The organism is Pantoea sp. nfd-35, assembly GCF_056892255.1.
In genome coordinates, this window is the sequence record NZ_CP122403.1 from 631,747 (window position 1) to 745,317 (window position 113,571).

Sequence of the window (113,571 nt, forward strand, 5' to 3'; positions counted from 1 at the left end):
GTCACGCCTTGGGGATTCGGTGACACGCCGCCTGTGACGATCAGCGCCACGCCTTCCCGTGCCCGCTCGCCGTAGAATGCCGCCAGCCTGGCCGCGCCATCTTCACGCTCTTCAAGGCCCGTATGCATTGACCCCATCAGAAAACGGTTTCTGAGCTGAGTAAAGCCCAGATCGAGCGGGGTGAATAAAGCAGGATAGTGGGAGGGCAGCGCTGTCATAATCACTCACAGATAAAGTGGTCGGATGAGTTAGCTTCAACCATTTCTATGTTAAAAAAAAGTGAAATGGCATCAGGTGAGAAACATCATAAAAGCGTCACTACCCGGCGCGGCAGCCCGCCCCTTAAACACGCCGCAAAAGAGCAGACTCAGTGGGAATTCAGCGGCGGCGAATCCAGGAATAGCGCGAACGATAGCCGCTGCCGTGATGGGTGTTGAAACGGTAGCTGGAGCCAGATTCTGTGGCGCAGTATGTACACAGAGGAATCAGGTCGATTTGTGCTGAAGGTATGCCTGTATTGACCAGCATCTGCTTAGCCAACTGCGGTAAATCGAACCAGATGCCTGCCTGGGTGGGAACGGCCTGGGGGCGCAGTGCGTACGGATTACGAGGCTGCTGCTCGTGATAGCGCAGCGGCAGGGGGATACCTGGCAACCGCTCAATATCTGCCAGGCGTTGCCGATCAAGCTCAAAACAGCAGGGCGCCAGCGCCGGGCCAATCGCCACGGTCAGGCTCTGGGGCGTTGCGCCGCGTTCACAGAGTTGCTCCACGGCGCGGTACAGCACCCCGGCCAGCGTGCCCTGCAGGCCGGCATGCACGGCGGCCACCTGTCTCTCTTGCCGGTCGGCAAACAATACGGGTAAACAGTCGGCCGTGTACACGGCGACGGGTCGGTGTCCGGTGGCAATCACGCCATCTGCATCACAGTTTTTAGGGGGGAAATTATGGATATCGGTGACGACCACGGCGCTGTGGCGCTGATGACCATAGGCCGCATCCTCGGGCGGCGGCTCACCTGCGGGCTGAAAAGCGTAATCGACCCAGTCGAGTGCATCAAGTAATGGCGAACGCGGCATGGCGGACATCCTCTTCTCCTGTCAGGTCAGCGTGCAATCTGCTGCCCTCAGCTTACGTTAACTGCTACATTTTTGAAGCGTTACCCACTCAAATCTTTCACACCTTAGGATGAAACGATGAAAAATTCAGTGAATGTCGCGCTGTCAGCCATGGTTGTGCTGGCGCTGGCGGGCTGTGCGCAACCTGCCCGGCAGCAGGCACAGCAGCAACTGGGGCAGCAATCGGTGCTGGCGTTAGACTGGTTCCAGCAGTCCGGCGAATATCAGGCGCTCAGCTGGCAGGCATTTAACAGCGCCCGTCTGGCCTTTGATCAATCGGCTTCGCTGACCGGCAAGCCTAAAGCGGTCATCGTCGATTTAGATGAAACCATGCTCGATAACAGCGCCTACAGTGCCTGGCAGGCAAAAAATGGACAGCCTTTCAGCGATAAAACCTGGTCAGCCTGGACCCAGGCGCGTCAGGCCAGAGCCGTTCCCGGCGCGGTGGAGTTTGCCCGTTATGTCAACAGCCATGGCGGCACCGTATTCTATGTCTCCAACCGCGATCAGAAAGATTACGCTGCGACGGTGGCTAACCTTGAACAGCTTGGTTTTAGCGGCGTGAGCGAAAAAACGGTGAGCCTGAAAACGGACTCATCAAACAAACAGGCACGTTTCGATGCAATCAAAAACGCGGGCTACAACGTGGTGTTGTATATCGGTGACAACCTGAACGATTTTGGTGGGGCAACCTGGCATCAGGGGAATGCACAGCGCCAGGCGTTTGTTGAGCGTAACCATGCACAGTTTGGTACACAGTTCATTGTGTTGCCGAACCCGCTCTACGGCGACTGGGAGAGCGGGATGGCCGAGAATTACAATAAACTGACGCCTGAACAGCAGCTCTCCGTCCGTGAAGCGCGCCTGAGGGCCTGGAACGGTAAATAATGTGTCAATACAGAGAGCCTGCAATGAGCAGGCTCTTTTTACATCGCTGTGGGCATTTACTTACTGTCGTCACTATTCTCATGCAAATTAAATTAACCATCTCTTGCTTTAATATTCCCTTTAACAAAGTTCATTTAACTGCCTAATTCGAATAAAGGCGGTGGATTGTGCTATTCATAAATTCTGCATTTAAGAGTAATCCTGGTCTGATGCGCGACCTCTTTTTTTTTCATTCTCGCCCGGAAAGCGTTTTGTATTTATTTGTCAGTTTTGCTTTTCCTGATAAATATTTAACTGAATGATTTTAATGATAAATAATTAAAGTAACCAGATGCCTCAGTGGTATGACCTCTTAATTTTATTTACGTAACCATGACGTTCGTTGAATAAGTGCTTACATAAAACGCCCTGTTTTTCTGGGTTGAAATATTCCGTGTGCATTGATAATGATAAGCAGCTATAACCTTTTAATGTGATGAGCTTCAGGTTTCGTAACCCATTCGCAGATATTAAGTGAGCGGGTTCACTCCGTGGTCAGCCAGAACGTCCTGTTCCCGGTCGTAGAGAGAAGATGATTGTGACGACACTTAAACCCTTATTAGCGAAAAATCGCAGTTGGGCACTTCAGCGCCGCCAGCGTAACCCCGCCTATTTTGAAAAATCCTTATATCAGCAAAAACCGCATTCATTATGGATAGGCTGTTCAGACAGTCGGGTACCGGCGGAGGTATTAACGGGGTCGCATCCTGGTGAACTGTTTGTTCACCGTAATATCGCCAATATGGTCGTGGCAGAGGACGATAACCTGCTAAGCGTGCTGCAATATGCCGTTTTTTACCTTGGGGTAAAGCGAATCGTGCTGAGCGGTCACTACGGCTGCGGAGGCGTTCAGGCGGCCTTATCCCTGCCTGACAGCCCGCTGGCCACTGAGGATTCGGCACTGGCACGGCGTATTACTTTTCTGCGGCGTGGGTTAGCGAGTCATCTTCACAGCGAAGCCACGCAGGAGACGGAAAGCGAGAAACTGAATCGTCTGGTTGAGGCCAATGTTTTGGTGCAGTTTGCCAATCTGGTGGCGGCCGAACCGGTACGGCAGGCCTGGCAGTCTGGTCAGGAACTGGACGTGTTTGGCTGTGTTTACGACCTGCAATCGGGTCATCTTAAAGAGTTGATTCAGCAATCTGCAGAGGAGTCTTCACCATGAATCTGGATACATTACGCCGCGATGTGCCGGCAGGGCTGGTTGTGTTTCTGGTCGCACTGCCGCTCTGCCTGGGCATCGCACAGGCCAGCGGACTGCCGCCGTTTGCCGGTTTATTGACGGGGGTGATTGGCGGGATACTCGTGACCTCCCTGAGCCCTTCACGTTTTGCGGTCAGCGGACCGGCCGCGGGCCTGGTGACCATCGTCGTGGCCTCTATGGCGACGCTGGGCAGCTTCTCCGCGTTTCTGACCGCCCTGATTATCGCCGGGGTGCTGCAATGTCTGTTTGGCCTGTTACGCGCCGGGCGTTTCATCGCCCTGGTGCCCGGCAGCGTCATCAAGGGCATGCTGGCGGCGATTGGGTTGCTGCTGATTATGCAGCAGATACCGGTCGCGCTGGGCGCGGGTGGCAGCGTGAAGTTAGTGTCGCTGGTCAACGGGGAAATGACATTCTCGCTGTCCGCGCTGCTGGTTTCTTTAGTGGGCTTGTTCATTCTGTTTGTATGGACAACCGGACCCATTAAACGAATCAAGGCACTGGCATGGATACCTGGCCCCTTGTTCGCCGTGCTGTTTGGCTGTGTGGTGACCGTTGCAGGCGCGCGACTGTTCCCTGAATTCACCGGTGCCCTACCGCGCATTTCACTGCCCGCTTTTGACAGCGTTTCCGCGATGATGGCGGAGCTGGAAACCCCGGACTGGATGGCATGGAAAAATCCACAGGTCTGGGTCGTGGCCCTGACCCTGGCGCTGGTGGCGAGTCTGGAAACGTTGTTAAGCCAGGAAGCCCTGAAAAAGCTGCGGCTGCAAACCCCAGCGCCGTCACCCAACAGAGAAATGTTTGCCCAGGGCATAGGTAACCTGACGGCCGGCTTCCTTGGCGCCATGCCCATTACGGCGGTGATCGTCCGGAGTTCGGCTAACGTCAACGCTGGCGCACAAACCAAACTGTCCATTTTGCTACATGGCGTCATGCTGCTGATTTGCGGAATGTGGTTCAGTGAAATGCTGAATGCTATCCCGCTCGCCAGCCTCGCGGCGGTGCTGCTGTACACCGGCTACAAGCTGGCCGCACCTCGTCTGTTTATTGAGCAGTTCCGCATGGGCGCGCAACAGTACGTACCGTTCCTGGCCACGATTATCGGGATTATTACGCTGGGGATGCTGGTCGGTATCGGTATCGGTATTGCCACCCAGATCCTTTACAGCATCTACAAGAGCCACCGTAACGCATTGCAGCTTACACGTTATGACGACCACTACGTTTTACGTTTCCAGCAAAATCTGACGTTTATGCACAATCCTAAACTGCAGGGGCTGCTTGATAAAATACCCGAAAATAGCGTGGTAATCGTCGATAACGATAATGCAGAATACATCGATCCGGACGTCAAAGCCGTCCTGAAGGATTTTGGTGAGAATGCGGATAAGCGGGGAATCCGTCTGAGTCAATGGCCGGTGGCGGTGAAATAACCGTTCAGACCAAAACAGTCAGACAAAACGTGAAAAATCGGATATCTCGGATATCCGATTTTTTTATTTGTAAGACATAATGGATGGGGATCTCTGCCTGCATGCTTATACCCAGTAACGGGCTTCAAATCGCTTACGTTCGTTCATTTAAGGGTGCTTTTCTTTGAATGGCGCAGACAAGATTCAGGGTTAAATAATCATAACGCCATATACCCCGTAAGCGGCGTGATGGTAAGCCTCTTTGTGACAAGGTCCAGACGTATGCGCGTTAAGCTGTTTGAAGAGCACAATGCTAAAAAAAGTGCCCTCTGGCTGTTTATGATTACTCTGATGTTCTGTTTTGTCGGCGGACATCTGCGTATTCCCCATGACTTATCCCTGTTCTGGCCGGTTAACGCCTTTATTGCCGGTATGATGCTGCGCTATCCCTTTCTTCATCGCACCCGTTTTTATCTTGTTTGTTTCAGCGCCATGGTATTTAACGACGCGGTGTTTTCAGGCTGGGCCTTACCGGCGTTCACACTGAACGTTGCCAATATTCTGTTTATCCTGATTTGCGTCGTGGTGATGGGGCGGCAGTATCAGCACGACTCCAGCAGCGAGCGTATCGCTAACGCCATGCGCATTTTTCCGGCTTGCCTGCTGGCGGCGTTCGGTTGCGCCACCTGGGGCGGCCTGGCGCAGGTCGGCAGCATAAATGCCGAATTTGCCGACGCGTGGATGAACTGGTTCAGCGAGCAGTTTTCGACCGGACTCATGCTGCTGCCGTTTCTGTTGACCTCAAGCTGGCGCGTGAGGATTTCAGCCCGGCGGCTGCAAATGGGCAAAATTGTCCCGTTAATTGCCGTCGTGCTGTCACTGGTCGCCGGGGCGTTAATGGGCGGGGCAGGCAGCCTTACCTTACCGGTGCCAGCCCTAATCTGGTGTGCCATCGTGTTGCCTGTGCCGCTGACCAGCCTGATCACCCTGATAACCGGGATTAGCCAAATTATTTTGGTTTCTCACGGTGTGATGAATATTCAGGGCGATAACAGTCTGCTGCCCATCAGCCATCTGACCTCAGCGCGCCTCGGCGTAGCCACGATCGCTCTGAGTCCGTTAATTGTGGCAGTAAGCATGGATGCGATTCGCCAGCTCAATGAACGTCTGGCGCTACGTGCGGACTACGATTTTCTGACCCAGCTCCTGTCGCGTTCGGGGCTGTATGAACATCTCCGCAATGAAGCCTGTTCTGAGCAACGCCAGGTTGGGGTGATCCTGCTGGATGTGGACTACTTTAAATCGGTCAATGACAATTTTGGCCATGATGCGGGCGACAGGGTACTGGAGGAGATCGCGCGGCGCATTTCGCCGCTGGTGGGCAACCACGGCCATATCTGCCGCTTTGGCGGAGAGGAGTTTGTGATTGTGCAGTTCGACCTCTCGCCGGAAATGATTTATTCACTCGCTGAAGGCATTCGTCAGAGCATCGTTAAAGAGAAATTCTTACTGCATGGCAACGCGGTCACCGTCACCGTCAGCCTGGGGCTGGCATACGGCCAGGCGCAACCCGGTGTGGAGTGGGCCGAAACGGTTAATCGTTTGATCTCTGCCGCGGATAAAAACCTTTATATCTCTAAGCGAAACGGCCGTAATCAGACCTCACCCGGCAATGCGCGCAGTGAGATGACCAGCGACGTTGCCTGAGCAGGCCGCTGGCGGCGATTAATTAACGCTGGTTTTGAGCGACGCGTTCTGTTGATGACGTTCCAGTGCCAGCTCAATCAGGCGGGTAATCAGATCCTGATAGCTCAGACCTGCCGCCTGCCAAAGCTTAGGATACATGCTGATGTTGGTGAAGCCGGGTAACGTATTCACCTCATTCACGATAATCTCACCGTCTTCGGTATAGAACACGTCAACACGGGCCAGACCAAAACAGGACAGCGCGGTGAAGGCGGTGAGCGCCACCTCACGAATCGCCTCATCGACAGCCGCAGGAATGTCCGCCGGAATCACCGTGTGTGCGCCGGTTTCGCTAATGTACTTGGTGTCATAGGAATAAAAGGCATCGCTCACCACGACTTCGCCGCAGGGGCTGGCCTCTGGGTAATCGTTGCCCAGCACGGCGCACTCGATCTCGCGACCTTTAATCCCTTTTTCAATCAGAACCTTATTGTCAAACCTAAACGCCAGCTCCAGCGCCGCACGAAACGCTGCAGCGGTGGTGACCTTACTGACGCCAACGGACGATCCCTGATTCGCTGGCTTGATAAAAAGCGGGAGTCCAAAGCGTGCGATAACGGCTTCGATGTCCAGATTGTTCATCTGCGCCTGCGTCACGCTCAGCCAGGGGGCAACCTTTAAACCGGCATCCCGCAGCAGGCGTTTTGTGACGTCTTTATCCATGCTGACGGCAGAGCCCAGCACGTCCGAGCCAACGAAGGGGAGCGAAGCCATACGCAGCAAACCCTGCAGGGAACCGTCTTCGCCTTGCGTGCCGTGAACCACGGGAAAAATCACGTCGAGCTGCGACAGCGGATGGGCGTCCATTCGGTCAATGATCTGGTTTTGGGGTTCGCCGGGGATGAGTGCGACCTGTTTTGCCGTGCGGTTCAAGGCAATCAGCGACGGATTTTCCGCATTCAGCAGAAAGTTTGAGGCATCATTAAGATGCCACTGGCCTTGCTTATCAATCCCCAGCAGCACAACCTCAAACCGGGTTTTATCAATCGCATCAACAATATTCTTAGCCGACTGCAATGACACTTCATGCTCAGAGGATTTGCCACCGAACACGATGCCAACTCGCTGTTTTTTCATCGAACCTTATCCACGTACAGGCAAATAAATACCCTACCACAGGCGTGACGATAAAAGACAGACAGACGCGCTTAACGCATCGCCCTCAGAGGCGATGGCTAGCAGTCGGTAATTTTTTCATTACCGGAGACGGAGGGAAGCGATTTTTGAGGAACGCTTTTCAGAAACTCTTTTGACTCCTCATCCACCAGCCGGGTCAGCGTTAACTGCTCCTGAAATTTGGTCAGCAGAAGCTCCGCATCGGATTTAATCAGGCCGTCAGAGGACTCCAGAACCGTATTGATGGCCTGACTGATCGCTGAAATCAGCTCTTCGACACCGCCGCTTTTGCCCACGGTCAGCGTCAACGCGCTGAGCAACAGCGACTGCGCTTCTGTCTGAGCAACCAGTTCTTTCGTTTCAGCATCCATTTTTGAAATTTTGGCCAGCATGCTAAGAACAGCGCTTTTCATCATGGTCTTCCTCAGAGTCTGTGTAGGTGTTGAACATTATTAGCGCAGAGAAAAGCACAGGCAACCGTGCCGTGATCCGATGATTCCGCTTATCACGAAAGGCTTTGCGCCGCCGCCAGAGGCGTTATCCGGCTGGAATGCCTGGCAAGGGTAAACCCAAAAACGCCCGGGTAACCGCTGGCCCAGATTACACCTTCACGGCGCCTAAATGCTGCACAACGCAAAAAAAAGAGTATCAGGCTGCTTTTACAGCAATGCGTAACGTCATTCAGTATGAAAGACAAGTAAACAGGCGTTTATTCTCGCGTTTGTCTGGCGCTGCGGCGGTTAAAATTTGACTAACTCATCCTCAGCGCAACCCAATATGTATCGCAGAAAAATACATCTACGAACGCTCCTTACCGCGTTATCCATTGGAAGCGTCATACTGACTTCAGGTCTGCTGTTGGGCGCGCTGTTTATTTTTCAAAAGAGCAATATTGAAGAGTCGCTGTTAGACAGTAACATCGCCTACGCGCGCAAGCTGGCGGATACGACCGATCATTACCTGACCATTGCTCAGCGCGAACTGGCCTGGAGTGCTAATCAGATCACCGATCTCAACGATCTGAACAGGTTGCATCGCGAAACCACGCGTTTACTGCAGCAGTCCGGCTTTTTTAATTCGGTCGCTGTTGTTGACCGCCATGCCGTTATCGCTTCCGTTTCGCCTGAAAGCCTCAGCCTCGTGGGCGTGAAAGTAGACACTCCGCAGACAGAGCAGGCTATTACGTTCCGTAAGCCCTTTATTTCCTCGCCTTTCAACTCCCCTTCAGGCAATTACGTCGTGCTGCTGTCACAGCCCCTGTTTGCAGCGGATGGACGTTATCTTGGTTTTATCTGTGGAACCATCTACCTGAAGAAACAGAGCATGTTGAGTGATGTGCTGAGCCAGCATTATTACGGGGATGGCACCTCGGTGAGTATTGTCAGTGATGACGGCTCCGTTATTTTCAGTCACGATCCAGCCCAGGTTGGTAAACGCATGGCGCTAAGCCCACAGTTGCAAAAGCGGCTGGCCTCAACCACGAGTGGTCAGTTAATGATTCAGGAGGAGGGCAAAAAATACCTCATCGGCTATGCCAGCCTGCAAAAAACCGACTGGAATATTTTTATGTCAGGCACCTCAGAAACCGTGGGTAGCCTGATGGCGCACACGGCCAGGAGCGCGTTCTGGTTTATCCTCGCTGTTATCGTGCTTACCGCAACCTGTATGGCCTTTCTGGCGACGCGCATCTCTTATCCGCTGGAAAAACTGGCCGGAATGGTGCGCGATGGTGGTAGCGATGCCAGCCCGGAGCTGCTCTCATCGGTTAACACCTGGTATAACGAAGCGGACAGGTTGAGAGAGGCGGTTCAGCAGCATCGTCGGGCGGTCGCCGGGCACGTTGCCGACCTGAATGATAAAGCCATGACCGATCCGCTGACCGGACTGAATAACCGGCGCGGCTTTTATATTCAGGCGGCGCAGCACAGCGAAGAGCCTGTGCAAAGCGCCATCGCTATTGATATCGATCACTTCAAAAAGATCAACGATCGCTACGGGCATGATGCGGGAGACGAGGTTCTGGTAAGCCTGGCAGGGTTGTTGCGTAAGCGATGCCGCACGCTGGATGTGATAAGCCGTTTTGGGGGGGAGGAGTTTATTTTGCTGCTTCCCGGTACGGCACTGAACGACGCGGCCGCGATGGCGGAACGCATCCGTGAAGCCGTCAGCAAAACGTCATTTCCGTTTATCAGTGCGATGACTGTCTCTCTCGGCGTCGCGACGCTAAGTGAAACGGAGGACAAAGACGCCCTGTTAAGACGGGCAGACGAAGCGTTGTATGCGGCCAAAGGGGATGGCCGTAATCGGGTGATGATAAGCCACGAGGGCGCGATCGTTCGCTATCCTGCCGGATAAGCCTGCGCGCCGTGTATCAGCACATCTCACGCAGTTTCCAGTGCAGCCAGTGATCCAGTTCACTGTCTGCCAGCGGCCGGGAGTAGAAAAAGCCCTGCGCCTGGTCACAACCATATTCTGTTAATGCCTCGACGGTATCGACGCATTCTACGCCTTCAGCTAGCACGACATAATCCAGCTCTTTCAGCATGGCGATGATGTTGCGGGCGATGATGCGTGACGCCGTATCTGACGACAGCTCACTGATCAACGATCTGTCCAGTTTAATCACGTCCAGCGGCATACGGCGAAGATAGCTGATATTGCTGTAGCCGGTGCCAAAATCATCAAGAGAAATACCGAAGCCGCGCAGTTTAAGCATTTCAAGTCCGCGCATGGCGGAAGGGCTTTCCACAATGCGCTCTGTTTCCAGGCACTCAATTCCCAACAGCGACGTGGGAAGTTTCGCCTTTAACATTCTCTCTTCCAGCACGTCCGCGAAGCCATCAATCGAGAAATCACGCTCACTAACGTTAATCGTGATCGGCAACTGGATACAGCTATTGCGCAGACGTTTCAGGCGCGTAATCACGTTGTCTATGACCCAGGTGGTCAGGCTCGTGAGTATCTCTGTCTGCTCGGCCAGCGGAATAAATGAGGCAGGGGAGAGTTCACCGTGTACGGGATGGCGCCAGCGAATCAGCGCCTCCAGCCCAATAGGCTTGCCGCTTTGTAAGCAAATTTTGGGTTGGTAAACCAAATACAGGCCGCTATTTTCCCGCAACGCCCTCGCCAGATCGTTTACCAGGGTGAAGTCCTGGGTACGTTTGTTGTCGGTGGCCTCGCTAAAGCGTAAAGAGGGCAATCCCCGATCGATGGCTTCATGCAAGGCACTGACTGCCTGACGCAGCGTTTCGTGAGGGGGGAAAATGCCGGAGACAAAATCGACTTCACCGGTGTGCGTACTCAGCCCCACCGAGAGGCCTTCACCCAGGTCCGCACTGATGCCCGCCATCTGGCAGGCCACCCAGTTAGCACTGATGCGGCTGTCCGCCCGGGTCAGCACGGCAAAACGTCCAGTTGCCACGGTGTAAAGAATATCGCTGGGTGCAGGACGCAGGCGTAAAGGGAGCAGTGTCGCAACATCTTTAAGCAGGCTTTCGACCGGGGCCATGCCCATTGAACGGGCCAGTTCATAGGCACGGGGCATATCTATACAGTCAATCAGGACCAGGCGACGCAGTGTGGTGTCACCGGCAGCCGCCAGATAATGCATGTCGCGGATCAGGCGCTGACGATTTGGCAGATTCGTCACCGGATCGATAAATCCTGCAGAATGCCACGCTTCCAGAAATGACATCACCAGTGATGACAGCAGTGTCAGCGTCGTGATTTGTGCCGGGGTGAAAGGATGCGGCTGAATATCGGTCACACACAGCGTGCCCAGATTAATGCCATCGCGGTTTTTGAGCGGTACGCCCGCATAAAAACGAATAAAGGGGGCGCCAATGATCAGCGGGTGGGCCGCGAACCGGCTGTCCAGAAACGTGTCTGGCACCACCACCGCAGCATCGCTGTCTACCGCGTAGCGGCAAAGGGAGTCCTCACGGGAGGAGCGCTCCAGCTTGAAGTTGTGTGAGGCACGAATGTACTGGAATTCGTCATCAATGACCGAAATAAAGCTGCCGGGAATATTCAGCGCCTGACTGGCAAGCCTGACGAATTTTCTCAGCACATCATCCCGACTTTCATCGGGGTAGCGAAGGGCCTCAAGGGCACGCGTGCGGCGTTCATGATCGCCGTCGAGATTCATAAGCATGTGTGTCCTCCGCTCCGGATTGCTCACGGCGCGAAATTAAAAAGAAAAAATGTCGAATAAAAACACCGGAATGAGGCCGGACTCGGCGAAAGGAAAATAAAAAATAGTTTTTTTCTCGGTAAATAATAGGCGCGTTCTGGTTTTATGTCTCTTTTTATTTTCTTTAATGAATTTATTAGTTATCGACGATGCATACATTTAATCAATTTTTGATTTTTATTTTTTCAATAACGCTGCCACAATACTCAGATAAGAGTAGCGCGCTATTGTTTTGCTCGCAACTATTAGCCGTGAATATTTTATTTTAGTTTTTTTTACGCCGCCACACCGGGGAAATACCATGAATATTCTAAAAAATTTTACAATCAGACGCGTTGTCCTCTGGATCCTTATCGCTGCTGTCATGATTATCGCGTTAGCCGGCGCATATGGATCGTTCATCATCAATGAAATCGACCATCAGGCCAGCCGCAGTAACAGCCTGACTCAGCAGTTGGTTTTTCTTAATCGCGCCAGCTTGCAGGTGCAGGCTAACGCAACGGCTACGCATGCAGACATTGCCGCCCAGGCACCGGCAGAGGCTGACTGGCAGCGGTATCGTACCGCTCTCACCAGCGCGCCTCAGGATTATCCCGCAGCAACTCAGGAACGGCTCACGGCACTTGAACAGCAGCTTTCCGCTGATCAGGCACCGCTGCGCAATGAGCATCAGAAGCTGGTCGATCTCTTTCTGGTGACGCTGGCCGCCGTCACCGCGCTGCTGCTCTTTTGCGACCGTTATCTGGTGGTGCACCTGGTGCGACCGGTCGCGAAACTGCGCGCTCACTTCCGCGTGATTGCCGAAGGTGATTTGACCCGTGAACCCGAAGATCTTGGCAGGAATTGTGTCGGGCAAATGGTTCCTTTATTAAAAGAAATGCAACAAAGCTTGTTAAATACCGTTCTGGCTATTCGCGATAACGCCTCTGTTTTGAACTTTGAAGCGGGGGATATTGCGAAAGGGAATGCTGACCTGTCGAACCGAACGGCCACCCAGGCAGCGGCGCTGGAGGAGACGGCTGCCAGCATGGAGCAACTGACGGCCACCGTTCGGCACAATGCTGAAAACAGTCGTGAAGCGCGTGAGCTGGCAGGTATAACAGCCCAGACAACGCAGAAAGGCGAGCAGCTGGTTAAAACAGTAGTGACCGCGATGACGGGACTTGCCGTGGGGGCTGAAAAAATCCGCCAGTTTACTGCCACCATTAATGGCATCGCGTTCCAGACCAACATTTTGGCCCTCAACGCCGCGGTTGAGGCCGCACGTGCCGGGGAACAGGGGCGTGGCTTTGCGGTTGTTGCCAGCGAAGTTCGGTCGCTGGCCCAGCGCAGTGCTGAAGCGGCGAAAGAGATAGAAGGACTGATTGCGGACACGGTCGCGCGGATTGGTGAAGGGCGCGGAGCAGCCGACAGCGCCGGCAGCACGATGGAAGAGGTCCTGCAGAGCGTGAGCAGCGTTAACGAGCTGATTAGCCAGATAGCGCTGGCATCCGAAGAGCAAAGCAAGGGCCTTTCTCAGGTGACGATCGCCGTTGCCGAGATTGACCGTGTGACGCAGCAAAACAGCACGCTGGTTCATAAGATATCGGCTTCAGCAGAGAGCATGAATAATCAGACGGAAACGCTGACCAGCGTGATCACGCGGTTTACGCTACCCGCGACGTCCCCCGCTCAGTTTTCCCCAGTCACGCCAGCACCGGCGAAGCGTCACATCGTCTCTGCACCGACCAAAGATGATGATGCGTGGGTCGCGTTTGGCCGTTAATTCGTGCCTGTCTCATAAGATATTAAGGGACTGGGAACAACCTGATACCTTATAAACGCGCTAACCTGCCGCGATGCCTTTTAAAACCCCGTATCGGATGCGGGGTTTTTTGTTTGCATTAAATAGAGCATTCCGTGATAAATATTTACTTACATAATAACAACACAGAATAAAAACCAAAATTTTGAGCCAGTTAAATATAAAGGCGTTTCGCTTAATCAAAATAAGCCGGGCTGGACTGACCCTCCTTTTAGAGATAAATAATCCCAGCAGACGAACTGTCCCCTGTTTGACATTTCAACAGATAAGATTAAAAATCCTTATGAAATGTGTGCTGCAACGGTTGCAGACAGATGTGTCAGCGGACACCGAAGGGATCGGCTGACGACCTGTTACCCTACTTTATCCACAGGGAGCCTGGTTTGGGAAATTCAATCGTCCGACGGCCCGTTACCGTCCAGAATAACGTGCGTGAACTGCGGATTGCCGCTGGCCTGTCGCAGGAAGGGGCTGCCGAACGCTTCGATCTGAGTTTGCGGGCATGGCAAACCAAAGAGGCCACCGCCAAGGTCGCCTTGCTGAGTCAGGGGGAGTATGAGCTTCTGCTGCTGCTTGCGGGGCGCCATCCCCATTACGAACTGGTGCCGCAACAGAAAAAATGACGATTTTTACCCTTTAAAAGCGTAAACACGGTTTTAGCTATGAAGTTCGCTCCTGAACGGACGATAATTACAACATCGGGCACTATGTAAGAGTAGATGTCGTTATCAGTACAGGTTTCTGATCTCTGACATTATGCTGTACAGGCGGACCTATGTTGCGGCTTCAGGTTGATGTGTAGTGCGTTACCTGGTTCTGTCTGATTGCAGGCGTCCTCTTTTTACTGTGAGATGCCCGGCCACAGTATATGACCTCAGGAGGACAAACTCTGAAGCACTCAACTGAAAGCGGCTGTGAAGTCGCACGCTTGCGTGCGCTTGCCCAGTACCATCTGATGGATACGCCGCCCAATGAAGCCTTTGATCGACTGACTATCCTGGCGGCCAGACTGTTCAGCGTGCCGGTCGCATTTGTGTCGCTGATTGATGAAAAACGGCAGTTTTTTAAGTCGCGTTATGGTTTGCAAATCACAGAAACCTCGCGAAGCGTCGCGTTCTGCCACCACACGCTCGAAAGTGACGATATCCTTTGCGTTCCCAATGCGCTCGACGATCCCCGTTTCGCAAACAGCCCGCTGGTGCAGGGTTATCCTTTTATCCGGTTCTATGCGGGTGTGCCGCTGATTACGCCGGACGGGCATCGCATTGGTACGCTCTGTCTGACCGATAATCATCCACGCCCCGCGATGAGTACGACCGACCGTCAGAATCTGACCGATCTTGCCGCACTGGTCATGGATCGCATGGAAGTTCATCGTATGGAGGTGCTGCGTCATGCCAGTCAGCAGCGCCTCGAAGCCATCTCGATAACCTCGCCCGATGCCATTATCTGTACGGATTTGAACCGGGGAATTACCTTCTGGAACCCTGCAGCGACCAAGATGTTTGGCTATGATGCTGAAGAGATGGCGGGTAAATACGTTGCCGGACTCATTCCGGAGCGCTGCCAGACGGATTACCGCAATGAGCTTGAGCGCCTTGAACATGAAGAGGCGGCTATCTCAGCGCCGCGTACCTTGCAGATCTGGGGCAAGCGGTGCAATGGGGAAGAGTTTCCGGCGGAAGTCTCTTTTTCCGGCTGGCGGGAGGGCATTGAGCGTTACATCGGTATGATCATTCGGGATGTGACGCTTCGTTACGAGAGCGAAGCCCGTCTGTGCGAGTTGGCCTCACTGGACATGCTGACACGGCTTGCCAGCCGAAGCGCCTTCATGACGCAGCTCAGCAAACTAACTGAATCAGGCGTACCTTATACGCTGCTGATGACAGATTTAGACAGTTTCAAAGACGTTAACGATACCCGCGGTCATGCGGCTGGTGATGCATTGCTTTGCCATGTGGCTGAGCAAATCCGCGCTGTCTGCACTCAGGCTATCGCCGCCGCTCGCCTGGGGGGCGATGAGTTTATCGTTTTACTGCCCTGCGGTAGCGATGAGGCGATGAAGATTGCCCAGCAACTCACCGCCGCGATTCAGACGCCTTTTCATTACATGGATTCGACTATAGCGGTCGGTGCCAGCACCGGGGTGGCCAGTTTTCCCCATCACGCGACGGATACCTCATCGGTGATGTCAGCAGCCGATCTGGCGTTGTACCGGGCTAAGGCAAGCGGCAAAGGCCAGTCAGTGCTGTTTAAGTCTGAGTTTCGTGAGGCGGAACTGGGGCGGCGTCGGTTTGAACGTGAGCTGGAAGCCGCCGTTCGCCAGCAGCAGTTTGTTCTGCATTATCAACCGCGGTTTGATGCCCAGAATGGCGAGTTAATCGGCTGTGAAGCCCTGGTACGCTGGATGCATCCGGCGCGGGGCCTGCTGTTTCCCGCTGATTTCATCGATATGCTGATTAAAAGCCCTTTGTCCATTACTCTGGGGACGTGGATTGTTCAGTCTGCCGTCAGTCAGGTTAAGCAGTGGCGTGCGCAAAATCTGTCCCTGCGGGTCAGTATTAACCTGTTTCCGCGCCAGCTAATGGAGGCTGGCCTTGAAGAGGTGATCCGTCAGTGTGCCGGCGATGACGCAAGTTTTATCGACCTGGAAGTGGACGAACCCTTGCTGACCAATACTGTGGACATCAAATCGCAGGTTTTAGAAGCCATTCAGGCGACGGGAGCATTATTGATCGTTGATCACTTTGGCCGAAGCCTTGCCTCAATGAGCCTGTTACAACATCGCTGCGTCGCGGGGCTTAAGATTGATAAATCACTGACTCTGCAACTGGAGAAGAGCAACAAAACCCGGCTGTTAATCAACGCTATCGCGTCACTGGCTAAAAATATGGGGATTACGGTGGCCGCCGAGGGCATTGAGAACGACGCACAGCACGCGTTGATTTGCACGGCTGAATGCGACGTTTTGCAGGGCAATCAGACGGGCTCTCCGGTCAGCGCACCCCGGTTTGAACAACTCTATCTCACCCCGTTGAATTAAGCCTTCGCCGTGTTCCCGTCAGGGATAGCGTTTCACTGTGCCTGGCAAACCCCGCCAGGCACGTATTGACCCCACGCATGACAAAAAAACGGCACCGCAAGGGTGCCGAAGTAAGCAACATGTGGTCAGGACAATCATTGTGATAATCAACTCACATTACCCTTATCGGCTCGCCAGGCAGAACATGGAACCGGCCCGATAAGACTTTGCAAAAATGTGATATGAAGCTTAATTCTTACTGTCAGACGGCACTTATCAGCAAAAAATTAGAGACGTATTTCAGGTATAGAAAAAATTTGTCCGATTTCGACTGGCGACAATTCAGATGGTGAACTAATTTAAAAACGCTGTTTGGAAGTCATTTAGGATTTCCCTGAGAACTCCGGCCCGACCCTTTAACGAGGTGCGGGCATTTTTTTTGTCGGCGTCAGGGGGTTTGCATTTTGTCGTAAAGCGTAAGGGGGGAGCTCGCCCTCCGTAGCGCATCTGAAAACCGCTACTCGCACTGTGCTATACAGCAGAGCGCAGCGAGGGAGAGACGGATTCCGACGTGATGTTACGTAGAGAGCGGTGTTGGGTTTGACGTGCTCATTGATGGAAGCACGGTTTAGCAGGTGTTATTGACTGAATAGCATGGCCAGTAGTTCACGATAATGCAAAGCGTCTTCCTCACGGGTGGCTTTTTCAAGACAGCCGATGAGCTTAAGACAGATGATCCGTCGACTGACGGGCTTATTCTCGTGAAGTATTTCAACCGCTATCCTGCCCAGCGTTTCGAGCTGGTGGGGATGATCAATCTGGCTGAAATAGTGGGCCAGACTGCTGGTTTTCCCCGAAGGTGGTAAACCGTTCTGGCGCATAGTGTTCCCTTGAGTAAAGTAGGAAGAGTTGTGCGCAAGTTAACCGATCCTGGGGGCTGCTGTACAGCAGTATTACCGATCGTGCCCTAACAAAAATCTGTGCCGTTTGGCTTACTTTCTCTGGGCCCGGTGTGACAATGTCTGCACGCCGCTGAGAAACACGAATACCGGCATACCCGCGCATATTTGTTTTCCAAACTCACCGCGAAACCTGCCTGATTTTTTGAACGTTGCAGGAGGGGGAAATTGGGCTGGTCACCTCGTCGGGAAATGTTATCCGCAATAAATCCTGTCTTCTGCATCAGTAAAAAAACAACACTGCATTGAGTGTGGTTTTATAGGTTGTGATAAGCGGGCGCTTAAAAAGTGACAAGTGAAATTATCAGATGAAAATCATAAAATAAGGCAGGTTATAGGGTTAAATGCTGCGCAGATTGCCTCTTTAAAGATGTCGAGACGTTAATGACCACCGACCCGCAAGCCTTGCTGCGTCAGGCCTGGTTCGACCATTTTCAGCCAGGCTGCGCTTTAAGAATAGTCTTTTACAGGATTTTAGTAAGTAAATTAACCCACAAAATGATTGTTTTTCATCAGGTTAAAAAAAGCATTTAAAATATAAGATATTCGCACCTGTAAAATATTGTTCTGATGGCCAGGAAATATTTTTGTCATCTGGCCTCGGGTCACTAAAATAGCTTATGTAGAAACGATGTAATTTATAAAGCAGGAGGATACAGTGTTATTTCATGACGATGAGAAAGAGCACGTCATTCTTGGTGAAGCCGTGGTCAGCCTGGCTCTCGGTGAGAAAGAAATAAGTTTTGATACGCTCATCACAGAGCTCAACCAGATGGCCGAAGAGGAAACCTGTGACAACAGACTGGCAGAGATTTTTGCTGCCCGTAGCTGGCTGAAACAGTTCAGGCAGTCGCATGCCCGTCCCAATGCGAGTCTGAGGTGGCTTATGTTGGCGAACCAGAATGAAAACGCGAAGCGCAATGATGATGTCATCCGATTCCGTTCGGATGAGGACGATGACAGATAGCTTCGCTGCCAGAGACTTGTACAAGGTTCACCTTGCGACATGAAAAAGGAATGTCTAAGACAGTCTTTGCCTGTTAAAGAGTGGGTAACGTTCTAAAGGTTAAGAATCTGATACTCACGCAAGTAATTGTTATACAGGGCATAGCACTTTATGCACAATTCTCAGCGCAGGGAACAAACGGAATTCCTGTACAATTTTCCAGATGTTGTATAAGTTTAGTGGACAAGGCTTGGTTATAGTTCACTCAATTTCACATCTGGGGGGTTTAGCATGCATCAGAACGAAACCACTACAAATACCGTCCATGACATTGCGCGCTACTTCGGCAATGACACGCAGCCTTCTGAAAAAGAGACGCTGGGTCAGGTCATTCTTGAGATCCTGCATGCAGGTAAAAGCCTTAACCGTAAGGCCATTTGCAGCGCGCTGATCCGTCGCCTTAGCCAGTCGACCGGGCCTCAAGAAGAGCAGCATTACCAGAAACTTATCGGCATGCTTTTTGACCGCTGAGATTCGTGCCGCGTTACGTTAAAGGGTAATAACGTCTCGCAGCATCAATCTGATCGGCCAAATTAGCAGGTCATTAGAAGCCTGAGCGTTTGAGGCTGGTTTGCCCGGTTGTATGGGCACAATGTCATCAGAGGTGCGGGTATGCTGAAAGACAAACTTGAGAAACTGACTGAGCACATCATGGGCGAGGCGGTGATTGCGCTACTGGACAGCAATGACAGAATCAGCGGTGCGACCCTGGCTAACAGGCTAAAGTCTATGCTCAGAGATGAAACGGATGCCGGGCGGCAAGAGGCCATTGAAAAGGTGCTCGCCGAAGTGCAGAGCGAGTTTGCCTCCGCGCGTGATCCCGTTGATTCTGCGGCGCTTGCATTCGGTCAAAGCGTCCCGGACAACAGTCGCAAGCATTAAGGCTCGTCTCACGCCTTTTCAAAAAACTTTTTTACTATGCGTAGTGCAATCATCACTACCCAGGACAGACACGTCTGTATTTCTGCCCGCTTCGCGGCATTACCACGTGTCCACTAAATTGACATTGATTAAGAAGAGCATCATGCAGAACACCATCGACACTCAGCAAAGCACGACCGAAGCGGAAATTATGCGCCTCTTTCGCGGTGCGGGCGATAAACTTGAGGCTGAAAGTGCAGTGCTGGATGCAGTGATCCGTAATATTGTCATTCAGGGACAAAAAGTGACCAGCAAGGCCATTATTATCAATCTGATTGCCGAGCTGGAGAGTACAGAAGATGTTGTACAGCTGGATGTATTGCGGAGTTGCCTTGAGATTGTGGTCGGCCGCACGTGCTCTCAGGAAGAACAGGCATAAGGGCAAAAAATCGCGTTTTGTTCTGAGGCGTTAGCGGGCCTGGCGATTTAAGGTAACACCCGGCAGAGAGCTGAGTGACTGTCTCTCAGTGGAGCTGTCTGGAGAGCAAACGGATGGCTTCCTCGCAGGCTCGCTTTTCACCTTTATCGGAACTTTGCTGGCTGAAGTGGTGCAACGAACTGAGTATGTCCTGCAGGTGTATTTCCCCATCTGGCCTGAGCAGATGGGTAACTATCCTGCCAATCAGGGTATAGATATCTTCATTGGCGGTCTCGTCGCTCATGGGGCGGTTATCCGCCAGAGCAGTGGCTTCTGGATTATTACTGTCATTGTTTCGATATTATAAATTGTCGTTCAGACGGTAGACCACTCACAACGCGTAAACGGAATGTCCAGCCGTGTTGCTCAATACTTAGTGAAGCTGATGAAGATTTGCCGGATGAGGTTCAACCCCGTTGTTCTCGGCCGGATGTAACAGCATTTCGGCGCGTATCTCATCCATCGCCCGCAAAGCCGCTCTGAGCCGGGTTTCATCCCGCTCGATGTCCAGAAACTGTTGCAGCCTCTCAAGGAGAATGCTCCACGAGATAGCCGCATCCTCATTCAGTAGCTGCGTCACCATCTCACCGATGATGATGTCCGTCATTTTTTCGTCAAAAACGTTGTTCATATTCTCCCCGAATGGCGATTCTGAGACCGGAAGGTTAGCACAGCTTAGCCCAACGGGTAGGTGCTCTATATCAAAATGAGAATGCACCGATGGACCGTAACAACCCCAGCCTTCGGACATTAGCAGAGTGCCGTTGACCGCTTACTGTTTTTTTACGGCGAACAGAATAAGTTTCTTTCGGTAATCATTCAATTAATCATCCGTGTGATTTCGCTGTTTTTCTGGTCGAAAGTTGCCTGGCTAACGCCGGGCATGAGGGATTATAACGGCCACTGCGCCAGCCAAAGGCTGACGGCAGTGGCAAAAGGAGAAGATTAAGGAGAAGATTAAGCGGTGCGGAACACAGAGACCATGTCGCGCAGATCGCTTGCACGTTTTGCCAGCTCGTCAGCAGAAGACGCCGACTGTTCAACCAGCACGGCGTTTTGCTGCGTGACCTGGTCCATCTGATTAACCGCAATATTTATTTGGCTTACGCCGCTGCTTTGCTCTTCAGAGGATGAGGAGATATCGCGAATCAACTGAGATGTCTGTTCAATTGCTTCGACGCTCTGTTTTACTTTGCTGCCGGCATCCTGCGCCAGCATTAAGCCCTCATTCGAATGCCCAACGGACTGCTCAATCAGGCCCTTAATTTCTTTCGCTGCGCTGGCCGAACGCTGGGCCAGCGCCCGGACTTCAGCGGCAACCACGGCAAAACCTTTGCCCGTCTCGCCCGCACGCGCTGCTTCCACGGCCGCATTCAGCGCCAGAATATTCGTCTGGAAGGCGATGCTGTCAATAACGGAGGTGATTTCTTCGATTTGCCCCGAACTGCTGCGAATTTTTTGCATAGTAGTCATTACAGAAGTCATCGCTTCGCCGCTCTTCAGCGCTGCGTTAGTGGCTGAAACCGCCATATCTGATGCGTAGCGCGTGTTGTCAGCATTCTGCTTGATGATAGAAGAGAGCTGCTCCATGCTGGCCGCGGTTTCCGCCAGTGAGGCCGCTTGTTCTTCAGTTCGGGAAGAGAGGTCGTTATTGCCCATCGCAATTTCTTCAGAGGAGTTTGCGATGGTTGACGCATTGTTTTTAATATTCGATACCAGAAGCGCAAGACGTTGCTGCATTTGCGAGAGCGCATTGAGCAACTCAGCAATTTCATTTTTACCTGACACGGTAATCGTCGTCGTTAAATCACCGGCGGCCACTTTACTGGCAAGTAAAACCGCTTCTTTTACCGGACGGGTAACGGACCGGCTGATCATCACCGCCACACATACGGCCAGCAAGGCCACGGCGATCAGTGAAGCCAGCAATATATATTGTGAACGACGACGTTGGTCGATTTGGTCGTTCAGTGTTTTTCCCAGCTGAAGGCTGAGTTTCATGCCAAGATCGTTATAAGTGTTAATAGCCTGGGTGAAGTCTTTTACATATTCAACAGGGGTAATTTGAACACGTTTTGTAATAAAGACATCTTCAGCCAGTTTAAGGACGCTGGCGGAACGTTGGAAAGCATCATTCGCCAGCGCGGTAAATTCAGATTTGAGATCCGGCTCTACGGCAAACGCTTTATTTAACACATTACTGAATTTTTCCAGCGCCGCATTACCCCCTTCAATCTGGTACTCCATCGTGCCGCGTGAAGAATCGGATGCGTTGGCACCCGCGGCAATCACAGAGGTACCGCTGGCTCTGATGCGTCCAAGCGTCTCGGTCAGTTCAGGTAACCGACCATAGATACTCATGATAAGTTGATACGTATTGAGGTCCGCGTCCAAAGAAAGACCATATAAATCAAGAATGTCCTGGTTGGTGTCCAGTAAGTTCTGAATCAGCAGCGCGTGATGCGAAAGGCTGGTAGCCAGCGTCAGTTTACCCGATGCAACATCTTGCTGAAGCTGAGACCAGGCGGCTTTGACGCCGTTGAAGCGCTGGGTCGGCTGCGCACTGGCATCATACTGGCGTAATTCTGCGGCAATAGTATCTGTCAGGGTATCTATCTGAGAGGCAAGTGCCAGGCGCGGCGCATTATCAGGTTTATTCAATGAAATGGCGATTGCACTTTCAGCACGGTGACGCTGAATCAGGTTAAGCAACGTCAGGATATCTTTTTCGACCGGTACGCCCTGCAGTTCTTGTTTCTTCGCATCAATAGCCTGATTACCCGTCTGGATAAATAAATAGGTGGGAAAGACAAATAATACCAACGCGAAAATCCCCAGGATCAGGAACTTAGTCGGCAGACTAATGTTATTGAGAATGTTTTTCATTTATTGAATTCCAGGTGAAATGGTGTTTTTTGATGAATGTCATCAAATATTATTCGTGTAATTTATTTATAATAATCTTTGTTAAATTTCTATTTATCAAGGCCTTGCGCGTGACTCTTGGTCACTATGTGTCTGTTGAAATGCGCAGGGGAAAATCTACTTTCCATAGTAGAGGAGATTATAGAATGTGGTGTGTTATTTTCCACGTTAGAAATGCACAATATTTTCTTTTGGATCCGGTTAAGCCAAATTAATATTTTTTCGATAACCTCAGGCTAATCATAAATAGGTATGTCCGGGGTTGTGATAAATGAAAACCTTTTCATTTATTAAAAAATACAAAAACAGTAAAGTTTTTAAAAAATGTGCCGATAATATCCCCGTTTAATTATTCTGTGTGTTTTAAAAAAGCGCCCTTGTCGGGATGCTGGCATGCGCATGCATAAAAATTAAAGTGATAACGCTCAACGCTACTCCATTTCTCTCGCGCAGCGCTAATTATGAATGGCGGCAGTCTGGCTCCTGTTATCTCACCCGCAAACCCAAACCTCAATCCAAACCCAAATCCAAACCCAAATCCAAACCCAAACCCAAACCCAAATCCAAACCCAAACCCAAATCCAAACCGTCATCGCTACCGGTTTCGTTGCCATGATAGCAGCGGTGATCGTCAGGCACAGCCAGTGACTTATCCTTTCGTTATCCTGTCCGTTGCACAAACCCACTCCCTGGACAGTCTGCGGGTCTTCCTGACCGGACAATCGCGGCTGACAGCAAAAATCCATAGCGTTAAGCCCATCAATCAGCAGAGTATGCCGCAGCAACGACGTTTTATATTATTTTTCTTAATCGAAAAGGAAGCATGGAATATTTTTTAATAAAGGGTTGGTTGGTGATATTTATTTTTTCATGGCGCGATAGAATATAAAGTCGCATTCGTCAAATTATTAAAGGAAATTATTATAATAACATGATTATCAATGTCTTACATTATTATAACTATTATTTATGATTTTTTTACTGTGGTTTTTATTATTTCAACCGATACCTGTTTCCTAACATAAACAGGAGTCCCCATGAAAATCTCTACGCGTCTCACTATCAGCTTTGGCCTGTTGATTACGTTATTCATTATCTGCACCTCGGTGGCCTATAACGGCCTGAATAATGCCCGTAATGGCATGGACAATGCCGTCAATGTCAAAATGAAGAAATACCGTCTGGGGATGGAAATGTACGGCGGGTTACGTGATATGGCCGTCATCGTTCGTAACCTTGCCCTGCTGACCGAAGCCGACCAGATGCAGAAGGAATGGCAGCGTATTGTCACGCAAAAAGCCCGTTATATTGAAAACCGCGAACGGCTTGCTGCCATGGTCGCCGAAGATTCAACCCCGCAGGCCCGGGAAGCCTTCGACAAGATCGTCAGCAGCGAAGGCCCCGTTCTGGCCGTGCTGGATCACGCAGGGCAGTTAGGCCTGCAAAATAAACAGCAAGAAGCGATAAGCTACCTGATAAAAACGGTCAGGCCGCTGCAGGGCCAGTTGCTGGAAGCCCTCAAGGAAATGACGAATATTCAAATGGAAGACAGTGAGCGGTCGGTTGAAAACACCAGTCAAAACGTTCACAGAGCAACCACAATCTTAATGATTCTGGCCTCGCTTTCCGTGGCGATTTCAATTGCGGCGGGCTTCATCATTACCCGAGTATTGATGCGCCAACTGGGCGGGGAACCGGCCCAGGCCCAGGCACTGTCTGCGGCCATCGCCAGCGGCGACCTCACAGCGCCGGTCATACTCCGCCACAACGATTCCAGCAGCCTGCTTGCCTCGCTGGCTAACATGCAGTCCAGCCTGCGAAGTCTGGTTACGCAAATCAAAGAATCGGCAGGTTCGGTCGCCTCCGCCTCAGACGAGATCGCCCAGGGCAATACTGAGCTGTCATCACGCACTGAACAGCAGGCCGCAGCCCTGCAGGAAACGGCGGCCAGTATGGAACAGTTGACCGCGACGGTGAAAAGTAATACTGCCAGTGCTCAGCATACCGCCACCGTTGCCAGAGAGGCTGCAACCCTGGCACGCACTGGTGAGTCAGAGGTGCAGTTGATGTCTCACACCATGAATGAAATCGCATCCAGTGCTACCAAGGTTCGTGACATCACCGGCGTGATTGAAAGTATCGCGTTCCAGACAAACATCCTGGCGTTGAACGCCGCTGTCGAAGCGGCGCGGGCGGGTGAAGACGGACGCGGATTTGCCGTTGTTGCCGGCGAGGTCAGAACGCTGGCGCAGCGAAGCGCCACCGCAGCGAAAGAGATTAAAGAACTTATCGAACGTGCCGTAGAGCAGGTGGACAGCGGCGTGCACGTCGCGGCCGGTACGGGTGAAAGCATCTTAAAAGTCGTGGGCATGGTGAACGAACTGGCGGGCGCAATGGATGAGATTTCGATGGCGTCCTCGGAGCAGATGCAGGGCATTTCTCAGGTCAGCATTGCGGTCAGCCAGATGGACGGGGTCACCCAGAATAACGCGGCACTCGTCGAAGAGTCTTCGTCTGCTTCGCAGTCCCTGTCTGAACAGGCACATTCATTACGCGGTATGGTTGAGGCATTCAGAGTGTAACGACGCGCCGAAGCGATGCGTCACGCCTGGCTGACCGTTCATTTATGCGGTCAGTCAGGCTATATGCGCCTGCGGCACGCAATGTTATAAAATCAATAAACAGCAGTTTTACAAGCGCTTATTGAGGATTTCTCCCGCCGCTGGCCGGGAGTGCCTGGGCTGTAAGGCAAATTCAGGCTTCCAGTGCGGGTGATTTTTTGTGTAAAGTAGTCAGCTGAACAGGGCGTTGCCTGAGATGACCCGGCAATGTTACTGCAGTGCCTTGCTGCAGCCAGCCCATGCTGATAAGGAGTTTTTAACCGTCATGCGTATCACGCCACCCTGAGTTTTATCCCTTCCCTGTCGTCCCGATCCCATTCGGACGCACCTCATTGACATCCCGTCTGTGGATGTGACGCTTTCTGTCTGAAATCTGCCCTTTTGGGCGAACTGCATTCAAAATTTGAGAAAATACTATGTTGCTGTCCTCGACGAGTAAGGACTGGCTGGGTAACGTCCGTGGTGACGTGCTGGCTGGTATTGTTGTCGCGCTCGCGCTGATTCCTGAAGCGATCGCTTTTTCTGCCATCGCGGGTGTCGATCCTCAAGTGGGTCTTTACTCCGCCTTCTGTATTCCGGTTGTCATGGCTTTTTTTGGTGGGCGTCCGGCGATGATTTCCTCATCCACCGGCGCGATGGCGTTGCTGATGGTGACGCTGGTCAAAACGCACGGGCTGCAGTATCTGCTTGCCGCATCGTTGCTCACCGGCGTACTTCAGGTCATTGCGGGTTACTGTAAACTCGGCAACCTGATGCGCTATGTGTCGCGTTCGGTGGTCACGGGATTCGTTAATGCGCTGGCCATTCTGATTTTCCTGGCGCAGTTGCCTGAACTCACTCATGTCACCTGGCATGTTTATGCGCTCACCGCCGCCGGCCTGGCGATTATTTATCTTTATCCACTGTTCGACAAAACACTGCCGTCACCGCTGATCTGCATTGTGATTCTGACGGCAGTTTCATTGTTTCTGCACCTGGATGTGCGAACCGTGGGCGATATGGGCAAACTGCCTGACAGCCTGCCCATTTTTCTGCTTCCCGACGTGCCTTTGAACATCGACACCTTGTTGATCATTTTGCCTTACTCCGCAGGTCTGGCCGTGGTTGGCTTGCTGGAGTCGATGATGACGGCGACCATTATTGATGACATGACGGACACCGCGAGCGACAAAAACCGCGAATGTAAGGGGCAGGGCATCGCCAACATCTGTATCTCCTTCATCGGCGGAATGGCAGGCTGCGCGATGATTGGTCAGTCGGTGATCAATGTAAAATCAGGCGGTCGTGGACGGCTTTCCACACTCACGGCGGGTATCACGTTGCTGGTGATGGTGGTGTTTCTGCGCCAGTGGGTATCTCAGATTCCCATGGCGGCACTGGTCGCGGTCATGATAATGGTTTCGATAGGTACCTTCTCCTGGCGTTCGGTGGCGACGTTACGCACCCATCCTCTCTCAAGCAGCGTCGTCATGATAGCTACCGTGCTGGTCGTGGTTTTTACCCATAATCTTGCCTTTGGCGTCATCGTGGGCGTGCTGATTGCTGCATTAAATTTTGCCACCAAAGTGGCACGCTTTATGGCGGTCAGTTCCACGCGATCAGGCGATTGTCGCCATTACGCCATTACCGGGCAGGTATTTTTCGCCTCCGCCGATCGCTTTGTCCGCAGCTTTGACGTTCAGGAGGATCTGGAAAAGGTGGTGATTGACGTAACCCATGCCCATTTCTGGGACATCACGTCTGTTAACGCGCTTGATCGGGTGGTGGTTAAATTCCGTCGGACAGGGGCGGATGTCGAGATTCGTGGCATGAACGAGGCGACAAAAACCGTTGTCGATCGTTTTGGCGTACATGACAAACCCGAAGAAGTTGAAAAAGTCTTTGGCGGACATTAACCGCATCGGGCCTGATGTTCAGGCCCGCTCTTTCTGTCACGCCGCGACACGCTGGAGTTTGCACGAATGGAACCGGGTTAGCAGCATTGCAGGTGCACTGTTCACTATTATGGTCATATCGACGCCATGGTTTGGTATTTCTCTACCGGAACAAGGCAGATATAACGGTAATGACCGAGCATCTGGATCACCTAGCGAAGCCGGGAGTCAACGTGCTGACCCAAAGACAAAAGGCATTAATTCATCTTTTAGCTTCTCAGGGCGAATGGCGCTCGGCAACAGATATTGCCCGGACGCTGAAGGTTTCAGCCAGTACGCTGCGCCGCGATGTGGATTCCGTTAATCACTATTTCGCCGACAAGGAGAGCCGAATCCTCAGCAAACCCGGGTTGGGATTGTTGCTGGAAAATGGCGTCGCCTTACCTGTGGATCTGCATGGGGAAGAGGTAAAAGGTTTGTTGAAAAATAAAAGGCTGGTCGCCATCACAACAGACTTGCTTACCTGTTCTCCATCACCGCTCACGCTGAGCGCATTGGCGGAAAAATATTTTATCAGCCGCTCTTCCATCGTGGCAGATTTACGAAAAATTGAGGTCTGGTTAGCGCCTTTTTCACTGCGCATCGCGCGTAGCCATAGCGGAACCTGTATTACCGGCAGCGACCGGGATATTCGTCTGGCGCTGAAAGAGATTATTACCTTCAGCGTGATGAGTGGTTACCCTGTCGCCGACAGCCGCATCGATCGTTTTTCGCGCGTTCAGCTGGTGGCGGAGTTTGGCAGCGACAATGTGGCCTGCTGCATTAATCTGATCACCTACATTGAAGAGGCGCTGCACTGCGCCATTAGCGAGCCCTATTATACCAACCTGTTTTCCCATCTGCTGGTGACGATTAAAAGAGCGCTTAACGGCACGCCACCCGCGCCAGCGGAGTCGGACATGGCAGGTTACAACAATCACGAATGGTCAGTCGCCCGGCAAGCGGTCAGATGGCTGGAGGAAAATTACGCGGTCTCCTTCGCGGCCGTTGAGGTTCACTATATTTATCAATACCTCATCTCGTCGGGGCGGCATCCGTTTAGCGCCGGTTTTCCCTCTCCATCGCACTACGACGAAGACGCTGTGAACTACGCCACGACCTTAATCACCCGGCTTTCTTCGTTATTAAGACAGAATATTGGCAGCGACAGCGTGCTGCTTAACGCGTTGGTGTCACATGTGAAGCCCATGCTTAATCGGCTGGCCTACCGCATTGTTATTCACAACCCGTTGCTGGACGAGATACGTAAAGAGTTTGCCGCGGTATTTAACGTCGTCAAACAGGCCGTGTTGCACCTTAATCAGCAGTGGGGGCTTCCGACAGCGTCGGATGATGAGATTGCCTATCTGACTATTTACATCCAGAACGCGTTAGAAAAGTGTCATGCAACTAAACGCGTCATGCTGGTGTGCTCCAGCGGCATTGGTACATCTCAGCTGCTTTCCAGCCGAATCAGCCGGGCCTTTCCCGAATGGGAGATCGTGGATATTGTGCCGGGTGCCCGCCTGAACGAAGCCATTAAGAAAGTCAGGTGCGATTTAATTATCTCCACGATCAGACTGGAGGAGACTGAACATCCTGTGGCCTATGTTTCTGCCCTGTTTTCAAACAGAGATGTTTTGCGGGTGATGGAGTGCCTTAATAAAGAAGATAATGCTAACGGAGTAACGGATGCATAATAAAATTGTTGTGGCCGATCTGTTAAGTCAGACCTGTGTTTTTATGAATCTAAATGCAAAAAATAAAGATGAGGTTATTGAGAAATTAACGCAAAGCTTGTGTGAATTAAATATTATCAGCAACAAAGAAGGTTTTATTCATGACGTCATGCTGCGCGAAGCATTAGGTTCTACCGGCTTCGAAAATCAGATAGCGATCCCGCATGGAAAATCGCAGTGGGTGAACGAAACCCGGATCGCGGTAGCCAAACTGGCGTCCCCCGTGGAATGGGAAACCATGGACGATTCGCCGGTCAGCCTCGTGATTCTGTTTGCGGTTAAAGAAGCCGACAGCGGCGCGGGACATATAAAACTACTGGCAAAAATTTCAATTGCCCTTGGCGATGATGAAGTCGTTGAGGCATTACTAAACGCAGAGACAAAAGAGGCCTTATTTAATTTATTAGTCAATAACACCCAGGAGTAAGCCTTTCACCGGGAGGGAAAATGAATATTATTGCGATTACCGCCTGTCCCACAGGCGTAGCACACACTTATCTGGCGGAAGCCAATTTAAAAAAGAGCGCAGAGAAAAAAGGCATAACGATCCTTGTTGAAACACAGGGTGCCGTTGAAAGTGACTATATTTTCACTGAAGAGGATATTAAACGTGCTGATATCGTGCTTATTGCCGCGGATAAAAAGATTGATTGCTCCCGCTTTATCGGCAAAAGCATGATTACCGTGTCCGTTACCCGAGCCGCGAGAGATGCCGATGGATTACTGGACGACATTTTATCCGGGGCCTTAACCGGCGAAATCTGTTCTGCCTCATCAGAAGACGTAACCTTGCAGGATAGAGACAAAGACAAAAAAGCGGCGCTGTCGAGCATCTATGTGCATCTGATTACCGGCGTCAACCTGATGATCCCCTTTGTCGTGGCTGGCGGGATATTAATTGCCCTCAGTTTTTCTTTTGGGATCACTGCCGCCACGCCAGGCGATCCCCTCTATAACCCCATTGCGAAGATGCTGTCCGATATTGGTGGCGGTGCCGCTTTTGCGTTAATGCTGCCGATTCTTTCACTGGGCATCAGCAAGTCGATTAGTGGCAATATGGGAATTGTGTCGGGCGCGGTGGGCGGCATGTTAGCCATTCATACCGGATCGGGTTTTCTTGGCGCCTTACTGGCGGGCTTTATGGCGGGTTACATCACGCTGCTCGTGGTGAAGTACATCAACTTACCCAAGGCCATTGCCGGACTCAAACCCATTCTGATTGTGCCACTGTTGAGCGTGTTCCTGACCGGTGCGCTGATGATTCTGGTCGTCGGCCAGCCCATTAAGCTGCTGTTACAGAGCCTGACTACCTTCCTGACGGATATGGGAAATGCCAACGCTGCTATCTTCGGATTGCTTATCGGAATGATGGTGGCTTTCGATATGGGCGGGCCGCTTAACAAAACCGTCTGTATGTTCGCGATTGGATTGATGTCGACCGGAATCTACGAACCCATCGCAGCATGTATGGCTGCGGGAATGGTTCCTCCCTTGGGCATTGCCCTTGCCACCACCCTTTTTAAAAAGAAATTCAGCGTTCAGGAGCGCGAAACCGGCAAGGTCACCTACGTGCTCGGCCTCTCTTTTATCACCGAGGGGGCTATTCCGTATGCCGTGGCGGACCCGCTTCGCGTCATTCCCGCCATTGTGGCGGGCTCGGGACTGGCTGGCGCACTGTCAATGATGCTCGGCTGTGCTTCCCGCGCACCGCATGGCGGGATCTTCGTTATGTTCATACCGAACGTCATTACCCATGTCTCAGCCTACCTGTTTGCCATTCTCGCCGGTGCGCTGTTTACCGCACTGATCCTCAGAGTGATTAAAAAAGATCATCCGCAACATTTACCGCAGGAGTGAATTATGTTGATAAATATGAAGGCGTTACTGAAGGTGGCGCAGGAGAATCAGTTCGGCGTCGGTGCCTTCAACATCGCCTCCGCTGAGTTTGCCCGGCTGGTCATTGAGGTGGCGGAATCCCTGCAATCTCCCGTCATCCTGGAAGTGCATCCCGATGAGCACGCTTTCGTCGGCAACAGTTTCATCGCCTATCTCAGGGAGCTGGCGGTTAACGCTTCCGTGCCGGTGGTGATTCATCAGGATCACGGCCAGACGCTGGCGCATATTTTAACCGCCATCCGCACCGGCTATACCTCGGTCATGATCGATGCCTCAGGCTTGCCATTTGAAGAGAATATTGCGCTGACGCGTGAAATCACCGCCATTGCCCACAAGGTTAACGTCTCGGTAGAAGCCGAACTGGGAACGATTGGCGTGGCAGAGGGGAGCGCGGAAGGGGGGCACAGTGAAATTCTCTACACCGATCCCGACCAGGCGGAGCGGTTTGCCAGAGAAACCGGAGTGGATACGCTTGCCGTGGCCATCGGCACGTCGCATGGTTTGTATCCTGCGGGTAAACAGCCTGTACTGGATATTGACCGTCTCAAAGCCATCAGACAGCGGCTGACAATTCCGCTGGTTCTGCACGGCGGCTCGGGCAACAAAGACAGCGAGGTCGCGGAGTCGATTAAGTATGGCGTAGGGAAAATCAATATCTCCAGCGATATGAAGAAGGCGTTTTATGTCGCGCTGCAGGAAGAATTGCAGTCAAACGGACATGAACCCAGCGCACTCTACGTGCGCCCGATGGCGGCGGCGAAAGCCGTTGTCGAGCACAAGATGCGGCTTTTCTCTTCAGCGGGGAAGGCCGGACTGTATTAAGCGTTAACGCTGGCGGTAACGGGCGAGCCGTGGTTAAACCTGTATTGACCGGGGAGCCAACCTCAGCGATCAGCAAGCCGCTTTGGTGGGAACCCCTTGCCGCTAAGAGCGGAGCGGGCGGCCTGAGGCAGGCGGCCCGCGTTGTACCGCATTCTGTGAGTAACGCTGAGGCCGTGATAAGGCGTTGCCGTGCGCACGACGCCGGTTTATTGAATCGTCAGAACCACGCGGCCAATCAGCCTGATATCATCAATCCCGCAATCAAACGCTACGCCGATGCCGCTGACGTGCACCTTCCTGACCGGAATGCGCGTTAGCGTCCTGACGCTGGCGGTTCCTTCAATTTCGACCAACCAGACGCCGTCATGCATATCTTCAAAATCGGTATCGATGATGTACTGGGTGGTTTCCGCCAACAGTAAGAAAGCACTGCGCGGTTCCTGTTTCAATGGCGCGTATAACGCTTTATCCAGCATCACATAACCCGCTTCCTCGATTTTGCCGCTGATTAGCTTTTTTCTAATCAGTGTGGGCGTGTCGGGTTTGCTTTCAGAAAATTTTGAGCCTTTGCCTGTGATCAACCATTGCAGGTCTGCGCCCGTTTCCATCACGCACTGTAAAACGATATCTGAAGGAAAAACATCACGTTTATAGCGCGCAGACAGGCTACTTGCTGCAATTCCAAGGTGATCTGCAAGCTGCATTTTCATGGTAAAGCCGTAGGCATCGACAACGCGATCCAGAGCTTCTGCGCTCGAGTTCGGAAATTTGAAATTAGTATAAACGCTCATTTTTATTGACACTTAGATTTAGTCTAAGTATCCTCCAGTTTAAGTTAGCCTTTGAATGATGTAACAGGGTGCGGCTTTATCTGATAACTCAGGATTTTGCCTGATGAGGCTCATTTTTACAATCATCAAGCCAGAACCTTATTGTCGCAATGAGATGCAGGGCTAATGCAGTCAGCGCACGTGGAGAGGCGCGTAAAAGCGCGCTTTCAGGGTCGAAAGCGCTCTCAGGCCGCGGCTGGCGCAGCAACGCGCCCTGTCCGGGGCAATCTGGGGGGAAACCGTCTGCGCACCTGCCGTTTCGCTTAATGCTTAACGAGCGTCATGGATGAGACAGGCGCGAATCCGCCGCCAGTAAAACGTCACTGTAATAACGATGAGGGTATTGATTCGTCAAAACCCGCTGCAACGTTTTTCGGAGGAGCCTATGAACCGCACCGTCCAGGTCATCAGTCAGTCATCTGCCGGGCCACGTTTCACCGCAGAGCAAGACTGCCACAGCGAAAAAATGACGTTTGATGCGTTTCGACAGCACTGGCGCTTGCTGCGCGATCACAACCGAAACCCATCGCTTCGCTATTTTAATCGTCAAAATGATGACTTTAAATTTTGCGTATTAACCCTGGCTAACCGCGACTGCCCGGGCATGTTCAGGCTGGAAGACATTGGCAGGCCTTTCCAGTTTTTTGACCAGGCGCGCCGTGAGCACATCATTTTAGCAATGAATAAGCTGGCCCGCTGGGGAAACATGTTGCCGCGTCAGTTCTCAACGGCTGACTGCTTTCTGCCTGAATAAATAAATCACCCCTGACGTGATGACGTAAACCCGTCGGGCATGCCTTTGCCCAAAATCTGGAGAGAAATGATGAATACCGAGACACATCCAATGAACGACGCCATGGCCTTTACCCTCAATAAACTGCTCGATAATGAGCGTAAAGCCTGCGCGCTGGCCGTGGCGAAGCGGCTGAGTGCGATGGCAGCGCACATTACGCGGCAGACGCTAAACGGCATCGAAGCAGCAGAGCTGTTGCGATCTGAAGCTGAGCGTTATGAAAACGAATCAGGTGAGATGCGCTAATGGCAGATGCAATCGATATTGCGCAGCAGCGCAGCGAGGAAATCCTGGCGCAAAATATCGCGCAGGTTACGCAACGTCCTGTGGCGATCGGCGCCTCGTTCTGTGAAGAGTGCGACGCACCGATTCCTGAAGCGCGCCGTCGTGCGCTGCAGGGCGTGACCCGCTGCCTCTCCTGTCAGGAGTTGAGCGAGCTGAGAGCACGTCTTCACTACGGGAATACGCGATGATGTCGTTCGCTTACCCGTGGAACGCCCCGCGGCTGGCGATAGCCAGCCCGTATCTGACCCATGACCAGCAGCAGCACCGTCATCGACAGATTGCGGCGTGGTTGCACGGACAGAAAATTCTTCATGCCCAGCCCAGCATTGTCCAGATGGACGTGAAGCGTCGTCTTGCCAGTCTGGAACAGCAGCAGGGAACAGCCCGGGCCAATGCCTACTTAGCAAAAACCTTTGTTGAGCGCACATTGCCACGTGTTGACGCTGTTAACCGACGTTATCAACTGCATGATATGCGCACGGGCGTTGTCGCACAGCTGACCCGCAGCATGTCCTGCCCGCAGGGCGCAGCCAGAGCCGCCGGCACGCTGTGGGAACTGATGAAACGCTTTAACCGCCTTCCAGATATGTCCCGTGCCGACACTGATGTGCTGGCAGGGGATATCGCGCATTTCATTCACGCCGAGCTGGTGCAACTGCACACTCACGCCCAAACCGATACGGACTACCGTTATACCCACAGACTGTATATGACCGCGGCGGTGATCACCCGTGAGCTGGGTCAGACGCCGCCTTTATGGGAAACCGTCAGCGCCCGCGTATTCTGCCCTGAAGCGGTGACCTCGGCCATTCTGCGTATGCAGGCGGAAAAATGGTGGAAAGGTCAGCTGCGTCGTATCAGTGCCTTCTGGCGTGAACATCTGCATATCGCCCTGGCGAACGTTAATAAAACGCATTCCCCTTATGCCAGCCTTATGGCCGTAGCGGAATGGCGTGAGCAACGCCGCCGTACCCGTGATTTCCTCCAGGGAATGGATCTGGAGGATGAAGAGGGCAACCGCATCAGCCTGATTGAAAAATACGACGGCAGCGTAGCCAATCCGGCTATTCGTCGTGCTGAACTGATGACGCGTATTCGTGGCTTCGAAACCATCTGTCAGGATATGGGCTTTCGGGCCTGCTTCTACACGTTAACCGCGCCGTCACGCTATCACGCGACCTTGCAGAGTGGTCACCGTAACGCTAAATGGACGGGGGCCAGCCCGGTTGAAACACAGCACTATCTCTGCTCACTCTGGCAAAAAGTGCGGGCCAAACTGCATCGTGAAAAGATCAGCATTTTTGGTTTACGGGTTGCGGAGCCGCATCATGATGGCACGCCCCACTGGCATCTGCTGATGTTTATGCGCCCTGAAGACGTTAACCGCGTAGACGAGATCCTGCGCCATTACGCCTGCCAGCAGGACAGTGAGGAACTAGACAGCGCAAAGGCACGTAAAGCCCGTTTTCACGTCGAAGCGATCGATCCGGCGAAAGGCAGCGCGACCGGCTATGTTGCCAAATATGTTTCTAAAAACATTGACGGCTATGCGCTAGAGGGCGAGCGGGATAACGAGAGCGGTAAACCGCTAAGGGAGACGGCGATGGCGGTGTCGGCATGGGCAGCACGCTGGCACATCCGCCAGTTTCAGTTTATTGGAGGCGCGCCCGTAACAGTTTATCGCGAACTTCGCCGCATGGCGGACACCGAAACCGCGCATGGCCTGAGCGTGGAATTTGCCGCGGTGCACGATGCGGCCGATGCCGGTCAATGGGCCGACTACATCAATGCCCAGGGCGGCCCGTTCGTTAAACGCGACGCGCTTGCGGTGCGCACCTGGTACCAGCCCGCCGAAAGCTGTAATGCATTTGGTGAGGAAATCCAGTCAATTAAGGGCGTTTACGCCACTGCCGTTGGTGCTGATACGCCAGTCCTGACGCGGTTAAAGCTATGGAAGCTGGTGCCCAAACGTGCTGAAGATGCGGGCGACGAAAAAAGCCAGTCCGCTTCGTTGTCTTGGAGTTCTGTTAATAACTGTACGGACCCCGTAAGCCGTTTTTATGCCAGAAGTGAGGTCTCTGACGATCTGCGCACAGATCCGTGGCGCAGAGGTCACCAAGGCGAAAGGGCTTCCAGGTTTATCTGCCGGGCTTCGCCTTTACGCATTCCTGGCCCTGTTTCAGGCCACGACAGAGGCGATGCTTCTCCTGCAGCCCAGCCAACGGTGAGGATTTCTTTTTCGCCCTGACGTGACGAAAAGACGGAGTGAAAACCTGCTGTTTTGGATGGGTAAATGAGGAAAATCTATTGATTTTTCTTACGCTTCTGGCGTAAGTGTGCCTTCACCTGTCTGGCAGGCAGTACAACAAAAGTTGATGCCTATCAACATGATATAATTTTTTACGAACTATCTTAAAACGCTTCCACAGTTAATGAATGCTATGATACTGTATGTATGTACAGTATTTATTTGGGGGAGGGAATTGTGGGAAATGAATTACATGAGCGAGTCATGCTTGAACGCGTCGAACTTATCGCCAGGCTTACCAGTGAAGGAGCCTGCCGGGAGCGTGACAGGGAAATCGCGTTAAATTTGATCGCTGAAATCGCTGCGAACTACACCCTTTCCGATAACCACTTTTCTGTTGTCTTTGCGGCGACGCCTTTAAAAAAATCATGATGGCGACGCGTTCACTGTGACATCAGGACGGTTGTCCGTTGCCTGAGCCATCTTAACGGATGAGAGGGTTCAGGCGCGGGCAACAGCAAAACCGCGCCAGTACGTTTTATCGCTGACATTGCGTCATGACCGACCGAAAACGCCGGGCATCTGCTGCCTGCAGGCGTTTGCAGCAACCCCTGTTCGCCAGGCGTAGTCTTCCCCCACCTTTACTGAATAACGTTATCCCGGCCGCTTTCCTGTCAGCGTTCGCGGCAATCTTTTGGTTACTGCCCCTTTCCTGTTGCTGGCTTACGACCTCTCCCGGTCGTCGCTGTGAAAGCAAATGTGCTCACGTCATCCCAGCGCTTTCGCGACCCTTCCATCGGCGCCCGCATTCGGGGTGTAACCCTCTGCCCGCCCAGCCTTGAGCGGACGGCCTTGCGTTGAGCAAGCGCCTGCTGAGGCACACACTACTTCTGACAAGCGGCAGGCACAGCAATCTCTGGATCGCTCTGCGCGAAGGCCAATGCACATCGCGTATCCGGGTTATCCGGATTCGGCTTCAGGGCGGTTTGGTGGCCCGACGGTGCAATTCTCTGAACAGGTTTCTGTTGGCCAACGGGGCCTTTATTGCCTGTCACCACGACAGCGGATGTTCTCAACTTATCGCCTACTCGACCATGGCTTTTACGCTCATAAGGGGCCAATCAATGCTGATTTACGCACAACAGGAAGAAACCGTTGATGAGATCTGCTGGCGTTACTACGGACGCACGCAGCAGGCGGTTGAACAGGTTTATGCCGCCAATCCTGGCCTGGCAGAACAAGGCCCAACATTACCGCACGGATGCAGAGTGTTGTTACCGGAGCTGCCTCAGGCGGCCACGGGTGAAACCCTCAATCTGTGGGATTAGCGCCAATGGAAAAAATCAGTTCTCTGATTAATTACCTCATCGGGATCGTCCTGATGTGGTTTGGACGTCACACACCGCAGGATATCGCCTTTATGGTTGGCTCTGGCGTCGCCGTTTTGACCATGTGCACTAACGTTGCGACGTTTTTTATCAACTGGCACTACCGTCGCAAAACTTACGAGCTACAGCAGCGCAACTTACAGGGGCTTAACTTTGAGCCAGACCGCTAAACGTTGCGCCGTGGCGGCCGTACTGGCCCTGGCCGCGTTGCTACCGCATATCAACATGCTGAAAACCTCTGAAGCCGGCCTGAAGCTGATTGCCGATGCAGAAGGCTGCCGCACCTCGCCCTATCAGTGCAGCGCCGGCGTCTGGACCAACGGCATTGGTCACACGCAAGGTGTTACCCCGACCAGCGTGGTGAACGAGCGCCAGGCCGCAGTAAACCTGGTTTACGACGTGATGCGCGTTGAACGCGGGATCGACCAGTGCATGCCACGTGAAATGCCGTTCCAGGTTTATGACGCGGTGGTGTCATTCGGTTTTAACGTTGGCGTGCACGCCGCCTGCCACTCAACGCTGGCGGGATTGATCAACAGCGGCCGCTGGCACGATGCCTGCCTGCAGCTTAAGCGCTGGGTATATGTCAAAGGCACCTACAACCCGGGCCTGGATAACCGTCGCCAGCGCGAAATGGCGTGGTGTTTAAAAGGAGCGGCATGATGCGACTGGTTGCACTGGCGATCGCCATTTTGCTTATTGCCCTGGGCTTAACCGGCTGGCGCCTTAGCGTGATGATTCATCAACGGGATGAGGCACTGCGCAGGGTGAGTACGCTGACGGCTGACGTCAGCAGCCGGGACAAGGCGCTGGCCCAACTCGATGCGGATATCCAGGCTAGCCGAAAACGTGAGGCGGCGCTGCGGCTGCTTCAGAACCAGGCCAGCGCGCAGGCGCTCCATCGTGAAACCATTATCAGAAGAGAAACCGATGCCAATCCCGCTTTACGTGCCTGGAGCGCTGCTGCTTTGCCTGCTGACGTTATCCGGCTGCACAGCCGTCCGGCCTTCAGCAATGCCCGAGATTATCTGGACTGGTTGTCCACGCGTGACAAGTTGCCCCATTCCGGAAAACAACCTGCAGACGCAGGGTGATTTGGCGGCGGATAACCGCCAGTTAGAGGCTGCGCTCGCATCGTGCGGGTTGCAGATTGAGATGATTAAAGCGTGCCAGGAGCAGCATGATGTTGAAAGCGACCCAACTACGCCAGGTGCTGATAAACAGCGTTCCGCTGCTTCAGCAAAATCCTGACAACCTGACGATAGCGATTCAGTCCGGAAACCTGGTTTCCACACTGGCCAGCTCGCTGTCGTTTGAATACCACTTCCAGCTGGCCGTCACGATTACTGACTACGCAGAGGATATCGATCTGATCATGGTTCCCCTGCTGACATGGCTTCGGGAAAACCAGCCCGACATCATGGTTTCGGATGAGAAACGTCGCACCGGCTTTACCTTTACCCTTGAGGCAACCGGCGATGGGCGCAGTAAGGTGAATATCACTCTACAACTGACCGAACGCGTCTGGGTTGAGCAGCAGAACGGCGCATTACACATCACGCATCTGCCAGAACCGGCTATGCCGGAAAATGTTGATCGCCCCTGGCAGTTGTACATCAAAGGCAAGCTGGTCAGCGAATGGAAAACATAGCGATAACCCTTATCCGCTGACGCGCTGTTTAGCCATCCCTGGGTAAACGGCATTCGATTGCCGCTTTTCTCCTGCAACGAGAAACTAATGCCATGAACGAGCAAATATTAGAAATCAAGCGCTTGCTGCGCAACATGGTCCGCATTGGCACCGTTGCCGCCATCAATCTGGAGGCGGGAACCTGCCGGGTAAAAACCGGCGATAACACCACTGACTGGCTGCACTGGCTAAGTGCCCGGGCGGGAAGAACCCGTTCATGGAATGCGCCGTCGACAGGCGAGCAGGTGCTGATCATAAGCCTGGGCGGTGAGCTGAACAGCGGCTTCGTGTTACCCGGCGTGTTCTCTGACGCCAGCCCGGCGCCCTCGGCCTCTGCCGATGCGCTGCACTACTCTTTTCCCGATGGTGCGGTCATTGAATACGAGCCTGCAACCGGCGCGCTGAAAGCCGAAGGAATTCAGACGGCGACGATCAAGGCGGCTGTCAAAATCCTACTGGATACGCCAGAGGTGGAGTGCACCACGTTACTGAAAACCGCCACGCTGGAAGTGACCCAGGGCGGCACCATGAAGGGCGATATGTCGCACAGCGGCGGCAGCTTCGCCTCCAACGGCAAAGTGCTGCATACGCACCAGCATCCGGGCGACAGCGGTGGCACCACAGGAGCACCATTATGACAACAGCACGCTACACCGGCATGAGCCGCGAAACAGGCGTAACCCTCGTTGAGCTGGAGCATATCCGCCAGTCCGTCCGTGACATTCTGACGACGCCGCTGGGATCGCGGGTGATGCGCCGTAACTACGGTTCACTGTTGTCGGCGCTAATCGACCAGCCGCAGAACGACAGGTTGCGCCTGCAAATCATGTCAGCCTGTTATATGGCGATCCTGCAGTGGGAGCCGCGCATCAGCCTGACTGCCATTAATTTTGAATCTGCGTTTGACGGCGGGATGGTGGTGGAAATCACCGGCAACCGTGCGGACACCGCGCAGGATTTTTCGTTAACCGTCCCTGTGAGTTGAATCATGCCTACTATCGACCTGAGCCAGCTGCCTGCGCCAAACGTGGTGGAAACGCTGGACTATGAAACGCTGCTTGCCGAACGCAAAGCCACCTTGATTTCGCTCTATCCTGCAGACGAGCAGGCATCGGTTGCCCGGGTTCTGGCGCTGGAGTCCGACCCGCTGGTGAAACTCCTGCAGGAGAACGCCTACCGGGAAGTCATTCTGCGTCAACGCATCAACGAGGCGGCCAAGGCGGTGATGGTGGCCTGGGCCAACGGCAGCGATCTGGATCAACTGGGCGCCAACAACGGCGTGACGCGGCTGGTGCTGACGCCCGCGGATAATACCGTTACGCCGCCCGTTGAGGCGGTAATGGAGCGGGATGAAGACTTCCGTGCCCGCATTGCCGCCGCGTTTGAAGGGCTGAGCGTTGCGGGGCCGTCCGGTGCTTACGAATTTCATGCACGCAGCGCCGATGGCCGCGTAGCCGATGCCTCGGCTATCAGTCCCTCTCCCGCCAGCGTCACGATTACCGTGCTGTCCCGCGAAGGCAACGGTGCGGCGGGCAGCGACCTGCTGGCGATCGTGAATGCCGCGCTAAATGATGAAGATGTTCGTCCGGTTGCTGACCGGGTTACCGTCCAGTCGGCTCAGATTGTGGATTACCGGGTTGACGCCACGCTGTATTTGTATCCCGGTCCCGAGGCGGAGCCCATCCGTGCCGCAGCCGAGGCGAAGCTCAAGGCATTTGTAAACACCCAGGCACGTTTAGGCCGCGATATTCGCAAGTCTGCGCTGTATGCCGCGCTGCATGTAGAAGGTGTACAGCGCGTCGAACTGGCCCAGCCGGTGGCCGATGTGGTGCTGGATAAAACTCAGGCCGCGTTCTGCACCGGCTACCAGATCACGGTAGGAGGTTCCGATGAGTAAACGCCTGCTGCCAACGGGTTCATCAGCCCTGGAAGTTGCCGCGGCTGAAGCCTGCGCAGCGCTGGAATCCATTCCTGTTCCTTTGCGCCAGTTATGGAATTCGCAGACCTGTCCGGTGGAGCTACTGCCCTATCTGGCCTGGGCCTGGTCGGTGGATCGTTGGGATTCGGGCTGGAGCGAAAGCACGAAACGCAGCGTGGTTGCTGCATCGGAATATATCCATAAACACAAAGGCACGATTGGCTCTCTGCGACGTGTGGTGGAGCCGATTGGCTACCTGATTCGCTTCACCGAATGGTGGCAAAACGATGGCATCCCCGGAACCTTTCGCATTGATGTCGGCGTGCAGGAAGCCGGGATTGATGAGGCAATGTACAACGAGCTGGAGCGGTTAATTGCCGATGCGAAACCGGTCAGTCGCCATTTGACTGGACTATCTATCAATCTGGATTCAAAGGGGTCTTTACCTGTGACAGTCGCCAGTTATAGCGGTGACGAGTTAACCGTCTACCCCTACAGACCTTGAATAACACCGCGGGCGGTTCGAGTTATACCGTGCAGCGATCCATCTTAATGACCTGACGGAAGTGAGAGCATGACAACGAAATATTTTGCCCTACTGACCAATCAGGGCGCGGCAAAGCTGGCCAATGCCGCGGCCCTGGGAACCCAACTGCAGATTACCCAGATGGCGGTGGGTGACGGCGGCGGTGTTTTGCCTACGCCCGATCCTGCGCAGACCAAACTGGTGGGCGAAAAGCGCCGTGCCGCGCTGAATTCGCTGAAGGTGGATGCCGCGAACAGCAGCCAGATTATCGCTGAACAGATTATCCCTGAAGGCGAAGGCGGCTTCTGGATCCGTGAGATTGGCCTGTATGACGCCGATGGCGTGCTGATTGCCGTTGCGAACTGCGCGGAAACCTATAAACCGCAACTACAGGAAGGCAGCGGCCGTACTCAGACTGTACGTATGATTTTGATCGTGAACAGCACCAGTGCTGTAACGTTAAAGATTGACCCGTCTGTCGTGCTGGCCACGCGCCAGTATGTGGATGACAAAGTCATCGAGGTAAAAGCTCACACCGACGATGTGATGAAGAAGCATATCGATGCGGCGAATCCTCACGGCCAGTATTTGCAAACGGCCAAAGCGTTGGCAGAAATCAAAGATGCGGGGCTGGTGATTCAGGCTCGAAAAAACCTCGAATTAGGTAGTGCGGCCTTAAGTGATTTGCAGACATCAAAAAACGACGTTACTGCTGGACGAGTTTTGGTCAACGGTGGCGCAGTTGCAGTTCAAACGGTTGCTGCCAGTAGTGTTGAAGGGTTCGAGTACAAGGACGCCAACGATTTACCAGCAAATGCGGTTAGTTTCGTTTATACGTCTGCAAAAAATTCACCCGGCTTTGATGGTTCATTACTAAGCTATGCCGGGCTTAATGGTGATTACCAAGTACAGCTGTCTGTGGAATATCAAACGGGTAACCGTATTGCTTTTCGCGGAATGAATGGTGACGACCAGCAATGGCAGAAATGGAATCAGTTCTACCATACTGGCAACAAACCTACGGCAAGAGACATAAATGCGGTTCAGGCGGGCGGCGGTGAGGGAATGGCCTCTGAGGGAACTAACCAAATAATTCTGGGTTGGGATAGCCACAAACTTGTTGGTCAGGTTGACAGCTATTCGCTAGGCGCCATGTTTTATGAAAAAAATCCACCGACTCCAGCACAGGTGGGGGCCATTCCGGCAACTGGCGGGTCTGTAGCGTATCTTGATGGTGCGGAACATTACGCTACACAGAATGCCAGCTGGCCTGCATCCGGTGCTTATGCTGACCAATATAAAGATCCGAGAGCGCCATTCGTTAAGCCATTTGGATATGCCGCGCCCAGAGGTAATAGCTGCTATTCCCCCATCATTAAAGGCCTCATACAAACTGAAGGGTTAGGGTATGGGACTTCAGTCAGTTTTGGTGCATTGACGTTGGGTGACGGCCATTTTGCTAATGGTTGTATTCACGTCATAGGTGATAATGGCTTCTCACAGGCATGGTTGTTTGATCCTCACACAGGTAATTTTAACTCGCCGGGTGCTGTGTATGTTGGCGGATCTGTAATTGATACAAATGGCAACATTAATGGAGCGGCTTGGGGAGGATGGCTGAGCGACTGGCTTAATACGCAATTATCTGGTCGTGATAACAATATTAGTAATCGCGCCACTTGGTCTTATGTTGACCAGAACTTTGTACGAGACATCAGGTTAGTCAGTAGGGGCCAATTGCTCACAGATGGAGTGATGGCTGAAGCTCCCGGAGGAGCAGTTATTACTGGTGGTAATGGTAACGAAGGTAGTCAATTAGGATATATGTATTTTCGCTACATGCAAAAATACGTTAATGGCAACTGGTATACGGTGGCATACGCATGAAAAAATACGGACCATTCAAAATTTATACACCTGCGCAAGATACGTCTTCGGATGAATTAGCGAAATACATTAATGCTCAATATATTAGTACTCCTGATGGGATGGATTGGTATAAACTACAGGCTACTTTTAATGAAAAAATGCTGAAAGTGGTTTATATAGATTCAGGTGTTATTACACAGGCCAGTTATGACATTAGTGCGTTATGGCCAGTAGATGCCTTTATTGCTGAAATACCGCTAGATCGAGTCCCTGAAAATTTTACCATTCCACTATCTGGACAGGAATGGCAGTTCGATGGTTTCAATATTGTCCCTAGAATTTATACGCCAGAAGAGCAACAACGGCAAGTGCAAGCTGAACTTGCCCAGAAGCTTGCGCGCGCGGCGACCGCAATAGCGCCATTACAGGATGCAGTAGATTTAAATATGGCTACAGATGAAGAAGCAGCACGTTTGCTTACCTGGAAAAAATACAGGGTGGCTCTCAATCGTGTTGATACTACTAGACCTGTCTGGCCAGAGGTGCCTGCTTAATACAAAGTCAGTGAGTGATTGCCATTTTCTTAAAATTTCAATCACTCATTTCAATCCTTCAAAATACCCATTGCTTATGATTAAAGAAATACATTGAGTGCGCTCATTTTATTTTATTTAATCGCCTTTTGATTGATTTATGTGGTTTATGGTAGGGTGTGTTATTTTTATTTTTAGTGTTTTTTGATTGGTTGGTATTATATTTTATTAATGAGCGTTCGCTTTCAATTACTTCTTCTCTTTTGCCTTCATACTCTTCAGTAATGTCAAAATCGCAGCGAAAAATATTAATTAAAAGATGTATTGTAACTTAAGGTTATATTATCGTGCAGATCGCGCTGGCATACAAAAAATTATATGGAAGCTTACCTGCAGTGGCTTGAGAGCGTGAGATCGAGCGTACTGATTGCAGTCTCGCTCAGAGAGCATGCCACGGCCCATCCGGATGGCGCTTTATGGATTGTGGAAGCTGCTTCTAAAGAAGCCGTTGAAGCCCTACTGAAACAGGATCCATTCTGGTTAGAGGGATTGCGTCAAAACGTTGAGATTCGGCTCTGGAGGAGGGCTTTTGACCGTCCCGTCACCTTATAAATAAACGCTGCTGTTTAGCCACGCGCCAGCAAACCGCAATCGCATGCATCCTTTTCATTGACCTGACACTCTGAGCACACCCACAACACGGAGTGCTACAGATGTCTGATTTTCATCACGGTGTCCGCGTCGTCGAAGTCAATGACGGTACACGCACCATTTCAACAGTTTCAACCGCCATTGTTGGCATGATCTGCACCGCAGAAGATGCTGATGCAACGGCATTTCCTCTTAACACACCTGTTCTGCTGACCAACGTGCAGGCAGCTATCGGTAAAGCCGGTACCAAAGGCACCTTAGCGGCCGCGCTGCAGGCGATTGCTGACCAGGCGAAGCCGGTAACCGTCGTGGTTCGCGTTGCAGAAGGCGCGAGCCAGGCTGAAACCACCTCTAACCTGATTGGCTCGACGGATGCGAACGGTAAATACACCGGCATGAAGGCGCTGCTCAGCGCGCAAACGCAGCTGGGTGTTAAACCGCGCATTCTTGGCGTGCCGGGTCTGGATTCGCTGGAAGTGGCGACAGCGCTGGCCAGCATTGCCCAGCAGCTGCGTGGCTTTGCCTACGTGTCCGCCTGGAACAGCAAAACCATCTCTGACGCCATGAAGTACCGCGAAAACTTCAGCCAGCGCGAGCTGATGGTGATCTGGCCAGATTTTATTGCCTGGAACACGGCAACCAATAAATCTGAAATGGCTTATGCCACCGCACGTGCGCTGGGCCTGCGCGCCAAAATTGACAACGACACCGGCTGGCATAAAACCCTGTCTAACGTGGGCGTCAATGGCGTGACGGGTATCTCTGCAGATGTTTTCTGGGATCTGCAACAGACCGGCACCGATGCCGATCTGCTGAACGAAAAGTGTGTGACCACGCTGATTCGCAAGGACGGTTTCCGTTTCTGGGGCAACCGCACCTGCAGTGACGATCCACTTTTTGCCTTTGAAAACTACACCCGTTCAGCACAGGTGCTGGCCGATACCATGGCGGAAGCGCACATGTGGGCCAACGACAAACCGCTGACGCCAGTACTGGTACGCGAAATCATCGCCGGTATCAATGCCAAGTTCCGTGAGCTGGTCAGCGCCGGTTATCTGCTGGGCGCCAACTGCTGGTACGACGAAAGCGCCAACGATAAAGAGAGCCTGAAGGCGGGCAAACTGTTTATCGATTACGACTACACGCCGGTGCCGCCGCTGGAAGATCTGACCCTGCGTCAGCGCATCACCGATACCTATCTGGCGAACTTCGCCGCATCCGTAAACAGCTAAGGAGCCGGATAAATGGCACTGCCACGTAAACTCAAGGGGTTGAACCTCTTCAACGATTCAAACAGCTATCAGGGCATCGTCACCGCAGTTACGCTGCCGAAGCTGTCACGCAAGCTGGATACCTACCGCGCCGGCGGTATGAACGGTGCGGCATTCATTGATAACGGCCTGGACGATGCGGCACTCGATATGGAGTGGACGCTGGGCGGGATGGATGAGCTGGTATTAAGCCAGTGGGGCGCGATGGCGAACGTACCGCTGCGTTTCACCGGTTCTTATCAGCGTGATGACACCGGCGAAGAAATCGCCGTGGAAATCGAAGTACGCGGTAAGCACCAGTCCTTTGACTTCGGTGAAGCCAAACAGGGCGAAAACACCGAAACCAAAATCACCAGTAAAAACACCTATTTCAAACTGACCTGGAATGGCAAAGAGCTGATTGAAATCGACACCGTCAACATGGTGGAGAAGGTCAACGGCGTCGATCGTCTGGAACAGCGCCGTAAAAACCTCGGCCTGGTGTAATAACAACGGCCGGCGCGTCCTGCGCTGGCCCCTCTTGATTGGGATGGAGAAAAAATGGAACAGCTTGATAAGCCAGAACTGAAAGAAAACCTGGTGGTGCTGGAAAGCCCGATTTCACGTGGCGATGTGGTGATCGCTCAGGTTGAGCTGGTGAAACCGACCGCCGGCGCGCTGCGCGGTGTGCGGCTGGCTGATCTGGCCTCGTCCGATGTGGATGCCCTGTTGATGGTGCTGCCCCGCATCACCATGCCATCGCTGACCAAAGCAGAGTGCAACGCACTGGACCCGGTTGACCTGATTGCCCTGGGCGGCAAGGTGATTGGTTTTTTGTCAGCGAAATCGGCCGCGTAAGCTGGCCCCGCGATCTGACGGTCAATGACCTGATGGCCGATATTGCCAGCGTTTTTCACTGGCCACCCTCAGAAATGTATCCCATGTCGCTGGAAGAGTTACTCGACTGGCGGCATAGAGTGATGATCCGCAGTGGAGTAACCTCAGATGAGTAACACGCTCAAGCTGCAAGTGCTGCTGGAAGCGGTTGATCGGGCTACGCGCCCGTTCAATGCCGTACGTAAAGAAACCGAAAAGCTGTCTGCGGATATCCAGGAAACGCAGGATCGCCTGGACGAGCTCAATGCCAAATCCGCGCAGATTGAAGGGTTCCGTGAAACCCGCAAAGAACTGACGCTGACCCAACAAAATCTTAAAAATACCCGGGCAGAAGCAGCGGCACTTGCCATTCAACTTAAAAACACCCAAAACCCTACCGCGGAACAAACCCAGGCGCTGGATAAGCTGCGTCAGTCGGCTAACGCGCTGCAGCAAAAAAACCTTCAACTGCGTCAGTCAGTGCAGGATCAGCGCCAGTCCCTGAACGAGGCGGGAATTTCCACGCGCCGGTTGAGCAGCGAGCGCCAGAAGCTGAATCAACAAACAGAGCGCACGACATCCACCCTCAATGCGCAGGGTGAGTCCATGAATCTGCTAAATCAGCGTCAGGACAAGCTCAACCGCACCCGTGAACGTTACCGTGCGGGCATGGCGCTGGCAGATAACGTACAAAGCGCCAGTTCGAAAGCCAAAGACTTTGTCGAGAAGGGCCGCAAAGTTATCGATTACCTGTCACCCGGCGACGCGAAAGACGGCAAGGGACGCGTTGGCGGGCAGGGCGCGGGCGATATCACAGAACTCAATAAGGCGATGGCCAGTGTCGGCCCGGTGGCAAAACAGGCGGGACTGAGTGTTGGCCAGACCTCAGCCATGATGGGCGTGCTGGCGGAAAACGGTATAACGGGCAGCCAGGCAGGCGCAGGCGCCAGTGCGATGTTAACGCACGTTCAGGCGCCTGATGCCAGCGCAGATAGCGCGCTTAAAGCGTTGAATGTGCAAACCGCTGACGACCAGGGCAACAGTCAGCCCATTTTCGCGGTGCTCAGCCAGGTGCAGGCGGCGTTTGAGAAAAACAAGCTCGACGCTGCCCAGCAGGCCACTTATCTGCAGGCAATATTTGGTGAACAGGGCGCCACACCTGCCGCAGCATTGATGAAGGGCGCGGCCAGTGGCCGGCTGGATCAGCTGTCTCAGGCGCCCGCTGCCCAGCCGCCTGCAGCAGATGCCTCTGTGGATACTAACTTGCAAGCTATCAGTCAGGACGGCTTATCCGTTCAGTCTGTTCTGACCGGCGTCATGAATCTCAATCCTCAACTTTCTGACAGCCTGCTGACGCTGGCGGCCGGTGGGCTGACCTTGGTGGATTCCCTGGCCAGCGTCGGGAACATTGCCTGGCCGGTCATTAGCGGGCTGAGCACCATCATGGCGGGCGTGGAGCTGCTGGGCGGTGCATTTGCCATCATCGGCGGCGCCATTACGGCCACGCTGGGAGCGATCACGCTGCCGGTGGTGGTGCTTGGTGCCGCTATCGCGGCGGGGGCCATGCTGGTTTATCAGTACTGGGAACCCATCAGCGCCTTTATCAGCGGCATCGCTCAGGGCTTTAGTGCAGCGATGGGGCCGATAAGCGACGCGTTCGCGCCGCTGAAGCCGGTATTTGAGTGGTTCAGTAATAAAGTGTCCGAGCTGGGGGCCTGGTTCTCAAAGCTGCTGGAACCCGTGAAGTTTTCTCAGCAGGAACTGGCCTCGGCAGGTGAGATGGGACAGCGCTTCGGCAATATGCTGGCGACGGCACTCAAATTACCCGGTGAAGCCCTGAATCAGCTTCGGGGCGGCATTGACTGGGTGCTGGGCAAGCTTGGCATCATCGATGAGAAATCTGACAAGGTGAAAGACAAGCTGCCTCCGCCCAAAATGCGTGAGCAGGATGAAGAGGATGAGGATAACGCGGATGCCCGTCCGGCTGCATCGCGTGCCAGCCTGAACAGCACGCTCAATCAGCCTTTGCCCTCGGTTAACAATTCAAACGTGGATAACCGTCAGCACACGGTCACCAACAATATCTTTACAACAAGTGAGCCTCAGGCGATTGGACAGGCCGTCGCGCAGGCTTCCACGGTTTCGCCGTGGTCCACGTCTGACCATAGCTATAACTCCATGTTTAGTCTGGATTAATTAACCATGATGATGATATTAGGCATGATGCCGTTTGTACGGCAAACCCTTCCCTTCGACAATTTGCAGCATGACATTACCTATCGCTGGGCGAAAAACAGCCGCGTGGGGCGCCGTGAGTCGACCCAGTTTTTGGGCGGCGGCGACGATAAAATCAAGCTGTCTGGCGAACTCCGGCCTGAAATCACCGGCGGCAATGTCACGCTGCTGGCGCTGAAGACTATGGCCGATGAAGGGCTGGCGTGGCCGCTGATTGGCGGCAATGGCATTATTTACGGCATGTTTGTTGTGACGGATTTCTCGGCCACGCATACGGAGTTCTACAGCGACGGCAGCGCGCGCAAGATAGGCTTTACCCTCAACCTGCTGCGGGTAGACGATTCACTAACCAGTATGTTCGGGGACTTAAAAAGGCAGGCGGAAGAACTGCAAAACCGGGCCAGCGACGCAGCGCAACGGGTCGGCTCTGTTATCAAAAGCGCCACCTCTGCGCTGAATGGAGGGCGCTGAGATGAGCGATATCGTCCCGATTCCGGTGCCCCTGCGCGTTGCGCCTACGCCGGACTTTACTATCAAAATTGAGACGAAGGATAAAACGGAAGATATTCGCCCACGGCTGATTTCTCTGAAGTTGACTGACAACCGCGGCCTGGAGGTCGATCAGCTAGACCTGGTGCTCGACGACAGTGACGGCCAGTTGGTCATGCCGCCCTTTGGCGCGAAAGTGGTCTTAGAGATAGGCTGGAAGGGGCAGCCGCTTACAGATAAGGGCTCCTACATCATTGATCAGGTCACCTACCAGGGCGCGCCGGACACGATAACGGTTGTCGCCCGAAGCGCCGATTTTAGCGGTTCGCTCGATGTTAAAATCACTGATTCATATCCAGACATGACGGTTGGCGAGGTTGTGGACAAAATCGCGAAACGTAACGGACTTACCTCCGACGTGCGGCCGGAGATAGCCAAAAAAAAGATTAAGCATATCGATCAGACGCAGGAAACGGACGGCACGTTCATTACCCGGCTGGCTATGCTGGTTGGCGCGGTGGCGGCAATAAAAGATAAGACGCTACTGTTCTTTCCCCCCGGGCAGGGCGTGACCGTGAGCGGAAAGCCGATTCCACTCCTGAATCTGAACCGACAGGATGGCGATAAGTATGAGTACAAATTGTTTAAGCGCGACGATTACAGTGGCGTTGAAGCAAAATGGTACGATCAGAAAAAGGCGCAGCAGAAAGGGATAACCGTCAACACGATACCGCCAGCAACACCGGCGGTGAACCCTGTCCATCCGGCGGCCAAAAATATCCCCACAATCGGGCAACAAGACCCGGGAAAAACCTATGTTTTTGGCAGCAATAAGAAGCTGTTCGTACTGAATACGCATTTCAGTAGCCAGGAGGAAGCAGAGGAGGCGGCTAAAGCGAAGTGGCAGGATCTTCAACGCAACCGGGCTACGTTGAAGATCCTACTGGCACTGGGCGCTGCAAAGCTGATTCCTGAAACGCCGGTCAAAGCCCAGGGCTTTAAATCGGTCATCGATAATCAAAAATGGCTGATTACCAATATCGTGCATACCATCGATAAAAGTGGATTTACCACCTTGTTGAACCTGGAGCTGATGGTTGAAAACGTGGATTACGTCTTAGTGGAAAAACAGGCTGGTTAGATTAAGTCTAATTTAAGTTGCTTTTTGTTTAGCCTTTGGCTAATGTTGTCGTATGCCAGAGAGGAGAACCACCATGATGCATTGCCCAAAATGTCAGACCGCCGCCCATACGAAAAGCAGTCGCTACGTTTCGAAAGAGACGAAAGAACGTTATCACCAGTGCCAGAACATTAACTGCAGTTGTACCTTTAAAACCCTGGAGAGCGTGTCCGGGATTATCGTCGAACCGGCGCAGATCAATACGGTGCCGATGATGGCAAAAGGCAGCAATAATCCGTCACCGCAGCTGCTGTAAGCCCAACCCGCGAAAGCGGGTTTTTTTATGGCTGCGGCCTGGATGGGATCGCTGGGAGATGAGGCTGAAGGCCAGCGAGCCGTTGACGTTTAAGGGGGCGACAGCGCCCTCTGGGAGTTCTGTTAATAACTGTACGGCGGGTAGGGCGCGCGGACCCTTGGGGACAGTGGCAATAACTGTACGGGAATGAAAAGATTCCAGGAGTGTCAGCACGACAAAATATATGTCCAGTGAATGGAGATGAATCGTGGCGGTATTTTCGGCAGAAGAAAACTCAGGGCTATAAAGCATTTTGGCACTGAGAGTGAGTCAACAGTGAGATTTTAAATTTTGCATGCGAATTCCCTTCTTCCCTGCGGAAGAAGGGAAGGGTCCAAAATCAGTGAACGATATGTGTAAATTTGCTCTCAATCATCACTAGCCCCGACTCTGTTCGCACAAAGCGCGGCGCGGTTAAGTCATCAGCCATGATGTTAACCATCTGGAATAACAAGCCGGTGATATGTTTTTGCAAGTCTGCCGGGGCCTGCTGATTCAGCAATACTAACGTTAACGCGCTGCAATATTGCCGCATCTCTTCCGAGTCTATCAAATCCTTGGTGCGACAGGCTTTGTCATCACCTTTCTCCACTGTGAGGCGCTCAATCAGGTGTTCTGGCAGTGGCTGGTCCAACAGAACCCTCAGGACTTCCAGTGCAGCAAGCAGGCGACCGCATAGCGCCATGCGAGCTGCGAGCTCGTTACATTCCACCAGGGCATCGACATAGCGCACGCACGTATCCAGCACCTGAAAGAGATCGTGCGTGGTGCCGAGCGGCGTTTTCAAGAGGTTTGAGATCGCAGATTCGATAACTGGCTGAATGTCCAAGATTTGATGATGGGCGGTTGTGTTACTATCGGTGTTAGCCATAGCGTTGTTTCCTAAAGAGTGAACGTTGTGGTCAGACGCTCCGGTATGTGTTGCATCACTGCCGGGGCGTTGCTCTCATAAAAGACCTCATGTTAGTGTGGTCTTTTAAAGGATTAAAATGAGGGAATAGGTCAATACATGTCAATAATAATGCGTGAAAAAAAGTCAAAAGGTGGAGGCAAGTCCCCACAATTTCAAATGCGCATTGATCCTGCCTTGAAAAAACAGCTCAATGAGGTTGCAACTGAAGAAGGAATTAGTTTAGCAAACTGGTTGAAGAATCTGGCGAGGGAGGCATTAAAGGCAAGGGGAATTGAGCCGAAGGGATAAATTTGTGGGTGAAATGTTGAGTTAATTATATGTGTGGTAAATGGAAAAAGCTAAATTTCGCTATTGTGAATTTTTTAATGTGGCCATTACAACTTTGATAAAATAGCTGAGGCCTTGATGGAGTTTGAGTAAATGAAGCTTTTTATTGTATGGTTAATGCAATCTTTTTTCTATCTTGTACCGATTATAGTCAGTGTTGTTGGCGCTTATTTTATTGTGTGATTTGTTCCATTTTACCCAATGGGGTTTGTCTTTGCCTGGGTCGGTATGAATCGCCACGGATAATCTAGACACTTCTGAGTCGTTGATAATACTGGTTTTCATATTCTGTCGGTGACATCTGATCGCTCGAACCATGCCGACGTTTACTGTTATAAAACATTTCGATGTAATCAAAAATATCACTGCGGGCTTCTTCCCGCGTTCCGTAGATTTTTTTCTTTATCCGTTCGCGTTTCAGCAACTGGAAAAAGCTTTCTGCAACCGCATTATCGTGGCAGTTACCGCGACGGCTCATGCTGCCCTCCAGGCTGTGTGATTTCAGGAACGATTGCCACTCATGGCTTGTGTACTGACTACCCTGGTCCGAATGAACCAGCACCTGTTTTTGGGGATTACGCCGCCATACAGCCATCAGCAGTGCGTTCAGGACAATGTCCTTTGTCATCCGGGATTGCATGGTCCAGCCGATAATTTTGCGTGAGAACAGATCAATAACCGCGGCAAGATACAGCCAGCCTTCGTGGGTCCTGATGTAAGTTATGTCCGTTACCCAACGCTCATCCGGATTGAACTGTCGCCGTAGCCTGTTGGGTGACACGATACTGACCTCGCCTTTACGTGCCCGCGGGCTCCGATAGCCGACCTGAGCCTTTATCCCGAAACGTTTCATCAGTCGCCAGACTCTGTTGACTCCGCACTGTTGTCCGCTGTCCCGCAGATCCAGATGGATCTTGCGATAACCATAGACGCATCCCGATTCCAGCCAGAACTGTTTAATCTGTCCCGTCAGTCTCAGGTCTGCCTGATGGCGTTGTGAATGCTGCTGCTGAAGCCAGGCGTAAAAACCACTGGGATGAACATCCGGCACCCGACAGAGCAGGCGAACAGGCCAGCAACGGGTGTTGTAACGGATAAAGGCGTACCTCAGTCGGACAGCTTTGCGAAGTACGCCGCGGCTTTTTTTAATATGTCCCGTTCGTCGGTCGCCCGCTTCAGCTCTTTCTGGAGACGGCGGATCCCGGCCTGAGCATCTGACTGTTCTTTATGAATGGAAGAATCCGGACCGTACTTCTTTATCCAGGCGTAAAGGCTGTGGGTGGTGATATCAAGACGTGTTGCAACGCTGGAAACAGAATAACCACGATCAACAACCTGTTTGACTGCTTCAATTTTAAACTCTTCGGGATAACGCTTACTGCTCATGTGCACCTCTCTTTTAAGTCATCTTAAATGACTCTTAGGTGTCTGTTAAACCCGTAGCGATTCAGTGGGACCATGATACAAAAATACTATGCAATCGTAACCAACTAGGGCACGGCAAAAATTGCCAACGCTGCCGCACTCGGCACAAAACTAAATATCACACAGATGGCCGTGGGTGAAGGCGGGGGCACGCTACCGACACCGAACGCCAGCCAGACAAAGCTGGTTAAGGAGGTGCACCGCGCAGCCATCAACAAGCTGAGTATTTACCCGGCCAACGCCAGCCAGATGATTGCCGAACAGGTGATCCCCGAAACATCGGGTGGATTCTGGATCAGGGAAATGAGGTTGTTTGATGCCGACGGCACGCTGATCGCGGTATGCAACACACCTGAAACCTATAAGCCCGCGTTGCAGGAAGGCAGCGGGCGCACGCAGACCGTGCTTATGATTCTGATCATCAACAGCACCGACGCCATCACCCTTAAGATTGACCCCTCCGTGGTGCTGGCAACGCGAAAATATGTTGATGATGCTATGATCGAGGTGAAAGCCTACGCTGAGAGCGTAATGAAAACGCACACCGATGCTAAAAACCCACACAGCCAATACCTGCAGATCGCAAGCGCCCTGGCAGAAATCAAAGATGCCTGGCTGGTTGCTGACGTTCTCAAAAACCGAGGTTTTTGAGAAAAAAGGGTTACTTCTAAAATCTGAGTTAACTACGATAGGAAGAACATTGCAGGATTACTAAAGTGATATGCATTGAAAAATGCAGCACCGCAGTAGAATTGGTTTTTTATATCAAAAAAAATTAAAAATAAAGTTTTTTATGCTATCTTGGCTGGTTTTTAATTTATTAAATTTTTAGAGACAAATCTTGTAAATTATAATTTAATAATTATCTTAATGTTTTCTTATTGGTTCTTCTCAGGGTCTGTAAAAGAATCAGGCCTTTCCGAAAAGAATAGCGATGGTTTATTTAAAAATACTTTGGTGATTTATGTCAGATTTTAAAGATGAAAGTGAAGAGATTGTAGTTGAAAAAGAAGTCGATGATATTCCCTATGTAGAATTTGATATATCAGTATCTCCAGCGGATCCAACTATTGAGGTTCTTGTTTCTCAGATTGGAAATGGAGACATCATCATACCTTTTTATCAAAGAAAATATGTGTGGGATATTGAGCAAGCCTCAAGGCTGATCGAATCTTTTATCATGGGTTTACCTGTGCCGCAAATATTTCTTTATGTAAATGATGATGGTTTGTTAGAAGTCATTGATGGACAACAAAGATTAATGTCTATCAAGTATTTTATAGAAGGTTTTTTTGGTGAGGCTAAGAATAATAAAAGACAAATATTTAAATTAAAAGGGCTTTCTGAAGCATCTGCATTAAACAATAGAACCTACTCTGAACTAGAACCACGCGACCAAAGAAAAATTAGAAACTCGACACTTAGAGCAATACAAATAAAACAATTATCACCCAGCAAAAGAAATGATTGCGTCTTCCACATTTTTCAAAGACTTAATACTGGGGGAACTCAACTTAAACCTCAAGAAATACGCAATGCTGTCTACAGAGGTGATATAGTAAAAGAATTTGGAAAGTTGAACTCTGACTTAAACTGGTTAAAAGTACTTGGTTTAAAGAAGAATGAAAAACACCAAAGAGATATGGAGTTTATTTTAAGGATATTCTCTCTTTTTGACTCTTGGCAAGACTACGAAAAGCCAATGGTCAACTTCCTTAATAACGCAATGAAAAATAACAAAAGCTTTAATACAAAAAAATGTTATGACTTTCAAAATAACTTTCCACTTGTCGTGGAATTTTTGGCTCGCGAGTTAGGTAAGTCTTTTCGACCCAGAGGAGTGTTAAATCTTGCTGTCATGGATTCTGTAATGGTCACCCTCCTTACAGATATAAAATATTTAAATGGAAGTTTTAAAGCTAACTATGATGAACTTATGTTAGATGAAGACTATATTGTAGCCACTTCGATATCTACAGCAGATGCAATAAACGTGAAAGCAAGATTCAAACTGGCCTCGGAGTATTTGAGTCGTGCATAATAGATTATGTGATTTACAAATGAAAGAAGTGGAGCTTCTTTATAATGAATTTGACCAACTGGCTCCAGCAAATACAATCCCGCCCGATCCGTTACGGAATAAGTTAGCGGGTTTTTTTGTGGTTTTTGTTGCAGCTGCTTATGAAAATTGCGTTAGAGAAATTTTGGTAGTTTATGCTGACATGTTCCATCAAAAATTTTCTCATCAAGTTTTAAAGAAGTACGAAAGACTTAATAGCCGGGTAAAATATAAAGATTTAGAATCTTTGGTCTCTCATTTTGATGGTAATCAACCATGGTTTAGAGACAAGATTAGAAAGATTTCCGATGCAACTGGCAATGAAATAGATGTTAGTTACAATCAGATTTTTGAATGGCGCCATGCTATGGCTCACGCTAATAATAGCCTAACCTCCCTGGAGGAAGCTTATAAATTTTATCGTATGGGCCGGTATGTAATTCATTGTTTTGAAGAAGTATTAATTGGTTACGAGAAATACCAAACCTTAAAAATTTGCCATACTAACCTCTATGCTTTCAGTCAAGTAAGCAATGCATTTGAGTCTGTAATTACTGCAATTCAGAATAAAGATGGCATGATAAACGCTCATGCTCTTTCACGCAGCGAGGAGATTCACGAGCAATTACTTGCAAACAGGCGCCTTCATTATGAACTCAAGAAAACATTAAAAAGAAAAGGGATAAACAACCATCCAGGGTTAACATTTGAAACAAAGCAATTATTAGAAAGAACCCGGGAACTCTTAAAAGAGTTAAGGTTAATCAGGTAAGCTAACGTTTTGATAAAAATGTTTTTCTGTCATATTTTTAATTATTGGAGTTTTGAATAAAAACCATTTGAGCGCTCGCTAAATGCCAATAAAATTTAGCTAGATACAAAACAAATATTTTAAAATTCGCATCTGAAAAATTTACTCTTATTTAGAAGCGAAGATATGTTAGTAGGATACATCAGGCTGTCAACAAATGACCAGAACACGGACTTACAAAGGATTGCGCTGCAGAGCGCAGATTGTGAGCTGATTTTCGAGGACAGGATAAGCGGGAAAACCAGCGACAGGCCGGGGCTGAAGAAGGCGCTGCGATGCCTGCAGCCCGGTGACACGCTGATCGTGTGGAAGCTGGCCCGGCTCGGCAGGAGTATGCGGCACTTGGTGATGTTGACTGAAGAACTGCGAGAACGGGGAGTTAATTTTCGCAGTCTTACGGACAGCATCGATACGAGCACGCTAATGGGCCGGTTTTATGGGTGCCCTGGGTGAAATGGAACGCGAGCTGATCGTAGAACGTACCCGTGCCGGGCTGGCCGCTGCGCGGGATAAAGGGCGCATCGGCGGCAGGCTGCGGAAGATGACGCCGCAAACAGTGGAACGTGCCCGGCGGATGCTGGCGCAGGGTGCAACACTGTTGCAGGTGTCACTGGTGCTAGACGTGTCAGTAAAGACGCTTTATCGCTATATACCTGCCTCAGAACAGAAAACCCTGCGCGAAAGCGGTGTGTCTGTGCCAGAGACTGCACAACGGCCAGCGGGTGCCCCGTCATAGCGGAACCTCTTCACAGGAGAACCGCCACATGGCACAGGATTATCACCACGGCGTGCGCGTTGAGGAAATCAACGAAGGCACGCGAACCATCACCACCGTCAGCCCCGCGATTGTCGGGCTGGTCTGTACCGGCGACGACGCCGACGCGGCCACCTTTTCGCTAAACCGCCCGGTGCTGTTAACCGACGTACTCACAGCCAGCGGCAAGGCCGGAGAGTCCGGCACGCTGGCGCGCTCACTGGACGCCATGGCCGATCAGTCCAAACCCGTCACCATCGTCGTGCGTGAGCCGCAGGGTGAAGCCGAAGCGGAAACCACCGCCAACATCATCGGCGGCGTGACCGACGGCCAGCGCACCGGCATGAAGGCGCTGCTGGCCGCGCAGTCCGTCTGCGGCGTAAAACCCCGCATTCTCGGTGTACCGGGCTACGACACCGACACCAAAGCCGTAGCCACCGAGCTGCTGGGCTTGGCGCAGAGTCTGCGCGGCTTCGCCTACCTGTCCGCCTACGGCTACAAGAGTGTTGAAGAGGCGATTGCCTATGGCCGCGACAGAAATTGACCATCTGGATCAGACCAACGAATCAGACGCCAGCTTTCTAATGCGACTGGCTAAACAGTGCGGTGCGGTGTCCTGCGTCAAGGACGGTAATCTGCTGTTTATCCGCCAGGGTCAGGGTAAAACGGCAGGCGGCAAGGCGCTGCCGATAATCACCCTTCAGCGCAGGGACAGGGACGGCCACCGCTTCACCCCGGCAGATCGCGACGCCTACACCGGCGTGATAGCCAGCTGGCTGCATACCCGTGAACCGGCAAATAAACCAGTGGCTAAGGTGAAGCGCAGGCGACGTAAAACCACGGCAAAAAAGAAGGAACCGGAGGCGAAACAGGGCGATTACCTGATCGGCACGGATGAAAACGTGCTGGTACTGAGTTGCACTTATGCGAACCGGAGCAACGCCGAACGGGCGGCTAGAATGCAATGGGAGCGCCTGCAGCGCGGTGCAGCGGCGTTTTCCATTCAGCTGGCGAAGGGGCCCGCGGAACTTTATACAGAAATGCCGGTGAAGGTCAGCGGCTTTAAGCAGCAGATAGATGCTGGGGGATGGATCATCACAATGCTGACGCACAACCTGAGCGCTGAGAGCGGATTTACTACCAGTTTAGAGTTGGAAGTGAAAATAGACTCGCTTGAAATGAGTTAGTGCTATCTAATAATGGTTTAATTAAGTATTATTTATCTCAATTGGGTTTTGGAGAGAATGTTATGATGAATTGCCCTTTGTGCGAGAATGCCGCACATACCCGCAGCAGTTTTCAAGTATCAGCCACGACGAAAGAGCGCTATAACTAGAGCCAGAATATTAATTGCAGCTGTACGTTTAAATCCCATGAGACGGTTTATGAGATCATTATGAAGCCGGGAAGCGTTAAACCTGTGTCACCGCATCCGGGAAGAAATCAGCAGCAAGCATTGTGGTTATAATTATTATGGCTTAGCAGCGCCCGTACGAAACGGGCTTTCATCTTTTTAATGTTGTAAACACAATTCGGAAAGGTTAAATACTTGATTTTAAATTTAAAATGACCTCCATAAATCATTTTATTCACTCATTTTAAGGAAATCTTCAACATTCATTTTGAATGTGTGAGGTGTTAAATCTGCTAATGAAAAAATTGTATCTGGATTTACTGGTCTTTTTATCGAAAGGGGTATTCCTGGCTTGTTTAGTTTTGGTGTAATAAGAGTAGATCCATTATTATGAATGTATTTAGTAGCTATCTTGGCAATTTGTTTTTCATAATTTTCAAGATGTATTAAGCTGATGATGAATGAACCCTCCACTTCATTATCGATTCTTTTTATAAAGGGTGTGACTCTGAATATATCTCGAAAAAATTTTGAATCTTGCTCAAAGCAGCTAATGCCCAATGCCAGTAGTAAAGATGTATTAGGATTTTTCTGTAGTATTTTTCTGTAAGCCATTCTCCTTAACTTGCTATTCAATACTTCGCCATAGCCAGTGCATATAATCTCATTTAATGGGTCACTTGGAAAAAGTTCAGCACCACTATAATAGCGTTCAATGAATGAATCTCTTTCCGATTTTTCACAGCTTCTTATTCGAAGAGTGATCCAGTTGGAATCAAGTTTCACATAGCTTGATTCATGGAATTTTACTTCAGATATATAATCTACTTTATTTTCCCATTCCCACCTTTCGCAGGCCTTTATGGCGTCAATTTTCGACTCAAAGAAAAAGGCCCCCTTTAATCTAGATGGCTTGTCAGGAAAATTTAATGCGCGAAATTTTTCTATATGAAACTCAGATGCAAGGTCGCTAATATATTTATCGTTGATGGATGATTGGATATTATTATATAGCCATAAGGACGGCGCTGTAAATTCTACGCCTTGTTCATCTTTAGGAGGATTTGCTAATATCCTACCAATAGCAACCTCCCAAGCAACCATCGGATGATCTATATCGAGAATAGCGAATAACCTCATTTTATAATCCTTTTTCAACCAGTCTTTAATTAGGTATAACTGAAAATATTAAATGATCCACTAACATAATTTGATAAATAAATCTGTTTCTTAAACCAAATTTATTGTAATTTTTTCACGAAAGATTTTTCTCTTCATACATTCATTAAGCATCAGTTTGGCCTTTAGTAATGTATTAGATAAAGCATATTTCTTCCATGTGATCACCATTTAAGGGTTACAAGTTACCAGTTGCTGGCCTTATTCTTGATGGTAGTTTGTACGGCTGAGGTGAAAGGTAAAAAATCTGCTGCAATTTTTCTGCCAATGACTAATTATCAATACAATAAAGCCATCTTAAAAGATGGCTTAACTGCATGATTTTCATCACTAAATCTGGTGGCCCCTGCTGGGTTTGAACCAGCGACCAAGCGATTATGAGTCGCCTGCTCTAACCACTGAGCTAAGGGGCCAATGGAGCGGGGATTATAAAGTATCTGTCCGAGGCAATCCAGCGTTGTTCGGCTGGTTGCTGAAATAAGCAGCAATGTTTTACTTGCTGATAACTATGATAAAACAGACGAAAATCTCTGGCTGATGGGCGGCGGTGCAACTGACGCTGTTATCCTTAAATGTCTTTCCCCGCTTAACAATAAAAAAAGCCCACTCAGGCCAGGACGTTAACCGGCAAATGCGCTTTAATCAGTGGCAAGATTATGATGAATAAGGATGCGTGAGCGGCTGTAAGACGCAGCGCAAAGCCAGGAGCCCCATGAGCGAACACAACATCACCGATATCATCGCACCGGACCTGAACGTGCTGTTTTGCGGTATCAATCCCGGTCAGTCGACGGCGCACACCGGCTATCATTTTGCGCATCCGGGTAACCGCTTCTGGAAGGTGATTTATCTGGCAGGGTTTACCGAGCAGCAGCTGAAGCCGGAAGAGGAGCAGCGCTTACTGGAGACCGGATGCGGTATCACGATGCTGGTCGAGCGTCCGACCATTCAGGCGAATGAACTGGGTGGTGATGAGCTACGCGATGGCGGTCAGCGGCTGATGGATAAGGTGATACGTTATCAACCTGCTGCGCTGGCTATCCTGGGTAAGGATGCCTTTAAACGCGCGTTTCGGCAGAGCAAGGTGGAGTGGGGCGAGCAGCCGATTTACATGGGGAAAACCCAGGTTTGGGTGTTGCCGAATCCGAGTGGGTTAAATCGTGCGTCGCTGGAAGAGATGGTGGCGATGTATCGTCAGATGTACGATGCGCTACAGGCACAAGGTTAAAGGTCAGGCGTGAAAAGTAGGGCAGGGCGGCAGATATAAAAAAAACCCCGGCGAACCGGGGTTTTAACTGACTTAGTCGTCGAGGAAGCTACGCAGCACTTCCGAGCGGCTCGGATGGCGCAGTTTACGCAGGGCTTTCGCTTCAATCTGACGGATACGCTCACGAGTAACGTCAAACTGTTTGCCCACTTCTTCTAACGTGTGGTCGGTGTTCATATCGATACCGAAACGCATGCGCAGCACTTTGGCTTCACGGGCGGTCAGGCCAGCCAGCACGTCATGGGTGGCAGAACGCAGGCTCTCAGAGGTGGCAGAGTCCAGCGGCAGCTCCAGCGTGGTGTCTTCGATAAAATCACCCAGATGTGAATCTTCATCATCACCAATCGGCGTCTCCATAGAGATAGGCTCTTTGGCAATCTTCAGCACCTTGCGGATCTTATCTTCAGGCATCAGCATGCGCTCAGCCAGTTCTTCTGGCGTCGGCTCGCGGCCCATCTCCTGAAGCATCTGGCGCGAGATACGGTTGAGTTTGTTGATGGTCTCAATCATATGCACCGGAATACGGATGGTACGCGCCTGGTCAGCGATAGAACGGGTAATCGCCTGACGAATCCACCATGTGGCATAAGTTGAGAACTTATAGCCGCGACGGTATTCGAACTTATCAACCGCTTTCATGAGACCGATGTTACCTTCCTGAATCAGATCCAGGAACTGCAGACCACGGTTGGTGTATTTCTTCGCGATTGAAATGACCAGACGCAGGTTAGCTTCAACCATCTCTTTCTTCGCGCGGCGGGCTTTCGCTTCACCGATCGACATACGACGGTTGATGTCTTTAACCTGCTCGATGGTCAGGCCGGTTTCTTCTTCAATCTGGGCCAGTTTCTGCAGAGAACGCATCACGTCATCCTGCACGTCCAGCAGTTTTTCAGACCACGGCTTGTTCATGGCCAGTGCGGCTTTGAACCAGCTCTCGTTAGTCTCGTTACCGGTGAACAGCGTAATGAAGTTTTTCTTCGGCATTTTGCACACTTCAATACACAGCTTCATGATCAAACGTTCCTGAGTACGGACACGCTCCATCATTTCACGCATGTTGTTCACGAGGTAGTCGAACTGCTTCGGTACCAGGCGGAACTGCTTAAAGACGTCAGACAGGTTCTGGATCTCGGCAACCGAGGCAGCATGGCTGCGTCCTTTGCTTTTGATCACGTCACGCGTGGTTTCGTACTGCGTGCGCAGGTCAGAGAACTTCTCGCGCGCCAGTTCTGGATCGATAGAGTTATCGTCGTCAGAGCTGTCGTCATCGCTCTCTTCGTCGTCATCTTCGTCGTCATTACGATCGGCTTCAGACAGCTCAGAACCCACGTGAGTAGCGGTCGGTGCCAGGTCTTCTTCAGCGTTAGGATCAACAAAGCCAGTGATTAAATCTGACAGGCGCGACTCGCCTGCTTCAACGCGATCGTACTGATCCAGCAGGTAGGTAATTGCTTCCGGGTATTCAGCAACGGAACACTGAACCTGGTTAATACCGTCTTCGATACGCTTCGCGATGTCGATTTCGCCTTCGCGGGTCAGCAGTTCAACGGTACCCATTTCACGCATGTACATGCGAACCGGGTCAGTGGTGCGGCCAATTTCAGATTCAACGCTGGATAATACCTGAGCGGCAGCTTCCGCGGCATCTTCGTCAGTATCGGAGCTGTTTTCATTCAGCATCAGATCGTCGGCGTCCGGGGCTTCTTCAACCACCTGGATGCCCATGTCGTTAATCATCTGGATGATGTCTTCGATCTGATCGGAGTCGACGATATCTTCCGGCAGATGGTCATTGACCTCAGCATAGGTCAGATAGCCTTGCTCCTTACCACGGGTGACAAGAAGCTTGAGCTGTGACTGCGGGTTTTGCTCCATAAGACGGTATCCACACTTCTGTTAATTAGATTGGTGTTGGTCGGCAGCGTGCCAACAATAACAGTGAAGGCATTTATTCTCGCCGCTGCCTTCGTCGCGGCCTGGGCTTTGCCCATCAGTAATCGGCACTTAAGCCGCAAATTTTATGTCGGGCCTGGCTTACTCGCCATTTTTGCCGCTGCTAAGTGCTCGTCATCCTCACGTACATCAGTACGCTCCGGTGACTGCGCGCTTTCAGCGACAAAACTTGCTTCGACGCCGACGGCCCGAAAGCGGAAGCTGGCTTACTGGCCATTTTTGCCGCTGCCAAGTGCTCGTCATCCTCACGTACATCAGTACGCTCTGGTGACTGCGCGCCAACAGAAACAAAACGTGCTTCGCCCCTCAATTTTTCAGCCTGCCGCTTCGGTTAAGGGAAGCCGCAGGCCGGATAATGCGTTACTTTTTCGCGAAGGCCTGGCTCAGCGCCCAGAGCTCGCGTCGCTCGTCGGTACTGAGCCCGTGCGTACGTTCACGCGCAATCAGGAACTCCAGTCGCTCTTCCAACGCCGAGTCATAAACGCTGGCAAGGGAGTCCTGAAATACCGCCTCGCTTTCCTCATCCACTATCATGTGGTTCCAGACGGCCAGTGTTTCAAGCGTCTGGCTAAAATTTGTTCCGCGATATAACTCTAGTAGCTGACCGGTGGTCAATCCAGGATTCTCATTACAGCGCGTCACTAATTCAATAAATAACGGTAAACCGGCAATTTTCGACTCGGCAAGCCCGTCCAGTGACGGCACCAGGGTTGCCAGCTGCGGATTCTGAATCAGCAGCGCCACTAAAACGCGCATCGTGGTGCGTTTAAGCGGTGGGGCGACCGGTGCGCTTCCGCCCGGGGCCTGCTTTGGCATCAGCTTTTCAAGCTGAGAGTCATCCAGAATACCTAACTTGTTACCCAGCGCCTGACGCATATAGATACGCAGTGTTTCACCGGGAATCTGTGTGATCAGCGGCAACGCCAACGTACTTAAACGTGCTTTACCGTCGCGAGAGCTCAAATCTACCTGAGGTAGCAGGCTGTCGAACAGAAACGAAGAGAGCGGCATCGCCTGCTCCATCCTCGTCTCAAATGCGGCTTTACCCTCCTGGCGAACCAGCGTATCCGGGTCTTCGCCGTCGGGTAGAAACATAAAGCGTAGTTGACGACCGTCATTCATGTAAGGCAATGCGGTTTCAAGTGCACGCCATGCTGCCTCACGCCCGGCCCGATCGCCGTCATAACAGCAGATCACGTTGTCCGTGCTGCGAAACAGCAGCTGAATATGTTCAGCCGTGGTTGATGTCCCCAGTGACGCAACCGCGTAATCCACGCCGAATTGCGCCAGGGCAACCACATCCATATAGCCTTCCACCACTAACAGGCGTTTAGGTTCAGGATGATTTTTTAACGCTTCATACAGGCCATAGAGCTGACGGCCTTTATGAAAAACCGGCGTTTCCGGTGAGTTCAGATACTTAGGCGTATCATTACCCAGCACGCGGCCACCAAAACCGATGACGCGGCCTCGCTTATCGCGAATCGGGAACATCACGCGCTCGCGAAAGCGGTCATAAACCCGGCCTTTGTCGTTACTGACCAGCATCCCCGCTTCCATCAACGATTCACGATCTTCAGGCTGCTTGCCGAAGCGTTTCAGGACGTTGTCCCAACCGGCGGGCGCATAGCCAATCGAAAAATGGTTGATGATGTCGGCGCTCAGACCACGATGTTCAAGATAATCGCGTGCTGACTGGGCGCTGGACTGCTGCAAACTCTGCTGATAAAAACCGTTCAGGTTCTCCATCAGCTGGTACAGGCTCTGGCGCTGATGGCGTTCCATCTGGCTTGGCCCATTGCCCGCTTCGTAAGGTACGTCTAAACCATGGGAAGTGGCTAACTCTTCAATACTTTCAACAAACTCAAGACGATCATAGTTCATCAGAAAGTCGATTGCGTTACCGTGAGCGCCGCAACCAAAGCAGTGATAAAACTGCTTTTCGCCATTTACGGTAAAAGAGGGCGTTTTCTCATTATGGAAAGGACAACACGCATGATAATTTTTTCCCTGCTTTTTCAGCTTAACGCGGGCATCGATTAACTCCACGATGTCCGTGCGGGCAAGTAAGTCATTGATAAATACGCGTGGAATACGTCCTGCCATAAGCCCCGTTTTTTCAGCTCATAAACGACAACAAGCCGCGCTTCCTTTCGGAAAGCACGGCCTTTTACTTGACTCGGTCTGCGTTTATCACGCTGTGGAGGCGAACCTCCGGGAAATTAGTACAGACGAGTGCGGCGTGCGTTTTCGCGAGCCAGTTTTTTGGCATGACGCTTAACTGCAGATGCTTTAGCGCGCTTACGTTCGGTCGTTGGTTTTTCATAGAACTCACGACGACGAACTTCAGCCAGAACGCCTGCTTTCTCGCAGGAACGCTTAAAGCGACGCAGTGCTACGTCGAACGGCTCGTTTTCACGTACTTTAATTACCGGCATGTAACTCTCACCTCAATAAAATTCGGTTTTGCTGCTGACTGCGGCGCCAGCACATTTCAAAATGGTGCAGCATTTTACTCCAACTCGCGTCGGCTTGTAAAGCACCATGGATAATTTAGAACCAACAGGAGCGTTTGCCTGTGCGGCTGCCGGTTTTTTCCAGGGGCGGGAGTATAGCGCACTCTTTAGGCAGCAGAAAATGACTTTTTGCGTGGATTGCATCCTCTTTTCGTGCAAGGGCTATGCTAAACTGCGCGCCGCAAGAATGAGGTGAAGCAATGCGAATTCTGGGTATTGAAACATCGTGCGATGAAACCGGCATCGCAATCTATGATGACGAGGCTGGCCTGGTGGCTAACCAACTGTACAGCCAGGTAAAACTGCATGCCGATTACGGCGGCGTGGTGCCGGAACTGGCATCGCGCGATCACGTGCGCAAAACGGTGCCGCTGATCCAGGCGGCCCTGAAGCAGGCCAACCTGGCGCCGCAGCAAATTGATGCGGTCGCCTATACCGCCGGACCGGGCCTGGTGGGCGCGTTGCTGGTGGGCGCAACGGTTGGACGCGCGCTGGCCTTTGCGTGGAAGGTACCTGCGGTGCCGGTGCACCATATGGAAGGTCATCTGCTGGCACCGATGCTGGAAGAGAATCCGCCCGCGTTCCCGTTTGTCGCATTGCTGGTTTCAGGCGGTCACACGCAGTTAATCAGCGTCACCGGTATTGGCGAATACACACTGCTGGGCGAGTCGATTGACGATGCTGCAGGTGAAGCCTTCGATAAAACCGCCAAACTGCTGGGGCTGGATTATCCTGGCGGCCCGATGCTGTCGAAAATGGCGCAGCAGGGCACCGCCGGGCGGTTCACCTTCCCGCGCCCGATGACGGATCGTCCGGGGCTGGATTTTAGTTTCTCAGGCCTGAAAACCTTTGCCGCGAATACCATTCGTGGCAATGACGATGACGCGCAAACCCGCGCCGATATCGCCCGGGCGTTTGAAGATGCGGTTGTCGATACGCTGGCGATTAAATGCAAACGCGCGCTGGATCATACGGGTTTTAAACGTCTGGTCATTGCGGGCGGCGTCAGTGCTAACCGCACCCTGCGTGAACAGATGGCCGTGATGATGCAAAAGCGGGGCGGTGAGGTGTTCTATGCCCGTCCTGAATTTTGTACCGATAACGGGGCCATGATTGCCTACGCGGGCATGGTGCGCCTTAAAGGCGGCACGCGGGGAGAACTGGGCGTGAGCGTCAGGCCGCGCTGGCCCTTGTCGGAACTGCCCGCCATCTGAGATCCAAAAAGCCGGTTAACCGGCTTTTTTTACGCTTACTTTTTCTTTTTTCGCTTCCAGATTTTGCTTTCCTGACCGCGCCACAGGCGCTGAATGTTGTCATGATGACGCAGTAAAATCAGGCAGGAGAGCATGGAAACCGGAAACGTAAACTGTGGCTTAAACCACCAGACATAAAACGGCGCGATAAGCGCGCTGACAATCGCGCCAAGCGATGAGTAGCCGCTCAGCAGCACGGTCAGCAGCCACGTTCCCGTCATGAGTCCGGTCAGGTCCCAGCCAATGGGAGCGATTGCACCAAACGCCGTCGCCACGCCTTTCCCGCCACGAAAGCGAAAAAACACCGGATAAATATGGCCCAGACAGGCAGCAATGGCGGTTAAGCCCAGATAAAGCGGGGGCACATGAAACAGATAGGCCAGCCACACGGGCAGCATACCTTTCACAATATCGAACACCAGCACAGACGCAGCCGCCAGTTTGCCGCCGATACGCAGTACGTTGGTTGCGCCCGGGTTGCCTGAACCGTGGGTGCGGGGATCGGGTAAACCGGCGAGTTTGCAAACCAGAATCGCACTGGAAATTGAACCGCACAGATACGCGAAAATAATCATACCAAGCGCGAAAGCACTCATAACACCGTCCCGTTTCCTTTGGGGTCGTTTTGATCACGTCTACCATGGATAATACGCACAATCTGCCGGAAGTGGTATCCGGCGCGACCAAAAACAGAGAGCATCATCATGGATATCGTCTTTATAGAACAACTCACCGTCTTCACCACGATAGGGGTTTATGACTGGGAGCAGGGAATTCAGCAGAAGCTGGTGATCGATGTAGAAATGGCGTGGGATAACCGTCAGGCCGCCGCCAGCGACGATGTGAAAGACTGCCTGAGCTATGCCGATGTCTCAGAAGCGATTCTGTCGCATCTGACGGGACAGCGTTTTGCGTTGGTGGAGCGCGTAGCGGAAGAAATTGCGGATCTGTTGATGAACCGTTTCAATTCACCTGGCGTGCGCATCAGGGTAGCAAAACCGGGCGCGGTGGCTCAGGCAGCGCAGGTTGGCGTGCGAATTGAGCGCGGGACTATTCCTAAATAGTTACGATGTGATTGCCATCACAATGAAACCAAACCAAATTACTGTTTGTCTCAGCACGTGCCGTTTCGTTACGACAGACTAAACGGCAGTTGAGCTTAAGGTTTTACTCAGACTTAAGCAGATAAGATTTAAGGCGATAGCGCAACAGCTAGCGCCTTTTTCATGGTTTTAAAACGGACAGAGGGAATACATTGATGGCAGATCTTCATCAGCTGTGGGTAGCTGCAATCCTGGGCGTGGTAGAAGGGTTAACCGAGTTCTTACCGGTCTCTTCTACCGGGCACATGATTATAGTGGGGCACCTGCTGGGCTTTGAGGGCGACAAAGCAGAAACCTTTGAAGTGGTCATTCAGTTAGGTTCCATTCTTGCCGTCGTCGTGATGTTCTGGCGGCGTTTGTTTGGATTGATCGGCATTCACTTTGGTGAAGTGAAACATGAAGGTGTCGGGACAGGTCGGTTAACCCTGATCCATATCCTGTTGGGCATGATCCCTGCGGTGGTGGTTGGTCTGGCGCTGCACGATCAGATTAAAACGTTGTTTAATCCGATTAACGTCATGTATGCGCTGGTGGTCGGGGGCTTACTGCTGCTGGCAGCGGAATTCCTGAAACCGAAACAGCCAAAATCGCCAGGTATTGATGATATCACCTATCGTCAGGCGTTTATGATTGGCTGCTTCCAGTGTCTGGCGCTGTGGCCGGGCTTCTCGCGTTCGGGCGCCACCATTTCAGGCGGGATGCTGATGGGCGTGAGCCGCTATGCCGCATCCGAGTTCTCGTTTATCCTGGCCGTACCGATGATGATCGGGGCGACAGGGCTGGATATCTATAAAAGCCTCGGCTTCCTGACGATGGCCGACTTCCCGATGTTTGCGGTGGGCTTTATCACCGCATTCGTTGTCGCGTTGCTGGCCATCAAAGTGTTCCTGGAGCTGATCAAACGCATCTCTTTCGTGTCATTTGCCATCTACCGCTTTATCGTGGCGGGCGCGGTGTACATGATTTTCATGTAAGCCACAGGGTAACGCGGTCGGGCAACTGGCCGCGTTACGCTAAGCCCTGTTCGACAGCCTGAATACGACGTCGCGTGAGCTCTTCCCGCACCTCTATCCCTTTAAATCCCGCCTCCACGACCGCCCTAGATGACACGGCCTGAGCCAGGGCAAACGCACGTCGCAGGTAGTTGCCCTGGGGATAAGGCATGTTGGCAAGGCCACCGCGTCCGCGGGCGTCCGCTTCGCTGCACAGCGCCAGTTGGTTAACCCGCTCGGGTTTGCGCCAGGCGTCAAGACGGTCAAATAAGCCAATCAACGCGTCGGCAGGGCGCTGCTCAATAGTATGCATCATGTCGTGAAACTCCGTGACCAGCAGCGCCAGATCACGGATCGCATTCGGCACGCGTAGCCGTTGACACAGCGCGGCGACCAGCGGAACGCCTGCCGGGCCATGTCCGTGATGGCTGGGCCATTGTTCAACCGGCGTTAAGGCTTTACCGACATCGTGAAACAGCGTCGCAAAGCGCACGTCAATCGCTTCCGACAGGCCAGCAGACAGGGTTAACGCCATCAGCGTGTGAACCCCGGTATCAATTTCCGGGTGCCATCGGGCGGGCGCCGGCACGCCGAACAGGTTATCGATTTCCGGAAACAGTCCCTGCAATGCGCCGCAGTCGCGCAGTACCTGGAAGTAAACCTGGGGATTATGGGAGGACAGGGCTTTTTCCGTCTCTTTCCAGACGCGTTCGGCCGTGAGATCGGCCAGCTCGCCGCTCTCTGCCATTTGTCGCATCAGCGCCTGCGTTTCGTCGGCAATACGAAAATTAAGGTGGGCGAAGCGCGCGGCAAAACGCGCGACGCGCAGGACGCGCAGGGGATCTTCACTAAAGGCATCGGAAACGTGGCGCAGCTGCCGGTCGGCAATATCCTGCTGCCCGTGGTAGGGATCGTAAAGCTCGCCTTGATCGTCGCGGGCAATGGCGTTAATCGTCAAATCGCGGCGCTGTAAATCCTGCTCCAGCGTGACGTCTGGCGCCGACCAGGTCGTGAACCCGGTGTAGCCTTTGCCGTTCTTCCGTTCGGTACGCGCCAGCGCATACTCTTCCCGGCTGTCGGGATGCAGAAACACGGGGAAGTCGCGGCCGACCTGCTGGTAGCCTTGTTCCAGCATGGCTTCCGGGGTCGCGCCTACCACCACCCAGTCTTTGTCTTTAACCGGCAACTTCAACAGCGCATCGCGCACTGCACCGCCAACAAGAAACGTCTTCACGCACAACTCCAGAGATAAATAAGTGATCTGCGCGTCTGTGGGCTTCCGGCACCTGAATCCAGACGGGCACAAACTCTATTGTTGCACAAATTCGACATATTGCAGACAGGCCAAGAGGGGCATCTTACGATCCCCTGATAGCGAGCGGTGGTAAAACTAGTTCATCCAGCGATCGTTTTTCTTACGGCGCGGCACCATGTGCGGCAACAGTAGCCCCAGCAGCAGGCCGACGCCTAGCACGCCGCCACCATACATAAACCACTGCATGATGATCGTACGCTGTTTGTCATCCAACTGAACGTTAGCGGCGCTGACTTTCTTCTGCGCCACGATCAGTTCGTTTTTCAGCTTCTGATTTTGCTCTTTTAAGCCGTTGATCACGCTGTCGCTGCTGGCCACTTTGTTCTGCATTTCGGCGGTGCGCTGATTCCAGCTGTTATCAATATTGGCTAACTTGGCGGTCAGGTCTTTAACCTGTTGTTCCAGCTGCGGTACCCGGGTGCGCAGGCTGGGATTTTCACTCAGCTGCGACAGGGGGATCCAGACGGTGCGGCCTTCGGCATCGCGTACCTGGCCATATTTGGTGGCATCATTGGTCTGCAGCAGCTGTACCTGTTCACCCGCATTCAGCTTGCCCAGCAGGCGAAACTGGTCGCCGGGACCGCTACGAACCCAGGTGGATAATTCGTCAGAAACGTAACGTTTTTCATCGGCGTGAGCAGGTGCAAGGGCGCTGAGGGCCAGCAAAGTGATTCCAGCGAGTGTGATTTTTTTCATTAGATTTCGTTTTGCTTAAAAATTAAAGATAATTTACCGGCACAGTCTGTAGAGGCTTCGCGTAAATCTGAATGAGAACTATCCTGGTCTCATGACAGTGCGAAAAGGGTAGCGAAAGCACAAAGAAAGCAGAGACAGTCCGGCTTCTGTGCATTACTCTTCGCCTGAAAACCCTAACCTTCAGCTCAGTGGATGCAGCAGAAGATAACCTTAAACAGGCAGGGAATATATCCTTAAGTGCCAGCGGCGTTAGTGAATAAAAAAATATGACCATCGAAATCGAACTTAAGTTCATTGCTAAACCCAATGCTGCCGGGAAACTGGCAGAACGGCTGGCGGCGTTTCCGCATCAGCACCAGGCTGCCCGTCAGCTGACCAATATCTATTTTGAAACCGACGATAATCAGTTACGTCGTTGGAATATGGGATTGCGCATTCGGGGCGTTGATCAACGCTACGAAATGACGCTGAAAACCGCCGGCAAAACGCTGGGTGGGCTACATCAGCGCGGCGAATACAACGTTGACCTCACTGAGCCAACGCTGGACATCAGCCGTCTGCCCGCAGACATCTGGCCGGAAGGAACGGATGTGGCAGCGCTACAGCAGCGTCTGCAGCCGCTGTTCAGTACCCATTTTGAACGAGAGATCTGGGTAGTCACGGCGGGCAGTAGTGAAATAGAAATTGCCTGCGATCGGGGCGACGTGACGGCGGGGGAATTGAGCGAACCTTTGTCAGAGGTTGAGCTTGAGCTAAAAGGTGGCCAGCGCAGCGAGTTGCTGACCTTTGCTCAGCAGTTAGTGGCCGTGGGCGACCTGCGGATGGGCAGCCTGAGCAAGGCGGCGCGCGGCTATCAGTTAGCCAAAGGTAATCCCTCGCGTGAGGTAACCGCCTTTCCGCTGTTAAAAGCCGGGGCGAAAGCCACGGTGGAAGAGGGCATGGCAGCGGCCATGGCGGCAGGTCTTCACCACTGGCAATATCATGAAGAAGTGTGGCTGCGTGGCAATAAGCGCGCCAGAGAAGCGGTTCGTGAGGCGCTGGATGTTCTGCGTCAGGCGTTTGCGCTGTTTGGGGCGGTAGTCCCGCGCAAGGCCAGTAGCGAGCTGCGTCAGAAGCTGACCACGCTGGAAGAAACGCTGCTGAATGAAGATGTCGATGCCGACAGCTTCTGTTTTTCGGCTCTCTCGGTAGAGACCCAGTTAGCACTTACTCACTGGTTGGCCGAGGCCCACTGGCGGCAGTGGATTGATGAAAAGGGGCAAACCAAGCTCAACGGTTCCTTTAAACGCTTTGGCGATATCATGCTGGGCCGCATCAATGCCGATCTGAAAGAAACCTTCAGCACCGTCCATCAGGTGAATGAGTATCAGGACAAGGCCACGCGTCTGGATCGACAGCTGCTGGCGGTGCATTTGCTGGCGGGCGCTTACTCGCCGGATGCCGTTCACGACTGGCTGGCGCCGTGGCAGCAGCTGCAGCGCGCAATCAGGGAACAGCAGCACGCCAGCCTGGACTGGTTAACGGCGCAGGCGATGAAACAGTCACCCTTTTGGTTAACCAGCGGTTCGCCACGCTAAGTCATACAGCACGCTATCAGGGAGAGAACATGTTGCCATCCTTACCCACCGTATTGCGCACCCAGGCCGCGCGGGCAGTTGAACAGCTCGGTCTTGCGGATACCGCTCTCAGCGAGGCGCAGCTTGCCGGTCTGGCCTTCAGCGACTTTGTGCTGGATAACCTGCAGCAGAATCCGCACTGGTGGCAGGAGATTGCCGCACAGTCACCCGTGGCCGACGAGTGGCAGCAGTATACGCAGTGGCTGGGCAGAGACATGGCGGCAGTGGACAGTGAAGCCAGCCTGATGCGCGTGCTGCGCCTGTTTCGCCGCCGCATGCTGGTTCGCATTGCCTGGATGCAGTGCTTGCAGCTTGCCACGACAGAGCAGACGCTGCAGCAGCTGAGCGTATTAGCCGAGGTGCTGATCGACGCCGCGCGCCACTGGGTTTATCAGGACTGCTGTCGCGAATTCGGCACGCCCTGCAATGCCGCGGGTGAACCACAGCCGCTGCTGATCCTCGGAATGGGCAAGCTGGGCGGCGGCGAGCTGAATTTCTCCTCCGATATCGATCTGATTTTTGCCTGGCCGGAAAACGGCACCACGCGCGGCGGTCGCCGCGAACTCGACAATGCGCAGTTTTTTACCCGCATGGGCCAGCGCCTGATCAAAGTACTCGATCAGCCCACGGCCGACGGCTTTGTTTACCGGGTCGATATGCGCCTGCGCCCGTTTGGCGACAGCGGGCCGCTGGTCATGAGCTTTGCCGCCCTGGAAGATTATTACCAGGAGCAGGGCCGCGACTGGGAGCGCTACGCCATGGTGAAGGCGCGGCTGATGGGCGATGAGCAGGATCGCTGGAGCCAGGAACTGCAGCAGATGCTGCGGCCCTTTGTTTATCGCCGCTACATCGATTTCAGCGTCATCCAGTCGTTACGCAATATGAAAGCGATGATCGCGCGTGAAGTGCGTCGCCGCGGGCTGAAAAACAACATCAAGCTGGGCGCGGGCGGGATTCGCGAAACAGAATTTATCGTGCAGGTTTTTCAGTTGATTCGTGGCGGACGTGAGCGCTCGCTTCAGCTCCGGGCCTTGATACCTACGCTGTCTGCTATTGAATCTCTGGCCTTACTGCCACCCGAGCAGGTTGCGGCATTGCGCGCGGCTTATCTGTTTCTGCGTCGGCTGGAAAACCTGTTGCAAAGTCTGGCGGACGAACAAACGCAAACGCTGCCGGAAGAGGCGTTACCCCGCGCCCGGCTGGCGTGGGCGATGGACTGTGATGACTGGGCTGCGCTGAGCGCCCGGCTGGAAACGCATATGGCCGCCGTGCGTGCCATCTTCGATGAGTTAATCGGTGAAGATACGCCGGATGTGGGCGATCGCCCCGAACTGGCCGACTTTAACATGCTGTGGCACGACAGTCTGGAGGACACTGAGCTGGCCCCGCTGGTGCCACAACTGGATACCACGCAGTGTCATGCTCTCAATCAGGCGCTGGAAGCGTTTCGCCAGGATATCGGTCACCGCACTATCGGCCCGCGCGGCCGTCAGGCGCTGGATCAGCTGATGCCTCAACTGCTGAGTGAAGTCTGTTCACGCAGCGATGCCGCGGTGACCTTCAGCCGCCTGGCGCCGTTGCTGCTGAGCGTTCTGACCCGCAGTACCTACCTTGAGCTGCTCACCGAGTATCACGGCGCGTTGCGTCACCTGATTCGTCTTTGCGCAGCCTCACCGATGGTGGCCAGCCAGCTGGCACGTTATCCGCTGTTACTGGATGAGCTGCTTGATCCCGCCACGCTCTATCAGCCAACCGCTACGGATGCCTACCGGGATGAGCTGCGTCAGTACCTGATGCGCATTCCTGCGGATGATGAAGAGCAGCAGCTTGAAGCATTACGCCAGTTTAAACAGGCACAGTTATTACGCATCGCGGCGGCGGATATTGCGGGCACGTTGCCGGTGATGAAAGTGAGCGATCACTTAACCTGGCTGGCCGAGGCCATTATCGAATCGGTGGTGCAGCAGGCATGGAATATGATGGTGCAGCGCTATGGCCGACCGTCACACCTTGTGCATGAACACGAGCGGGGCTTCACGGTATTGGGCTATGGCAAGCTGGGCGGATGGGAACTGGGCTACAGCTCCGATCTCGATCTGGTTTTCCTGCACGACTGCCCGATGGAAGCCGTCACGCAGGGCGAGCGCAGCATAGACGGACGGCAGTTTTACCTGCGGCTGGCGCAGCGCATCATGCATCTGTTCAGCACCCGTACGTCGTCCGGCATTTTGTACGAAGTGGATGCGCGACTGCGGCCTTCGGGCGCGGCTGGCATGCTGGTCAGTACTTTTGAAGCCTTCGACGACTATCAGCGCAACGAAGCCTGGACGTGGGAGCATCAGGCGCTGGTCCGCGCCCGCGTGGTGTTCGGTGAGCCCGATCTGAGCGCGCGTTTTAGCGCCATTCGCCGTGCGATCCTCTGTCTGCCGCGCGATGCAGCAGCGTTGCAAACGGAAGTCAGAGAGATGCGTGACAAAATGCGCGCGCACCTGAGCAACAAGCACAAGGGCCGCTGGGAGATCAAAACGGACGAAGGCGGCATTACGGATATTGAATTCATCGCCCAGTACCTGGTGCTGCGCTATGCGGCGGAGCAGCCCGACCTGACGCGCTGGTCAGACAATGTGCGGATTTTTGAACGGATGGCAATCCACCACAAAATGTCTGACGAGGAAGCGGCAGCGCTCACGCATGCTTATGTCACGCTGCGCGATGCGCTGCATCATCTGGCGCTTCAGGAGCAGCCCGGGCATGTTGAACCTGACGCCTTTGCGCAGGAAAAAGAGTCGGTGAACACCAGCTGGCAGCGATGGCTACAGTCACCACACTCTCTCACGGCGTGATGCTGATAGCACCTGTCGCAACTGTGTTATCATCCGCGCACTATTTTGAATGCAGTCTGGAGTGTCTGGAATGAAAGTTACTCTGCCCGCGTTCGGCCAGGCCTCGGTGCTGGTCGTTGGCGATGTCATGTTGGATCGTTACTGGTACGGCCCCACCAGCCGTATTTCGCCTGAAGCGCCGGTGCCGGTGGTCAAGGTGGAAACCGTTGAAGAACGCCCAGGCGGCGCCGCTAACGTGGCAATGAACATTGCTGCGCTGGGGGCGGGTTCCCGTCTGATCGGACTGACCGGAGAAGACGATGCGGCTCAGGTACTGAGTAAAACGCTGAAGGATGTTCGTGTTGACTGCGATTTTGTCACCTTAAAAAGCCATCCCACCATTACCAAACTGCGTGTCCTCTCTCGCAACCAACAGCTCATCCGTCTGGACTTCGAAGAGGGATTTGAGCAGGTGGACGCCGCCCCGATGCACGAAAAAATGCGCCAGTCACTGTCCCGTAGCGGTGCGGTGGTGCTGTCGGATTACGGCAAAGGCGCACTGGACAGCGTTCAGCAGATGATCGCGCTGGCACGCGAGGCGAATGTACCGGTGTTGATCGATCCGAAAGGCACGGATTTTGCGCGCTACCGCGGGGCGACGCTGCTGACGCCTAATCTGTCTGAGTTCGAAGCCGTGGTGGGCAAATGCAAGACAGAGAATGAGATTGTGGAACGTGGCATGAAGCTGATCGCCGACTGCGACCTTTCCGCCCTGCTGGTCACGCGGTCTGAAAACGGCATGTCGCTGCTGCAGCCGGGTAAAGCGCCCCTGCATTTGCCGACCCAGGCGCAGGAAGTGTTTGACGTGACCGGCGCCGGGGATACCGTCATTGGCGTGCTGGCCGCTGCTTTAGCCGCAGGGGATTCGCTGGAAGAAGCCTGTTTTCTGGCTAACGCCGCTGCAGGCGTGGTGGTTGGGAAGTTGGGGACATCAACCGTCAGCATCGTGGAGCTGGAAAACGCCATTCGTGCGCGTCCAGAGCGCGGTTTTGGCATCATGACTGAATCCGAGCTGAAAGAGGCCGTCGCCATGGCGCGTCAGCGCGGCGAAAAAGTGGTGATGACCAACGGCGTCTTCGACATTCTGCATGCCGGCCATGTTTCCTACCTTGCCAACGCGCGCAAGCTGGGCGATCGCCTGATTGTCGCGGTAAACAGCGATGCGTCCACCAAACGCCTCAAAGGCGACAGCCGTCCGGTGAACCCGCAGGAAAACCGTATGATCGTGCTGGGTGCGCTGGAAGCGGTGGACTGGGTCGTGCTGTTTGAAGAAGACACGCCACAGCGCTTAATCGCCAGCGTATTGCCCGATCTGTTGGTAAAAGGCGGGGATTACAAACCGGAAGATATCGCGGGCAGCCAGGAAGTCTGGGCCAATGGCGGTGACGTGCGGGTGCTGAACTTTGAAGATGGCATCTCGACCACCAATATCATCAAAACCATTCGCGGCGACTGAGTCATGGCGGCGGGAGCCCGGGCTCCCGCCCGCCCTTTATTTAGCCGGTTTGTCAGCAGGATGTGCGGCTGGCACGATGGCCGGTGCCGGGCCAGGTGTGCTGGTGGCAGCGGGCGCGGCAGACGCTGAACTCTTGCTTTCCAGCTGAGCGAGACGCTGTTCCAGCGCCGCCAGTTTTTCACGCGTACGCAGTAAAACCTGAGTCTGGACATCAAACTCTTCACGGTTGACCAGATCCATGCGGGTCATTTGTGCCTGCAGCGTCTGCCGGATTTTCTTCTCGACATCATCGCCAAATTCACGAACTCCCTTCGGCAGCGCGTCATGAACCTGACGGGCCATTTGTTCAATTTTTTTCGTGTCGATCATGATGGTTTCCTGGTTACGGGTTGCTATGGCAGCATTGTACCAACGCTAGAGTCACTTAAGTGTAATGCCTGAATTGAAAAGGTTAAACCTGAAATCCTTAGCGCAAAAAATGCTAAAGCAATAATGGCTTTGTGGATTGCCGCCCCGAATAGGAAGCGTTATAGTTAAAACGCTTATTCTCAGGGCGGGGCGAAATTCCCCACCGGCGGTAAATCAGCCCAGGCTGACAGCCCGCGAGCGCTTCACTGTGATGGTGAAGGTCAGCAGATCCGGTGAAATTCCGGGGCCGACGGTTAAAGTCCGGATGGGAGAGGGTAACGACATCTGTCAGGCATTATGTCTGTTTTGCGTCATTGCTACGTCTATACGGCGTCACTCCTAAGCTTGCCCTGATTCTGGTAACCCAATACATTTAAAAGGTTTTATTACCATGAATCAGACTCTACTTTCTGAATTTGGCACGCCGAAACAGCGTGTAGAACGTGCTATCGCTGCACTCCGTGAAGGACGCGGTGTGATGGTGCTCGACGATGAAGATCGTGAAAACGAAGGCGATATGATTTTCGCTGCCGAAACCATGACCGTCGAGCAGATGGCTCTCACTATTCGCCACGGCAGCGGTATCGTGTGTCTCTGCCTGACCGAAGAACGCCGCCAGCAGCTGGCATTACCGATGATGGTGGAAAACAACACCAGCGCCTATGGCACAGGGTTTACCGTGACCATCGAAGCGGCGAAGGGCGTCACCACCGGCGTATCCGCGCAGGATCGCATCACTACCATTCGCACGGCGATTGCCGATAACGCCAAACCCGAAGATCTGAACCGTCCGGGCCACGTTTTTCCCCTGCGTGCCCATGATGGTGGTGTTCTGACCCGCGGCGGTCATACTGAAGCGACCATCGATCTGGTCACGCTGGCGGGCTTTAAACCTGCAGGCGTCCTGTGTGAACTGACCAACGACGACGGCTCTATGGCGCATGCGCCTGAAGTGATCCTGTTCGCGAAACAGCATGCGATGCCGGTCGTGACGATTGAAGATCTGGTTGCCTATCGTCGTGAGCACGAAACGCGTCAGGCCAGCTAAGCGGCTTACTGTCAGGCCAGAAATACTGGCCTGATTGTTTCACCTCTTCCCCCATCCATCCTGCTTATCTGACTCATCTCTTTCGTTCAAATTTCCTGACAGAGAACATCATGCTTATCCGCGTGATAACCCCTGCAAACAGCGTATCGTAGTGCTCATAGAGTGAACACATTAAGGATCGCTATGAGCCAGTTACGTATGCCAGCACTGTTTTTGGGACACGGCAGCCCGATGAATGCGTTAGAAGAAAACCGCTACACCGAAGCCTGGCGTAAAGCCGGTGCCACGCTGCCACGACCGCGGGCCATCCTGGCCATTTCGGCTCACTGGTACACCCAGGGAACGGCGGTCACAGCGATGGAAAATCCGCGCACCATTCATGACTTTGGCGGTTTTCCGCAGGCGCTTTTTGATACCCGCTATCCCGCGCCGGGTTCGCCTGAACTGGCAAATGAAATTGCTGAGATTTTATCGCCCGTGCCCGTTCATCAGGATCATGCATGGGGATTCGATCACGGCTCGTGGGGCGTGCTGATTAAAATGTATCCTGAGGCGGATATTCCGGTCGTCCAGCTTAGTATCGACAGCGGCAAGCCTGCGGTCTGGCATTTTGAGATGGGCAAAAAGCTATCTGAACTGCGCGATCGCGGCGTGATGATCGTTGCCAGCGGCAATGTGGTACACAACCTGCGTAAGGTGCTGTGGGGCGGCGGAAACGCTTATGACTGGGCGACCGGATTCAACAACTATGTGCGCGATAATCTGGCGGTTGACGCCGGAGCAGATTCCCATCCGTTGGTGAATTTTATGCAGCATCCGGATGCGGCGTTATCCAATCCGACGCCGGAACACTTCCTGCCGTTGCTGTACGTGCTGGGGTCCCGTCAGCCAGACGAGGCCGTAACCGTCCCTGTTGAAGGTATGGAAATGGGCGCAATCAGTATGCTGTCGGTACAGGTCGGCTAGCGGGAAACCAGGCCAGCGTGCTGGCCTGGAGGAAAGCGCTACTCGATGAATGCGTGCGGATAGAAACGCGAAAGATCCTGGGTGATCAGGTCGCGATCTTCGCGCAGGCCGATGCCCGCAGGCTGATCGTCAATCAACCAGCTACCAATCAGGGTATAGCTGTCGCCAAATTTCGGCAGCGGATGGAACTGCTGGACGATCATGCCTTCTTCGCCGTAAGGACCGTCCACACGGGCGATCTCTTTGCCGTTTTCCACAATACGAATGTTGGCCCCTTCGCGCGAGAACAGCGGCTTAACCACGTATTTCTCCATCGGTGGCACATCGTCTTCGGCAAACCAGGCGGGCAACAGGTTAGGGTGATTAGGGAACATCTCCCACAGCAGAGGCAGCAACGCTTTATTTGACAGGATGCTCTTCCATGCCGGCTCCAGCCAGCGTACGCCCGCATCGGCCAGCTTGGTAGAAAACATCTCGCGCAGCATGAATTCCCACGGATAAAGCTTGAACAGATTACTGATGACCTGATCCTGGGCGTCAGTAAACTGGCCCTTTTCCCCCAGCCCTATCTCATCAATGTAGAGAAATTCGCTCGGCAGTCCGGCTTCCGTAGCGCAGTCTTGCAAGTATTGCACCGTCCCACGATCTTCATCGGTATCACGACAGCAGGCGAAATGCAGCCAGTTAAACCCCTGTTGCTGATGAAGCACCGTAAAGCGTTCAATGAGTTTCTCTTGCAGGCTGTTGAATTGATCGCTGCCCTGCGGCAACTGACCGGCATTGAGCTGGTCTTCGAGCCACAGCCACTGGAAAAACGCCGCCTCATACAGCGACGTAGGCGTGTCGGCGTTGTTCTCCAGCAGTTTGGCATCGCTTTTGCCGTCCCATGCGAGGTCGAGGCGCGAATAAAGCGAGGGCTGACGCTGTTGCCATGAATCACGCACGAAGTCCCAGGTATGCTTAGGAATGCGAAATTTGGTGAGCAGCGCTTCGCTGTTCACCACTTTTTCCACGACCTGCAGGCACATCTGATGAAGCTCGGCGGTGACGTCCTCAAGATAATCAATCTGCGCCAGCGTGAACTGATAGTAAGCCTCTTCACACCAGTAGGGCTCACCGTGCATGGTGTGAAAACGAAAACCAAACTCCGTGGCTTTTTCCCGCCAGCCCGGGCGCTCTGAAATCGCGATGCGTTGCATAAGCGGGGTTAGCCTCCCAGCGAACGGCTGGAGGTGCCGGACGCGCTGCTGCTACGCTGCATGCTGTTTTGCTTCGCGACCGTTTCACCAAAGCCACCCCGCGTAATCGTTGAGGTGGTGGTCGGTTTAGGCGCCATGGCGGTTTTAGGAACCGTCATGGTTTTACCGGAGGTGGCGTTACCATAGTTACGGCCGGACGCATCAACGAACTGACCGTTAGCCGGGCTGTTTGGCGTTTTAGGTGAGAACAGCGGCTGCTGCGCAAAACCCGCGCCGCCGCCCATCATGCGGCCCATCATATAGCCCGCCATCAGCGGCATCCAGAAGCTGCCGCTTTGCTGCGACTCGGCATTAGTGCTGCCCACGCCAGCCTGTGCAGGCGCCTGCTGACACTGGTTTTCACCAAATTCTGCCACGCAGTCTTCACGTGTGGCGTATTTCGGTGCGGTGCGTTCCGCTTCCTTTTTGGCGTTGTTAAACGCGGTGGTGCATTGCGCACTCTGGCCGGGATTGGCTTTCGTACAATCATCGGCGTTCTGATAGAGCGAGACGGTTTCGTCGTTTTGTTCACAGCCTGCCAGCATAAATACCGCTGATACAGCGATAGCAACAGGCGTTAAGTGTCTTGCTTGCCAGCTCTTACGAAAGGCGGCATAGCGGATCGTTTTAGTCCGTTTCATTATAAATATCCTGTGCCCAAAGGTAGCGCATAGAATAGGGGATGAGTGGCGAGAAATGAAGCTAACGGCCAGGCAGGACGGGGATCTTTACTTAGTTATACGTTTTTAAGAGAAGCGGGCCGCAAAGCGGCCCGCAGGGCGATCAGTTAGCGAAAGGGTTACGGCTGCTTTTATGGGCGGCCGGGCGCACTGGCGCCGTCGCGGTTTCAGAAGAACTCGCGATGTGATCTTCACCCAGTACCTGCTGAACGTTCTGGGGCTGGACGGTTTCCGGTGAGGTGGAGATCTCTTTGCCTAACTGGCTGTTGAGAATGCCCAGACTCTGCTCGTTCAGCGTGCCCAGCGCATAGCTGATATTTAGCTGATTAATCAGATAGCTGTAACGTGCATCGGACAACTGCTGTTTCGCGTTATACAGGGTTGAGGTGGCGTTCAACACGTCAACGATGGTACGCGTACCGACCTGATAACCGGCTTCCATGGCGTCTAATGAACTCTGCGCAGAGACCACGGCTTGCTTGTACGCCGCAATGCTGCTCGCGGACGCATTCACGTTGTTGTAAGAAGAACGTACCGTCTGAACCGCAGAGCGGTGAGCCGCCTCCAGCTGTTCGCTGGCGCTGACAAAGTTATATTGCGCCTGCTTCACCTGTGAGGTCACGCTGCCACCGCTGTAAAGCGGAAGCGTGAAGCTCAGGCCGACTTTACTGTTTCCTGTAATCGAGTCTGTTGAGTTTGCACTCTGTTCCGCGCGGCTTCCGCCGTATTTGCTGTTAGACAGACCGGTAGACGCGGTCAGATCGAGCGTTGGCAGGTGGCCTGATTCCGCAGAACGAATCTGTTCACGAGCTAAATCCTGATTCAGGCGGGCAGAAAGCAGATTAAGGTTACGGCTTTCTGCCTGCTTGAGCAGCGCGTTAACGTCATCAGGTTTGGTGGTTTTAAAGCGATCGATGTTCAGTGAGGCCAGTGCCAGATAGTCCATGCCGGTGATCTGACGCAGAGACTCCACCGAGTTATCCAGATTGTTACGCGCCGTGACTTCATTGGCCAGCACGCTGTCATACTGGGCGCGGGCGTTCTGCACGTCGGTAATGGCCACCAGGCCCACGTTAAAGCGCTGAGTGGTTTGATCCAGCTCGCGGTAGATGGACATCTTCTGTGCTTCGACGTAAGAAAGCGTATCAATGGCTTTCAGCACGTTGAAATAGGCCGTCGCGGTATTCAGAATCAAATCCTGCTGAGCAACCTGATAGGTGACGTCCTGAATACCTGCGGTTTTTTCCTGCAGGGTCAGCGCGCGCCATTTTGACATGTCGAAAATGGTTTGCGTCAATTGCAGTGTGCCACTGGTCGTGTTGGAATGAATACCGCTACTATCACGATAGCCATTTGCATAGCTGTAATCTGCACCCAAACCCAGTTGTGGTAATAAAGGGCTGCGCGCTTCGTTGATTTTCTCAAACGCAGCATCGCGAGTGGCAGCGGAGCTCCGCAGGTCCGGGTTGCTTAAACGCGCTTGTTGGTAAACCTGAAGCAGGTTTTCTGCCTGACTGGCGACGCTGAAACCGCCCAGGCTCAGCCCAATAAATAATGGGAGCAGTTTTTTCATTTGCATTCCTTTTGTTGCAGCAAATCGCAATGATAGTGCCGCCGGTAAGCCAAAAATTATCGCAGATTCTAGCAGAGGGCAACTGTGAGATAAGGTGGCTGAACGTGCCATATTTGCGTGTTTCAGGTAAATAACTCTGTAATGACTGTTTAGATAGTGCCCGGGCTTGTGTTTTATCTGTGTCATCCCAATCTGCAAAAGGAACCAAACGATGAAGGACAATAAAACATCACCTGTGACTTTCACAAAAAATGATGTAGAAATTATTGCACGTGAAACGGCCTACGACGGTTTTTTTTCCATCGTTCGCTACCGTTTTCGCCATCGTCTGTTTAAAGGCGGCATGAGCGGAGAAGTGACGCGTGAAGTTTTTGAGCGCGGCCATGCTGCCGTCCTGCTACCTTATGATCCCATCCGTGATGAAGTGGTGCTGATTGAGCAGATCCGCATTCCGGCCTTCGACTGCAGCCCAACGCCCTGGCTGCTGGAAATGATTGCGGGCATTATTGAACCCGGTGAAACTCCGGAACAGGTGGGGCGCCGTGAAGCATCAGAAGAAGCCGGTCTGACCGTTGGCCGGGTGAAGCCCGTGTTGAACTATCTTGCCAGCCCGGGCGGCACCAGCGAACGTTTATCGGTTATGGTGGGAGAAGTGGATGCCGGCCTGGCAACAGGATGCCATGGCCTGGAGGAAGAGAATGAGGATATTCTTGTGCATGTCGTAAGCCGTGAACAGGCTTACCACTGGGTGGAACAGGGGATTATTGATAACGCGGCATCTGTCATCGCCTTGCAATGGCTGGCACTGCACCATAAAGAACTTCGAGAAGAGTGGACGCAAAAATGAAACAGCGCTATATCCCTGATTTCCCCGAGATGATGCGGCTGTGCGAAACCAATTTCGCCCAGTTACGCCGTCTGCTCCCGCGCGATGACGAGGCAGGCGCATCGGTTAGCTATCAGGTGAGCGGCGCCCGCTATCAGTTAACAATAGAAGAATCAACACGTTACACTACTCTGGTTGAAATTCGCCAGACGGCACCGGCGGTGAGTTACTGGAGCCTGCCTTCCATGTCTGTCAGGCTGTATCATGACGCCATGGTCGCTGAAGTGTGTTCAACACAGCAGATCTATCGGTTTAAAGCGCGTTATGATTACCCGAATAAAAAGATGAATCAGCGTGATGAAAAGCATCAAATCAATCAGTTCCTCGCTGACTGGTTACGCTACTGTCTGACGCATGGCGCCATGGCAGTACCGGCTTGCTGATACGTATAATGCATTGAACGGCGTAGAGACGAAGGAAACGCTTTGGATAGCCTGCTAACTCTTCCTGCGGCAACAGAATCTGGGGTGCGGATTCTGCAAGTGACGGACACGCATTTGTTCGCAGGAAAACACGAATCGCTGCTGGGAGTGAATACCTGGTCGAGTTATGACGCCGTGCTGGATGCGATCATCGCACAACAGCGCGACTATGATCTCATTGTGGCCACCGGCGATCTCTCTCAGGATCACTCGGTCGAAGCCTATCAGCATTTTGTTGAGGGCATTTCGCGCCTGCCAAAACCCTGCGTCTGGCTGCCGGGTAATCATGATTTCCAGCCCGCAATGGTGGATACGCTGGCCAGAGCCGGCATCAACGCGCACAAGCATGTGCTGGTGGGCGAACACTGGCAGGTCGTGCTGCTGGACAGTCAGGTCTTCGGCGTGCCTCATGGCATGTTAAGCGACTATCAGCTCGACTGGCTTGATAACGCCCTCGCGCGCTTTCCCCTGCGTCATACGCTGGTGCTGCTGCACCACCATCCGCTTGCTTCAGGCTGCACCTGGCTTGATCAACACAGTTTGCGCAATCCCCATCAGCTTGATGCCGTGTTACAGCACTATCCGCTGGCAAAGACACTGGTGTGCGGCCATATCCATCAGGAAATGGATGTGGAGTGGCACGGTCGCCGCGTGCTGGCCACGCCTTCCACCTGCGTGCAGTTCAAACCGCACTGCACCAGCTTTACCATTGATACCCTTGCGCCAGGCTGGCGCTGGTTTACGCTGCACAATGACGGTCAGCTTGATACAGAAGTGAACCGGCTCAGCACTCAGGCGTTTTGCCCCGATCTTGATGCCGAAGGATACTGACGGATGAAGGCGCTGCTTTACCTGCACGGCTTTAACAGCTCCCCGCGCTCAGCGAAAGCGACGCTGTTCAAACAGTGGCTGAGTCACAATCATCCCGACATAGAGATGATTGTGCCGCAGCTTCCCACTTTTCCGGCCGAGGCCGCGGCGATGCTGGAAGACATCGTGTTAAGTCACAGCGGGCGTGAAATGGGCCTGGTGGGCTCCTCGCTGGGCGGTTACTACGCGACGTGGCTGTCCCAGTGCTTTATGTTGCCTGCAGTGGTCGTCAACCCTGCCGTGCGGCCGTTCGAGTTGCTGGTGGATTTTTTAGGGGAGAATCAGAATCCCTACACCGGTCAGCAATATGTGTTAGAGTCTCGCCACATTTACGATCTGAAAGTGATGCAGATTGAACCGCTGGAAGCACCTGATTTGTTGTGGTTGCTACAACAAACCGGCGATGAAGTGCTCGATTACCGCCAGGCGCTCGACTACTACAGCGCGTGCCGTCATACGGTGGAAGAGGGCGGAAATCATGCATTTACTGGATTCGAACGCCATTTCCCGCAAATTCTGGACTTTCTGGGCCTGAATCACGCTTGAGTAACGCGGAAATCGCAACCATTTTCTTCTTCTAATCAGACAGTTACCATGAGTCAATCAAGCTATAATGCGGGTGACATTGAGGTCCTGACTGGCCTTGAGCCGGTTCGCCGTCGCCCGGGAATGTATACCGATACGACGCGCCCTAACCACTTGGGTCAGGAAGTGATTGATAACAGTGTCGATGAGGCACTGGCGGGCCATGCCAGGCGCGTAGAAGTGATTTTACATGCCGATCAGTCGTTAGAAGTGACTGACGACGGACGCGGCATGCCGGTGGATATCCATCCGGAAGAAGGCGTCCCGGCCGTTGAGCTCATCCTGTGCCGGCTGCACGCGGGGGGGAAATTCTCTAATAAAAACTACCAGTTTTCCGGTGGCCTGCACGGCGTCGGCATTTCGGTGGTCAATGCCCTCTCTAAACGTGTAGAAGTCAACGTGCGGCGTAATGGTGAGATCTACAGTATCGCCTTCGAAAACGGTGAAAAAGTGCAGGATCTGACCGTCACGGGCACGGTTGCGAAGCGCAACACCGGCACCAGCGTCCATTTCTGGCCGGATGAGCACTTCTTTGACAGCCCGCGCTTCTCGGTGTCCCGCTTATCACACCTGCTTAAGGCGAAAGCCGTGCTGTGTCCAGGGGTGGAAATTGTCTTCAAAGACAAGCTGAACAATACCGAACAGCGCTGGTGCTACGAAGATGGTCTGACGGATTACCTGTGCGAAGCCGTCAACGGCCTGCCAACCCTACCAGAGAAGCCCTTCGTCGGAACCTTTGCCGGTGATATCGAAGCGGTGGACTGGGCATTACTGTGGCTGCCGGAAGGCGGTGAGCTGCTGACCGAAAGCTATGTGAACCTGATTCCCACCATGCAGGGCGGTACCCATGTCAACGGTCTGCGTCAGGGATTGCTGGATGCCATGCGTGAGTTTTGTGAATACCGCAATATTCTGCCGCGCGGCGTCAAACTGTCCGCAGAGGATATCTGGGATCGCTGCGCCTATGTGCTGTCAGTAAAAATGCAGGATCCGCAGTTTGCAGGCCAGACAAAAGAGCGTTTATCCTCGCGCCAGTGCGCCGCCTTTGTGTCTGCCGTAGTAAAAGATGCCTTTAGCCTGTGGCTGAATCAGAACGTGCAGGCGGCAGAACAGCTGGCGGAGCTGGCGATCTCCAGCGCCCAGCGCCGTATGCGCGCAGCCAAAAAAGTGGTGCGTAAAAAACTGACCAGCGGCCCGGCACTACCGGGTAAGCTGGCAGATTGCACCGCGCAGGATCTGAATAAAACCGAACTCTTCCTGGTGGAAGGGGATTCGGCGGGCGGATCGGCGAAGCAGGCGCGCGATCGCGAATATCAGGCGATCATGCCGCTTAAAGGTAAGATCCTCAATACGTGGGAAGTCTCGTCCGATGAAGTGCTGGCCTCGCAGGAGGTGCACGATATTTCGGTGGCGATCGGTATCGATCCCGATAGCGAAGATCTCTCACAGCTGCGCTACGGCAAAATCTGTATCCTTGCTGATGCGGACTCGGATGGGCTGCACATCGCCACATTGCTGTGTGCGCTGTTTGTGAAGCACTTCCGCACCCTGGTAAAAAATGGCCACGTCTATGTCGCCATGCCGCCGCTGTATCGCATCGATCTGGGCAAAGAAGTGTATTACGCGCTGGATGAAGACGAGAAAGAGGGCGTACTGGAGCAGCTGAAGCGCAAGAAGGGCAAGCCAAACGTGCAGCGCTTTAAAGGGCTGGGTGAAATGAACCCGCTGCAGCTGCGCGAAACCACGCTCGATCCCAACACGCGCCGTCTGGTGCAGCTCACCGTCAGTGACGATGACATTGAACAGACTTTGCGGGTAATGGATATGCTGCTGGCGAAAAAGCGATCCGAAGATCGTCGTAACTGGCTGCAGGAAAAAGGCGATAAAGCGGATATTGAAGTGTAATCCGCAGCCTGATGGAAAAAGCCCCTGAATGGGGCTTTTTTTTGTGCGTGTTCCGCCAGGATTATTTACCCGGCTCCAGCACCAGAATTTTCACGTCAGTCACATAGTCTTTAATCGCCGTACGATGGGCTTCCATATGCGGCATCTGCTGATGCTGATCAAGATGGCGCAGGGTTTCCCACTGCTCCAGCATAAAAATCGAATCAGGTGAATTGTGTTTCCAGGGCACCTGCGCCTGGTGATCGACCAGAGGGCTGTACTGATGGCAGCCTTCTTCTTCCAGCACGGTAGGGATCACCTGGTGAAACGCATCCAGCACTTTCTGACGACAGCCCGGCTTAACACAAATTTCAGCAACGACGGTTAACATTCACGTTTCCTCTTTCTGGGTGAACATCTATTTAAGCAAAAATCTCGCGGAGGTGCGTGCGATAACGTGCAATATCACGTGGAACATCCGGCTGTTTCATCACGTCGTTGCAGATAAAGGTCGGCAGTGCTTCCATGCCCAGGAACTGATTCGCCTTATGGAAATGCAGATACAGTCCGTCAACGCCCACGCCTTCAAAGAACTGCTCAGGGTCGGTAAAGGCCTCCAGTGGTGCGTTCCAGGTCAGGGACAGCATATATTTTTTGCCCTGAATCAGTCCGCCTGAACCATATTTTTTTGCGCCGTCGGCACGGGTGCGGCCATCGCTGGCATACAGCTTACCGTGGCCGTCGGTGAAAACCTCATCGATGTAACGTTTCACGGTCCAGGGTTCACCCATCCACCAGCCCGGCATTTGATAAATCACCACGTCGCTGTCGAGATATTTTTGCACCTCATCGGCCACAACATACGTGTGGTCGGCAACGGTGATCGTGACCTCATGGCCCAGATCACGCAGCTGGCTGGCGGCCACCTCGGTCAGCGTATGATTCAGCTCGCCTTTCGAATGGGCGAAGGTTTTACCGCCATCGATAATTAAAATGTTACTCATTAAGCTTGTCTCCCGTATGCGTCAATGGGGGGTAGCTTAGGCCGCGATGCGCGGGAGAAAAATGCGAGAATGATCACAACACTTTTGCGAATAGCGCAATAACCCCCGAGGTTATGTCACCATACCAGCGCAAACTCACTGCCGAAAAAATACAATGATGAAAAAAACACTCGTAATCACGTTACTGCTGGTGGCTGGCGGCGCGCAGGCCCAGTCGCGTCTGGACAGCGTTCTTAACACCAAAACTCTGAAAGTCTGTACTACCGGGGACTACAAACCTTACAGCTTCCTGAAACCGGATGGCAGCTATGAAGGGCTGGATATCAGCATGGCTGAATCCCTGGCCGCGTCACTGGGGGCGAAGGTGCAATGGGTACCCACTACCTGGAAAACCCTGATGCAGGACTTTATCGCGAAGCAGTGCGATATCGCCTTGGGTGGCGTATCGGTCACGCTGAAGCGCCAGCAAACGGCCTGGTTTGCGCAGCCGTTAGGCGTGGACGGTAAAATTCCGCTGGTGCGATGCGCCGATAAGGCGAAGTACCAGACGGTCGAACAGATGAACCAGCCCAGCGTGCGTCTGGTTGAGCCAGCAGGGGGCACGAACGAGGCGTTTGTTCACAGCCACTTACCTCAGGCTGCGTTAACGCTGTTTCACGATAACGTGACCATCTTCCAGCAGCTGGTGGATAATAAAGCCGATGTGATGATCACCGATGCCTCCGAGGCGCTGTATCAGCAGAAACGCTTTCCTACGTTATGTGCGCTCAACCCGGATAAACCGCTCCAGTACGGTGAAAAGGCTTACATGATTCCGCGTGATGATATGAGCTGGAAGCAGTATGTCGATCAGTGGCTGCATCTGAGCACCGCGACCGGGGAATATGCGCAGATCGCCCAGCAGTGGATGGGTGTGATGAAGTAAGGTGAAAGCAGGGGGTTTACCTGATGTGTTAACGCCGGGCTTCAAAACTGCAGATAGCCGTCCGAAACGGCGCACATGCGTCACTGTGCCCACCGCCACGGGAGCGGAACAGACAATTCGCAGCGCTGAGCAGAGCGAGGAAGCCAGAATTTGCCCGCAGGACGCGGGCAAAAAGCGGAGCCGGTACAGGAAGTACCGTCTCCGCTGGTTCGTCAGGTTGACGAACGCCGCGAAGGCACCGCGTTAGCGGCGCGAGGACGTCAGATCCGATACCGTGGCGGTGGGAACCGCACGGAACACCAACCACACATTTTTACCCTTCAGTACTCAATACAGCGACGCTTTTCCCAGTCCGCCAAACAAATTCATTTTGTAGCGGATCACCGCTTTAGCGGCTTCAATCGCTTCGGGATAGATAACGTTAGGGTCCCACCAGGTTTCGCGGGTTAAGACTTCGCGCACCTTCTGGAAATAGGCATATTTCATATCGCTGGAAATATTGATTTTACCCACGCCCAGCGTAACCGCCTCCGCCACTTCGGCATCGGGATTCGCCGAACCGCCGTGCAAGACCAGCGGAATGGACACGCGTTGCGAGATATCCCGCAGAATATGCATTTGCAGTTCGGGCTTCATATCTTTGGGATAGATACCGTGCGCCGTGCCTATTGCCACCGCTAAAGTATCCACGCCGGTGCGCTGCACAAAGTCTTCCGCCTGCGCGGGATCGGTGTAAATCACTTTACTGACGCCGCCCTCTACCGAGGTGCCGGTATCGCCAATGGTCCCCAGTTCGCCCTCGACAGATACGCCCACCGCGTGCGCCAGCTTCACTACCTCTTTGGTCAGCGCCACGTTTTCTTCATAGGGCAGCAGCGAGCCGTCAATCATGACCGATGTAAAGCCACACTGAATAGCGCGCAGCACGTGGGCAACCGAAGCACCATGATCCAGATGCAGGGTAAAGGGCACGGTACTTTTCAGGGTGCGCTCCCGAACATAGCCAAAAAACGCATCCGTCACGAACGCCAGTTCGCTGGGGTGAATAGAGATAATGGCCGGAGTTTGTGTGGCTTCGGCTTCTTCCACCACCGCGCGGATAAAACAGCTGTCGGCCACGTTAAATGCGCCTATAGCAAAGCGGTGTTGGCGGGTGGGGCTTAACATCTCTTTCATTGAAATCAACATGTTAAATCTTCCTCAGCTTGTTTTACGACAAAGGGATGCCCTGCGCTGACGTTCAGAGACGCGCACCGGGTTACAGCAGAAAAAAATCAGATCTGATTAGCGGAGCCGGAACAGCTCAGATAGTCATGTACGACTTCGCAGCAGGCGGCCTCCATCAGCGCCAGCAGATCAGGCAGCTCAGCAGCGGGATGCTGCTTAAGCGCCTGATGGAGCGCCTGCTTGCCTGCATCAAAGACCGCCGCGCCAACGTTAATCTTGGCGACGCCGTGCTGACTGACGCGTCGAATATCGTCGGCTGGCGTGCCGCTGCCGCCGTGCAGCGCCAGGGGAACCGGCGAAACCCCATGCAGCGCAGCCAGACGCTGAAAGTCGATTTGCGGTTTGACGCCAGCGGGATAGAGCCCGTGCGCGGTCCCAACCGACACCGCTAACAGATCGATGCCCGTCTGTTCCAGAAAGGGCACCACGTCCGCCACCTGGGTCATTTTCACCGCAGCGTCTGCCAGCGCATAGGTTGGGGCATCGGCGATATGCCCCAGTTCGCCCTCCACACAAACCCCGGCGGTATGCGCCATCTCGACCACTTTTGCCGTCTGGCGAATATTTTCTGCCAGCGGCTCGGAGGAGGCATCGATCATCAGTCCGGTAAACCCGGCGCGAAAGGCCTGTCCAATCAGCGGAAAGGCTTTTCCGTGGTCAAGCGCCAGCGCGATCGGCACGCGGGCATTCGCTGCCAGCGCCTGAACCAAGGGCACGGCTACAGCGGGCGGGAAATGGCGGCTGTGCCCCTGATAAACATTCAGGATCAGGGGCGCGCGTTGCTCCTCCGCCGCCTTCACTGCCGCACGTGCGCTCTCCAGATTGAAACAGTTGATGGCCAGTACCGCATACTGATTACGGGCAGCCCGTGCGATCAGGTCGTTCATTGCCGCGTACATACGCACTCCTTATTCCAGTGTGAATTTAATGTCGTCGTCGCGAACGCTGTGGTCTTCCACGTCGTCAAACTCTTCGTCGGCTTCGGTCACCGGCTTTTTCAGCAGCGATAGCATCACGCCACAGATCGTGCTGCCGATACCGAGCGCCAGGCAGAACAGCCAGGGTTTGGTGAAGAGGGGCACTACGAACATGCCGCCGTGAGGCACGGGCGCTTCGACGCCCCAGACCATAATCAGCCCGCCGGCGACGGCGGAAGCCACCACACAGCTGCCGACGACACGAAGCAGATCGCGGGCGGCAATCGGGATCACACCTTCAGTGATCATGCAGATCCCCATGGGAAAGGCCGCCTTCAGCGCCTCTTTTTCCGCGCGGGTGTACTTATGGCGGGTTAACAGCCAGGAAAGGGTGATACCAAAGGGCGGGATCATCGAACCGACAAATTTGACCGCTTCCGGTCCGTAAATACCGTCGACCAGCATGCCATCCGCGAACAGCGACATGGTTTTATTGACCGGCCCGCCAAAGTCGAAGGTGGCCATCGCCCCCAGAATGGCGCCCATAACGAACTTCGAACCGCCCTGCATGGATTCCAACAGCGCAATCAGCGCCTTCTGCAACCAGACGATGGGCTGGCCGATGAAGGTCATCATCAAAAGCCCGGCGATAATGGTGCTCAGCACCGGTAACACCATGATCGGCATCAGGCCCTGCATCGACTGCGGCAGCCGAATGCTGCGGCGCAACAGAATCACCGTATAACCCACCAGGAAGCCGCCAAGGATGCCGCCGATAAAACCCGTGCCGATCTGGCCGCAGATAAAGCCTACGATTAAGCCAGGCGCAAAGCCCGGCCTGTCGGCAATCGAGTAGGCGATGGCGGCGCTAATCAACGGCACGATCAATCCCATGCCCCAGCCGCCCATCTGGTTCAGCATCCAGGCAATCGTGCCGGGATGTTTGCCTACGTCCGGACCACCGATGACCTGGCCCAGCGCGATACAGATCCCGGCGGCGACAATCAGCGGGATCATCCAGGAGATCCCCGTCAACAGATGACCTTTGATCTCCTGTCCGTACTGTCTTTTGTTATCGTTCATTGTGGATCTCCTCAGGCACGCGCCAGTGAATCCGCCACTTTTTCCAGAAACTTAATCGGCGACTTGATCACCACTTCAGTTTTCACCCTGACGATCGGTTTGCCGCGAAAGCGTTCCTCACCGTTGATCTTGACATCCACCGCCAGAATGACGACATCGGCGGCGGCGATGGTTTCCGTATCGAGGGCGTTTTCAGTACCAATGGTGCCCTGCGTTTCCACGTGGATGGTGTGACCAAGGGCATGGGCTCCCTTGATCAGTTTTTCGCGCGCAATGTAGGTATGCGCGATACCCGCCGTGCAGGCGGCAACACAGACAATGTTCATGGTCTACCTCGGACGTGTAGGATTAACAGAGGTCGGTTTCGGCGTACTGACTGAACAGCCGAATGATTTCGCTGGGGTCGTTTTCCACCAGCAACTGCGCAATCACCTCATCATCGGCCAGCGCACTGGCCACCTGGGACAGCAGGCGAATATGGGGGGTATTTTGATCTTCAAGGCGAACGGCAAACAGGATGATGCAGCGCACCTGGCTGCCATCCAGCGTTTCCCAGGGAATATCCTGCTGGCTGCGCCCAATGGCTAACGTGGTCTGTTTCACGGCTGACGATTTCCCGTGGGGAATGGCAATGTGATTTTCAAACCCTGTCGATCCCTCTGCCTCGCGTAGCCAGACATCCTTGATAAAGGCCTGTTTATCGCTAATCGCACCGTCACTGAACAGCAAATCGGTCAGTTCAATGATGGCCTCCTCTTTACTGCTGGCTTGCAGGTTGAGATTGACGCGGCGTGGCGTAAGAATGCGAGAAATATCCATCAGTCAGACCTCATTCAGTTAATGTTCTGCCAGGGCGCTGTTAACGGCCTTCGGCAGTTGGCTGCCAATCATGGCGTCAGTCACACGGCGAATATCGTCATCATTGAAAAACGCGGTCACATACACGGTAGGAAACAGCGAGGTGTCGAGGTGAATAGTCGAGATCACCAGATCAACCGGCTCCTGTTGGCAAAAATCGCCGAGGTTACTGGCCGAAATGACGCCCGCAATAATCCAGTCCGGGAACGCGCGCAGAATACGGCTCTTCAGGAGATGCGAGGTGCCGACGCCGCTGGAACAGACCAGCAAAATGCGTTTATGGGCGATTTGCCGTTCCAGCGCGGCCTGAAAATGGACACATAAATAGCCCACTTCGTCGTCCGCAATCGACCCGTAATGAAAACGCGCGGCGGTAAGCTGCATGGCCCGCTGAGTCAGCGTAAAAATTTCACTCAGCTCCGTTTTAATATCATCGAGCAATGGATTACGAATGCTAATATGATATTTCAGCCGGTTAAGTAATGGCTTAATATGGAAAAGTAAACCTTCAAATAATAAAGGATCGGCAGTGAGGTCCTGTTGAATAAGTTCTGAGAAGCAGCGAATTAATTCAACCGTAATATTACGCGAGGCTTCATTCGATAATTGATATTGCGGCAACATATCGCTGCCGCGTTCTTCAACCACAATGCCCGACGAAATAATGTACTGATAAATAAATCCGACTTCATCCGCCGGCACTGACTGGTCTAAACGTTGTTCAACCTGTCGCACCATCTGACGGGCAATCTTCAGAATGCGATTATCCATTTCCTGAGCGCTCAGCTCTAAGGGCAGAGATAAAGCCTTACCCTGCGACATGCGGTGGATCATAATCAGGATGTGGGTGGACAGATTGATGTAGTACGCATCGCTCAGTGGATAGCCAAGCTGCTGCTCCATCTGCTGCAGTAAGGTCTGCACAAACGCCACATCCTCCTCGCCAAAATAGTGGATCAGCGCCTGGTAACTGCCCGGGTCCAGCCGCGGTAGCGCCGTGTTACTGCCACCGTTATGCTGCATAACATCGTTAATCAGCGATACCATCGCCTGACGTAATGCCTGCTCACTGCCTTCGACATGCGTACCGCTCTGACTTCTTACCAGCGCCAGCGCCAGCGGTTGTAGCCACTCTTCAATGACCTTTAAATCGTTGACGATAGAAGCGTGACTAATGAAATAGCGTTCAGATAACTTACTGATGGAGGTTTCACGCGGCGCATCCCTCAGCAGCTGTGACAGAATTTTCACCCGGCGTGCATTGTTGCTTAAACCTTCAGACCAGTTCTCTTCACTGGCCAGATGCTGCTGTAATCGCAGGCGTTGCGCGATATCCTCGGTTTGCAGTATCACGCTGCGACCGGGCAGCTTGATCAGCTGTGCCTGCCAGGCGCCCAGCCAGATTTCCAGGCTTTGCAAATCGCGATAAATACTTTTTTCAGAAACGGTTAACTGCTGGGCTAATTGCGTTAAAGCCAGCGGCGTACCCGCCTGCAGCAGTAATTTCAGTAACCGGTGTTGTCGTGAAGTCAGATTCTGCATTCAGTCACCTGTCTATTATTTCGTTAGCGGTGCTTAAGTGGCAATTCGTTAAATCCAACCTGGAAAAAAATAAAAGTGTGTAACAGCGTTAAAATTGAATGTAGGGCGTGGAAGGCGAATCAACAATACTAAATGTTGTCCCCGAAACGGGACAGGATTAATACGCTATAACGTCGCTGGTAATTAATTGCGAGCGCGGTCACAAACTATTAGAAATAAGACATTCGGCATTTTGTCCTGAGGCGGATTTTCGGCGATCGGTCAACCGGGAAAAAACCCCAGGCCTGACTGCGTCTGGCCTGTGACTAACACCCACGAATAAGGTACTATCCTCGCCAAACAACCGCCGGGTGATCCGCCGTTGCGGGTCACGATGTGAGGATGAGGACTTAATGAGCGAATTGACGCAGGATGGTGCAGAGCGTCTTGCCCTGCATACGTTTACTGAGAATGCGTACTTAAATTACTCCATGTACGTCATCATGGACCGCGCGCTGCCTTATATTGGCGACGGTTTAAAGCCCGTGCAGCGCCGCATTGTCTATGCCATGTCAGAGCTGGGGCTGAACGCCACCGCCAAATTTAAAAAATCCGCCCGTACCGTCGGTGACGTGCTGGGTAAATACCATCCTCATGGCGACAGTGCCTGCTATGAAGCCATGGTACTGATGGCACAGCCGTTCTCCTACCGCTATCCGCTGGTCGATGGCCAGGGAAACTGGGGCGCGCCGGACGATCCTAAATCTTTCGCCGCCATGCGTTATACCGAGTCGCGCCTGTCGAAGTATGCCGAAGTGCTGCTGGGCGAGCTGGGGCAGGGCACGGCTGACTGGGTGCCGAACTTTGACGGCACGATGCAGGAGCCCAAGATGCTGCCGGCGCGGCTGCCGAACATCCTGCTGAACGGCACCACCGGCATTGCGGTGGGCATGGCAACGGATATTCCGCCGCACAACCTGCGTGAAGTGGCGCAGGCCGCTATCGCCCTGATTGACGATCCGAAAACCAGCCTGGATGCGCTGCTGGAAATCGTGCAGGGCCCGGATTTCCCGACTGAAGCCGAGATCATCACGCCTCGTGACGAGATTCGCAAAATCTATCAGAACGGACGCGGTTCGGTGCGCCAGCGCGCGGTGTGGAAAAAAGAAGACGGCGAAGTGGTGATCACCGCGCTGCCGCATCAGGTATCCGGCGCGCGCGTGCTGGAGCAGATCGCCAACCAGATGCGCAACAAAAAGCTGCCGATGGTAGAGGATCTTCGTGACGAATCCGATCACGAAAACCCCACCCGGCTGGTGATCGTGCCGCGATCCAATCGCGTCGATCTTGAGCAGGTCATGAACCACCTGTTCGCCACCACCGATCTGGAAAAAAGCTACCGCATCAACCTCAATATGATCGGCCTGGATAACCGTCCGGCGGTAAAAAACCTGCTGGAGATCCTGTCTGAATGGTTAGTGTTCCGTCGTGACACCGTGCGCCGCCGTCTGAACTACCGTTTAGATCGCGTGCTGCGCCGTTTGCATATCCTTGACGGTTTGCTGGTGGCGTTCCTCAATATTGATGAAGTGATTCATATCATCCGTACCGAGGACGAGCCGAAACCGGTACTGATGTCGCGCTTTGACATTAGCGAAACCCAGGCTGAAGCGATCCTTGAACTCAAGCTGCGTCATTTGGCCAAGCTGGAAGAGATGAAGATTCGCGGCGAGCAGAGCGAGCTGGAAAAAGAGCGCGATCAGCTGCAGGCGATTCTGGCGTCCGAACGCAAAATGAATACGCTGCTGAAAAAAGAGCTGCAGGCAGACAGCAACAATTTTGGCGACGACCGCCGTTCACCGCTGCGTGAGCGTGAAGAAGCGAAAGCGCTGAGTGAAACCGAGCTGGTGCCGTCCGAGCCTGTCACCATTGTGCTGTCGCAGATGGGCTGGGTGCGCAGTGCGAAAGGACATGACATCGACCCGGCAGGGCTGAGCTACAAAGCGGGCGACAGCTATCTGGCGGCGGCGCGCGGCAAGAGTAACCAACCTGTGGCCTTTATCGATTCCACCGGACGCAGCTATACGCTGGATCCCACCTCGCTGCCGTCGGCACGCGGGCAGGGCGAGCCGCTGACCGGTAAGCTGACGCCACCGCCGGGTGCAGTTATGGAGCAGGTGCTGATGGAGCCGGAAGAGCAGCGTTTGCTGATGGCGTCTGATGCCGGATACGGTTTCATCTGCACCTTCAACGATCTGATTTCGCGCAACCGTGCGGGTAAAGCGCTGCTGACGCTGCCTGAAAATGCCCGCGTGATGACGCCCATGGCTGTTCATCACGAAGATGACATGTTGCTGGCCATTACGCAGGCGGGCAGGATGTTGATGTTCCCGGTCGGCGAACTGCCGCAGATGTCGAAGGGCAAGGGCAACAAGATTATCTCGATTCCGTCGGCGGATGCCGCGTCGGGAGCGGATAAACTGGCCTGGCTGATGATCCTGCCACCGGGCAGTGCGATTACGCTGCACGTTGGCAAACGCAAGCTGCTGTTACGCAGTGAAGAGTTGCAGAAGTTCCGTGCCGATCGCGGCCGTCGTGGCACACTGCTGCCGCGCGGCCTGCAAAAAATTGATCGGGTCGAACTGGATGCGCCGGCACGTCCCGGCAGCGCGGACAGCGACGCGTAATTCACCCGGCTGGCCCCGGCCAGCCGTGTCACATTGAGGAAAGTATGTTACTGATATTACGCACTATTATCGTAGTGATTTATTCAATATTGCTGAGTTTTTTTGGCTGTATCTGGTGCCTGTTCTCGCCACGTAATCCGCGCCACGTTGCGACCTTTGGTCACCTGTTTGGCAAATTATCGACGCTGTTTGGGCTTAAAGTTGAGCTTCGTCGCCCCGAAGGCGCGGATAACTACGGCAACGCGATTTACATCGCTAACCACCAGAACAACTACGATATGGTCACCGCAGCCAAGATTGTGCAGCCAACAACGGTCACCGTCGGTAAAAAAAGCCTGTTGTGGATACCTTTTTTTGGTCAGCTTTACTGGCTGACCGGCAACCTGCTGATCGATCGTGACAACCGCGCCAAAGCACACGGGACGATCGGTGAGCTGGTGGATCAGTTTAATAAAAAACGCATCTCCTTCTGGATGTTCCCGGAGGGCACGCGCAGCCGTGGTCGTGGGTTGTTACCCTTTAAAACCGGGGCATTTCATGCCGCCGTTGCCGCAGGCGTGCCGATCATTCCAATTGTAGTATCGAATACTCACGGCAAGATTAACCTCAACCGCCTGAAAAACGGACTGGTGATTGTGGAAATGCTGCCGCCGGTGGACGTGAAACAATTTGAATCCTCTTCGGTGCGCAAGCTGGCGACTCACTGCCGGGAATTGATGGCGGCCAAGCTGGAAGAGCTGAACGCCGAAGTCGAAGAACGCGAAAAAAACGGTAAAATCTAACCGATAAGCCCTTTATCGGACTATTCTGCATGGATGCCCCACGGCGAGTCAGCATGACGTTGCTCGCCGTGCACGCAGCACAGCAATGACAGCAATAAAAACAGAGTTGGCGGTTCAGCGCCACGCGTAAAAGGTCTGAAATTCAATGTCTTTCAGCAGACGTCAGTTTATCCAGCTTTCTGCCGGTGCGGCGCTCAGTGCCGCGCTTGTGCCTCATGCGGCGCGTGCCGCTTCTGCGGGAGGTGATACGCCCCTGCCTGTCCCGCCGCTACTGGAATCTCGCCGCGGTCAGCCGCTGTTTCTGACCCTGCAGCGCAGCCACTGGTCGTTTAACGGCGATAACAATAAAGTCCCGGTCTGGGGCATCAACGGCATGTACCTCGGCCCCACGGTGCGCGTGTACAGCGGTGATGATGTCAAACTGATTTACAGCAACCGCCTCAATGAACCCGTTTCAATGACGGTCAGCGGCCTGCAGGTGCCGGGCGCACTGATGGGCGGCGCGCCGCGCATGATGTCAGCCGGGGTCGACTGGGCGCCGGTTTTACCGATTCGCCAGAGTGCCGCGACCTGTTGGTATCACGCCAACACGCCAAATCGCATGGCCCCGCACGTCTACAACGGCCTGGCGGGCATGTGGCTGATTGAGGATGACATCAGCAAGCAGCTACCTTTGCCGAAACACTATGGCGTGGATGATTTCCCCCTGATTATTCAGGATAAACGGCTGGATAACTTTGCCACGCCGGTTTATGACCCACCGGGCGACGGCGGTTTTCTCGGCGATACGCTGCTGGTTAACGGTGTGCGTAACCCTTTTGTCGAGGTATCACGTGGCTGGGTCCGTCTGCGGTTACTCAACGCCTCCAATGCGCGGCGTTATGAACTGAGCCTCAGTGACAACCGGCCCTTCACGGTGATTGCCAGCGATCAGGGCTTTCTGCCGTCACCCGTCGCCGTACAGCGCTTAACTCTGGCGCCGGGCGAACGGCGTGAAGTCTTAGTGGATATGTCGCAAGGGGATGAAGTCTCCATCACGGCAGGCACGGCGGCGGGCATTATGGATCGTTTGCGCGGTTTCTTTGAGCCCTCCACGATCCTGACCTCAACGCTGGTGCTTACGCTGCGGCCTACCGGCCTGCTGCCGCTGGTGACGGATAACCTGCCGATGCGTTTGCTGGCCGATCAGATTCTGGATGGCGCCTCGGTGCGCACGCGTGAGTTCCGCATTGGCGACAGCCTGCCGGGCATCAATGGTGCCGTCTGGGATATGAACCGCATTGATTCTACCGCGCAGCAGGGCACGTTCGAACGCTGGATTATTCGCGCCGATCGTCCGCAATCTTTCCACATCCAGGGCGTCATGTTCCTGATTAAGAGCGTAAACGGTGCTCAGCCGATGGGCGAAGATCGCGGCTGGAAGGACACGGTCTGGGTGGACGGAGACGTAGAGCTTCTGGTGAGCTTTACGCAAAGTTCTTCTGAGCATTTTCCGTTTGTCTATCACAGCCAGACGCTGGAACTGGCGGATCGCGGCACGGCAGGTCAGCTGCTGACGCAACCTACGCTGTCTTAGCGGCACACGTGCTTCAACAGGGCAGGAGAGCCTCTCCTGCCCGTGCCCTTCGGAGATTAAAACCGAAGAAGCTGCAGCATCAACTGGGGCATCTGGTTGGCCTGAGCCAGCATCGCTACGCCGGCCTGCTGTAAAATCTGCGCCTGTGACAGCGCCGATACTTCTGTCGCGTAATCAACATCCTCTATCCGGCTCCGTGCGGCAGTGAGGTTGGTCACCATGCTCCCCAGGTTGGCGATAGCGGACTGAAAGCGGTTCTGGTCTGCCCCCATCATGCTGCGTTGCGTGTCAACGAACTGAATCGCCCGGTCAATATCAGTCAGAGGCGAGTTCCCCGTCGCTGTCCCGTTCGCTCCGCCAGTCACTGCGCCTTTCAGAACGTCAAAACCCTCTGCGGCAACCGTACGTGCGGCCCCGTTAACGGTATCACCTGATGTCATCTGCCGGACGTTGAGCGTGGTGCCGGTTGTTCCCGCTTTTAGCAGGTTGTACCGGTCACTCGAATCAATATCGATGCTGATGGTTTCACCGTCTTCCGCACCGACCTGAAAGCGATACTCGGACGCACCCGATCCGGTATTCAGCACCTTAATGCCATTGAAATCCGTTTGCGCCGTAATGCGGTTAATTTCCTCCATGCGCTGGTTCACTTCGGTCTGAATCGAGTCGATATCCGCAGCGGAGTTGCTTCCATTTTGTGCCTGTACCGTGAGGTCGCGTATACGTTGCAGGTTGTTGTTTATTTCATCGAGCGCGCCCTCAGCGGTTTGTGACAGCGAAATACCCTCACCGGCGTTTCGGGTGGCAACCGTCATTCCGTTGATCCTTGAGGTCAGACGGTTAGCTATCGCCATCCCGGCAGCATCATCTTTAGCGCTGTTAATGCGGAGTCCGGAAGAGAGGCGTTCAATGGCCGTCGACATCGCGTTTTGCGAAAGGAAAAGGTCATTCTGAACGATCAATGACAGGATATTGGTATTGATAACCGACATGACAGGCTCCTGGGTTGATAACGTTACGCTTTACTTCACTGCGCCTTAATGCCGCGAACCCTTGAACGGGGGTGGGCGGGCAGCAGAGCCAGGCTAAAAGATCATAACGTTAATCATTATCACCCCGGTTATCAGACCGGCACAGTCAGTCAGCCCGGCGGTGTGTTGCAAAGCGTGACGCGCTAACAGGAAACGGAGCCACCAGCAGGCTGAGCCCGTTTTTAAACGGCACAGATAACCGTATTGCTGGCGGATAAGGCAAGGTTTTAGAGGGGGGATTTGACTTAACGAGGCGCAGGATGTGGCGATGTGCTGGCGAGCCGCTCATCTTGTGCCGGAGAAGACGAATGCGTCTGACGCAGGCTGATCATCAATGATGTCCTTTGACACAGATTTTAAAAAATCTTAAAACTCCCCGCTCCCGCGCAGCCATAAAAAAAGCCTCCCCCAGCCGGGAGAGGCGATGCGTACCCACTCTCTTGTTAAGTCGAGGCAGGCGATGGTCAGCCGTTGAACGTATCCGGGTCAGGCCCCAGGCGATTACCGCTGTCCAGCTTCGCAATCTCGCTCATTTCCGTCTTATCCAGACGGAAATCAAACACCTTGAAATTTTCTTCAATGCGCGCAGGCGTGACGGATTTAGGGATCACCACCAGGCCGCTGTCCAGGTGCCAGCGGATGACGATTTGCGCCGGGGTTTTACCGTATTTTTTCGCCAGCGATTTGATGATGTCCTGATCGAATACGCCTTCACCGCCCTGGGCCAGCGGACTCCAGGATTCAGTCTGAATCTGGTGCATGGCGTTCCAGGCATGGAGCGTGCGCTGTTGCAGCATGGGATGCAGCTCGATCTGGTTGATGACCGGAGTCACGCCCGTCTCTTCCAGCAGCCGCTTCAGGTGCGGCTGATTAAAGTTGCACACGCCGATGCTCTTCACCAGGCCCTGCTGCTGCAGCGCGATCATGTGTTTCCAGGCTTCAACGTAGTGATCATTCTCTGGACACGGCCAGTGCATCAGATAGAGGTCAACCTGATCCAGCTTGAGTTTTTCCAGGCTGGTTTCCAGCGCCTGCTGAACGTTTTGCTGGTCGCTGTTCCACAGCTTGGTCGTGACAAAGATATCGTCACGCGCGACCTCCGTTTCCTGTAGCGCCTGACCTATGGCTTCTTCATTTTTATACGCGGCGGCGGTATCAATTGAGCGATAGCCGACCTCCAGCGCTTTCAGCACGGCATGACGGGCATCTTCGACGCTGGCTTGCCACACGCCAAGTCCCAGTTGCGGCATCATGTTACCATCGTGCAGTTTGATAATGGGTTGGTCTGCCATAACATGCTCCTTACATTTGCAGTAAACCAGTGAATCCTCGCTGTGCTTAAGTCTAGCTAACAATTTTCAGGCTGCCTGTGAACCGCACAGGATAACCCTGCCTGATCCTGTAAACTTCTTGCCTGATTCTCCATTTTGCTGGCGAATTAACCAGGCGCGCGGCAAACTGCTGTTTTATTTTCTGGAGTGATTATGCCTCACGACGCATTGTGCCAACGTCTGGCTCAGCAGGTGGTCACGCTGATGACACATGGCCGTCACCAGCGCTGTCCGGTAGAAAACGTTTCTTTGATTTACGCCGATCAGTATCGTCCGCGCACGCCCATCATGTATCAGCCGGGCATCGTCATTCTGTTTCAGGGCGGTAAAACCGGCTATCTCGGCAGTACGGTTTTTCAGTACGACGCCACAAAATATTTAATGCTGACCGTGCCCTTGCCGGTCGAATGCGAAACCTGGGCCTCACCGGAGCAGCCGTTGGCCGGAATGTGTTTACGCGTGGACACGGCCAGTCTGCAGGATCTGCTGATGGATATAGGTGACGACGAAGGGTTTCAGCCACAGCCGCTCACCTCCGGTATTCACTCCGGCTGGTTAACCGAGCCCATGTTGTGTGCCGCAGAACGCCTGCTGGATGTGATGACGCAGCCGCGCGATGCGCGCGTGCTGGGGCCGCATATTGTGCGGGAGATTATTTATTACGTGCTGACCGGGCCGATAGGCGGCGCGCTGCTCTCGCTGGTGAGTCGGCAGACGCAGTTCAGCCAGATCGCCCGCGCGCTGCGCCGCATTGAGAATCACTATGCCGATAACCTCAGCGTGGATGCGCTGGCGGCGGAAGTGAACATGAGCGTGTCGGCGTTTCACCATAACTTTAAGGCCGTCACGCAGACGTCGCCGTTACAGTACCTTAAACGTTATCGTCTGCATCAGGCGCGGTTGCTGATGTTGCACGATGGCCTGAAAGCCAGCGTGGCGGCCGTGCGGGTTGGCTATGAAAGTCCGTCGCAATTTTCGCGTGAGTTTAAACGCTATTTTGGCGTGACGCCGGGAGAGGAAGTGAATCGGGTGCGCCAGACGGTGGCCGAACCGCCCGCCTGACGCTACCCGCTGTCAGGCGTGTTTCTGGCGACGTTTTTTCCAGATCACGATGACGCTGCCGACCAGGCCGACCACCAGTAGCACCATCGGCAGTATCATCAGGATCGCCATGACCTGATCTTCATGACGTTTGATAAAGGGCACCTGGCTGATACCGTAACCCAGCGTGACCACGATGCCGACCCAGAGCAGGCCGCTGAGCCAGTTAAACAGCTGGAAACGGGCATTAGACAGTCCGGAAATGCCCGCCATGGTAGGCAACAGGGTACGAATAAACGCCAGAAAGCGGCCAACCAGAAGCGCCATCAGACCATGGCGGTTGAACATATTCCAGGCGCGTTGATGATATTGCGCCGGCAGCTGCATCAGCCAGCTCTTCACCAGCTTCGTGTTGCCCAGCCAGCGCCCCTGCAGATAACTCAGCCAGCAGCCCAGACTGGCGGCGACCGTGAGTATCACCAGCGTCGGGAAAAAGTCCATCACGCCTTTAGCCACCATGGCACCGGCCAGTAGCAAGAGGCTGTCGCCAGGCAAAAAAGAGGCAGGTAACAAACCATTTTCCAGGAATAGCGTCATAAACATTACGCTGTAAACGATCCAGACCACTTCTGGATTGGCCAGCGCGGCAAAGTCCTGATGCCAAAGCGCGTGCACAATCTCGTGTAAAACACCCATTAGCTATCCCATTACGTCAAAATGAAACTCAATTGTTCTGTTCAGACCTGGCTGACCTCTTACTTCCCACCACAGCATTGCGCGGTGAAGGGGTAAAATGTTGCGGTTCTTCTGCTGACTGAACACTTTTTTATAGATCGAATGTTAACAGCTAACCAGCCATGACCGGGTGTAATATCACGACGGTCGGCGCCTGGTTTATATCATGTTTACTATTTTAGCGCGTCAGGCGATCAAAGCCTGCCTCAAGATCGACCAGCAGATCATCGACATGCTCAAGACCAATGTGGAGCCGTATCAGCGTCCCCTCAAAGTCAACGCCACCGGCCGGGCGAATGGCCGCTAACTCTTCGGGCTGGTTGGCTAAAATCAGTGACTCATATCCACCCCAGGAATAAGCCATGCTGAAGTGATGAAAATGGTCGAGATAATTCGCCAGCTGTTCACGGCTCAGTTTTTGCCGCAGCACGAATGAAAATAAACCGCTGCTGCCGGTGAAGTCACGCTGCCAGAATGCATGCCCGCGGCACGAGGGCAGCGCCGGATGGTTAACACGCGCCACTTCAGGGCGCGCAGAAAGCCACTCTGCGACCTGCAGCGCACTCTCTTCATGCTGGCGCAGGCGCACGCCCAGCGTACGTAAGCCACGGCTTGCCATGTAAGCCGTATCGGCATCCACCATCTGGCCCATCAGGTAGCTGTTTTCGCGCAGTTGGTCCCAGCAGCGGGCGTTGGCGACAGCGGTGCCAATCATGGCGTCACTGTGGCCGATCAGGTATTTCGTTCCAGCCTGAATAGAAATATCCACGCCCAGGGCCAGCGGGCTGAACAGCACGCCTGCCGCCCAGGTGTTGTCGATCATAATGATGGCGTCTGGCGCTTTAGCGCGTATCGCCGCAACGATAGCCGGCACGTCCTGCACTTCCATGGTGATGGAGGCAGGAGATTCCAGGAAAACCACGCGGGTATTGGGCTGAATCAGCGCGGCGATGTCGTGACCAATACAGTGATCAAACCAGGTGGTCGAGACCTGGAGCTTGCTGAGTATTTTTGTGCAGAAGTCCTGAGTCGGTTCGTAAACGGCGCCGCTCATTAAAATGTGGTCGCCCGCTTCGACAAACGCGAGGATGGCATTGGAGACGGCTGCCGCGCCGCAAGGATAGAGAACACAGCCCGCGCCGCCTTCCAGCTCCGTCATGGCATCCTGCAAGGCGAAATGCGTCAGGGTGCCGCGACGGCCGTAAAACAGTTCGCCTTTCGCGCGCCCTGCGGTGGCCCGTTTTTTCTCTGCAACGCTATCGAAAACCAGTGAAGAGGCTCGCTGAATGACCGCATTCACCGAGCCTTGGGTATAACGCTTGTTGCGTCCAGCGCTGACGAGGGTGGTATCAATTTTTTTCGTGGTCATAACTCTCTACTTTGCCGCTTGCAACTCAGCCTTCACGTTACCACGAATTTTGCAGCGACGTTGAGGGGCAAAACAGATTATTGACGCAGCAGCAGGGAGATTTCCCGGGCCGCCTCCTGCAGCAGCGGCAAATGGTGCTGGCGCAGCGTATCGGCAGAAACCTGCCCGGCATGCACGCCCACGTTGAGCGCGGCCACTATTCGGCCCCCCGGCGCGCTGAGCGGCACGGCGAGAGATCGCAGCCCGATTTCCAGTTCCTGATCGTTAATGGCGTAGCCCTGCTGCCTGACGCGCGCCAGTTCTTCACGCAGCGCGCTGCTGCTTACCAACGTATGACTGGTATAACGCAGCTGGGTCAAGCGCGCCAGGTAATCGTTAAGCGGTTCACTGGCCAGGCCGCTTAACAGCACTCTTCCCATGGAGGTGGTGCTGGCAGGCAGGCGGCTGCCGATGTGCAGGTCAATCGTCATAATGCGCGATGCCGACGCACGGGCGATGTAGAGAATGTCGTCCCCGTCCAGTACCGCCATCGAACAGGACTCGTTCAGCGTCTGGCTGAGCTGACGCAAAACCGGCTGCGAGGCGCTGGCAAGCGGCGTTGCGCCTAACCAGTTGTGGCCGAGAGAGAGCACGCGCGGACGCAGTTCAAAGTTTTTGCCATCCTCCGCATACACAAACCCTAGCTTGCTCAGCGTATACAGACAGCGCCGCACGGCCGCACGGGGAATGCCCGTACGCTGACTGATTTGCGACACGGACATCAGGCGGCGCTGTGGCGTAAACGCCTGTAGCACTTCCAGTCCCCGCGCCAGGGAGGCCATAAAATTGGGATCGCCTTTCCAGGGATCGCTGTTACTGCGCAGTCGTTGTTGTTCATCCGTCATGGTTTTCTCCTGTCAGTGGCTTGATGCACGCACGCCTGTGTGCGCGATCACAATGTCCTGTTTTATCCCGTCAGTGACCGATAATCGCACACTATTTCGATTATCGGTATTGTTTGCTGTCACAGAGCGATCTACTTTTTGGCTATTCACGACAAGCCGGCCTGTGCCGGGCGAAAGGAAGAGCAGATGATCGATAAAAGTGTGGCAACGCTGGCAGAGGCCGTTGCGGTGATACCGGACGGGGCCAGCATCATGATTGGCGGATTTGGACCCGCAGGCCAGCCCCTGGAGCTGATTGATGCGCTGATTGACCATGGCGTGCGCGGGCTGACGGTGATCAGCAACAACGCGGGCAACGGCGAAAGTGGCCTGGCCGCGCTGCTGAAGGCCGGCTGTGTTGAGAAGATGATTTGCTCTTTTCCCCGCCAGGTCGATTCCTGGGTGTTCGACGAACGCTATCGCCGGGGAGAAATTGCACTGGAGCTGGTGCCGCAGGGCAACCTTGCCGCCAGAATGCAGGCGGCAGGGAGCGGGCTGGGGGGGATTTTCACGCCAACCGCCTTTGGTACACCGCTGGCGGAGGGCAAAGAAACCCGTGAAATCGACGGTCGTCATTACGTATTTGAAAAGCCGCTCAAGGCTGATTTTGCCCTGATCAAAGCGCATCAGGGCGACCGCTGGGGCAACCTTGTTTACCGCAAAGCGGCACGAAATTTTGGTCCGGTGATGGCCATGGCCGCTACGACCACGATTGCGCAGGTGGCAGAACTGGTGCCGCTCGGCCAGCTCGATCCTGAAAACGTCGTCACGCCGGGCATTTTTGTGCAGCGGCTGGTGGCCGTGGCTAATCCCGTGACCCTGACCCTTTCCGCCTGAGGAGTAGGCTATGCAAAAACTCACCCGAGACCAACTGGCACAGCGCGTGGCGCGCGATATTCCTGAGGGTGCCTACGTCAATCTGGGCATCGGCCTGCCCACCCGCATTGCCAACTATCTGCCTGCAGATAAAGATATCTTCCTGCACAGCGAGAATGGGCTCCTCGGCATGGGGCCCGCTCCCGTCACCGGAGAGGAGGATCCGGAGCTGATCAACGCCGGGAAAGAGCAGGTAACGCTGCTGCCTGGCGGCTGTTTTTTCCACCACGGCGACTCGTTTGCCATGATGCGCGGCGGGCATCTGGATATCTGCGTGATGGGGGCCTATCAGGTGTCTGTCGGCGGCGATCTGGCTAACTGGAGCACTGGGGCGCAAGACGCGATTCCTGCGGTAGGCGGGGCGATGGATCTCGCCATCGGCGCGCGCAAAGTCTATGTGATGATGGATTACCTGACCAAAAAAGGGGAGTGCAAGCTGGTCAAACAGTGCAGCTATCCGCTTACCGGTCTGGGCTGCGTCAGTCGCCTCTATACCGATATGGCCGTGATCGATATTACCCCACAGGGCCCGCTGGTGGTGGAGTGCTGCCCCGGGCTGAGTTTTGATGCGCTGCAGGCGTTAACGCCGGTGCGTTTATTGCAACCTGAACTGGCTACCGCCTGAGGAGAAGCTGATGCAACAGGCGTTTATCTGCGATGCACTCCGTACGCCCTTTGGCCGTTACGCGGGCGCGCTTGCCAGCCTGCGTGCTGACGATCTGGCTGCTTTACCCTTAGCGGCGCTGTTAGCCCGCCAGCCGGCTTCGGTGGCGCAGGCTATTGACGATGTGATTTACGGCTGCGCAAATCAGGCGGGAGAAGACAACCGTAACGTGGCGCGCATGGCGCTGTTACTGGCCGGGCTGCCGTCCAGCGTGCCGGGCACCACGCTCAACCGTTTGTGCGGCTCGGGGCTGGATGCCATCGGCACGGCCGCCCGGGCGATCAAATGCGGTGAGGCCGAAATAATGATAGCGGGCGGCGTGGAGAGCATGTCGCGCGCGCCCTTTGTGACCGGCAAAGCAGACAGCGCGTTTAGCCGTTCCCTGAAAATGGAAGACACGACGATGGGATGGCGCTTCATCAACCCGCAGATGCGCGCCCGCTTTGGTGTCGAAACCATGCCGGAAACGGCAGAAAACGTAGCGCGTGATTTCGCTATCAGCCGCGCCGATCAGGATGCTTTTGCCCTACGTAGTCAGTTGCGTACCGCACGGGCGCAGGAAATGGGGCTGTTTAGTGACGAACTGATGGCGGTGAGCATCCCTCAGCGCAAAGGCGAAGCCCTGAACGTCACCTGTGACGAGCATCCGCGCAGCACCTCGCTGGCGGCGCTGGCGGGCTTAAAAGGCGTGGTCAGCCCGGACGGCAGCGTGACGGCGGGTAACGCATCGGGCATTAACGATGGGGCCTGCGCCTTGCTGCTGGCAAGCGAGCGCGCGGCGGCAGAACATGGACTCACGCCGCTGGTGCGGGTGGTGGCGATGGCGGCCTGTGGTGTGGAGCCGCGCATTATGGGTTATGGCCCGGTGCCTGCCGTGCGTAAAGTGCTGGCTCAAAGTGGCCTGACGCTGGCGCAAATGGACGTGATCGAATTAAATGAGGCTTTCGCTGCCCAGGCGCTGGCGGTGACGCGCGCACTGGGACTGGCCGATGATGCTGCCCATGTGAATCCCAACGGCGGCGCGATTGCGCTGGGACATCCGCTGGGCGCGTCAGGCGGCAGGCTGGCCATGACCGCAGCGTATCAGCTGCGGCGCACGGGCGGCCGTTACGCGCTGTGCACCATGTGCGTGGGCGTGGGGCAAGGCATCGCACTCATTCTGGAACGGGTATAACCAATGTCTCTTTACCGCGCCATGTTTATGGCCTCTCCCCTTGACGACTGCTTTAGCGATACGGCGTTGTTACAGGGAATGCTGGATTTCGAAGCCGGGCTGGCACAGGCGCTGGCCACGGCAGGCGTGATCGATCACGCCGCCGCTCACTGTATTCAGGCCTGTTGCCAGGCGCAGGCGATCGATACGGCGGCGCTGACGCAGGCGGCGGGCCTGGCGGGCAACCTGGCGATTCCGCTGGTTAAACAGCTCACTGCCGTGGTTGCGGCGGCGTCGCCCGAGGCCGCGCGCTATGTGCACTGGGGCGCAACCAGTCAGGATGCGATCGACAGCGGACTGATGCTGCAACTGCGCACCGCGCTTAACGACACGGCTTCGCTGCTGGATCGGCTGATTGCCGCCCTGACGATTCAGTGCGAGCGGCACAGCACGACGCTGATGGTCGGCCGGACCTGGCTGCAGCACGCGCTGCCGGTGACGTTAGGCCTGAAGCTGGCGGGCACGCTGGATGCGCTGGTGCGTTTTCGTGCGCGACTGGCGGCCATGCGGCCGCGGGTGCTGGCGCTGCAGTTTGGCGGGGCGGCGGGCACGCTGGCATCCCTGGGGGAAAAGGGCGAACGCGTCGAGCAGGCGTTGTCTGATGTGCTGGCGCTGCCGCGAAGCGCTACGCCCTGGCATGCGCAGCGCGACAGAATCACCGAGCTGGCGGGCTGGTATGCCGGTCTTACCGGTACGCTGGGCAAGCTGGCCCGGGACATGTCGCTTCTGATGCAGAGCGAAGTCGGCGAAGTCAGTGAACCCCTGGCGCCGGGGCGCGGGGGATCTTCTACCATGCCGCACAAACGGAATCCGGTGCTCAGCGCGGCGATTCTCAGCGCGGCCAACCGGGTGCCGGCCCTGATGTCAGGTCTGTATGCCGGTCAGGTTCAGGAGCACGAGCGTGCGCTGGGCGGCTGGCAGGCCGAGTGGCAGAGCCTGCCGCAGCTGATTATGCTCAGCGGCGCGGCGCTGGTACACAGCACAGAGCTGATCGACGGACTGGAAGTCCATGAAGAAGCCATGCAACGCAATCTCGGCCTGACACAGGGGCTCATCATGGCGGAAGCGGTCACGCTGGCGCTGGCAGACGCGCTGGGACGGCAGCAGGCCCATCATCATATTGAACAGTGCTGCCGTCGGGCGCTGGCGACGCAGCAGCGTTTGCTGACCGTCCTGTGCGCGGATGAAACCGTTGCCTCGCACCTGAGTCGGCCCGAACTGGAGAGGCTGCTTGATCCGGCGAACGCCACGGGCAGCGCGTCACGCTTTATTCACCAGGTTTTAGCGGCTGCGAGGGCCACATGATGCTGCATTACGTACTTGAGGGGCCAGACGATGCCCCGGTGATTTTATTCAGTAACTCCTTAGGCACAACGTCCGAGATGTGGCAGCCGCAGCGTGATGCGCTGATAGGGACGTATCGCCTTTTGCGTTACGACGTTCCCGGCCACGGTGCTTCGGCACCGAACGGACAAACCCGCTCGCTGGAACAGCTGGGGATGGCGGTCCTGTCGCTGCTGGACCAACTGGGCATCGACAGGGTGCACTTCTGCGGCATTTCAATGGGCGGGCTGACCGGACTCTGGCTGGCGCGTTTTCATCCGCAACGCCTGATCACGCTCACGATCGCCAACAGCGCGGCAAAGATCGGCGAGTCGGCTGCCTGGCGAGAGCGGGCCGCGCAGGCTCGTCAGTACGGCATGGCCGCCATTGCAGAGGGCGCGGCGGCACGCTGGTTTACCCCGGCCTTCTGTGAACGTGCGCCTGCGACGGTAAACCATCTGGTATCCCAGCTCAGTGCCTGTGACGCCGACAGTTACGCTGACTGTTGTGAAGCCCTGGCGACAGCCGATTTGCGCCACGAACTGGCGGCGATTTCATTACCCGTGCTGGTGATTGCCGGGCGTGACGACAGGGTAACGACACTGGCCGATGCTGACAGCATGGCTGAACAGATCCCGGGCGCGCAGCGTGTCGTGCTGCCCGCCTCGCACTTGTCCAGCGTCGAGGTCTGGCTGGCGTTTAACCGCGCGCTGCAGCCTTTTATTGACGCACAGCTGACCCAGCAGCAGCGCTACCAGCAGGGCATGACCGTACGCCGGGCGGTGCTCGGCGACGCCCATGTTGAGCGTACGCTCGAAAACCTGTCGCCGCTGAATGACGAATTCCAGAACTTTATCAGCCGCTACGCCTGGGGCGAGATTTGGACCCGGCCCGGCCTGACTCGCCACACGCGCAGCCTGATCACCATCGGCATGCTGATTGCGCTCAACCGCGAAGCGGAGCTGAAAATGCACCTGCGGGCCGCGTTCAATAACGGCGTCAGCCGGGATGAAATCAAAGAGTTGCTGATGCATGCTGCGCTCTACTGCGGCCTGCCAGCATCCAACGCCGCGTTCCATCTGGCGCAGAGCGTTTTCGATGAGCAGGACAGCGCCCAGTAAACTGCGCTGTCAGACAGGCACGTCCAGCACCCGTTGCCGCAAGGCCGCCACCAGCTGCAGCTGCTCGGGTGGTGGCGCGTGCTGCTGGCGGGTCAGGATGCCGACCGCCTCAGCCATCCCCTGGCTGGGAAGCGGCAACGTGCGTAGCTGGTTGCTGGTCAGGTCGTCGCGCACCGCGCCGTAGGGCACCAGCCAGACGTAGCCGTGGCTCAGCGTCAGACGGCGGGCCAGCGTGGTTGACAGGGTTTCCACTGCGCCATCCGGTAATCTCAGGCCATGGCTGGTCATCAGCGATTCGGCATTCTGGCGCGGCACCGTGCCGCGTGGAGACAGGATCAGCGGCCAGCTCAGGGCTTCAGCCAGCGTTACGCCAGCATGCAGCAGAGGATGATGTGGGGCCACAACCAGACGCAGGGTTTCCAGATACAGCAGCTCGAAGTTCAGGCCATCCATCAATACGGGTTCAGCCATGCGCCCAATCCCCAGCGCCATCTGCCCTGATTTTATCCCCATCAGCAACGCATCATTCGCCAGCGTGCTGACCTGAATGCGCCAGCCCGGATAGTGCTGCTGCAGGCCGGCTAATACCGGCGCCACCACGCTGACAATGGCGGTAGGCAGTGCGCCAATATGCATCGGTCCGGGCTGCGGCGCACTGCCGGGACGCATCACCTGGTCCACAATATTCAGCGCATCGAGAATACGGATGGCATCGTGCAGGAATCGCGTGCCGCTGGCGGTGAGTTCCGTCCCCTGGCGGCTGCGCAGCAACAGCGGCTCACCGGCAAGGTATTCGAGTTCGTTGAGGGTCTTGGACAGGGCGGGCTGGGTAATCCCCAGATGGAGCGCGGCGCGCCCCAGCGTCCCCTGCTGTGCAGTGGCCACAAAAGCGTGAAGATGGCGCACGCGCACGCGCTGACTAAACCGGGAAACCCTATCCATGACTCATGTTATGAATTTGCCGCCGAAGCGGCAAGGACATTGTCGTGGGCAGATTAAGGTTCAGACATCAAAGAACACGGTTTCGTTTTCACCCTGCAGCCAGATATCGAACCGGTAGACCGTCTCGTCGCCGCGCTGTTCACGCCGCGCCAGCAAGGTGCGACGTCGCTTCTCCCATTCGATCACATTCAGTACCGGATCGGCGTCATTTGCCGCCTGTTCATCGGCGAAGTAGAGCCGGGTGTTCAGTCCGATGTTAATGCCGCGCGCCACAATCCACAGGTTAAGATGCGGCGCCATGGGGCGGCCGTCGCGCCCGGTCACGCTACCGGGTTTGATCGTTTTGATACGCCAGATCCCGCTGTCGAAGTCGGAGCAGGTCCGTCCCCAGCCACGAAACGCCGGGTCCAGCGGCTTATCGTGCTGCCGATCGGCGGGATGGTTGTAACGCCCTTCGGCATTCGCCTGCCACACTTCAATCAGCACGTCGCGCACCGGCGTGCCGGAACCGTCGTAAACGCAGCCTTCTACCACAATGCGCTCGCCGCGCGTTTCCGGCTGGGTCAGCACCTCACTGAAGTTGTTTTCAAAAATGTCGAAGCCCGCCGCATGGGGCGCCAGACCAATGTGCACATAAGGTCCGGCGGTTTGTGACGCCGTTTCGGCAAGATAGCGTTTCATGATGCTGCCCCCTGAGTGCGGTTTTCGAACCAGGTTGCGCGGTGCCCGCGCAGGACCAGGTCAAAGCGGTAGGCCAGGCAGTCCAGTGGCACGGCAGAGTGGGTATCCAGCTCGGCAATCAGCGTGCGCAAGGCCGCTTCGCTGCCGACTGACTGAACAATGGGACAGCGGCCGATCAGCGGATCGCCCTCGAAATACATCTGGGTAATCAGGCGCTGGGCAAAGGCTTCGCCAGAGAGTGAGAAATGAATATGCGCCGGACGCCAGTCACTCACCTGATTCCGCCACGGGTAGGGACCGGGCTTAATGGTGCGGAAGCAGTAGTAGCCGTTATCGTCGGTCAGCATGCGACCGCACCCGCCAAAATTTGGATCGATGGGCGCAAGATACTGATCTTTTTTGTGACGATAGCGCCCCCCGGCATTGGCCTGCCATACCTCAACCAGCGCGTTGCGCACCGGCTGACCAAATGCATCCCGCACGTAGCCATGC

At 53.9% G+C, this 113,571-nt stretch carries 110 protein-coding genes, 1 tRNA gene, 6 pseudogenes and 1 riboswitch (2 of these 118 cut by a window edge); of the genes and pseudogenes, 77 read left to right on the forward strand and 40 right to left on the reverse strand.

Features of this window, described 5'->3' with window-relative positions; genetic code table 11:
• Both P9J57_RS03025 and P9J57_RS03030 read right to left on the reverse strand, forming a co-directional pair.
• Positions 1-218 carry the 5' portion of an oxidoreductase gene (locus P9J57_RS03025; protein WP_483279379.1) on the reverse strand. The gene continues 1,804 nt to the left of window position 1, outside the view, so 218 of the gene's 2,022 nt are visible here — the first part of the coding sequence; the start codon lies at positions 216-218; its stop codon lies off the left edge, out of view.
• Positions 219-378: 160 nt separating this feature from the next.
• Positions 379-1,086 (reverse strand): purine nucleoside phosphorylase YfiH/LACC1 family protein, encoded by a 708-nt coding sequence (locus P9J57_RS03030; protein WP_072137228.1) that lies wholly within the window; start codon positions 1,084-1,086, stop codon positions 379-381.
• A 108-nt stretch (positions 1,087-1,194) separates the two neighbouring features.
• Here P9J57_RS03030 and P9J57_RS03035 point away from each other — a divergent pair, with 108 nt between their 5' ends.
• The 4 genes from P9J57_RS03035 (at position 1,195) to P9J57_RS03050 (ending at position 6,366) form a co-directional block, all read left to right on the forward strand.
• Positions 1,195-2,004: a 5'-nucleotidase, lipoprotein e(P4) family gene (locus P9J57_RS03035; protein WP_013027315.1), complete on the forward strand. Its 810-nt coding sequence runs from the start codon at positions 1,195-1,197 to the stop codon at positions 2,002-2,004.
• A 571-nt stretch (positions 2,005-2,575) separates the two neighbouring features.
• Positions 2,576-3,208 (forward strand): carbonic anhydrase, encoded by a 633-nt coding sequence (locus P9J57_RS03040; protein WP_014594678.1) that lies wholly within the window; start codon positions 2,576-2,578, stop codon positions 3,206-3,208.
• Complete coding sequence (locus P9J57_RS03045; protein WP_483279380.1) at positions 3,205-4,680, forward strand: SulP family inorganic anion transporter; 1,476 nt, start codon at positions 3,205-3,207, stop codon at positions 4,678-4,680. Before P9J57_RS03040 ends, P9J57_RS03045 begins: the two co-directional genes overlap by 4 nt.
• A 261-nt stretch (positions 4,681-4,941) precedes the next feature.
• Positions 4,942-6,366, forward strand: a complete 1,425-nt coding sequence (locus P9J57_RS03050; protein WP_028715831.1) for a GGDEF domain-containing protein — start codon at positions 4,942-4,944, stop codon at positions 6,364-6,366.
• Positions 6,367-6,384: 18 nt separating this feature from the next.
• Here P9J57_RS03050 and ddlA read toward each other — a convergent pair whose 3' ends face one another.
• Entirely contained in the window at positions 6,385-7,482 is a 1,098-nt protein-coding gene (gene ddlA / locus P9J57_RS03055; RefSeq protein WP_014594675.1) for a D-alanine--D-alanine ligase, read from the reverse strand.
• 98 nt (positions 7,483-7,580) lie between these two features.
• Positions 7,581-7,934: an anti-adapter protein IraP gene (iraP, locus tag P9J57_RS03060; protein WP_022622436.1), complete on the reverse strand. Its 354-nt coding sequence runs from the start codon at positions 7,932-7,934 to the stop codon at positions 7,581-7,583.
• A 364-nt stretch (positions 7,935-8,298) separates the two neighbouring features.
• Here iraP and P9J57_RS03065 point away from each other — a divergent pair, with 364 nt between their 5' ends.
• A complete protein-coding gene (locus P9J57_RS03065) occupies positions 8,299-9,876 on the forward strand; it encodes a sensor domain-containing diguanylate cyclase (RefSeq protein ID WP_483279381.1) in 1,578 nt (525 codons plus the stop codon).
• Positions 9,877-9,892: 16 nt separating this feature from the next.
• On the opposite strand, the gene P9J57_RS03070 is transcribed toward P9J57_RS03065, so the two are convergent.
• Positions 9,893-11,674, reverse strand: coding sequence for a GGDEF and EAL domain-containing protein (locus P9J57_RS03070; RefSeq protein ID WP_014594673.1), 1,782 nt, complete (start codon positions 11,672-11,674; stop codon positions 9,893-9,895).
• 340 nt (positions 11,675-12,014) lie between these two features.
• On the opposite strand from P9J57_RS03070, the gene P9J57_RS03075 reads away from it, so the two are divergent.
• The 3 genes from P9J57_RS03075 to P9J57_RS03085 all read left to right on the forward strand — a co-directional run bounded on the left by P9J57_RS03075 (position 12,015) and on the right by P9J57_RS03085 (position 16,560).
• Positions 12,015-13,478 (forward strand): methyl-accepting chemotaxis protein, encoded by a 1,464-nt coding sequence (locus P9J57_RS03075; protein WP_015699462.1) that lies wholly within the window; start codon positions 12,015-12,017, stop codon positions 13,476-13,478.
• 422 nt (positions 13,479-13,900) lie between these two features.
• Positions 13,901-14,140 (forward strand): hypothetical protein, encoded by a 240-nt coding sequence (locus tag P9J57_RS03080; RefSeq protein ID WP_014604946.1) that lies wholly within the window; start codon positions 13,901-13,903, stop codon positions 14,138-14,140.
• Between the two features lie 245 nt (positions 14,141-14,385).
• Positions 14,386-16,560, forward strand: a complete 2,175-nt coding sequence (locus P9J57_RS03085; RefSeq protein ID WP_174261323.1) for a sensor domain-containing phosphodiesterase — start codon at positions 14,386-14,388, stop codon at positions 16,558-16,560.
• A gap of 617 nt (positions 16,561-17,177) precedes the next feature.
• Here P9J57_RS03085 and P9J57_RS03090 read toward each other — a convergent pair.
• Positions 17,178-17,420, reverse strand: coding sequence for a biofilm development regulator YmgB/AriR family protein (locus P9J57_RS03090; protein ID WP_013027304.1), 243 nt, complete (start codon positions 17,418-17,420; stop codon positions 17,178-17,180).
• A gap of 736 nt (positions 17,421-18,156) precedes the next feature.
• On the opposite strand from P9J57_RS03090, the gene P9J57_RS03095 reads away from it, so the two are divergent.
• The 4 genes from P9J57_RS03095 to P9J57_RS03110 all read left to right on the forward strand — a co-directional run bounded on the left by P9J57_RS03095 (position 18,157) and on the right by P9J57_RS03110 (position 19,804).
• Entirely contained in the window at positions 18,157-18,465 is a 309-nt protein-coding gene (locus tag P9J57_RS03095) for a hypothetical protein (protein ID WP_013027303.1), read from the forward strand.
• Between the two features lie 270 nt (positions 18,466-18,735).
• Entirely contained in the window at positions 18,736-18,975 is a 240-nt protein-coding gene (gene ycgZ, locus P9J57_RS03100) for a regulatory protein YcgZ (RefSeq protein ID WP_013027302.1), read from the forward strand.
• A gap of 141 nt (positions 18,976-19,116) precedes the next feature.
• Positions 19,117-19,386 (forward strand): hypothetical protein, encoded by a 270-nt coding sequence (locus P9J57_RS03105; RefSeq protein WP_014604949.1) that lies wholly within the window; start codon positions 19,117-19,119, stop codon positions 19,384-19,386.
• 142 nt (positions 19,387-19,528) lie between these two features.
• On the forward strand, positions 19,529-19,804 hold the full coding sequence (locus tag P9J57_RS03110) for a biofilm development regulator YmgB/AriR family protein (protein WP_014604950.1): 276 nt from the start codon (positions 19,529-19,531) through the stop codon (positions 19,802-19,804).
• Positions 19,805-19,889: 85 nt separating this feature from the next.
• On the opposite strand, the gene P9J57_RS03115 is transcribed toward P9J57_RS03110, so the two are convergent.
• The 3 genes from P9J57_RS03115 to P9J57_RS03125 all read right to left on the reverse strand — a co-directional run bounded on the left by P9J57_RS03115 (position 19,890) and on the right by P9J57_RS03125 (position 22,729).
• Entirely contained in the window at positions 19,890-20,087 is a 198-nt protein-coding gene (locus tag P9J57_RS03115; RefSeq protein ID WP_071887032.1) for a hypothetical protein, read from the reverse strand.
• A 129-nt stretch (positions 20,088-20,216) separates the two neighbouring features.
• On the reverse strand, positions 20,217-20,474 hold the full coding sequence (locus tag P9J57_RS03120) for a hypothetical protein (protein WP_015699470.1): 258 nt from the start codon (positions 20,472-20,474) through the stop codon (positions 20,217-20,219).
• A gap of 326 nt (positions 20,475-20,800) precedes the next feature.
• On the reverse strand, positions 20,801-22,729 hold the full coding sequence (locus P9J57_RS03125) for a methyl-accepting chemotaxis protein (RefSeq protein WP_014594668.1): 1,929 nt from the start codon (positions 22,727-22,729) through the stop codon (positions 20,801-20,803).
• Positions 22,730-23,229: 500 nt separating this feature from the next.
• On the opposite strand from P9J57_RS03125, the gene P9J57_RS03130 reads away from it, so the two are divergent.
• The 7 genes from P9J57_RS03130 (at position 23,230) to P9J57_RS03160 (ending at position 31,759) form a co-directional block, all read left to right on the forward strand.
• Complete coding sequence (locus P9J57_RS03130) at positions 23,230-23,607, forward strand: hypothetical protein (RefSeq protein ID WP_246874501.1); 378 nt, start codon at positions 23,230-23,232, stop codon at positions 23,605-23,607.
• 198 nt (positions 23,608-23,805) lie between these two features.
• The gene (locus P9J57_RS03135) at positions 23,806-25,350 is read left to right on the forward strand and encodes a methyl-accepting chemotaxis protein (protein ID WP_013027297.1); all 1,545 of its coding nucleotides are present in this window, start codon (positions 23,806-23,808) and stop codon (positions 25,348-25,350) included.
• Between the two features lie 455 nt (positions 25,351-25,805).
• Positions 25,806-27,284, forward strand: coding sequence for a SulP family inorganic anion transporter (locus P9J57_RS03140; protein ID WP_483279382.1), 1,479 nt, complete (start codon positions 25,806-25,808; stop codon positions 27,282-27,284).
• Positions 27,285-27,496: 212 nt separating this feature from the next.
• Positions 27,497-29,002, forward strand: a complete 1,506-nt coding sequence (locus tag P9J57_RS03145; RefSeq protein WP_235193335.1) for a BglG family transcription antiterminator — start codon at positions 27,497-27,499, stop codon at positions 29,000-29,002.
• Positions 28,995-29,468, forward strand: a complete 474-nt coding sequence (locus P9J57_RS03150) for a PTS sugar transporter subunit IIA (protein WP_014594664.1) — start codon at positions 28,995-28,997, stop codon at positions 29,466-29,468. The genes P9J57_RS03145 and P9J57_RS03150 overlap by 8 nt, the downstream gene beginning before the upstream one ends.
• Positions 29,469-29,488: 20 nt before the next feature.
• The gene (locus P9J57_RS03155; RefSeq protein ID WP_028715825.1) at positions 29,489-30,898 is read left to right on the forward strand and encodes a PTS fructose transporter subunit IIC; all 1,410 of its coding nucleotides are present in this window, start codon (positions 29,489-29,491) and stop codon (positions 30,896-30,898) included.
• 3 nt (positions 30,899-30,901) lie between these two features.
• Positions 30,902-31,759, forward strand: coding sequence for a ketose-bisphosphate aldolase (locus P9J57_RS03160; protein WP_483279383.1), 858 nt, complete (start codon positions 30,902-30,904; stop codon positions 31,757-31,759).
• A gap of 206 nt (positions 31,760-31,965) precedes the next feature.
• Here P9J57_RS03160 and P9J57_RS03165 read toward each other — a convergent pair whose 3' ends face one another.
• The gene (locus tag P9J57_RS03165; RefSeq protein ID WP_014594661.1) at positions 31,966-32,550 is read right to left on the reverse strand and encodes a phage repressor protein CI; all 585 of its coding nucleotides are present in this window, start codon (positions 32,548-32,550) and stop codon (positions 31,966-31,968) included.
• Positions 32,551-32,974: 424 nt separating this feature from the next.
• Here P9J57_RS03165 and P9J57_RS03170 point away from each other — a divergent pair, with 424 nt between their 5' ends.
• The 26 genes and pseudogenes from P9J57_RS03170 (at position 32,975) to P9J57_RS03295 (ending at position 50,776) form a co-directional block, all read left to right on the forward strand.
• Positions 32,975-33,343 (forward strand): hypothetical protein, encoded by a 369-nt coding sequence (locus P9J57_RS03170; protein ID WP_014604958.1) that lies wholly within the window; start codon positions 32,975-32,977, stop codon positions 33,341-33,343.
• A gap of 66 nt (positions 33,344-33,409) precedes the next feature.
• A complete protein-coding gene (locus P9J57_RS03175) occupies positions 33,410-33,628 on the forward strand; it encodes a DUF2732 family protein (protein WP_014604959.1) in 219 nt (72 codons plus the stop codon).
• Positions 33,628-33,855: a TraR/DksA C4-type zinc finger protein gene (locus P9J57_RS03180; protein ID WP_013027288.1), complete on the forward strand. Its 228-nt coding sequence runs from the start codon at positions 33,628-33,630 to the stop codon at positions 33,853-33,855. The genes P9J57_RS03175 and P9J57_RS03180 overlap by 1 nt, the downstream gene beginning before the upstream one ends.
• Entirely contained in the window at positions 33,852-35,915 is a 2,064-nt protein-coding gene (locus tag P9J57_RS03185; protein ID WP_238493638.1) for a replication endonuclease, read from the forward strand. Before P9J57_RS03180 ends, P9J57_RS03185 begins: the two co-directional genes overlap by 4 nt.
• 264 nt (positions 35,916-36,179) lie before the next feature.
• Positions 36,180-36,347 carry a hypothetical protein gene (locus P9J57_RS03190; protein ID WP_227008678.1) on the forward strand — a complete coding sequence of 56 codons (168 nt, stop codon included), beginning with the start codon at positions 36,180-36,182 and terminating at the stop codon, positions 36,345-36,347.
• Positions 36,348-37,039: 692 nt separating this feature from the next.
• Positions 37,040-37,243 carry a tail protein X gene (locus P9J57_RS03195; protein ID WP_145032079.1) on the forward strand — a complete coding sequence of 68 codons (204 nt, stop codon included), beginning with the start codon at positions 37,040-37,042 and terminating at the stop codon, positions 37,241-37,243.
• A gap of 5 nt (positions 37,244-37,248) precedes the next feature.
• Positions 37,249-37,473: an HP1 family phage holin gene (locus P9J57_RS03200; protein ID WP_014604962.1), complete on the forward strand. Its 225-nt coding sequence runs from the start codon at positions 37,249-37,251 to the stop codon at positions 37,471-37,473.
• Positions 37,457-37,966 (forward strand): lysozyme, encoded by a 510-nt coding sequence (locus P9J57_RS03205; protein ID WP_483279384.1) that lies wholly within the window; start codon positions 37,457-37,459, stop codon positions 37,964-37,966. The genes P9J57_RS03200 and P9J57_RS03205 overlap by 17 nt, the downstream gene beginning before the upstream one ends.
• Positions 37,963-38,397, forward strand: a complete 435-nt coding sequence (gene lysB / locus P9J57_RS03210) for an Rz-like lysis system protein LysB (protein ID WP_105079177.1) — start codon at positions 37,963-37,965, stop codon at positions 38,395-38,397. The genes P9J57_RS03205 and lysB overlap by 4 nt, the downstream gene beginning before the upstream one ends.
• Positions 38,279-38,554 (forward strand): Rz1-like lysis system protein LysC, encoded by a 276-nt coding sequence (gene lysC, locus P9J57_RS03215; protein ID WP_227008744.1) that lies wholly within the window; start codon positions 38,279-38,281, stop codon positions 38,552-38,554. The genes lysB and lysC overlap by 119 nt, the downstream gene beginning before the upstream one ends.
• The gene (locus P9J57_RS03220) at positions 38,484-38,954 is read left to right on the forward strand and encodes a phage tail protein (RefSeq protein ID WP_019104868.1); all 471 of its coding nucleotides are present in this window, start codon (positions 38,484-38,486) and stop codon (positions 38,952-38,954) included. Before lysC ends, P9J57_RS03220 begins: the two co-directional genes overlap by 71 nt.
• Positions 38,955-39,046: 92 nt before the next feature.
• Positions 39,047-39,631, forward strand: a complete 585-nt coding sequence (locus P9J57_RS03225; RefSeq protein WP_019104867.1) for a phage baseplate assembly protein V — start codon at positions 39,047-39,049, stop codon at positions 39,629-39,631.
• On the forward strand, positions 39,628-39,978 hold the full coding sequence (locus P9J57_RS03230) for a GPW/gp25 family protein (protein WP_013027278.1): 351 nt from the start codon (positions 39,628-39,630) through the stop codon (positions 39,976-39,978). Before P9J57_RS03225 ends, P9J57_RS03230 begins: the two co-directional genes overlap by 4 nt.
• A gap of 3 nt (positions 39,979-39,981) precedes the next feature.
• Entirely contained in the window at positions 39,982-40,890 is a 909-nt protein-coding gene (locus P9J57_RS03235) for a baseplate assembly protein (RefSeq protein WP_176018390.1), read from the forward strand.
• Positions 40,883-41,416: a phage tail protein I gene (locus tag P9J57_RS03240; RefSeq protein WP_019104865.1), complete on the forward strand. Its 534-nt coding sequence runs from the start codon at positions 40,883-40,885 to the stop codon at positions 41,414-41,416. Before P9J57_RS03235 ends, P9J57_RS03240 begins: the two co-directional genes overlap by 8 nt.
• Before the next feature lie 69 nt (positions 41,417-41,485).
• A pseudogene (locus tag P9J57_RS03245) lies at positions 41,486-42,112 on the forward strand (phage tail protein); the annotation flags it as partial.
• Positions 42,113-43,320: 1,208 nt separating this feature from the next.
• On the forward strand, positions 43,321-43,860 hold the full coding sequence (locus P9J57_RS03250) for a tail fiber assembly protein (RefSeq protein ID WP_019104863.1): 540 nt from the start codon (positions 43,321-43,323) through the stop codon (positions 43,858-43,860).
• Positions 43,861-44,217: 357 nt separating this feature from the next.
• Positions 44,218-44,451, forward strand: a complete 234-nt coding sequence (locus P9J57_RS03255; RefSeq protein WP_019104862.1) for a YciI family protein — start codon at positions 44,218-44,220, stop codon at positions 44,449-44,451.
• Positions 44,452-44,552: 101 nt separating this feature from the next.
• Complete coding sequence (locus P9J57_RS03260) at positions 44,553-45,722, forward strand: phage tail sheath protein (RefSeq protein ID WP_014594650.1); 1,170 nt, start codon at positions 44,553-44,555, stop codon at positions 45,720-45,722.
• Between the two features lie 12 nt (positions 45,723-45,734).
• On the forward strand, positions 45,735-46,247 hold the full coding sequence (locus tag P9J57_RS03265) for a phage major tail tube protein (protein WP_013027271.1): 513 nt from the start codon (positions 45,735-45,737) through the stop codon (positions 46,245-46,247).
• A 54-nt stretch (positions 46,248-46,301) separates the two neighbouring features.
• Positions 46,302-46,598, forward strand: coding sequence for a phage tail assembly protein (locus P9J57_RS03270; RefSeq protein ID WP_013027270.1), 297 nt, complete (start codon positions 46,302-46,304; stop codon positions 46,596-46,598).
• Between the two features lie 32 nt (positions 46,599-46,630).
• Positions 46,631-46,753: a GpE family phage tail protein gene (locus tag P9J57_RS03275; protein ID WP_013027268.1), complete on the forward strand. Its 123-nt coding sequence runs from the start codon at positions 46,631-46,633 to the stop codon at positions 46,751-46,753.
• Positions 46,746-48,812, forward strand: coding sequence for a phage tail tape measure protein (locus P9J57_RS03280; protein WP_028715819.1), 2,067 nt, complete (start codon positions 46,746-46,748; stop codon positions 48,810-48,812). The genes P9J57_RS03275 and P9J57_RS03280 overlap by 8 nt, the downstream gene beginning before the upstream one ends.
• Positions 48,813-48,818: 6 nt before the next feature.
• Entirely contained in the window at positions 48,819-49,322 is a 504-nt protein-coding gene (locus P9J57_RS03285) for a phage tail protein (RefSeq protein WP_028715818.1), read from the forward strand.
• A 1-nt stretch (position 49,323) separates the two neighbouring features.
• Complete coding sequence (locus P9J57_RS03290) at positions 49,324-50,481, forward strand: contractile injection system protein, VgrG/Pvc8 family (protein ID WP_028715817.1); 1,158 nt, start codon at positions 49,324-49,326, stop codon at positions 50,479-50,481.
• Positions 50,482-50,554: 73 nt separating this feature from the next.
• Positions 50,555-50,776, forward strand: a complete 222-nt coding sequence (locus P9J57_RS03295; protein WP_014604972.1) for an ogr/Delta-like zinc finger family protein — start codon at positions 50,555-50,557, stop codon at positions 50,774-50,776.
• Positions 50,777-51,155: 379 nt separating this feature from the next.
• Here P9J57_RS03295 and P9J57_RS03300 read toward each other — a convergent pair whose 3' ends face one another.
• Complete coding sequence (locus tag P9J57_RS03300; protein ID WP_089517008.1) at positions 51,156-51,686, reverse strand: hypothetical protein; 531 nt, start codon at positions 51,684-51,686, stop codon at positions 51,156-51,158.
• Positions 51,687-51,824: 138 nt separating this feature from the next.
• Between P9J57_RS03300 and P9J57_RS03305 the strand changes: the two genes are divergently transcribed.
• Complete coding sequence (locus P9J57_RS03305) at positions 51,825-52,016, forward strand: toxin-antitoxin system HicB family antitoxin (RefSeq protein ID WP_089517009.1); 192 nt, start codon at positions 51,825-51,827, stop codon at positions 52,014-52,016.
• Between the two features lie 286 nt (positions 52,017-52,302).
• Here the strand turns inward: P9J57_RS03305 and P9J57_RS03310 are convergent.
• Positions 52,303-53,441, reverse strand: a protein-coding gene (locus P9J57_RS03310) for an IS3 family transposase (RefSeq protein WP_483279385.1) whose coding sequence is annotated in 2 segments (ribosomal slippage) — positions 52,303-53,204 and positions 53,204-53,441 — 1,140 coding nt in all. Because the reading frame shifts where the segments join, the coding sequence is not laid out codon by codon here.
• Positions 53,442-53,561: 120 nt separating this feature from the next.
• On the opposite strand from P9J57_RS03310, the pseudogene P9J57_RS03315 reads away from it, so the two are divergent.
• The 7 genes and pseudogenes from P9J57_RS03315 to P9J57_RS03345 form a co-directional block, all read left to right on the forward strand.
• A pseudogene (locus P9J57_RS03315) lies at positions 53,562-54,125 on the forward strand (phage tail protein); the annotation flags it as partial.
• 319 nt (positions 54,126-54,444) lie between these two features.
• On the forward strand, positions 54,445-55,521 hold the full coding sequence (locus P9J57_RS03320) for a GmrSD restriction endonuclease domain-containing protein (RefSeq protein WP_483279386.1): 1,077 nt from the start codon (positions 54,445-54,447) through the stop codon (positions 55,519-55,521).
• A gap of 19 nt (positions 55,522-55,540) precedes the next feature.
• A complete protein-coding gene (locus tag P9J57_RS03325) occupies positions 55,541-56,311 on the forward strand; it encodes a HEPN domain-containing protein (RefSeq protein WP_483279387.1) in 771 nt (256 codons plus the stop codon).
• A 165-nt stretch (positions 56,312-56,476) separates the two neighbouring features.
• A pseudogene (locus tag P9J57_RS03330) lies at positions 56,477-57,086 on the forward strand (recombinase family protein).
• A gap of 28 nt (positions 57,087-57,114) precedes the next feature.
• Positions 57,115-57,630, forward strand: a pseudogene (locus tag P9J57_RS03335) (phage tail sheath subtilisin-like domain-containing protein); the annotation flags it as partial.
• Positions 57,631-57,649: 19 nt separating this feature from the next.
• A pseudogene (locus P9J57_RS03340) lies at positions 57,650-58,291 on the forward strand (contractile injection system protein, VgrG/Pvc8 family); the annotation flags it as partial.
• A 62-nt stretch (positions 58,292-58,353) separates the two neighbouring features.
• Positions 58,354-58,572: pseudogene (locus P9J57_RS03345) on the forward strand (ogr/Delta-like zinc finger family protein).
• A gap of 117 nt (positions 58,573-58,689) precedes the next feature.
• Here the strand turns inward: P9J57_RS03345 and P9J57_RS03350 are convergent.
• Positions 58,690-59,598, reverse strand: a complete 909-nt coding sequence (locus P9J57_RS03350; RefSeq protein WP_483279388.1) for a hypothetical protein — start codon at positions 59,596-59,598, stop codon at positions 58,690-58,692.
• A 376-nt stretch (positions 59,599-59,974) separates the two neighbouring features.
• Positions 59,975-60,050, reverse strand: a tRNA-Ile gene (locus P9J57_RS03355).
• Between the two features lie 299 nt (positions 60,051-60,349).
• Here P9J57_RS03355 and mug point away from each other — a divergent pair.
• Positions 60,350-60,865, forward strand: coding sequence for a G/U mismatch-specific DNA glycosylase (gene mug, locus P9J57_RS03360; protein ID WP_014605021.1), 516 nt, complete (start codon positions 60,350-60,352; stop codon positions 60,863-60,865).
• 72 nt (positions 60,866-60,937) lie between these two features.
• Here mug and rpoD read toward each other — a convergent pair whose 3' ends face one another.
• From rpoD to rpsU, 3 genes are all read right to left on the reverse strand, one after another.
• The gene (gene rpoD, locus P9J57_RS03365; protein WP_013027259.1) at positions 60,938-62,782 is read right to left on the reverse strand and encodes an RNA polymerase sigma factor RpoD; all 1,845 of its coding nucleotides are present in this window, start codon (positions 62,780-62,782) and stop codon (positions 60,938-60,940) included.
• 438 nt (positions 62,783-63,220) lie between these two features.
• Entirely contained in the window at positions 63,221-64,966 is a 1,746-nt protein-coding gene (gene dnaG / locus P9J57_RS03370; RefSeq protein WP_014594644.1) for a DNA primase, read from the reverse strand.
• 116 nt (positions 64,967-65,082) lie between these two features.
• Positions 65,083-65,298: a 30S ribosomal protein S21 gene (rpsU, locus tag P9J57_RS03375; protein ID WP_001144069.1), complete on the reverse strand. Its 216-nt coding sequence runs from the start codon at positions 65,296-65,298 to the stop codon at positions 65,083-65,085.
• A gap of 278 nt (positions 65,299-65,576) precedes the next feature.
• On the opposite strand from rpsU, the gene tsaD reads away from it, so the two are divergent.
• Entirely contained in the window at positions 65,577-66,590 is a 1,014-nt protein-coding gene (gene tsaD / locus P9J57_RS03380) for a tRNA (adenosine(37)-N6)-threonylcarbamoyltransferase complex transferase subunit TsaD (protein WP_013027257.1), read from the forward strand.
• A gap of 35 nt (positions 66,591-66,625) precedes the next feature.
• On the opposite strand, the gene plsY is transcribed toward tsaD, so the two are convergent.
• On the reverse strand, positions 66,626-67,225 hold the full coding sequence (plsY, locus tag P9J57_RS03385; RefSeq protein WP_013027256.1) for a glycerol-3-phosphate 1-O-acyltransferase PlsY: 600 nt from the start codon (positions 67,223-67,225) through the stop codon (positions 66,626-66,628).
• A gap of 108 nt (positions 67,226-67,333) precedes the next feature.
• Here plsY and folB point away from each other — a divergent pair, with 108 nt between their 5' ends.
• Complete coding sequence (gene folB, locus P9J57_RS03390) at positions 67,334-67,693, forward strand: bifunctional dihydroneopterin aldolase/7,8-dihydroneopterin epimerase (RefSeq protein ID WP_013027255.1); 360 nt, start codon at positions 67,334-67,336, stop codon at positions 67,691-67,693.
• Positions 67,694-67,887: 194 nt separating this feature from the next.
• On the forward strand, positions 67,888-68,706 hold the full coding sequence (gene bacA, locus P9J57_RS03395; protein ID WP_014594643.1) for an undecaprenyl-diphosphate phosphatase: 819 nt from the start codon (positions 67,888-67,890) through the stop codon (positions 68,704-68,706).
• 34 nt (positions 68,707-68,740) lie between these two features.
• On the opposite strand, the gene P9J57_RS03400 is transcribed toward bacA, so the two are convergent.
• Both P9J57_RS03400 and P9J57_RS03405 read right to left on the reverse strand, forming a co-directional pair.
• Positions 68,741-69,958, reverse strand: a complete 1,218-nt coding sequence (locus P9J57_RS03400; RefSeq protein WP_029570673.1) for a multifunctional CCA addition/repair protein — start codon at positions 69,956-69,958, stop codon at positions 68,741-68,743.
• 156 nt (positions 69,959-70,114) lie between these two features.
• Positions 70,115-70,735 carry a TIGR04211 family SH3 domain-containing protein gene (locus P9J57_RS03405; RefSeq protein ID WP_483279389.1) on the reverse strand — a complete coding sequence of 207 codons (621 nt, stop codon included), beginning with the start codon at positions 70,733-70,735 and terminating at the stop codon, positions 70,115-70,117.
• A gap of 266 nt (positions 70,736-71,001) precedes the next feature.
• On the opposite strand from P9J57_RS03405, the gene P9J57_RS03410 reads away from it, so the two are divergent.
• The 3 genes from P9J57_RS03410 to hldE all read left to right on the forward strand — a co-directional run bounded on the left by P9J57_RS03410 (position 71,002) and on the right by hldE (position 76,689).
• Entirely contained in the window at positions 71,002-72,312 is a 1,311-nt protein-coding gene (locus P9J57_RS03410; protein ID WP_013027251.1) for a CYTH domain-containing protein, read from the forward strand.
• Between the two features lie 29 nt (positions 72,313-72,341).
• Positions 72,342-75,194: a bifunctional [glutamate--ammonia ligase]-adenylyl-L-tyrosine phosphorylase/[glutamate--ammonia-ligase] adenylyltransferase gene (glnE, locus tag P9J57_RS03415; protein ID WP_483279390.1), complete on the forward strand. Its 2,853-nt coding sequence runs from the start codon at positions 72,342-72,344 to the stop codon at positions 75,192-75,194.
• 70 nt (positions 75,195-75,264) lie between these two features.
• Positions 75,265-76,689: a bifunctional D-glycero-beta-D-manno-heptose-7-phosphate kinase/D-glycero-beta-D-manno-heptose 1-phosphate adenylyltransferase HldE gene (hldE, locus tag P9J57_RS03420; protein WP_014605027.1), complete on the forward strand. Its 1,425-nt coding sequence runs from the start codon at positions 75,265-75,267 to the stop codon at positions 76,687-76,689.
• 36 nt (positions 76,690-76,725) lie between these two features.
• On the opposite strand, the gene ubiK is transcribed toward hldE, so the two are convergent.
• Positions 76,726-77,058 (reverse strand): ubiquinone biosynthesis accessory factor UbiK, encoded by a 333-nt coding sequence (ubiK, locus tag P9J57_RS03425; RefSeq protein WP_013027248.1) that lies wholly within the window; start codon positions 77,056-77,058, stop codon positions 76,726-76,728.
• A gap of 171 nt (positions 77,059-77,229) precedes the next feature.
• Positions 77,230-77,378, forward strand: a riboswitch (FMN riboswitch).
• Between the two features lie 110 nt (positions 77,379-77,488).
• Between ubiK and ribB the strand changes: the two genes are divergently transcribed.
• Together ribB and ygiD are read left to right on the forward strand one after the other, a co-directional pair.
• Positions 77,489-78,145, forward strand: a complete 657-nt coding sequence (gene ribB / locus P9J57_RS03430) for a 3,4-dihydroxy-2-butanone-4-phosphate synthase (RefSeq protein WP_013027247.1) — start codon at positions 77,489-77,491, stop codon at positions 78,143-78,145.
• 183 nt (positions 78,146-78,328) lie between these two features.
• Positions 78,329-79,111 (forward strand): 4,5-DOPA-extradiol-dioxygenase, encoded by a 783-nt coding sequence (gene ygiD, locus P9J57_RS03435; RefSeq protein WP_483279391.1) that lies wholly within the window; start codon positions 78,329-78,331, stop codon positions 79,109-79,111.
• Positions 79,112-79,149: 38 nt separating this feature from the next.
• Here the strand turns inward: ygiD and P9J57_RS03440 are convergent, their stop codons facing one another.
• From P9J57_RS03440 to tolC, 3 genes are all read right to left on the reverse strand, one after another.
• Positions 79,150-80,310: a glutathionylspermidine synthase family protein gene (locus P9J57_RS03440; protein ID WP_014594637.1), complete on the reverse strand. Its 1,161-nt coding sequence runs from the start codon at positions 80,308-80,310 to the stop codon at positions 79,150-79,152.
• Positions 80,311-80,318: 8 nt separating this feature from the next.
• Positions 80,319-80,990 carry a DUF1190 family protein gene (locus P9J57_RS03445; protein WP_013027244.1) on the reverse strand — a complete coding sequence of 224 codons (672 nt, stop codon included), beginning with the start codon at positions 80,988-80,990 and terminating at the stop codon, positions 80,319-80,321.
• Between the two features lie 142 nt (positions 80,991-81,132).
• Positions 81,133-82,602 carry an outer membrane channel protein TolC gene (tolC, locus tag P9J57_RS03450; RefSeq protein ID WP_014605030.1) on the reverse strand — a complete coding sequence of 490 codons (1,470 nt, stop codon included), beginning with the start codon at positions 82,600-82,602 and terminating at the stop codon, positions 81,133-81,135.
• Positions 82,603-82,813: 211 nt separating this feature from the next.
• Here tolC and nudF point away from each other — a divergent pair, with 211 nt between their 5' ends.
• The 5 genes from nudF to parE are packed head-to-tail and all read left to right on the forward strand — an operon-like array spanning position 82,814 to position 87,270.
• Positions 82,814-83,449: an ADP-ribose diphosphatase gene (nudF, locus tag P9J57_RS03455; RefSeq protein WP_013027242.1), complete on the forward strand. Its 636-nt coding sequence runs from the start codon at positions 82,814-82,816 to the stop codon at positions 83,447-83,449.
• Positions 83,446-83,871 carry a DUF1249 family protein gene (locus tag P9J57_RS03460; RefSeq protein ID WP_014605031.1) on the forward strand — a complete coding sequence of 142 codons (426 nt, stop codon included), beginning with the start codon at positions 83,446-83,448 and terminating at the stop codon, positions 83,869-83,871. The genes nudF and P9J57_RS03460 overlap by 4 nt, the downstream gene beginning before the upstream one ends.
• A 42-nt stretch (positions 83,872-83,913) precedes the next feature.
• Entirely contained in the window at positions 83,914-84,741 is an 828-nt protein-coding gene (gene cpdA / locus P9J57_RS03465; RefSeq protein ID WP_028715810.1) for a 3',5'-cyclic-AMP phosphodiesterase, read from the forward strand.
• A gap of 3 nt (positions 84,742-84,744) precedes the next feature.
• Positions 84,745-85,326, forward strand: coding sequence for an esterase YqiA (gene yqiA, locus P9J57_RS03470; RefSeq protein WP_013027239.1), 582 nt, complete (start codon positions 84,745-84,747; stop codon positions 85,324-85,326).
• Between the two features lie 48 nt (positions 85,327-85,374).
• A complete protein-coding gene (gene parE / locus P9J57_RS03475; protein WP_014594634.1) occupies positions 85,375-87,270 on the forward strand; it encodes a DNA topoisomerase IV subunit B in 1,896 nt (631 codons plus the stop codon).
• Positions 87,271-87,331: 61 nt separating this feature from the next.
• Here parE and P9J57_RS03480 read toward each other — a convergent pair whose 3' ends face one another.
• Together P9J57_RS03480 and P9J57_RS03485 are read right to left on the reverse strand one after the other, a co-directional pair.
• Positions 87,332-87,640 (reverse strand): putative quinol monooxygenase, encoded by a 309-nt coding sequence (locus tag P9J57_RS03480; RefSeq protein WP_013027237.1) that lies wholly within the window; start codon positions 87,638-87,640, stop codon positions 87,332-87,334.
• Between the two features lie 31 nt (positions 87,641-87,671).
• A complete protein-coding gene (locus P9J57_RS03485) occupies positions 87,672-88,253 on the reverse strand; it encodes an NAD(P)H-dependent oxidoreductase (protein WP_110015338.1) in 582 nt (193 codons plus the stop codon).
• Positions 88,254-88,410: 157 nt separating this feature from the next.
• Here P9J57_RS03485 and P9J57_RS03490 point away from each other — a divergent pair, with 157 nt between their 5' ends.
• A complete protein-coding gene (locus P9J57_RS03490; protein WP_110015383.1) occupies positions 88,411-89,178 on the forward strand; it encodes a transporter substrate-binding domain-containing protein in 768 nt (255 codons plus the stop codon).
• A 327-nt stretch (positions 89,179-89,505) separates the two neighbouring features.
• On the opposite strand, the gene P9J57_RS03495 is transcribed toward P9J57_RS03490, so the two are convergent.
• The 6 genes from P9J57_RS03495 to P9J57_RS03520 form a co-directional block, all read right to left on the reverse strand.
• A complete protein-coding gene (locus P9J57_RS03495; RefSeq protein ID WP_014605034.1) occupies positions 89,506-90,366 on the reverse strand; it encodes a ketose-bisphosphate aldolase in 861 nt (286 codons plus the stop codon).
• Between the two features lie 86 nt (positions 90,367-90,452).
• Positions 90,453-91,304 (reverse strand): class II fructose-bisphosphate aldolase, encoded by an 852-nt coding sequence (locus P9J57_RS03500; RefSeq protein ID WP_015699498.1) that lies wholly within the window; start codon positions 91,302-91,304, stop codon positions 90,453-90,455.
• 9 nt (positions 91,305-91,313) lie between these two features.
• Complete coding sequence (locus tag P9J57_RS03505) at positions 91,314-92,405, reverse strand: PTS fructose transporter subunit IIC (protein ID WP_013027233.1); 1,092 nt, start codon at positions 92,403-92,405, stop codon at positions 91,314-91,316.
• Positions 92,406-92,416: 11 nt separating this feature from the next.
• The gene (locus tag P9J57_RS03510; RefSeq protein WP_013027232.1) at positions 92,417-92,731 is read right to left on the reverse strand and encodes a PTS fructose transporter subunit IIB; all 315 of its coding nucleotides are present in this window, start codon (positions 92,729-92,731) and stop codon (positions 92,417-92,419) included.
• Positions 92,732-92,753: 22 nt separating this feature from the next.
• A complete protein-coding gene (locus P9J57_RS03515) occupies positions 92,754-93,224 on the reverse strand; it encodes a PTS sugar transporter subunit IIA (protein WP_014594631.1) in 471 nt (156 codons plus the stop codon).
• 18 nt (positions 93,225-93,242) lie between these two features.
• Entirely contained in the window at positions 93,243-94,805 is a 1,563-nt protein-coding gene (locus P9J57_RS03520) for a BglG family transcription antiterminator (protein WP_015699499.1), read from the reverse strand.
• Between the two features lie 392 nt (positions 94,806-95,197).
• Here P9J57_RS03520 and parC point away from each other — a divergent pair, with 392 nt between their 5' ends.
• The 3 genes from parC (at position 95,198) to ftsP (ending at position 99,829) form a co-directional block, all read left to right on the forward strand.
• Complete coding sequence (gene parC / locus P9J57_RS03525; RefSeq protein ID WP_014605037.1) at positions 95,198-97,471, forward strand: DNA topoisomerase IV subunit A; 2,274 nt, start codon at positions 95,198-95,200, stop codon at positions 97,469-97,471.
• 44 nt (positions 97,472-97,515) lie between these two features.
• Positions 97,516-98,253 (forward strand): 1-acylglycerol-3-phosphate O-acyltransferase, encoded by a 738-nt coding sequence (locus tag P9J57_RS03530; RefSeq protein ID WP_014594628.1) that lies wholly within the window; start codon positions 97,516-97,518, stop codon positions 98,251-98,253.
• A 145-nt stretch (positions 98,254-98,398) separates the two neighbouring features.
• Positions 98,399-99,829, forward strand: a complete 1,431-nt coding sequence (gene ftsP, locus P9J57_RS03535) for a cell division protein FtsP (protein ID WP_013027227.1) — start codon at positions 98,399-98,401, stop codon at positions 99,827-99,829.
• A 56-nt stretch (positions 99,830-99,885) separates the two neighbouring features.
• Here ftsP and P9J57_RS03540 read toward each other — a convergent pair whose 3' ends face one another.
• On the reverse strand, positions 99,886-100,821 hold the full coding sequence (locus P9J57_RS03540; protein WP_014594627.1) for a flagellin N-terminal helical domain-containing protein: 936 nt from the start codon (positions 100,819-100,821) through the stop codon (positions 99,886-99,888).
• Positions 100,822-101,324: 503 nt separating this feature from the next.
• Entirely contained in the window at positions 101,325-102,152 is an 828-nt protein-coding gene (gene dkgA / locus P9J57_RS03545) for a 2,5-didehydrogluconate reductase DkgA (protein ID WP_014594626.1), read from the reverse strand.
• Positions 102,153-102,344: 192 nt separating this feature from the next.
• Between dkgA and P9J57_RS03550 the strand changes: the two genes are divergently transcribed.
• Positions 102,345-103,253 (forward strand): AraC family transcriptional regulator, encoded by a 909-nt coding sequence (locus P9J57_RS03550; RefSeq protein WP_014605038.1) that lies wholly within the window; start codon positions 102,345-102,347, stop codon positions 103,251-103,253.
• Between the two features lie 12 nt (positions 103,254-103,265).
• Here P9J57_RS03550 and P9J57_RS03555 read toward each other — a convergent pair whose 3' ends face one another.
• From P9J57_RS03555 to P9J57_RS03565, 3 genes are all read right to left on the reverse strand, one after another.
• Positions 103,266-103,928: a DedA family protein gene (locus P9J57_RS03555; RefSeq protein ID WP_013027223.1), complete on the reverse strand. Its 663-nt coding sequence runs from the start codon at positions 103,926-103,928 to the stop codon at positions 103,266-103,268.
• A gap of 217 nt (positions 103,929-104,145) precedes the next feature.
• Positions 104,146-105,336 carry a cystathionine beta-lyase gene (gene metC / locus P9J57_RS03560; protein WP_042676737.1) on the reverse strand — a complete coding sequence of 397 codons (1,191 nt, stop codon included), beginning with the start codon at positions 105,334-105,336 and terminating at the stop codon, positions 104,146-104,148.
• A 77-nt stretch (positions 105,337-105,413) separates the two neighbouring features.
• Positions 105,414-106,220: an IclR family transcriptional regulator domain-containing protein gene (locus tag P9J57_RS03565; RefSeq protein ID WP_423461462.1), complete on the reverse strand. Its 807-nt coding sequence runs from the start codon at positions 106,218-106,220 to the stop codon at positions 105,414-105,416.
• 186 nt (positions 106,221-106,406) lie between these two features.
• On the opposite strand from P9J57_RS03565, the gene P9J57_RS03570 reads away from it, so the two are divergent.
• The 5 genes from P9J57_RS03570 to pcaDC are packed head-to-tail and all read left to right on the forward strand — an operon-like array spanning position 106,407 to position 111,456.
• On the forward strand, positions 106,407-107,096 hold the full coding sequence (locus P9J57_RS03570) for a 3-oxoacid CoA-transferase subunit A (RefSeq protein WP_014594624.1): 690 nt from the start codon (positions 106,407-106,409) through the stop codon (positions 107,094-107,096).
• A 10-nt stretch (positions 107,097-107,106) separates the two neighbouring features.
• On the forward strand, positions 107,107-107,760 hold the full coding sequence (locus P9J57_RS03575) for a 3-oxoacid CoA-transferase subunit B (RefSeq protein WP_275233681.1): 654 nt from the start codon (positions 107,107-107,109) through the stop codon (positions 107,758-107,760).
• 10 nt (positions 107,761-107,770) lie between these two features.
• Complete coding sequence (pcaF, locus tag P9J57_RS03580) at positions 107,771-108,973, forward strand: 3-oxoadipyl-CoA thiolase (protein WP_028715805.1); 1,203 nt, start codon at positions 107,771-107,773, stop codon at positions 108,971-108,973.
• A gap of 3 nt (positions 108,974-108,976) precedes the next feature.
• Positions 108,977-110,317 carry a 3-carboxy-cis,cis-muconate cycloisomerase gene (locus P9J57_RS03585; RefSeq protein WP_275233682.1) on the forward strand — a complete coding sequence of 447 codons (1,341 nt, stop codon included), beginning with the start codon at positions 108,977-108,979 and terminating at the stop codon, positions 110,315-110,317.
• Positions 110,317-111,456 carry a bifunctional 3-oxoadipate enol-lactonase/4-carboxymuconolactone decarboxylase PcaDC gene (gene pcaDC / locus P9J57_RS03590; RefSeq protein WP_435674031.1) on the forward strand — a complete coding sequence of 380 codons (1,140 nt, stop codon included), beginning with the start codon at positions 110,317-110,319 and terminating at the stop codon, positions 111,454-111,456. The genes P9J57_RS03585 and pcaDC overlap by 1 nt, the downstream gene beginning before the upstream one ends.
• Positions 111,457-111,465: 9 nt before the next feature.
• Here pcaDC and P9J57_RS03595 read toward each other — a convergent pair whose 3' ends face one another.
• The 3 genes in view from P9J57_RS03595 to pcaH are tightly spaced (at most 60 nt apart) and all read right to left on the reverse strand, a layout consistent with a single transcriptional unit that may run on beyond the window.
• Positions 111,466-112,398, reverse strand: coding sequence for a LysR substrate-binding domain-containing protein (locus P9J57_RS03595; protein ID WP_013027215.1), 933 nt, complete (start codon positions 112,396-112,398; stop codon positions 111,466-111,468).
• Between the two features lie 60 nt (positions 112,399-112,458).
• Complete coding sequence (pcaG, locus tag P9J57_RS03600; RefSeq protein WP_013027214.1) at positions 112,459-113,079, reverse strand: protocatechuate 3,4-dioxygenase subunit alpha; 621 nt, start codon at positions 113,077-113,079, stop codon at positions 112,459-112,461.
• Positions 113,076-113,571 carry the 3' portion of a protocatechuate 3,4-dioxygenase subunit beta gene (gene pcaH, locus P9J57_RS03605; RefSeq protein WP_210476236.1) on the reverse strand. It continues 245 nt past the right edge of the window, so 496 of the gene's 741 nt are visible here — the last part of the coding sequence; its start codon lies beyond the right edge, outside the window; the stop codon is at positions 113,076-113,078. The genes pcaG and pcaH overlap by 4 nt, the downstream gene beginning before the upstream one ends.

What these genes read in the sequence shown, in the direction of transcription:
- P9J57_RS03275 (WP_013027268.1), top strand. Translation starts at nt 46,631, where the DNA reads ATGGCCGATATTGCCAGCGTTTTTCACTGGCCACCCTCAGAAATGTAT.
- glnE (WP_483279390.1), top strand. Translation starts at nt 72,342, where the DNA reads ATGTTGCCATCCTTACCCACCGTATTGCGCACCCAGGCCGCGCGGGCA.
- P9J57_RS03480 (WP_013027237.1), bottom strand. Translation starts at nt 87,640, where the DNA reads ATGTTAACCGTCGTTGCTGAAATTTGTGTTAAGCCGGGCTGTCGTCAG.
- P9J57_RS03230 (WP_013027278.1), top strand. Translation starts at nt 39,628, where the DNA reads ATGACAACAGCACGCTACACCGGCATGAGCCGCGAAACAGGCGTAACC.
- P9J57_RS03150 (WP_014594664.1), top strand. Translation starts at nt 28,995, where the DNA reads ATGCATAATAAAATTGTTGTGGCCGATCTGTTAAGTCAGACCTGTGTT.
- P9J57_RS03040 (WP_014594678.1), top strand. Translation starts at nt 2,576, where the DNA reads ATGATTGTGACGACACTTAAACCCTTATTAGCGAAAAATCGCAGTTGG.
- P9J57_RS03485 (WP_110015338.1), bottom strand. Translation starts at nt 88,253, where the DNA reads ATGAGTAACATTTTAATTATCGATGGCGGTAAAACCTTCGCCCATTCG.
- lysB (WP_105079177.1), top strand. Translation starts at nt 37,963, where the DNA reads ATGATGCGACTGGTTGCACTGGCGATCGCCATTTTGCTTATTGCCCTG.
- dkgA (WP_014594626.1), bottom strand. Translation starts at nt 102,152, where the DNA reads ATGGCAGACCAACCCATTATCAAACTGCACGATGGTAACATGATGCCG.
- P9J57_RS03185 (WP_238493638.1), top strand. Translation starts at nt 33,852, where the DNA reads ATGATGTCGTTCGCTTACCCGTGGAACGCCCCGCGGCTGGCGATAGCC.
- parC (WP_014605037.1), top strand. Translation starts at nt 95,198, where the DNA reads ATGAGCGAATTGACGCAGGATGGTGCAGAGCGTCTTGCCCTGCATACG.
- P9J57_RS03440 (WP_014594637.1), bottom strand. Translation starts at nt 80,310, where the DNA reads ATGCAACGCATCGCGATTTCAGAGCGCCCGGGCTGGCGGGAAAAAGCC.
- P9J57_RS03050 (WP_028715831.1), top strand. Translation starts at nt 4,942, where the DNA reads ATGCGCGTTAAGCTGTTTGAAGAGCACAATGCTAAAAAAAGTGCCCTC.
- folB (WP_013027255.1), top strand. Translation starts at nt 67,334, where the DNA reads ATGGATATCGTCTTTATAGAACAACTCACCGTCTTCACCACGATAGGG.
- P9J57_RS03255 (WP_019104862.1), top strand. Translation starts at nt 44,218, where the DNA reads ATGGAAGCTTACCTGCAGTGGCTTGAGAGCGTGAGATCGAGCGTACTG.
- P9J57_RS03290 (WP_028715817.1), top strand. Translation starts at nt 49,324, where the DNA reads ATGAGCGATATCGTCCCGATTCCGGTGCCCCTGCGCGTTGCGCCTACG.
- metC (WP_042676737.1), bottom strand. Translation starts at nt 105,336, where the DNA reads ATGACCACGAAAAAAATTGATACCACCCTCGTCAGCGCTGGACGCAAC.
- ribB (WP_013027247.1), top strand. Translation starts at nt 77,489, where the DNA reads ATGAATCAGACTCTACTTTCTGAATTTGGCACGCCGAAACAGCGTGTA.
- P9J57_RS03200 (WP_014604962.1), top strand. Translation starts at nt 37,249, where the DNA reads ATGGAAAAAATCAGTTCTCTGATTAATTACCTCATCGGGATCGTCCTG.
- P9J57_RS03540 (WP_014594627.1), bottom strand. Translation starts at nt 100,821, where the DNA reads ATGTCGGTTATCAATACCAATATCCTGTCATTGATCGTTCAGAATGAC.
- P9J57_RS03085 (WP_174261323.1), top strand. Translation starts at nt 14,386, where the DNA reads ATGACCTCAGGAGGACAAACTCTGAAGCACTCAACTGAAAGCGGCTGT.
- ftsP (WP_013027227.1), top strand. Translation starts at nt 98,399, where the DNA reads ATGTCTTTCAGCAGACGTCAGTTTATCCAGCTTTCTGCCGGTGCGGCG.
- tolC (WP_014605030.1), bottom strand. Translation starts at nt 82,602, where the DNA reads ATGAAAAAACTGCTCCCATTATTTATTGGGCTGAGCCTGGGCGGTTTC.
- P9J57_RS03285 (WP_028715818.1), top strand. Translation starts at nt 48,819, where the DNA reads ATGATGATGATATTAGGCATGATGCCGTTTGTACGGCAAACCCTTCCC.
- parE (WP_014594634.1), top strand. Translation starts at nt 85,375, where the DNA reads ATGAGTCAATCAAGCTATAATGCGGGTGACATTGAGGTCCTGACTGGC.
- P9J57_RS03495 (WP_014605034.1), bottom strand. Translation starts at nt 90,366, where the DNA reads ATGTTGATTTCAATGAAAGAGATGTTAAGCCCCACCCGCCAACACCGC.
- ycgZ (WP_013027302.1), top strand. Translation starts at nt 18,736, where the DNA reads ATGCATCAGAACGAAACCACTACAAATACCGTCCATGACATTGCGCGC.
- hldE (WP_014605027.1), top strand. Translation starts at nt 75,265, where the DNA reads ATGAAAGTTACTCTGCCCGCGTTCGGCCAGGCCTCGGTGCTGGTCGTT.
- rpoD (WP_013027259.1), bottom strand. Translation starts at nt 62,782, where the DNA reads ATGGAGCAAAACCCGCAGTCACAGCTCAAGCTTCTTGTCACCCGTGGT.
- P9J57_RS03030 (WP_072137228.1), bottom strand. Translation starts at nt 1,086, where the DNA reads ATGTCCGCCATGCCGCGTTCGCCATTACTTGATGCACTCGACTGGGTC.
- P9J57_RS03325 (WP_483279387.1), top strand. Translation starts at nt 55,541, where the DNA reads ATGAAAGAAGTGGAGCTTCTTTATAATGAATTTGACCAACTGGCTCCA.
- P9J57_RS03105 (WP_014604949.1), top strand. Translation starts at nt 19,117, where the DNA reads ATGCTGAAAGACAAACTTGAGAAACTGACTGAGCACATCATGGGCGAG.
- P9J57_RS03350 (WP_483279388.1), bottom strand. Translation starts at nt 59,598, where the DNA reads ATGAGGTTATTCGCTATTCTCGATATAGATCATCCGATGGTTGCTTGG.
- plsY (WP_013027256.1), bottom strand. Translation starts at nt 67,225, where the DNA reads ATGAGTGCTTTCGCGCTTGGTATGATTATTTTCGCGTATCTGTGCGGT.
- P9J57_RS03490 (WP_110015383.1), top strand. Translation starts at nt 88,411, where the DNA reads ATGAAAAAAACACTCGTAATCACGTTACTGCTGGTGGCTGGCGGCGCG.
- ygiD (WP_483279391.1), top strand. Translation starts at nt 78,329, where the DNA reads ATGAGCCAGTTACGTATGCCAGCACTGTTTTTGGGACACGGCAGCCCG.
- P9J57_RS03125 (WP_014594668.1), bottom strand. Translation starts at nt 22,729, where the DNA reads ATGAAAAACATTCTCAATAACATTAGTCTGCCGACTAAGTTCCTGATC.
- P9J57_RS03270 (WP_013027270.1), top strand. Translation starts at nt 46,302, where the DNA reads ATGGAACAGCTTGATAAGCCAGAACTGAAAGAAAACCTGGTGGTGCTG.
- P9J57_RS03595 (WP_013027215.1), bottom strand. Translation starts at nt 112,398, where the DNA reads ATGGATAGGGTTTCCCGGTTTAGTCAGCGCGTGCGCGTGCGCCATCTT.
- P9J57_RS03445 (WP_013027244.1), bottom strand. Translation starts at nt 80,990, where the DNA reads ATGAAACGGACTAAAACGATCCGCTATGCCGCCTTTCGTAAGAGCTGG.
- P9J57_RS03135 (WP_013027297.1), top strand. Translation starts at nt 23,806, where the DNA reads ATGAAAATCTCTACGCGTCTCACTATCAGCTTTGGCCTGTTGATTACG.
- dnaG (WP_014594644.1), bottom strand. Translation starts at nt 64,966, where the DNA reads ATGGCAGGACGTATTCCACGCGTATTTATCAATGACTTACTTGCCCGC.
- P9J57_RS03265 (WP_013027271.1), top strand. Translation starts at nt 45,735, where the DNA reads ATGGCACTGCCACGTAAACTCAAGGGGTTGAACCTCTTCAACGATTCA.
- P9J57_RS03130 (WP_246874501.1), top strand. Translation starts at nt 23,230, where the DNA reads ATGAATGGCGGCAGTCTGGCTCCTGTTATCTCACCCGCAAACCCAAAC.
- P9J57_RS03195 (WP_145032079.1), top strand. Translation starts at nt 37,040, where the DNA reads ATGCTGATTTACGCACAACAGGAAGAAACCGTTGATGAGATCTGCTGG.
- P9J57_RS03505 (WP_013027233.1), bottom strand. Translation starts at nt 92,405, where the DNA reads ATGAACGATAACAAAAGACAGTACGGACAGGAGATCAAAGGTCATCTG.
- P9J57_RS03460 (WP_014605031.1), top strand. Translation starts at nt 83,446, where the DNA reads ATGAAACAGCGCTATATCCCTGATTTCCCCGAGATGATGCGGCTGTGC.
- P9J57_RS03570 (WP_014594624.1), top strand. Translation starts at nt 106,407, where the DNA reads ATGATCGATAAAAGTGTGGCAACGCTGGCAGAGGCCGTTGCGGTGATA.
- P9J57_RS03305 (WP_089517009.1), top strand. Translation starts at nt 51,825, where the DNA reads ATGTCAATAATAATGCGTGAAAAAAAGTCAAAAGGTGGAGGCAAGTCC.
- P9J57_RS03500 (WP_015699498.1), bottom strand. Translation starts at nt 91,304, where the DNA reads ATGTACGCGGCAATGAACGACCTGATCGCACGGGCTGCCCGTAATCAG.
- P9J57_RS03410 (WP_013027251.1), top strand. Translation starts at nt 71,002, where the DNA reads ATGACCATCGAAATCGAACTTAAGTTCATTGCTAAACCCAATGCTGCC.
- P9J57_RS03510 (WP_013027232.1), bottom strand. Translation starts at nt 92,731, where the DNA reads ATGAACATTGTCTGTGTTGCCGCCTGCACGGCGGGTATCGCGCATACC.
- nudF (WP_013027242.1), top strand. Translation starts at nt 82,814, where the DNA reads ATGAAGGACAATAAAACATCACCTGTGACTTTCACAAAAAATGATGTA.
- P9J57_RS03175 (WP_014604959.1), top strand. Translation starts at nt 33,410, where the DNA reads ATGATGAATACCGAGACACATCCAATGAACGACGCCATGGCCTTTACC.
- P9J57_RS03090 (WP_013027304.1), bottom strand. Translation starts at nt 17,420, where the DNA reads ATGCGCCAGAACGGTTTACCACCTTCGGGGAAAACCAGCAGTCTGGCC.
- P9J57_RS03065 (WP_483279381.1), top strand. Translation starts at nt 8,299, where the DNA reads ATGTATCGCAGAAAAATACATCTACGAACGCTCCTTACCGCGTTATCC.
- P9J57_RS03565 (WP_423461462.1), bottom strand. Translation starts at nt 106,220, where the DNA reads ATGACGGATGAACAACAACGACTGCGCAGTAACAGCGATCCCTGGAAA.
- P9J57_RS03295 (WP_014604972.1), top strand. Translation starts at nt 50,555, where the DNA reads ATGATGCATTGCCCAAAATGTCAGACCGCCGCCCATACGAAAAGCAGT.
- P9J57_RS03530 (WP_014594628.1), top strand. Translation starts at nt 97,516, where the DNA reads ATGTTACTGATATTACGCACTATTATCGTAGTGATTTATTCAATATTG.
- P9J57_RS03035 (WP_013027315.1), top strand. Translation starts at nt 1,195, where the DNA reads ATGAAAAATTCAGTGAATGTCGCGCTGTCAGCCATGGTTGTGCTGGCG.
- P9J57_RS03555 (WP_013027223.1), bottom strand. Translation starts at nt 103,928, where the DNA reads ATGGGTGTTTTACACGAGATTGTGCACGCGCTTTGGCATCAGGACTTT.
- P9J57_RS03155 (WP_028715825.1), top strand. Translation starts at nt 29,489, where the DNA reads ATGAATATTATTGCGATTACCGCCTGTCCCACAGGCGTAGCACACACT.
- rpsU (WP_001144069.1), bottom strand. Translation starts at nt 65,298, where the DNA reads ATGCCGGTAATTAAAGTACGTGAAAACGAGCCGTTCGACGTAGCACTG.
- P9J57_RS03300 (WP_089517008.1), bottom strand. Translation starts at nt 51,686, where the DNA reads ATGGCTAACACCGATAGTAACACAACCGCCCATCATCAAATCTTGGAC.
- P9J57_RS03280 (WP_028715819.1), top strand. Translation starts at nt 46,746, where the DNA reads ATGAGTAACACGCTCAAGCTGCAAGTGCTGCTGGAAGCGGTTGATCGG.
- P9J57_RS03180 (WP_013027288.1), top strand. Translation starts at nt 33,628, where the DNA reads ATGGCAGATGCAATCGATATTGCGCAGCAGCGCAGCGAGGAAATCCTG.
- tsaD (WP_013027257.1), top strand. Translation starts at nt 65,577, where the DNA reads ATGCGAATTCTGGGTATTGAAACATCGTGCGATGAAACCGGCATCGCA.
- P9J57_RS03190 (WP_227008678.1), top strand. Translation starts at nt 36,180, where the DNA reads ATGCTTGAACGCGTCGAACTTATCGCCAGGCTTACCAGTGAAGGAGCC.
- P9J57_RS03115 (WP_071887032.1), bottom strand. Translation starts at nt 20,087, where the DNA reads ATGAGCGACGAGACCGCCAATGAAGATATCTATACCCTGATTGGCAGG.
- P9J57_RS03520 (WP_015699499.1), bottom strand. Translation starts at nt 94,805, where the DNA reads ATGCAGAATCTGACTTCACGACAACACCGGTTACTGAAATTACTGCTG.
- pcaG (WP_013027214.1), bottom strand. Translation starts at nt 113,079, where the DNA reads ATGAAACGCTATCTTGCCGAAACGGCGTCACAAACCGCCGGACCTTAT.
- P9J57_RS03260 (WP_014594650.1), top strand. Translation starts at nt 44,553, where the DNA reads ATGTCTGATTTTCATCACGGTGTCCGCGTCGTCGAAGTCAATGACGGT.
- ubiK (WP_013027248.1), bottom strand. Translation starts at nt 77,058, where the DNA reads ATGATCGACACGAAAAAAATTGAACAAATGGCCCGTCAGGTTCATGAC.
- P9J57_RS03320 (WP_483279386.1), top strand. Translation starts at nt 54,445, where the DNA reads ATGTCAGATTTTAAAGATGAAAGTGAAGAGATTGTAGTTGAAAAAGAA.
- P9J57_RS03515 (WP_014594631.1), bottom strand. Translation starts at nt 93,224, where the DNA reads ATGGATATTTCTCGCATTCTTACGCCACGCCGCGTCAATCTCAACCTG.
- ddlA (WP_014594675.1), bottom strand. Translation starts at nt 7,482, where the DNA reads ATGAAAAAACAGCGAGTTGGCATCGTGTTCGGTGGCAAATCCTCTGAG.
- P9J57_RS03240 (WP_019104865.1), top strand. Translation starts at nt 40,883, where the DNA reads ATGAGTAAACGCCTGCTGCCAACGGGTTCATCAGCCCTGGAAGTTGCC.
- P9J57_RS03250 (WP_019104863.1), top strand. Translation starts at nt 43,321, where the DNA reads ATGAAAAAATACGGACCATTCAAAATTTATACACCTGCGCAAGATACG.
- P9J57_RS03120 (WP_015699470.1), bottom strand. Translation starts at nt 20,474, where the DNA reads ATGAACAACGTTTTTGACGAAAAAATGACGGACATCATCATCGGTGAG.
- bacA (WP_014594643.1), top strand. Translation starts at nt 67,888, where the DNA reads ATGGCAGATCTTCATCAGCTGTGGGTAGCTGCAATCCTGGGCGTGGTA.
- P9J57_RS03585 (WP_275233682.1), top strand. Translation starts at nt 108,977, where the DNA reads ATGTCTCTTTACCGCGCCATGTTTATGGCCTCTCCCCTTGACGACTGC.
- iraP (WP_022622436.1), bottom strand. Translation starts at nt 7,934, where the DNA reads ATGAAAAGCGCTGTTCTTAGCATGCTGGCCAAAATTTCAAAAATGGAT.
- pcaDC (WP_435674031.1), top strand. Translation starts at nt 110,317, where the DNA reads ATGCTGCATTACGTACTTGAGGGGCCAGACGATGCCCCGGTGATTTTA.
- P9J57_RS03045 (WP_483279380.1), top strand. Translation starts at nt 3,205, where the DNA reads ATGAATCTGGATACATTACGCCGCGATGTGCCGGCAGGGCTGGTTGTG.
- P9J57_RS03110 (WP_014604950.1), top strand. Translation starts at nt 19,529, where the DNA reads ATGCAGAACACCATCGACACTCAGCAAAGCACGACCGAAGCGGAAATT.
- P9J57_RS03165 (WP_014594661.1), bottom strand. Translation starts at nt 32,550, where the DNA reads ATGAGCGTTTATACTAATTTCAAATTTCCGAACTCGAGCGCAGAAGCT.
- P9J57_RS03070 (WP_014594673.1), bottom strand. Translation starts at nt 11,674, where the DNA reads ATGCTTATGAATCTCGACGGCGATCATGAACGCCGCACGCGTGCCCTT.
- P9J57_RS03225 (WP_019104867.1), top strand. Translation starts at nt 39,047, where the DNA reads ATGAACGAGCAAATATTAGAAATCAAGCGCTTGCTGCGCAACATGGTC.
- P9J57_RS03170 (WP_014604958.1), top strand. Translation starts at nt 32,975, where the DNA reads ATGAACCGCACCGTCCAGGTCATCAGTCAGTCATCTGCCGGGCCACGT.
- P9J57_RS03235 (WP_176018390.1), top strand. Translation starts at nt 39,982, where the DNA reads ATGCCTACTATCGACCTGAGCCAGCTGCCTGCGCCAAACGTGGTGGAA.
- P9J57_RS03075 (WP_015699462.1), top strand. Translation starts at nt 12,015, where the DNA reads ATGAATATTCTAAAAAATTTTACAATCAGACGCGTTGTCCTCTGGATC.
- P9J57_RS03160 (WP_483279383.1), top strand. Translation starts at nt 30,902, where the DNA reads ATGTTGATAAATATGAAGGCGTTACTGAAGGTGGCGCAGGAGAATCAG.
- P9J57_RS03550 (WP_014605038.1), top strand. Translation starts at nt 102,345, where the DNA reads ATGCCTCACGACGCATTGTGCCAACGTCTGGCTCAGCAGGTGGTCACG.
- pcaF (WP_028715805.1), top strand. Translation starts at nt 107,771, where the DNA reads ATGCAACAGGCGTTTATCTGCGATGCACTCCGTACGCCCTTTGGCCGT.
- P9J57_RS03140 (WP_483279382.1), top strand. Translation starts at nt 25,806, where the DNA reads ATGTTGCTGTCCTCGACGAGTAAGGACTGGCTGGGTAACGTCCGTGGT.
- mug (WP_014605021.1), top strand. Translation starts at nt 60,350, where the DNA reads ATGAGCGAACACAACATCACCGATATCATCGCACCGGACCTGAACGTG.
- P9J57_RS03405 (WP_483279389.1), bottom strand. Translation starts at nt 70,735, where the DNA reads ATGAAAAAAATCACACTCGCTGGAATCACTTTGCTGGCCCTCAGCGCC.
- P9J57_RS03575 (WP_275233681.1), top strand. Translation starts at nt 107,107, where the DNA reads ATGCAAAAACTCACCCGAGACCAACTGGCACAGCGCGTGGCGCGCGAT.
- P9J57_RS03220 (WP_019104868.1), top strand. Translation starts at nt 38,484, where the DNA reads ATGATGTTGAAAGCGACCCAACTACGCCAGGTGCTGATAAACAGCGTT.
- yqiA (WP_013027239.1), top strand. Translation starts at nt 84,745, where the DNA reads ATGAAGGCGCTGCTTTACCTGCACGGCTTTAACAGCTCCCCGCGCTCA.